We start from the raw sequence: 114080 nt of genomic DNA on the forward strand, positions 1-114080 counted from the left end.
AGCGCGCGCACCGTCGCGACGATGACGACCGCCGACGGCGCGAGGCCGGCCTTGCGGCACTTGATGTCGAAGAACTTCTCGGCTCCGAGGTCAGCACCGAAGCCGGCTTCGGTCACGACGTAGTCGGCGAGCTTCAGCGCCGTCGTCGTCGCGAGCACCGAGTTGCAGCCGTGGGCGATGTTGGCGAACGGACCGCCGTGAATGAACACGGGGTTGTTCTCGAGCGTCTGCACCAGGTTCGGCTGCAGAGCGTCTTTCAAGAGCACCGTCATGGCGCCATCGGCCTTGAGATCGCGGGCGCGGACTGGCTTCTTGTCGCGCGTGTAGCCGACGATGATGTTGCCGAGGCGGGTTTCGAGGTCCTTCAGATCCTTCGACAAGCAGAGGATCGCCATGACCTCGGAAGCAACCGTGATGTCGAAGCCGTCCTCACGCGGGAAGCCGTTCGAGACGCCGCCCAGCGAGTTGACGATCGAGCGCAGCGCGCGATCGTTCATGTCGAGGACGCGCTTCCAGCCGACGCGGCGCTGGTCGATGCCGAGGGCGTTGCCCCAGTAGATGTGGTTGTCGATCAGCGCGGAAAGCAGGTTGTGGGCGCTGGTGATGGCGTGGAAGTCGCCGGTGAAATGCAGGTTGATGTCTTCCATCGGCACGACCTGGGCGTAACCGCCGCCGGCGGCGCCGCCCTTGACGCCGAAGCACGGTCCGAGCGACGGCTCGCGCAGGGCCATGATCGCCTTCTTGCCGATGCGGTTCAGGCCGTCGCCGAGGCCGACCGTCGTCGTCGTCTTGCCTTCGCCCGCAGGCGTCGGGCTGATCGCCGTCACGAGGATCAGGTGGCCGTTCTTGTTGCCTTGAACTTTATTGATGAAATCGGAGGAGACTTTTGCCTTCGTCCAGCCATACGGGATCAGCGCGTCTCCGGGGATGCCGACTTTGGCAGCAACATCCACAATCGGCTTTGTTTTGGCTTCGCGCGCAACTTCGATATCGGACTTCACGGCCACAGGCTCTTCCTCCAAGGAACTAATAATTCGCGAAACTAATTTTCGCGATCCCGGCATTGGTTTTCGGGCGGCGGATATTGGACTGCGGCGCGCATTGCGCCAAGGACCTGCGTCTAAAAATCCGATATAGCTGAAAGGCTATTATATGGCCGATATCACGCGATGAGCCTGATTTTCCGCGAATCCGGCGCATAAGCCGCGCTTATAAACACAGTCACGTTTTTGCATGCTGTTTTTCGCGCGCGAAATCCCGCCGATTTTCGCAGCGTATCGAGGCTGGATGCTGCGCTGTGGCAACGACATTGTTTGCAGGATCGCCTTCGACTTCGTGAGCCGCAGCGAGATCGTGCAGAGCCATCTCGCTGCGACTTTCGTTACTCGATCTTTTCAAATGCCGCCCGCCTTACGATGGCGAGCCGCAGTCCATGTTCGCTGGAATCGCGTTCCTGATCTCGTCCGCTGTCATGTCCCGGACATGCGTTGCGATCGACCAGCGGTGGCCGAAAGGATCTTCAACTTGTCCATAGCGATCGCCCCAGAACGCATCCGAGACCGGCATTATCAGTTTCGCTCCGGCGTCGACTGCTTTCTGAGCAAAGCTATCCGCGTCTTCGACATAGAGATGCAGCGTGACCGGCGTTCCGTTCAACGACTTCGGGCCGAATGAACGCCATTGCGGATTTTCTTCCGCAAGCATTACGCATGAATCGCCGATGCGAATAGCGGCGTGCAGCAGCGCTCCGTTTGGCATAAGAAGGCGCGCAAGCTCGACCGCGCCAAATGCGTTCTTATAGAATTCAATCGCTTCCAGCGCACCCGCACACACAATATGCGGCGTTACCGTACTCATGCCTTCCGGAATCGGTTTCACATTCGAATTGGCCATGGCTTGGGTCCTTCCTCCTGCAGCTTCATGTACGGGACACGCGCGTGTAGCCGTTTGCTTCCAGAACGTGTGACGATGCGGAATCCCGACACGATGCTGAAAATTTATTGTTCACGCGGAAGGCGTCATCGGCGTGTCAGCCAACCTCACTTGACTGAAAACCCAGAGACTGGTTGCCTTTCCCTGGGGTTAGCGCACATCGACGTTGGGGATTATACTCATGGCACAGCTTAGCTTTCGGCGCAGGCGCGAAGACGATCCCGCCGCGGTTGCAATCGAAGCGGGCAGCCACGCGGCATCTTCCGGCGGAAGCGGCGGACAATTCGCTGCGGCCATCTCAGCTCTGGCGCTGATCTTTTCGGGCTATAGCTTGTGGGACAGCTCGCTCAAAGCTCCCGATATCAAAGTATTCGTCCCGCCGGTCACGCAATACAGCTCGCCATATCAGAACAGCAATTTCGAAGTCATCGAAGTTCCGGTGACGCTACTGAACGACGGCGGACGAACGGGAACCGTCCTTTCGATGGAGCTCGCGGCAACAAATCCGAAAACCAAGGAAACGAAACACTTCTATGCCGCCGACTTAGGCCGCTGGACGATGGATAAAGCGCGCGCAGGGTTCGATCATTTCGCGCCTATACCGCTCGCGGGAAAGGCAAGCCGGACGGAATCGATTTTGTTCTATCCGAAGTCGCCGGAAGAAAAGCCGGAGCAGCTCATTCATGAGCCCGGTATCTATGAGTTCAAGCTCAAGATCGACGAAGCGCGCGCGGACGATTTCGGTTTTCTCGATCGCCTGTGGCCGTCGCAAGCGACTGAAGTTTCCTACAAAGCCGAACTCAGATTTTGGGATGCGCGATCATTCCAGAACGGCACGATCGCCATGTATTCGACGACCGGCCGCTCAGCGAAAAGCGGCGACGCCGACGCGCAATAGCGCGTACGCGTCCTTTCAACCCAGCGCGCGAACGACGAGAACTGTGGCGTTATCCTGGTAAGGCTCGCGCATCTGCTCGACGGCGCGGATCAGAGCTTTCGCAACAGCCGCGGCGCCATCGCCGGCATAGCCACGAATGACACGCGCGATTTCATTCTGATCGAGCGTCGCAATGCCGTCGCTCGCGAGCACGACATAGTCACCCGCTTCGAGTTCCAGGGGACGTTGCGAAACATCGAGCAGGTCGATTTCGTCGCCGGTTACGGCTGAGCGCAGCATGTGGCGGCGCGGATCGCGACGTGCTTCGACTTCGGTCAGCTTGCCTTCGGCGACCATGCGATCAAGCTCGGGCGCGAGCGAATGATCTTCGTTGAGCAGCGCGATCTCACCGCGCCGGAACAGGAACAGCGGACTGTCGCCGACGCTCACCCACTCGATGCCCTTCGGGCCGAATGCGGTTCCGACAAGCGTCGATCCCATACCTGCGAGCAGAGGGTTCGCGGAAATCTTCGTGGCAAGCGCGCCGTTGGCGGCCTCCAAGGCCGCCATCATGCGATCGATCACTGCGCCGGAGTTGCCGCCGACGGCCGCCAGGAATTCTTCGCACACGGTGCGGCTCGCAAGCGCGCCTCCGGTGTGACCGCCCATGCCATCTGCAAGAACCGCGAATCCTGCGGTATCGAATTTCGGACCATCGCTCGCCAGCGCCACGGGCTCGCCGCCCTCGGGACGGAAGGCGGCGGAGTCTTCCTGATAGTCACGGGCTCCGCGCGTCGCGGCGACTGCATGCTCGAACGGCGGCATTCGATCCTTAGGCTTCGGAAATCTCGGACCAGTCAAACTCGCTTCCGCAGAACGGCAGGAACGCGACCTGCGTACGCCCGAACGTGATGACGTCCATTGGCTGCAATGGCACGGGGCCTGCGGGTCGCTTGTCGTTTACGGACACGACGTTGGTTTTAGCAAGGTTTGGAACAAAGAGGAAAGACCGATCGCTCGAATCGTAGCGCAAATAGGCCTGCGCTTCGTTGGAAATGGCATCGTCGCCGAAATCCAGGGGAATTCGGTTGTCTTTCGAGCGTCCAACGGTGTTGTTGCCCTCGAAGATCGGGCGATACGAGCCGAGTCCCGGACCGCCGACGACGATCAGGAAGCCGACGACCGGATCGCGCTCGAAAGTGCCGCGTTCGATCTGGCGGCGGCCGCGAACCAGAACGGTGCGGGCAGGTGCGTCCTCGGCTTCGGGTTCAGGCTCGACCTTTTTTACCCGGCCTTCGGGGCGGACGACGCGTGTGGTCGGAGGGACGTCGGACTCCTTCGCGGCTTCGGCCGGCTGGGCCGCTTCCGGTTTCGGCTCGGGCGCCGTACGCGCCAGGCGTGCCGCTTCTTCCGCGCTCAGGCTTTGGGGCTTGGGCGGCAGCGGCGGAGGGGCTTTTTCATCTGAAGCGGGTTTGGCAGCGGCGGCGGGTGCGTTCGGCGTCATTTCGATCGGAGCGTCATCGCGGCCGGCCGCCATCAGGGCGTCGCGCAGGGAGCCCAGGAACTTGTGGGCCTTTGCGGCTTTCGCTTCGTGTCCGGCTGTCGTTTCGCCCTCAATCGCCATGCTTCTCTCCTCATGGTTGGTCGCGCACGGTGATGTCCGTGCTGCGGAATTCGTGCTTCAACGCAAGAACTGAAACTCAGAACGGGACCGAAACCAGCGGCTCAAGCGGAGCCGGAGCGAAAACGCAGCTTGCCGGGCCCGAGTTCAATCAGATCGCCGTCCTGCAAGCGCGCTTCGCAGCAGCGCCGTCCGTTGACGATCAGGCCATTGCTTTCGACGCCCGACAAATCGGTGATGTGCCAGTCGTTATAGTCTTCGCGATAAATTGCGGCGTGATAACGGTGAACGGCCTTGCTCGCGATGCGAATGTCGTTGTCATCCTCACGCCCGATCCGGATCATGTCGCCCGAAATCGCATAGCGCACGCCCTTGCCGCGTGACGCGATCTCGACAAATGGCTGGTGTGCGTGCGGAATGGCTTCGTCATCCAGTTCGGATTCGGGCTCGACGTCGTCGTGACCGGGGCGATAGAGGCGGGTTGCATCGACCGGCATGCGAACTTCGCGGATAACGCGAAAAGCGATGGTCAGAAGCGGAAAGCCGATGGCGAGGCCGAGCCCCAGCATCAACGCCGGAGCGACGCGATAGCCTTCGACGATCGCGGCTTTCGTCGCACGCAGTCCCCGCGCGCTCGCATCAAACACAAATGCTGGCGCAAACCGCTGAGCCGAAGGGGCCGAGAGGAGTAAAAGGACGACAGCCGAACCGGCTCCAATCGCCCACAAGCCCGATCGCACCTGCGTCGATCTCATGATTTAAGCCCGAATCGCGTTCATGCACTCTGGTGCAGGGATGGCGGCGGCAACATGGCCGGAAAGCGACACCGTAGAGATTTATTCATCCCGCGTTCATCGCCCGTCGAGACGCCATATTCTTGCGTCATGGGAGCGAAGCAGAGACAAGGGAGCCGGGCTGGTCTCTCGACGTCCACGACGCCAGCACGCAGGAAATAACAACCGCAAGCGCGATATCGCGCGTGGGGATCATGACGCAGCTTGTCGCTTTACCTGACGGAACTGAACTCGCGGGCGATTATAAAATCGTGCGCGTGCTCGGCGCGGGCGGGTTCGGCGTCACGTATCTCGCGGAAGAACCGAACCTCTCGCGGCAAGTCAGCATCAAGGAATATTTTCCGAGCGATTTCGCGAGCCGGACCGATAACCTCGAGGCGACGCCGCGCTCGGCAGGCTCGACGAGCGACTACAATTGGGGCCTCGACCGCTTCGTCGACGAGGCGCAGACGCTCGCGAAGTTCAATCACAGCAATATCGTCAAGGTGCATCGCGTCTTCCGCGCGAACAACACCGCCTACATGGTACTGCACTTCGAGGAAGGAAAAAATCTCAAGACGTGGCTGAAGGATCTCGGCCGCGCGCCACGCCAGAAAGAACTCGATGCGATCGTCGGACCGCTGCTCGATGCGCTCGAGATCATTCACAACGCCGACTTCCTGCATCGGGACATCGCGCCCGACAACATCATCATTCGCACCGGCGGCGATCCGGTGCTCATCGATTTTGGCGCGGCCCGTAGCGATATCGCCGCGCATTCGAAGACGAAAACAGTCTCAGCTCTCGTCAAGCCCGGTTACAGCCCCTACGAGCAATACGCGGAGACGAGCCGCCAGCAAGGTCCGTGGACAGATATCTACGCGTTCGCGGCGACGCTCTATCATGCGGTGACCGGCAAGCGGCCTCCCGACACGCCGTCACGAATGCTGAAGGATGAGATGGTGCCGGTGCGCGAAGCGGCGCTCGGCGGATATCGCGGCACATTTCTCGATGCCATCCAGCAGGCGCTGACGCTCGCGGTCGACGGACGTCCGAAGTCGGTCGCAGCCTGGCGCGGCGCGCTGCTCGCTCCGGAGCCGCCGAAGCCCGGCATCTTCCAGCGCTTCAAAGAGAAGACAGAAGTTCATCGCCGCAAGGACGAGGAAAAGCAAGCCGCCGAGGCTGTCGTGAACACGGTGGTTCCGCCGCCGCCGGATGCTCCGGGTCCGAAGGGCGGTCTTCTCGATTTCTTCGACGCGTTGAAGCAGCCTGCGGAGGCCAACACGCCGGTCGCACCCGCGTCTCCGGCAGCAAAGCCGGTGGCCGCGAAAAAGCCTGCCGCCGAGAAAGCAAAGCCGGAGAAGGCGAAGCCCGAGAAAAAGAAGGCGCCAGAGAAAAAAGCGGCTGCGCTGCCGCCTCCACCGCGCCCCGCGCCGGAGAAAGTGCGGTCGAAATCCAAGCTCAGGCCGAAGCCGGACGTCGGCCGCCGTCCGCTGACGCGCGGTCTCAAATCGAAGATCATCATTGCTGCGGCGCTCGCGGGCATCGGCTTCGCATTCAGCGATCGCATCCCGGAAGTGCTGCGGGTGCAAGAGTCGCGAATAACGACTGGCGCGATCGGCACATCCGCCACGGCCGAACCGGCGCTCAAGCAAATCGCGGAGATCAAGGCGCACGACGCGCCCATCGAAGAACTGGCGCTGAGTGGCGACGGCCGGTTGGTGGTCACGAGTTCGCATCAGCCCGAGCTCAAGATCTGGTCGTTCGATTCCCGTCAGCTGAAAGGCGTCGTCGCGCTCGAAGATGGGCCGGCAACATCGTTCGCGGTGCGCAACAATCGCGTCGTCACCGGGCACGCCAACGGCGCCGTCGCGATCTACGATCTCGACAGCCAGCGCCGCCTTTATCGCTTCAAACGCAATGACGCGCGGATCTGGTCCGTGACGTTCGTCGGCTCCGAGGATCGCGTTGCCGCCGCGAGCCATGACTGGATGCTGGCGATCTGGGAAACGGCATCGGAAAGCGCGCCCAGCGCCATTCTCGAAGGTCATGAGAACGCGGTGCAGGCGGTCGCGGCCGATCCTTCGGGCCGATGGATCGCGTCTGGCGGCGCCGATCGCAGCGTCAAGATCTGGAACGTCGAAACGCATGACGCTCGGCGGACCTACCGCAATAATTCCGATTTTATTTCAAACCTCGCGTTTTCGCCCGATGGCGCGACCCTGGCGGTCGGCAGCCTCGACGGCACCATCAAAGTGCTGTCCGTCAATTCCAACAGAGTTCAGCGCGCGTTTGCAGGCCAGAACAAACGCATCACGTCGCTGGCGCTCGCAAACGGCGACGACATGCTGGCGTCCGCCGACGAGGGCGGCAACGTGCGCATCAGAAGTCTGAAGCGCTCGCGTCAATTGCTCGCCTTGCCAGGACTTGCTTCTGGGGCCAGAACGGTGGCGTTTACCAATGACGGCCGCACTTTATTGACGGGCGGCCAAGACGGCGCCGTGCGGCTCTGGTCGCTCCCGGATTCCCAAATCGCCCAGGGCAACTAAAGCCCAATCCTAAACATGGGCAGGAGCCTCGACGGCGCGAACGGTTGGCGGCATGATGCCGTCGCAATCGAGTCGCCGGAGGACCCCCGCTGATGGACGTCGATGCCATTCTGCTCGCACGTATCCAATTCGCCTTTACGGTTACGTTTCACATCATCTTTCCGAGCTTCTCGATCGGTCTAGCGGCCTTCATCGCGACGCTGCTGGTGCGCTGGCGGATGACCGGCGAAGATCACTTCCACCGGCTGGCGCGCTTCTGGACCAAAATTTTCGCCGTTTCATTCGCGATGGGCGTCGTCTCCGGCATCGTCCTTTCCTACCAATTCGGCACTAACTGGGCGAAATTTTCGGTCGTCGCAGGAAACATCATGGGACCGCTGCTCGGCTATGAAGTGCTGACGGCGTTCTTCCTCGAAGCGACATTCCTCGGAATCATGCTGTTCGGCTGGCAGCGCGTGCCGCCGAACCTGCACGTGCTGTCGGCGGTTCTCGTCGCGGTCGGCACATCGTTTTCCGCATTCTGGATTCTGTCCGCCAACAGCTGGATGCAGACGCCGGCGGGCATCGAAATAAAGGACGGTATCGTCTATCCCGTCAGCTGGTTCGAAATCGTTTTCAATCCGAGTTTCCCCTATCGCTTCGCGCACATGTTTACCGCTGCCTACCTGACGACATCGGTCGTCGTGCTGTCGGTCGGCGCGCGTTACCTCGTCCAGGGCCGCTTTCTCGAAGAAGCGAAGACGATGGTGCGCATGGGGCTCGGCATGGTCGCGATCCTGGCGCCGCTGCAGCTTGTGATCGGCGACGCACACGGCCTCAACACGGCGGAACATCAGCCAGCGAAAATCGCGGCGATGGAAGGACATTGGGACGGCAGCAAGCCGGGGGAGCTTCTGCTGTTCGCGTGGCCCGATGAAAAGGCCGAGAAGAACCATTTCGAGATCGGAATTCCGCATCTCGCGAGCCTCATCATCACGCACAGCTACGATGGGCTCTTCAAGGGGCTCAAGGATTTCAAAGTCGAGGAACGGCCGCCGATTCTGCCGGTCTTCTTTGCGTTCCGCGTGATGGTCGGCGTCGGGATGCTGCTGATCGCGATCGGCTTCGTCGGCGCTTTCCTGTGGTGGCGTCGGAAAGTGTTTTCAGCGCAATGGTATCTCAGGCCGCTCATCTACGCGTGGCCACTCGGTTTCATCGCGATCGTCTGCGGATGGTGGGTGACCGAGACCGGCCGCCAGCCGTACCTCGTCTACGGAATTTTGAAGACGATGGATGCGGTGTCGCCCGTCGCCTTCGGCGCGGTGCTGACGTCTCTCATCCTGTTCGTGCTCATCTATACGAGCGTGTTCTCGATGGGCATTCTCTACATCAATCGGCTGATCGATAAGGGGCCGGAAGGCAAGGCGATTGCGCCGGAAGGCAACGCTTCCGTCGGCGCGCGTCCGATCGCAGCCGCGCAGGATGCGGCCAGAAGCGCGCTCGGATCGGAGGATTAGGATCATGGATACGCTCGCTTACGCGCTGCCGCTGATCTGGGCCGCAATCCTCGCGACCGCCGTGACGCTTTACGTCATCCTGGACGGGTTCGGGCTCGGGCTCGGCATCCTCTTCCACTTCGAACGCCGCGAAAGCCAACGCGACGTCATCATGAACACCATCGCGCCGTTCTGGGACGGCAACCAGACGTGGCTGGTGCTCGGCGGCGGCGGTTTGCTGGCGGCGTTTCCGAAGGCCTACGCCCTCGTGATGTCGGGGCTCTACATTCCGATCATCGTGATGCTGCTGGCGCTCGTCTTCCGCGGCGTCGCGTTCGAGTTCCGCTGGGTTGCGAAGCCGCGGCAGGAATTCTGGGACCTCGCGTTCTCGTGGGGTGCAGTGGTCGCGACGTTCGCGCAGGGCGTCGTGCTCGGCGGATTGCTGGAAGGGCTGTCCACCCAAGGCGGACATTTCGCTGGCGGCACGTTCGACTGGCTGACGCCGTTCTCGCTGTTTTGCGGGCTTAGCCTGCTCGTCGGTTACGCGCTGCTCGGGACGACGTGGCTCATCTATAAGACCGACGGCGATCTGCAGGAGTGGGCGCGCGACAGCGCCAAGATCGCACTGCTGGCCATGCTCGCCGCGATGGCGATCATCAGCCTGTGGACGCCGTATTCGGTGCCGCGCATCGCCGAGCGCTGGTTCACGTGGCCGAATTTCCTGATCTTCGCGCCTGTTCCTTTGCTGTCGCTCTATGCTGCGTGGCGCTGCTGGCAGGGCATCGAGAATATCGGCAAGGACGCCGAAGCGTTTCTCTCGGCTGTCGCGCTGTTCCTGCTGGGCTTTGTCGGGCTGTTGATTTCGAACGTGCCCTATCTCGTACCGGGCGCACTGACCGTGTGGGAGGCCGCGGCCGCACCGAGCTCGCAGCTGTTCATGCTCGTCGGAACGCTCATCATGTTGCCGATCATTCTCAGCTACACGATTTTCGTGTACTGGACATTCCGCGGCAAAGTACGGGCCGGCGAAGGCTACCACTGATCCCGGGTTAGCCCGGCAAAACCGTTCGCAATCCGTCGCGGGATGTGGGCATCCACGCTCGCGACAAAGGACTGCCATACTTCGTTCCAAAATATTGGCACGCGAATCGCGTGGGGAGGATTGCCGGGATGTTCGGCTGGCGCAGGCGCAGCGAAGGCTTCGAATGGCGGGAATACGTGCGCACGACCGTTCTGGTGCGGCGCGCCGATCGCCAGCGGCGTATCGAAGATGCCCGGCTTGCGGCTGTCGAGAAAGTCAAGAATGCCGCCGATGCCGGAGCCGAAGCGGGCCGCGCCAGCGCATCGTTCGTCGGTTCGCAGTTCTCAAAGCTTCTTTCGATCATCGTCGAAGCGCTTCTCGATTTTGCGGCGGCCGCATTTCATCTCGTGACGCGCTGGTCGAAGTTTTTGTTCGCGGTCATCGCCGATGCGTTTCGCGCTCTTGCCGGGCGTTTCGGCATCGCGTTCGGCGACGCCTTGAAACGGCCGGCGGATGCGGTGCGCTCGAAGGCAAGTCTTCTGCCGGACATCGCGCGGCGATCGCCGGTCAAGCCTCGCCATATCGCAGGCGCGGCGGCGGCTCTCGGGCTGATTTATTTCGGCGGTCCAATGCTCCGGAGTGCCGATGGCATTGCCGTCGCGGAATATTCTCCAGATCGTCCGTCACAGGTTTCGGTGAGTACCGAGTTGTCGGGCCGCGCGATCGCGATTGCGGGCAACCTGATGCGCCTCGACGGCGCGCTGGTGCGCATCGCCAACGTCGAGGCGCCGGAATCGCGCCAGCCTTGCTATCGCGCCGATGGCCGGCGTTGGAATTGTGCGGCGGCGGCGAAATCCGGGCTTGCGCACGTCGTTCGCGGGCGACGCATCACCTGCACGCCATCCGGCTCGGGGCAGGACGCGAGCGGCTATGTCTCCGCGCAATGCACCGTTGGCGAGGCTGACCTGGCGGCAGAATTGGTCCGCAATGGCTACGTTTTTGCCGTCAGCTCGTTCTTAAGTTCGCTCGGCAGCGAGGAAGAGGCGGCACGGTCCGCGAAGAAGGGTATCTGGCAAGGCGAAATCCAGCGGCCGCAGGAATGGCGGGATCAGCAATGGCAGGACGCCAAGCGCGGAGCGCCCGACGGCTGCCCGATCAAAGGTTTCGTGCGGGCGTCATCCAAACTGTATACGCTGCCGTGGTCTGCCGATTATGAGCGCGCGAAAGTTCGTACCAACAGGGGCGAACGCTGGTTCTGCAGCGAGGACGAAGCGAAGGCCGCCGGCTTTCAGCTCTCCAGCCGTTCGTGAGCGACGGTGGCTGCCCAAAACAAAAAGCCCACGGTCGGGGGAAGACCGTGGGCGTCAAACGTAGAACCGGCGCCAAAAGGGAATGGGACGGCGAAAGCTCTATCTCGCCCACTAAATCCTGATATGGCGGCAGAATTCAAGCTGTCGCCGGAACTGATTCGTACTTTTAAGTCAAGACTTCTCTGTTTTGCCCGCGCCTCTGGCAAAACTGCAACGTCGTCTTTTGATCCCTTGGAATCGCTTTCCTTCCCGCGCTGGACTCCTCACGCGAAGGCCATCCAGGCCCCGCGAAGAGCCGCGCGCGGCTCTCAAGGGAAATGAGTGGCGCGCCCTAAGTCCCCGGCGCGCGGGTATAAAGTCTGTGTTGCAGATTCACACCATCGAGCGGCGGAACGCGTAGTGGCAACAGGGAAATGGCTTCGGCCCGCTGCCATTTTGACTCTTCGACGCTAAAGTGCCCGCGCGATCGGGGCACGGGCGTTTAGGAACCAGAGGGGTCAAGTTATGTTTCGTAGACTGGTACTGGGGCTATCCGCAGTCCTGGCGATGGGGATGTTGTCGAGCGCCGATGCGCGACGCTGGCATCGTTACCACCAGCATCACAACAATCAGCTCATCGTCATTGCCGAGTCGGACGTCGATCTTTCGCTCGACCGCTATACGATCGACGTGCGTCAGGCGAAGGGCGCCTACAAAGGCATTCGCATCAAGAACTCGATGGGCAAGCTCTTCGACATCCGCCGCGTCGAAATCGTCTACAGCGACGGAACGGTCTGGAGCGAGGACCGTCAGATCGACATGTACTGGGGCGAGCGGAGCCGTCCGATCAATCCGACGTACGAGAGCCGCTTCATCGATCAGATCAAGATCACGCAGGAGCCGGGATACGGACGCGGCCGCCTGCAGATCATCGGCATTCAAGACCGCGAAGGCCGCCGCATGGACCGCGCTGGCGGCGATGACGGGCGATATTCGGACAATCGCGATCGCTCCGAGCATCTGGTGTCCAGCCGCCGGGATCGCGGCGATGATCTCGGCGCCCGTCCGACGGTGCCGGTTGCCACTCCGGCGACTCCTGGCCAAGCGACAGCCGGCGGCGACGTGCTGTTCGGCGCGCAATACGTCGGCTTCCTGACCGACCGCGACGTCATCCGCGTCGGCAACGAGGTGGGCAAGTTCGCGAAAATTCGCCTGCGCGTTCTCGATAACGACATCCACATCAGCGAGATGAAGGTCGTCTACAACAACGGCGAGAGCGATGCGCTGGCCGTCAATGCCGACATTCCCAAAAACTCGCGCACGAACTGGATCGATCTGCGTGGCGACCGCTTCATCAAGGAAATCCAGCTCGTTTATCGCTCGCGCCCGAATTTCAACGGACAGGCGCGCATCGAAATCTTCGGCCGCTATGCTGCGGGCTGGCTTGGAGCCAACGGTGAAGGACGCAAGTACAATCAAGGCTGGCTGCTGCTTGGCGCCCAGACGGCCGGCTTCGTCGGCTTCGACAAGGACATCATTCCGGTCGCCAGCAACGAAGGCGGGTTCCGGCGGCTTCGTGTGACGGCGCGCGACCGTGCGATTACCCTTAACGAGATCAAAGTCGTCTACACCGACGGTTCCGATGAGACGGTTCCGATCCGGACGCGCGTCGACGCGGGCGGCACCTATGGACCGATCGACCTCGGCGCTCAGCGCCGCCAGCCGATCGACCACATCGAAGCCAAATACCGCTCTCGCTTCTTCGACTCCTCCGCCAAAGGCAAGGGTTCGGCGATCGTCGAGATCTGGGGCCAGCACTAAGGCCATGCTCACATAAAAGACATAAAATCGCTATTGAGGGAGCCGGTCACGATCGGCTCCCTTTTTTTTGCAGCTGCAAACTGGAGCCCACGGTCAGGTTCGTGGATGGAAACGCACGCAATTTTTCTGATCGCAACGTCAACGCTGTTTTGCGACATTGGATGAATATGCTACCCGACATCTACGAGTGGACGACTTTCCGATCCACTTTGGGGGGACCTACGTCTTGAACCTGAGCCTCAAGCAGCCGCTGCGCGCGGAAAGCCGTGCCGAACTCGATCCACACGGAGCGCGACTGGGCGCGGTGGTTCCGGACGTCATGCCGGAAAGCCAGAAGCAGCGCGTGCGCCGGCTGGCGGCTCATTGTCAAACCTATCGTGGCTCGGTGCCGCGACTCGCAATCCAGCAGCTCGTCACAACGCTGGTGCCGCTCGTCCTCGTGATCGGGGCCATGTTCGCGACCGTCGAGCATGCCTATTGGGCGACGCTGCTTCTTGCGCTGCCTGCCGCAGGGCTTCTCGTGCGCGCTTTCATCATCCAGCACGATTGCGGACACGGCTCGTTCTTCGCGTCGCGTCCCGTCAATGATTTCGTCGGACGCTGCATGAGCGTGCTGACGTTCGCCCCATACGGGCTATGGCGGCGCGAACATGCCCAGCATCACGCGACGTCGGGCAACCTCGACCGGCGCGGCGCGGGCGATATCGACACGTTCACCGTCAGCGAATATCTGGCACTGCCGCTGCTGCAGAGATTGCGCTACCGCCTCTACCGCAATCCGCTTTTCCTGTTCGGCATCGGCGTGCCCGCTTACTTCGTCATTCTGCAGCGCTTACCGTGGATGCATGCGCTGCCGCCGAGCCAGACCTGGCGCAGCGTGCTCGGGCTGAATATCGGTCTCGTGCTGTTCTACGCGCCGCTGTTCTACTTTTTCGGATGGAGCAACGTGCTGTGGGTCGGCCTGCCGGTGCTGCACGTCGCGTCGGCCGCCGGCGGATGGCTGTTCTTCATCCAGCATCAATTCGAGGAGACGACCTGGGATAAAGCCGAGGGCTGGGACTTCCAGGTCGCGGCGCTGCTTGGGTCGTCCTACTACAAGCTGCCGCGCGTGCTGAACTGGTTCACCGGCAATATCGGCCTGCACCACATTCATCACCTGAACAGCATGATTCCGAACTACCGCCTGATGGCGTGCCTGAACGCTAGCCCGGAATTGCAGTCGATCAATCAGCTGTCCTTGCGCGATAGCCTCAGATGCGCGCGTCTCAAACTCTGGGACGAAACCGAGCGCCGGCTGATCCGGTTCGATGAGCTGCCGGCAACGCGGTAACGGGTTATCCGGCACGGGATGTCATGACCGACCGCGCCCCACAGCCGACAGACGATCTCATTTCGATCCGGGATTGGCTGCGGTACGCCGTGACCGCGATGACGCGCGCCGGTCTCGTGTTCGGACATGGGACGGAGACCGCTGTCGACGAGGCGGCATTTCTCATTCTTTCGACGCTTGCGCTGCCGATCGACGACATCAATCCGTGGCTCGACTGCCGCCTGACGCGGGATGAACGATCCGCGCTCAGCGACATCATCGGACGCCGCATCGAGACGCGCAAACCCTCAGCCTACCTGACGAACTCCGCCTACATTCAGGGGCGCAAGTTCTACGTCGACGAACGCGTGATCATACCGCGGTCATTCATTGCCGAACTCATTGCGCGCGATGGCCTTGGATCGATCGTGCCGGACGCGGCCGAAGTCGGACGGGTGCTCGATCTTTGCACCGGCTCTGGTTGCATTGCGATCCTCGCGGCGGAAGCATTTCCGAACGCCGAAATCCACGCGAGCGATATTTCCGATGACGCGCTCGCGGTTGCCGCGCGCAACATTCGCGACTACGGCCTGGATCAACGTGTACGCACGTTCAAGGCGGACCTGTTCGACGGGCTTCCCGCCGGTTCCTATGATCTCATCATCTCGAACCCGCCTTACGTTGCGGCTGCCGAGGTTGAAGCTTTTGCGCCCGAATATCAGGCCGAGCCGCAGCTTGCGCATCTCGGCGGCATTGACGGACTCGATCTCGTCAAGCGCATCCTCGACGGCGCCGGCGAACGCCTCGAACCGCACGGCAATCTGATCGTCGAAATCGGCACCGGGCAGGACGCGCTCGAAGCCGCACGTCCGGACCTGCCGTTTCTCTGGCTCGACACCGAAACGAGCGAAGGCGAAGTGTTTGCGCTGAACGCCAGCGACTTCAAACAAAAGCGCGGCGACCAGGGCCGCCGCGCCAGAAAAAGCAGCTAACGCGCAATCGCGTCTCGGGTCAGCCGAAGGCGCCGAAGTGATGCGAGATGCCGGTGCCGATCTCACGCACGAACTCGTACGAATTTTCCATCGGCGTCAGGATTTCGGTTTCGAGGCGTCCATAGTCATTCACACCGCGCGGACGATAGCTTGCCGGCTCGTTGAACTCGTTCTTCTCGTCGATCGTGCGGTTCGAGTGCGGGAACGCCTTGCGCAACACCGCGAGCACGTCGGGAATATCGAGGCCGAGCGCCATTTCGAGAACTTGCGTATGCGACAGGCCATCCTGCGGGGTGAAGCGCGGGAGCTGCGCCGCGAGGATGAAGATGCGCATCATCACCGCGAGACGGATGGCTTGCAGCAGATCGAGTTCCAGACGGTTCTCGTCCGGCGTCATGCCGTCCTCGATGTTGAGGTCGGTGAGGATGGCGTGAAGATCGATCGCATCGAGACGCAGAAGGTGCACGAGCTCCGCGATGTCGCTTTCGCGATCGTCGGGCAAGAGATGCGTCGCCAGCGTGCGGAATGCAGAGTTCAAAGCCTGCTCGCGGCCCCATGAGGCGCGCGCCGCCCAGAACCCAGCGTCGAAGATCTTGGCGTTGGCGCCCATCGCGTTGAGGCTCGAGATGGTCTTGGCGTGCGCGACCATCGCCAGTATCGACTGCAGGCGCTTTGATGAACGGGCAAGCTTGTTGAAGTGATCGACCTCGCTGCCGACGGCGATACCGAGACCCGCGACGACGTTCGCGAGATACCCGAACTGCTGCAGGATCGCATTGTTCGGGATCGCACGCATGCGCGCCGGGTTGCCACGATCGGACGTATGCTCGCCCTGGCGCTTCACCGGCCGCGAGCCCGTCTTGAACAGCAGGTTCGCGCCGAACGCGCCAAGCACGGCGCGATAGCCGTCGTGCGCGAACAGCTTCTGCTGGAAGGCTCGCAGGCGGAGGAAGAAGTCGAGGTTGAAGTTCTGCTCAGTGTAGAACGGATCGATCGTCTCTTCCGGGATCTCGCCGTCCATGACGACCGTCGCCAAGGCGCGCGTGGTCAAAGCGCGATTGCCGAAGGTCATGTAACCGTCGCCGCCCTGGAAGCTCGTTTCGTGCTTCACCGGAATTTTGGCGTCGGCGAAGCGGCGGCGCGACTCGTCCGTCATCAGATAATGCAGGCGCTGATGCAGGTCGCCCGGATGTGCACCGCGCCCCATCGACTCGCCGTGCGTCGAGAAGATCAGCGTCTCGACGTTCTGCAGCTTCGCCTTCGCGACCAGCGCCGACAGACTGTCGTAGTAGCGCTCGATCGCCAGCGTCGCAGGAATTTGACCGATGAAGCGGCCGGCATCCGAGAAGCCGGTCTGGATGCTCAGACGCTTCCGGCCCTGAACGTAATCGCGATAGGTGTCCTCTTCGACGAGGCGCTCCATGATGCGCGCGCCGTTCTCGAGGCCCGACGGCGTTTCGAACAACGGCGAAATATCGGTGATGTGATCGACGCCGAAGAGCTTCGCAAAGAAGACTGCGATCAGGATCGTTGCGGGCGATTCCGCCTCGGCGATCAGGAAGCGGATCGGCGTTTCGCGGTCGACATGCTTCTGAATTTGCGCGGTCAATGCGAACTGACGGATGGCCGTCGCGGTCTCGAGATCGAGCGTCGAGAAGTTGACCGTTTCCTGCGGGCAATTCTTGATCATATCGACAATGCGCGCCAGCGATTGACGCTCAGTCAGATCGCGCGTCCAGGGTTCGTGGACGTAAGCGCGGAAGGCGTTGTTCAATTGCAGCGCGTTGATGCGAAGGTGAATGTGCGACGTGCCGAGTCCGGTCGCGGCGACGAGGCCCGAGAGCGCCGCGATAGCGCGCTTCACCTGCGGAGCTTCGACGGAATCGATCAGCTGTTCGAACAGCGTCTGCAGCGGCTCGACCGTCAGCAGGTTGTAGCCGTCCGACTTGGTGATGACGTTGGCTGCTTTCGAGAGATAGTCGTGGTCGTTCTCGAACTGCTCGATCGCCTTGATCTGCTCGTCGACCGCGGCAATGCCGAGATCGAGCTTGCCGACGATCTGGCGTGCGATGCGCTGCGGGCCGTCGGCGTCGTCGAGCTTGTGCTTCAGGACGACGAAACGCTCGCGAATGTCGGCGAGAGCGGCGCGCTTTTCGAGCAGGCGCACGTGGAACGAGAACGTCCAGGAAATATCGTTGCGGCCGTCGAGGTCGTAGCCGACCCACGACGCCATCGTCGCGAGCTTCGGACGCAGCTTGAATGCGGCCTCGCCGAACTTCTGCGACGAGACGCTGAAGAACGCATGCAGCAGCTCTTCATAAGCGTTGCGCAGATTGCGGATCGCCTCCTGCACGCACTTGTGCTCGTGCTGCAGCGTCAGCGTTTCCTCGGGGCGATGCGGAATACCGATCTGAACTTCTTTGGCCGACGGGTCGGCGACGGCGATCTCGACCATCCGGCGATAGAGCGCATCGGAGAGTCCGAAGGTCGGGTGCGCGGTCATGACGATGCCGGTACGCGCGCGCGACCAGCGCTGCGCGAAGGCTTCAATCGAGCCCGCCGCTTCGTTCGCCGTCTTTTCGACGTAGGCTGTAAAATCCTTCAGCGTCGACGACTGGTCGACGTAGCCGACCTTGTCACGCAACCGTCGAGCGCGGCGCACACAGGCGCGGTCCATCAGGCGGGCGGCGAGATTCTTGACGGCGTCGAAGGTGATCGCCTGCGATTCAAGACGCCGCGACAGATCAAAGGCGACGTTGAGAATTGGATTGAGCGAGGGATTGTCGGGGATTTGCGTCCTTAGACGCTTCAACTCTTCGATCAGCGCGAGTTCGTCGAGTTCAGCTGAATGTTCCACGCGCGTCGTATCCTGCATCCACAAGCCTCCGCGTTCCCGGAGCGGGACCGCGTTCAAAACGTAAGATCATTTGGCTCAGTGTGCAAAGACCGGAGCGGAGCGGCCGCCCCGGTCTTCGCGGAGTTCAGGCAACTTTTTTCTGCTTGCCGAGAACCTGCGCGACGGTCGAGCCCATTTCCGACGGCGTCGGCGCGATGGCGACGCCGCAGCCCTTCAGGATCTCGACCTTCTCAGCAGCCGACTCGCCGAATGCCGAAACGATGGCGCCAGCGTGGCCCATGCGGCGGCCCTTCGGCGCCGACAGACCGGCGATGTAGGCGATGACAGGCTTCTTCATGTGCTCTTTGGCGAAGAGGCCGGCTTCGGCTTCCTGCGGACCACCGATTTCGCCGATCATCAGGATGGCGTCGGTCTCGGGATCGTTCTCGAAGTGCTCGAGGACGTCACGATGCGACGAGCCGTTGATCGGGTCGCCGCCGATGCCAACCGACGTCGAGACGCCGATGCCAAGGGCCTTGAGCTGCGCAGCAGCTTCGTAGCCGAGCGTGCCGGAACGTCCGACGATGCCGACGCGGCCCGGAAGGTAGATGTGTCCCGGCATGATGCCGAGCATCGCCTTGCCTGGCGAGATCGTGCCGGCGCAGTTCGGGCCGGTCAGGATCATGCGCGCTTCTTTCTTGTAGCGGCGCATGTAGCGCTTCACGCGGATCATATCCTGGGCAGGAATGCCGTCCGTGATGCAGACGCAGTATTTGATCCCAGCGTCGGCCGCTTCCATGATCGCATCAGCCGCGAACGGCGGCGGCACGAACACGATGGAGGCTTCAGCGCCCGTCTCGTCGACGGCGCCCTTGACGGTGTTGAACACCGGACGGCCGAGATGCGAGGTGCCGCCTTTACCGGGCGTCACGCCGCCAACGACGTTGGAGCCGTAGTCGATCATTTCCTGGGCGTGGAACGTGCCGATGCGACCGGTGAAGCCCTGGATCAGGATCGGCGTCTTTTCATTGATAAAGATTGCCATTGGTACGTTTCTCCGGGCTTAGGCTTTTTTGGCCGCTTCGACCGCCTGCTTGGCAGCATCGGCGAGAGTTTCCGCGCTGATGACCGTCAGGCCGCTGTTGTCGATGATCTTGCGGCCTTCTTCGACGTTGGTGCCTGCGAGGCGGACGACGATCGGCAGCTTGATATCGAGTTCCTTGACGGCGTCGACGACACCCTTGGCAACCCAGTCGCAACGGTTGATGCCGGCGAAGACGTTGACCAGGATGGCCTTGACGTTCTTGTCGCGCAGAACCGCCTTGAACGACTTGGTGACGCGCTCGGGAGAGGCGCCGCCGCCGATGTCGAGGAAGTTCGCAGGCTCGCCGCCCGCAAGCTTGATCATGTCGAGCGTCGCCATCGCGAGGCCGGCACCGTTGACGATGCAGCCGATGTCGCCGTCGAGGCCGACGTACGAGAGACCACGATCCGACGCGTAGGTTTCGCGCGGATCTTCCTGGCTCTTGTCGCGCAGCTCGGCGATGTGCGGACGACGGAACAGCGCGTTGTCGTCGAACGACATCTTGGCGTCGAGCGCAACGACCTGCTTTTCCTTGGTGATGACGAGCGGGTTGATTTCAACCATCATCGCATCGAGATCGCGGAAGGCGCGATAGCAGCCCATGATCGCGGGCACGAGCTTGTTGACGATCTCAGGATCGACGCCAAGTCCGAATGCCAGTTCACGTGCCTGGAACTGCTGCATGCCGACCGCCGGGTCGACCGCGACGCGGATGATCGTGTCGGGCTGCGACGCCGAGATTTCCTCGATGTCCATGCCGCCCGCGGCCGAGGCCACGACGACGATGCGCTCGGAAGCGCGGTCCATCACGAAACCGAGATAGATTTCGCGATCGATATTCGTCGCTTCTTCGATGTAGAGGCGCGAGACCAGCTTGCCGGCCGATCCCGTCTGATGCGTGACGAGCTTGCGGCCGAGCATGAACTCGGCTGCATCCTCGATTTCCTTTTCCGTCTTGCAGACTTTGACGCCGCCGGCTTTGCCGCGTGCGCCGGAGTGAATCTGCGCCTTGACGACGACCGTGCCGCCAAGCTCGCTGGCGCGATAGGTGGCCTGTTCAGGGCTGTAGGCAAGTCCGCCGCGGGCGATCGGCACGCCGAACTTCGCAAGAAGCTCTTTGGCCTGGTATTCATGAATGTCCATGTTTTTGGACTCCTCGGGATTGGGCTTGTCGTTTCCGGCTTCTGATTATTTGCTCTTCGCGCGAGCTTCTTCGCCTGCCTTGATCGCCGCTGCCGTCACCAGCAGGTTCTTCGCCATCTTTTCAGATGCCGCGTCGATCATCTTGCCGTCGAGCGATGCTGCGCCCTTGCCCTGCGCTTCGGCTTCCTTGAGTGCGACCAGGATGCGCTCGGCGCGTTCGATTTCCTTCGCCGTCGGAGAGTAGATCTCGTTGGCGAGTTCGATCTGCGAGGGGTGGATCGCCCACTTGCCTTCCATGCCGAGAGCGGCGCCACGGCGCGCAGCGGCCTTGTAGCCTTCCGGATCGTCGATGCCGCCGAACGGGCCGTCGATCGGACGCAGGCCGAATGCGCGGCAGGCGACCGTCATGCGCGACAGGGGGAAGTGCCACTGGTCGCCCGGATAGTCGGGGTTCAAGCCGCCGATGACGACGGTGCGGGCCTTGTTGAATGCGGAGTAGTCGGCAACGCCGAAGTGCATCGACTCGAGGCGGCTGTTGGCGGACGCGATGGCTTCGACGTTGGCCATGCCGAGCGGCGTTTCGATGAGGGCTTCCATGCCGATCTGGTGCGGGAGACCCTTCGCGACTTCGATCTGGCTGACGAAGCTTTCGATGGCGTAGACGTCGGCCGGGACGCCGACCTTCGGAATGAGGATCGTGTCGAGCTTGGCGCCTGCCTGCTCGACGATGTCGACGACGTCGCGATAGCAATAGTGCGTGTCGAGGCCGTTGATGCGGACCGAAACGCTCTTGCCCGCGCCCTTCCAGTCGAGATCGTTCAGAGCCTGGATGATGTTCTTGCGAGCCTGCTCTTTCTCGGGCGGCGCGACGGCGTCTTCGCAATCAAGGAAAACATAGTCGGCGGCGCTCTTGAGGGCGCGGTCGATCATCGTCGGGTTGGAGCCCGGCACAGCGAGATACGAACGCTGCAGACGCTGCTTACGGTTCGGATAGAGGGTATAGCTCATTTGGGGGTCGCCTTCCTAGCGGAGTGAACGATCGTTGTTGTCTTTGCGAAAAAATCAGAATGCGGAGCGTCGTTCAACCAGCGAGTGCGATACGACGCCAGAATGCCCAGCCGCCTTAAGCAGCTGGGCATTGTTTCGTATTAGGCCTTCAGCGGCTCTTTGCTCGTCGCCGACTTGACCGGATTGCTGGTGAAGTATTCGGCGGCGGCAGCGGTGCCCGAGCCGAGCTTGACCGGGATGCCGTTGTCCTTGAGCGCCATCTCGACGGCGAACAGAACGCCACCGACCATGTACTCGTCGAGCGAACCGAGGTGACCGATGCGGAACACCTTGCCGGCAACCTTGTTGAGGCCGAGGCCGAGCGACGTGTTGTAGCGATAGTAGGCCGTCTTCGTGACGGCGTTGCTGTCAACGCCTTCGGGAACGAGAATTGCCGAGACGGTGTCGGAGTACCACTTCGGCTCTTTCGCGCAGAGCTTCAGACCCCAGGCTGCGACGCCAGCGCGAACGCCGGAGGCGAGGCGATGGTGACGAGCAACGACGTTGTCGATGCCTTCAGCGAGCAGAAGATCGATCGAGGCGCGCAGGCCGCGGATCAGCGTCGTTGCAGGCGTATAGGGGAAGTATCCGAGATCGTTCGTCTTGATCATGTCTTCGAACGAGAAGAAGCAGCGGTTCATACGGCCGTTCTTGCTCTTGTTGACGTCGAGCGCCTTCTGGCTGACAGCGAGAATGCCGAGGCCGGTCGGGAGCATGAAGCCCTTCTGCGAGCCGGAGACGCAGCAGTCGACGCCCCATTCGCCCATGCGCATGTCGAGCGAGCCGACGGACGAAACGCCATCGACCATCAGGAGTGCGGGATGCTTCGCGGCGTCGAGCGCCTTACGGACGCCCGCAACGTCGCTGGCGACGCCGGTCGCCGTTTCGTTCTGCGTGACGAACACGGCTTTGATTTCGTGATTCTTGTCCTTGGCGAGAATGTCAGCGTACTTCTCGACCGGAACGCCGGTGCCCCACTCTTCGTCGCAAACCTCAGGCTTCAGGCCAAGGCGCTCGGCCATATCGACCCAGAGCAGCGAGAACTGGCCGAAGCGGCTCATCAGAACCTTGTCGCCGACGGCGAGCGTGTTCTGGATCGCAGATTCCCATGCGCCCGTTCCCGACGACGGGAAAAGGAACACGCGGCCATCCTTCATTTTGAAAACCTTCTTGAGGTCTTCGAAGATCGGCAGCGTCAGCTTGGGAAATTCCGGCGAGCGCATGTCTTCCATCGGAAGGTTCATCGCGATGCGCACAGCGTCGGGGACGTTGGTCGGGCCAGGAATAAAGAGGTGGGGCGTGACGGTCATGAGCGTTTCTCCGCGCTGCGTTGAGCCAAGCCGAACGGTCCCCTACGACTATGGGGACCCGATATCCGGCGCGCTTTTGCTGATCCTTCCGCCCGATCGCAGATGCGGGCGTAAGTTCCTAAGTAGCAGGGGGACAGTGACGGTGCGAACGAAAAACTAACAACACCCCGTTGGGCAGCATAGGCTACCCACCACTGCGGCTTTGTGTGCGCCGATTGCCGCCGCCGTCACTGACAGCTCAGCGCGCGCGCTCAGTGGTGATCGTTACGGTTAACCGACACGTGCAGTGCAACAGCCATCGCGCGGTTGGACACGCCGAGCTTATCGTACAAATTTTTCAGATGGTATTTCACGGTGTTGCGAGAGATGCCCGTGCGCGCCGCGATCTGCAGATTCGTCCAGCCGTTGGCGAGCGCTGCCAACAGTTCACGTTCGCGCGCCGTCAGACCTTCGAGCGGATCGTGATTGAGCAAATCGATGTCGACGTAGGGTAGCGACAAGCGGCCGCGCGCAACGGAGACGACGGCTTCAAGCAATACCTGCGGCTCCTCCGTTTTCGAGACGAAGCCCCAGGCACCGCCCTTGATCGCCTGCCGCAAGACTTCGCTGCTGCGTTCACCCGTATAGATGACCACACGTGTGCGCCACTTTTCCTGCTTCAGGCGCGTCAGCACGTTGCCGCCCGTCATGTCGGGCAACGTCCAGCCGACGATGGCGATTTCGACCGGCTTGACCTTCAGTGCTTCGATCAGGGCTTCGCCCGTCGCATAGACGCCGCAGACGCTGAAGCGTCCGTCGCGTTGCACAAGCGTTTCCAACCCGGCCCGCACGACCGGATTTTGATCGGCAATCGCGACCTCGATCTTGCCGGCCATCAGCGCCAAGCCTCTCGAGACGCAGTTGCGCTCGAACGCCGACCGAGCGCTTGGCCGAAACGCTCGAAAGCCGAAGCGCTCGTCGAGGAGCGTGAAACTGTGATGCTCTTAGCCAGCTTCTGAATCCGCTTTGTAATCAGTGAGTTACATTTTCGGATAGGGCCTTAGCCTACCACAAAATCAGATAACGGTTGTTTTCCAGCAAAAGCAAGGTCGCCAATTGCAGCGCACAATGGCGGTTGCAAACAACAATTGCCGGTTGATCGTCCTTCGCTTTAGTGCCGATGAAATTCTTAACCTCGCGTCTTCATTTCGGTGACAACCCTCACTCACTGCCCGCCGAAAGGCGTAGTGTCGGACAAGCTTGTTGTGTCAGCGACGGAGAAAGCTCGTCATGTCGATGTCCGCGAAACAAGAACGCGCCCTCTTGAATTCCGATGAGATTGTGGTGCTTCGCTCAACACATCATCCGGAAATCTATGAGCTTGGCCGGAAGGAATTGACGGACCTGCAGACCCGCTTGCGGGATCTGCGCGATAAGGCGCGGACCTTGACCCGTCAGAAACAACGTGAAACCCGCGGCAAATCCGAGCCTCGCGGCAAAAGCTTTCCCGGGCTCGTCGAACAACCGCAACGGCGCAAGCAACTTTTCGCAGCCGCATTAAAGCGGGTGAAGAAGGAACTCTCCCGGCTGAACAAACTCGAAGCCAGGGTCGAGCACGTCGAAGCGGCGCATAAAGCGCTGGCGCAACGCCGGGCATCGAACTTCAGACCGGCCGTCCCGGCAAGCCGAACCTCCGGGACAGGCATGCAACCGCAAGAAAGTATCCGGCGGCGGCGCGTTCTGCCTCGAGGAAAAGTCGGGAGCGTTCTGAAGCAAAATAAGATCGCCCAAGCGGCGCGGGACGCCCGGCCGCAATGATGCGCGAACGGCATAATTGCTGAACAATGCAAAGTGGCGACCCCGGCAGGATTTGAACCTGCGACCTACGGTTTAGGAAACCGTTGCTCTATCCAGCTGAGCTACGGGGCCAGGCCGGTTCGTGGCGCCTGACGCTGCGATTTCGGCGAGCGCGCAAGCTATGCTGCGGGCGTTGCGGCCGGTCAAGGGACTGTGAGCCGAGGTCCCAGGCCTTTCGCGGGCGAAGCTGCCGCCGACCGAGATAAAACTTGTTCAACTTATGATTGAATAATTGCTCAACCTAAAGTATGTCAGCTTGTGACCGCGAGTGCGCGGGAGGCTGCGAGCTCAGCGGGGTTCCGCGAGGGCCGCTCGCGGTCGCGCCCTTTTCCCCCGAGGCGCACGCCCGGCATGCAACCGCTGCGGACAGCTCGTGGCCGGAGGCTTGGCGGGCGTCGGCGTCTGTGATTTTCTTCCGGCATGGGGCGGGGTTCAAACACGAGTAACATTGCAGGGCTTGCGGGCCTCGTCGCTCTCGCGAGCGCGGCCCTGCCTGCAATCGCGGACGACACGCTCCCAGCGCCCTGCGTTCTTGAACCTGGTCCGGTTCGCACCGTCGCGCGCGTGCTCGATGGCGAGACGCTCGTTCTCGATGACGGGAGCGGCGTGCGGTTGATCGGAGCGCTGGCTCCGCGGGCGCGCGATGCCGGGGCTCAGGCTGGCGAGTGGCCGCCTGAAACGCAGGCGATGCAGACGCTTTCAAACTTGGTGCTCGGCAAACGGATCAAGCTCGCTTTCGGAGGCCGGCAAAAGGATCGCTACGGCCGTTTCCTGGCGCAGGTTTTTCTCGAAGCGAACGGCCGCAGCGAATGGGTGCAAGGCACGATGCTCGCCGCCGGGCAGGCGCGCGCCTATGGCGTGCCGGAAAGCTTCGCGTGCGTGCGTGAGCTTCTGGCGCACGAAGCGGAGGCGCGCCGCAAACGGCTTGGTTTGTGGAGCAACGGCGTGTATCGGCCGATGCCGGCGGAGCAGCCAGGATCGCTTCTCAAGCAGCGCGGAAAATTCGAGCGGGTGATCGGCACTGTCGCGTCGGTCGGCAAGACCAAGTCGACGACGTATCTCAACTTCGGAACGGACTGGAAATCCGATTTCACGGTGCGCATCAGCAAAGTGGTGCTTGCAGCCAATCCGGAATTCGCGCGGACGCTCGATACGCTCAAATCGAAAACCGTCGTCGTGCGCGGATGGATCGAGCGGCGCAACGGCCCGTTGATCGATGTCGCCGACGTTTCACAAATCGAGATCGTCGACGGCAAGGACGATGCTCTGGGTGCCGCTGGCGTGAGCGCCGTGACGGCGCCGAACGACGCGCAACCGGCGAGCGCTCCTGTCGATCCCGATGGCGCACAAAAGTTGCGCCCGGATCCGACGGAAGGTGCGGACCCGGGCGCTGTAAATTTATAGCCGAAATTGACGGCGTAAGCCGAGCGTCAGGCGGCTTCGCCGACCGACTCGCTATCGGCCAAGCGACGGCCTTTCGCGCTCTTCGACAAGATCTCCGTGATGCGCTGGACCGCGCCGCGCTCGTCGAGCTTTTCGACGGCGGCCAGCTCACGTGCCATGCGATCGAGGGCGTCCTCGTACAGCTGGCGTTCGGAGTAAGACTGCTCCGGCTGGGCTTCCGAGCGATAGAGGTCGCGCACCACTTCGGCGATCGAGATCAGATCACCGGAGTTGATCTTCGCAACGTACTCTTGCGCGCGGCGGCTCCACATCGTGCGCTTGATGCGCGCGCGGCCCTTGAGCGTTTCCATCGCCTTCTTGACGAGCCCTTCATCGGCGAGCTTGCGCATGCCGACGCTTGCGAGCTTGCCGGTCGGGACGCGCAGCGTCAGCTTTTCCTTGTCGAACGTGATGACAAAGAGCTCGAGCGACATGCCGGCGATTTCCTGCTCCTCGATGCCGACGATGCGGCCGACGCCGTGAGCGGGATACACAACGAATTCGTTGGCCTTGAAGCCGTGACGCTGGTTGACCGGCTTCTTCTGGACCGCAAGGAGCTGGCGGGCAGCAGCCGTCTTTTCTGCGATCGCCTTGGGGGTCGCGGAATGCGCGGCAGGCGCAGTCGCAGGAGCGACCGACGTCGTCAACTTCTGGCCAGCCGGTTTGTGCGTGCCTGCGGGGACCGTCATGGCGCGCTGCGGGGCAGCTGCCGCGGCCTTGGCTGCGAACTGAGAGGGTGAAACGGGTTTACGCGTCAAAACCGGATCCACTTTCGCGGTCGGCTGCGGTTTCTTGACGGACTTCGCCGATGCGACGGGTTGCGCGCTTTTCTGCTTGCTGAGTGAAGGCTTAGTCTCGGCTTCCGTCTTGGCCTTAACGGGCTTCGCGGATTTCTGCGCGCTCGCAGCCGCTTTCAACGGGACAGCCTTGTGGACCGCGGATTTCGCTGCGGACTTGGGGCTGACCGGAGCTTTCTTCTTCTGCGCCATATTTTTTCTCACTCTCGCGTACTGAGCATGGCCGGGGGACCGGCTCGTCGGGCCGCCTTGGGAGGCGGGCATCAGTGCCGTTGGCGGTAGCCGACGACACGCGCGCATCGAGCCAAACCTTGTCCCCGAAGGAAAAGGTCGTCCCCTGCGCGCTCATTGTGGCCTAGCTTTGCAAACTCCATCCGACTCTGAACTGGCCGTGTGACGCCCCATTACGTTTCATTGAAAACCGGCCCTCAGAGCGGGGCGGCCTTCTTTTGTTCACAGCCGTTTCGGATTTGTGCTGTCTTAATGCCATCGAGAAAGACTCTAGCATAATCTTGCTCGTAAATGAAGGCCGACCTCATGAGACAATCTGGTCGAGCTTAAAAATCGCGCCAAAAAGGCACGAAAAACGTTTTTTTAACGGACGTATTTATCTCAACTTAAATACAAAAAACCCGGAAATTAGAGAATCAATCTCCTGAACCGGCATCTGGAGAGAAATATTTTTCGAACTTTCCTGGTTCATCCCGGATGTCATCGGCGCCCGGAAGGGCGGCCTTTTTGGCCGTGATGTTCGGCCAATTGTCCGCGTACTGCCGGTTTAATTCGAGCCAGCGCTCCATTCCGGGCTCGGTGTCGGGCTTGATCGCGTCCGCCGGGCACTCAGGCTCGCAGACGCCGCAATCGATGCACTCGTCGGGATGGATGACGAGCATGTTCTCGCCTTCGTAAAAACAATCGACCGGACAGACCTCGACGCAATCCGTGTATTTGCACTTAATGCATTTCTCGTTGACGACGTAGGTCATACGTTTTCCTGGCGGATCTTTGCTGCGCGCGATTCTGAGCGATATGGCCGGGCCGCGAATCGACGGTTCGCGCGATCATCGGCGGCGCCTTCTTTAGCATAGGCAAACCCGTTGCCTAGGTGGAGAGGAGTCACAGTTACAAACGACCCTTGAGCTTGTCGATCTGACGGCGATCGCGCTTCGTCGGCCGGCCTGAGCCTTCCGAGCGAACGGCGGGTTGCTCCGGCTGCGCGACCAGATCGGCCGCCTCCGGCCGAACCTTCGGCGGCGTGTGATCGAGAAACAGCGACTGGGCTTCGGTGGCAGGCCCGCGCCGATGGCCGATCCCCACGATCTCGAGGCTTCGCACGGCTGGGCCGACGACGAGCGTCAGCACGTCGCCCGGCTTCACCAGCGTGCTCGGCTTGTCGATCTTTTCGCGGTTCAACCTGACCTTGCCGCGGGAGATCAGGTCTTGGGCGAGGGTGCGGGACTTCGTGAGGCGCGCGAACCAGAGCCACTGATCCACGCGCTGGCTTGAGCTGACGCCCGCCGGGCCCATCAGGTCGAACCGGAGCCTTCGCTGCGCTTCTCCATTTGCGCCTTGAGCGCGGCGAGGGCCGCGAAGGGCGACGACGAGTCGGCAGAGCCGGACTTCGGCGGCGCTGCGGTGATGACCTGAGGCGCGCGGCGCGGCTCGTCGCGGCGGCGTCCTTCGCCATGGCGATGATCGCTTTGCCTATGATCGCCTTTGCGCTGGTCGCCGTGGCGGTGATCGCCCTGCCGGTTGGGGCGCTTCTCGTGATCGCGCCGAGGCTTGCCGCCGTCGTGACGCTCGAAGCGCGGGCGCGCAGACTGCTGGTCCGACGGCGCGCTTGCATCGCTGGCGGGCGCTGCGGATGGCGCGGCGCTTGCGTCGGATGCCAGAGCGGAGGCAGGAGCACGATCGTGACGCGGCTTGCCACGCCGGTGATGCGCTTCGCGATGATCGCGATGCCCGCCTTCGCGACGATGATGACGTCGTGGCCGCCAGATCTCTTCGAATTTTTCGGTTTCGGGTTCGGCTTGCGTTGCGGCAGGCGTTTCGGCGTTTTCGGCCGCCACGGGCGCTGAAGCTTCAGCCTCGGAGGTTTCGGCGGGCAGAGCTGTCGCGACTGCGGCTGTTCCGGCTTCCTCCGCGGGCTGCTGCGTCTCGGCTTCAGATGATCCTTCCGCATTTGCGTCAGGAGCAGGTGCAGTCGAGGTTGATGCATCGGCAGCAACGTCGGCCGGTGCCGCTGCCGGTGCGGGCGCGATCGGACGCCGTTCAAGCCGGAAGCCGAGCGACTTCAGGACTTCGCCCAGCTCTCCGGACGAGCAGCCGAGGATCGACATCATGTCGTCGGTCGCCTTGAAGCCGCCGTCGCCGGTCGAGCCCTTGGGCGGCGCGTCGGCCCGTTCCGGAGACGAGCGCCAGGCGAGCAACGGACGGATCAAATCCGCGAGACGCTCGAGAATGTCGAGACGGACGGCGCGCGGTCCGCACACATGGAATCCGTGCGCGCGATAGAGTGCTTCCGGTACGCTCGGGTCGGTGACGACCGACGTCAAACCCGGACGCGGCAACTGCGGCGTGCCGTTCACGGTCGCGCTGTTCTTCAAAAGCCAGAGCGTCGCCGCGAGGTCGGCGGCGGCCGGCTTCAGAAGGAGCGGGAAGAAAATATTGAACGCGCCAAAGCGCAGTCCGTACTTGCGCAATTCGGCACGCGCTGCCTGATCGAGCGAGTTGACATCGTCAGCAACGGTCTCGCGCTTCAAAGCGCCGAGATTTTCCTTCAACTGAAACGCGATGCCGCGCGCGAGGCCCTGCAGCTCGCCGCTCTTCGACATGTCGACGAGCGGCTTCAGCTTGTCGGCGATCGTATCATCGAGCCAGGTTTTGAGACGCGCCTGGACCTTTTCGCGATCCGACTCGCTCATGTGTTCGTCGGCGATCAGCGACAAGCCGGGCTGCAGCGGGTCCTCGGACCGTTCAAGCTTCGCAATTTCGTCGTCGCGCCAGACAACAACGCCGGTGCGCGTCAACTTGAACGCATCGCTCTGTGCCGCCGATACGCGCCGTGCGCGCATGCCAAGCTCGCGGGTCACGACCTGCATCGCGGCCTGCCGCGTCGCGCGCTCGTGGATGCCGTCACCGGCCGAATCCAGCGTGAAGCAAAAACCCTTCAATCGGCCGACGAAGTGGCTTTCCACCGTGATCGCGCCGTCCTCGGCGATATCCGCCGTCAATTCTTCCTTGTCTCGCATGCCCTTCATCAGTGCGCTGGTCCGGCGGTCAACGAAACGCTGAGTCAAGCATTCGTGAAGTGCGTCGGAAAGACTATCCTCAACCGCCCGTGTACGTTCCTGCCATTGCACGGGGTCGCTCAGCCAAGCCGGCCGGTTGGCGACGAACGTCCACGTACGAATGTGGGCAATGCGCGTCGCGAGCGTATCGATGTCGCCGTCAGTGCGATCGGCCAATGCCACCTGCTTGGCGAACCAGTCCTCCGGAATTTTGTGCGTGCCGGAGGTCAAGTGCCGGTAGAGGTTGGAAATCAGCTCGGCATGGCTTTGGCCGGAAATCTTGCGGTAGTCCGGAACTTGGCAGACATCCCAGAGCAGAGCGACGTTGTCGCGCGTCGAGGCGATATCGGCGATTTCGCGATCGGCGCTCAACGCTTCGAGCGCGGCGACGTCGTCGGCCGTGCGGGCGCGCGCCAGGCGCTGCTCACGCGGGAGCTGACGCAAGGACTCATGCAAGGCTGAAAGCGAACTGAAATCGAGGTTGCGATTGCGCCACTGCAACGTGCGCACGCTATCGAAGCTGTGCGTTTCGAGGCGTTCGACAGCGTCGGCATCGAGCGGCTCGGCGCCGCCGGTTACGCCGAACGTTCCGTCGTTCATATGGCGACCGGCGCGGCCGGCAATCTGGCCGATCTCGCCAGGTGTCAGATTGCGATGGTTCTGGCCGTCGAATTTTCTCAACGCCGAGAATGCGACGTGATCGATATCGAGGTTCAAACCCATACCGATGGCGTCGGTCGCGACGATGAATTCCACGTCGCCCGACTGATAGAGCGCGACCTGGGCATTGCGCGTGCGCGGCGACAGCGCTCCGAGCACCACGGCGGCGCCGCCCCGCTGACGGCGGATCAATTCGGCGAGGGCGTAAACTTCCTGCGCGGAGAACGCGATGATCGCCGAACGGGCGGGCAGGCGCGTGATTTTCTTCTCGCCCGTGTACGTCAGCTTCGACAAGCGCGGACGGGAGATGAAATTCGCACCAGGGATCAAATCGGAAATCGCCTCGCGCATCGTCTGCGCGCCGAGCAGCAGCGTTTCCGAGCGGCCGCGTGCGTGCAACAGGCGATCCGTGAAGACGTGGCCGCGCTCGGGGTCGCCCGCAAGCTGGATTTCGTCGATGGCCAGGAAGTCGACGTCGATATCGCGCGGCATCGCTTCGACGGTCGAGACCCAGTAGCGGGCGCGCTCGGGTTTGATTTTTTCCTCGCCCGTGATGAGGGCGACGTTCTCGACGCCGGCGCGCGCTTTGATCTTGTCATAGACCTCACGTGCGAGCAGACGCAGCGGCAGGCCGATCATGCCGCTGTTGTGGCCAAGCATGCGCTCGATCGCGAGATGCGTCTTGCCGGTATTGGTCGGTCCGAGCACCGCAGTGACGTTGCGAATGCGGGCCTCGAGATCACTTATCATGTCGTGCCTGACTCCGATCAGACCCTGGCATTACAGAGCAGGGCCGTGAGATCAAGGGGATATTGCGTGCTCCTTCAGGAGCCCCGATCTTCCACACTCGTTAATCGAACCGGCCCTGCCGGGGAGTTCACTGCCTGAGTGCAATCTGTGCGTTATCGGCCGCTATGATGTTGATCTGGTCCGCCGTCATGACCGCAGGTCCGACGGATGACGGAACCGAGATCCGGTAGGGTACGTAGATCCCCGCGCTCGGGATGGCGCGCAATGCGATCTCGATGTGATCGTAGTCGATCCAGGGTTTCTCGAAATCTTTCGGCTTATGCCCGGCGATCGGCACGTATTTGACGCGGCAGATCAGAAGTTCCTTGGGCTGGCCGCTCGGCCGCTGTTCTTTGATGGCCTCGCGGCCCTTGAGCGACAGGCGCAGGTCGAACCGGGCCTTGCCGTCGAAGACTGGAATGGTTCGATTGCAGGCGTCCGAGCCGGTCGCGTTCGAAATCGCAAGCGTTGCAGAAATCGGGTCGAACACGTGCTTCAGGTTGTCGGGCGTGACCTTGATCGTTTCCGGATTGGGCGGCTTGTTCGGCACCAGCGCGATCGTCTTGACGCCTGCCGGATCGAACCCGAGCGTGACGGACGTCAGCTTCTTCTTTGTCTTGTAGCTCATCTGATAGGCGACGGGGCGCGGGCCGCTTTTGTCGACCGAGCCGCTTCCGGTGAACGTGCCGGTCCACTTGAAGGCACCGAACAGGGCCGAGATTTCCGTCGTGCCGGTCGCAGAATAAGTGTCGCCGCTATATTTCGATGTGAAGTTGTAGGCGCCTACCTCGAAGCCGTTGAAGGTCAGCTTGTAGCGGGCGCTCACCTGGTTCGGCCAAGCCTGATCCCGGGCCTGATCGCCGGCCGCGGGTCCGGCGACGAGAGCCGCGATGGTGGCGGCAAGCGCGCCCGAGCGGGCCAAACGCCGACGCCCAACGACATTAGAGTAGTTCATAGGCTCTTCCCTGCGCGCCCCGAAAGCAAGGTCCCGCGTTAGGCCGCCTTTGCGTCGATTCTTGGACTTTCGGCCGCAGGCCGTATATCCAGCGGGACCGGACCTTCCTGATCCCGCGGTCGTGGCGGACGATGCATCGGGCGATCAATTCCGCCAGCATGCTTGACGGCTATCCCGCCCCTCAATTATACAGCGCCCCATAGACCCCGTGAGCCCTGCTGACGGGGCGCATTTTTTCTGCAACAGCAGACATTCGATAGACCGCCCCATCCGGGTGCGGCGTAGGAGACCGTCATGACCAGGCGCTGCGAGCTGACCGGCACTTTGCCGCTGTCAGGCCAACTCAGGAGCCACGCCGAGAACAAGACCAAGCGCAAGTTCCGGCCGAACCTGCACAACGTCACGCTGCTGAGCGACGCTCTGGGCCGCAAGGTCCGTCTGCGCATCTCGGCGCGGGCGCTGAAGTCGGTCGAGCACCGCGGCGGTCTCGATGCCTTCCTGCTCAAGGCGAAGAACGACGAGCTTTCGGCGGCCTGCCTGAAGCTGAAGCGTGAGCTTCAGAAGGCGCAGGCGGAGAAGGCGGCCTAAGGCCAAGCCTCTGACGAATGAGAATTTTGCCCGGCCCGGGTTCAGTCCTGCGGCCGGGCTTTTGCTTGTCCGCGATCATTGACGATGAACTGCAGCAGGAGCGTTCGCTGCAGAATGTGATTGAAGTTGTCGTCGGACAGCATCGTGACCAGCACTTCGCCAGTCTCGAGCCGCGTCACCGACAAACCCTCCATGTTGTCGATTTCCGAGGTGAGATCGGCTTCGATGAGCGTTTCGCCTTCGATGGCGCGGCCGGGCTTCAGTTCATCGGGCGAAATGCGCCGCAGCCGCATCTTTACACCCTCCGTCCAGCGAAAGCGGCGTTCGAGAACGAACAGCGTGCCGTCGTCCAGGCTCGAAATATCGGTGATGTCGAAGTCGCCGATGTTCTTCAGATGCAGCGTCGCCGGGCCTTGCGGCGCCCACAGCCAACCTGTGTGATTGCGGTCGCGATCGTAAAGCCGTTCCGAAAACGCGATCACCGAACCTTTGTACGGGCCGCCACGCATCACCGTCATGGCTTCGAGACCCGCGTTCGGCCGCATGCGCCGAGCCTCAGCAGGAAGAGGCACCGTGCTCCGGCCTGCCACCAGGCCTTGCGACGACCAATCGTAGCGATCGATGCGATGCTTGCGCTCGAAGGCGATGAGAACGGAGCCTTGCTCAAGGGTTCCGGTTTCGAGAGCAATCGCTTCCGAGTCGCGCTCGCGGCCGATGGGCCTGCCGTCGCGATTGAGCAAAGGCCCTAGGCGCGCGTCCGAAATGCCCGCCGGATGCGTTCCATCGTAGACGATCTTGCCCGTCATCCAGACGCCGGAATCGGAAATCGCGAGCAGGGTTTTCGCATCGTTGCCGACGACGAGTCCGGACCAGCCGCCGAAGTTCGGCGACGGCGACGTCAGGACCAATCCGCCGCGAAACGTCAGCTTGCCAACCGCCGGGTTCGGCGCTGAGGTCGACGTCGCGCCGGCCATCTCTGCGCGCGCGAAATCGCGAATGAGGACTGCATCAATCGTAATCGGGCCAGCTTTCAGAGCGGCGATGTCGGGCTTGGCATCGGCCAATACGATCTGCGGGTAAAGACCGAAGGCCGCGGCGAAAACAGCGGCGCGCATGCTGTTGGCGAGCGTGCCCATGGTTCAGTGCAGCGACGCGCGCCGTCGCACGGGCCGGGAAGCTTTTTCGATTTTGGAATCTTCCTCGAACAGCTCGACGAGTTTTTCGGTCATCGCGCCCGCAAGCTCCGACGCATCGGTGATGGTCACCGCACGGCGATAGTAGCGCGTGACGTCGTGACCGATGCCGATCGCGATCAACTCAACGGACGATCGGTTCTCGATCTCGTTGATGACCTGGCGCAAGTGCTGTTCGAGATAGCTGCCGTTGTTGACCGACAGCGTCGAGTCATCGACCGGCGCGCCGTCTGAAATCATCATCAGGATGCGGCGCTGCTCGGGACGCCCGACGAGACGCGAATGCGCCCACGCCAGCGCTTCGCCGTCGATGTTTTCCTTGAGCAGACCTTCGCGCATCATCAGCGCCAAAGAATTCTTCGAGCGACGCCACGGCGCGTCCGCCGTCTTGTAGATGATGTGGCGCAGATCGTTCAGCCGTCCCGGGGCCGGTGGCTTTCCGGCCGCGAGCCATTCCTCGCGCGCCTGCCCGCCTTTCCACGCCTTCGTCGTAAATCCGAGGATCTCGACTTTGACGCCGCAGCGTTCAAGGGTACGCGCGAGAATATCGGCACAGCACGCCGCGACCATGATCGGACGGCCGCGCATCGAGCCCGAATTGTCGAGCAGCAGCGTCACCACGGTGTCGCGGAATTCGGTGTCGCGCTCGCGCTTGTAAGACAGCGCGCCGGTTGGATCGGTGATGACGCGTGTCAGGCGCGCGGCGTCGAGCATGCCTTCTTCGAGATCGAAATCCCAGCCGCGGTTTTGTTGCGCGAGAAGCTTGCGCTGCAGTTTGTTGGCGAGTTTCGCGACTGCGGCCGAAAGCGTTTTTAGCTCTTTGTCGAGGAATGCGCGCAGGCGCTCCAATTCTTCGGGCGTCGAAAGCTCGGCCGCGCCAACCTCTTCGTCGTGAGCACGAGTGTAAACCTTGTAGCCGAATGCTTCCGGGTTCTCGAGGACGGTCATGTTCGGACGCCAAGGCGCGGGCGCCTCGTTGTCGTCGACCGTTTCCTCGTCCATCTCCTGCTGTTCGGTATCGCCCGAGTCGACCATCTCCTCGGTTTCCGAGAGATCGCCTTCCGACGATTGGTCTTCGCTCTCCTTGTCTTCGCCGTCGGAGCCTTCCTCGTTGGCGTCTTCCGACTCGTCCGTCGCGCCGTCCTTGGCGCCGTCGTCGCCTTCGTTTTCCTCTTCGCCCTGCTGCGGCTCCTCGGTCAGATCGACGAGATCGAGAACCTTGAGCAGGTCGCGAATCTGGCGGCCGAACTGCTCCTGATTTTCCGACAGACCTTCGAGGCGATCGAGCAGCGTGCTGCCGCGCGCTTCGATCAGCGGCCGCCAGATGTCGACGAGGCCCTTCGTCGACGCGGGCGGCGGAAGGCCGGTCAGGCGTTCGCGAATGAGCAAGGCGAGCGCATCTTCGAGTGGCGCTTCGGCACGATCGAACACCGCCCGGAAGCGACCGTGACTGTACTGATCTTCGAGACGAGCGGTCAGGTTCGCAGCCATGCCGGGCATGCGCATTGCGCCGAGCCCTTCGACACGAGCGCGTTCTGAGGCTTCGAACACGGCGCGGGCCGGTCCGGGCGGAGGCGCGATGCGCCGGTGAATCTTGGCGTCGTGGCAACCGATCTGCAGCGCAAGGCTATCCGCCCAACCGCGTGCCAGTGCGATGTCCTTAGCGGTCGGCGCGCGCGGCGGCTCGGGGATGTAGACGGACTTTCCGGACACGTCGCCTTTACCCGGTCCGAAATCGACCTCGACCGCGCCGTCTCCAGCGATCGCACGCACGGCCGGGCCAAGCACGCGTTTCAGCGGCTCGGAGGGAGCTTCGCGGCGCTTGATTGGAGGTAGGCTCACGGCGGCTATCCGATTTTGGTGTTCTGCCACCCCCCGCCCCCTCCCCGCCGGGGAGAGGAACGTAAGGGCGCGCCGGCGCTAAGCCGGCCTTTCGATCAGCCTTCTCAGCTCAACGCGACGTTGGCGGTGCTCTCTGAAAGCTCCTCGCCGAAGCAGCGCTGATAGAATTCCGCGACCAGCGGCTTTTCGAGATCATCGCACTTGTTCAGGAACGTCACGCGGAATGCAAAGCCGATGTCGCCGAAGATCTCGGCGTTTTCCGCCCACGTCATCACGGTGCGCGGGCTCATCACGGTCGAGAGATCGCCGTTGATGAAGGCCGAGCGCGTCAGATCGGCGACGCGGACCATGTGCGAGACCTGCTTGCGCTTGGCGTCCGTCTTGTCGAAGGCCTTGACCTTGGACAGCACGATTTTCGCTTCATCGTCGTGCGGCAGATAGTTGAGCGTCGCGACGATCGACCAGCGGTCCATCTGGCCCTGGTTGATCTGCTGCGTGCCGTGATAGAGGCCGGACGTGTCGCCGAGACCGATCGTGTTCGTCGTCGCGAACAGGCGAAATGCCGGGTGCGGACGAATGACCTTCGACTGATCGAGCAGCGTCAGCTTGCCCGAGATTTCGAGCACGCGTTGAATGACGAACATGACGTCGGGACGACCGGCGTCGTATTCATCGAACACGAGCGCGGTATTGGTCTGCAGCGCCCAGGGAAGAATGCCTTCCTTGAATTCCGTCACCTGCTTGCCGTCGCGCAGCACGATCGCATCCTTGCCGACGAGATCGATACGCGAGACGTGGCTGTCGAGGTTGACGCGCACGCACGGCCAATTGAGGCGCGCCGCAACCTGTTCGATGTGCGTCGACTTGCCGGTGCCGTGATAGCCCTGGATCATCACGCGGCGATTGTGCTTGAAGCCCGCGAGGATCGCGAGCGTCACGTCGCGATTGAAAAGATAATCCGGATCGAGATCGGGAACGTGCTCGTCCGCCTTCGAGTAGGCCGGAACTTCAAGATCGCTGTCTATGCCGAACACTTGGCGCACGGACAGTTTCATGTCCGGCAAGTTCGCAGGTTGCGCGCCCGGAGCGCTCGTCGTCGTGCGCATCAAAATCCAATTCCCGATGAGTGCCGCCCAGCCGCCTCAGGGGCTTCGGGCCGATGCGACCTGGGAGGCACAATCGCACACGGCTCAACGGCCCGGTATCAGACCAGGCCCGCTTGCTTCAGATAGTTATAGGCTTGCAGGATTTCACGCAACTTTTCCTCGGACCGGCTATCGCCACCGTTGGCGTCGGGATGGTGAACTTTCACCAACTCCTTGAAGCGGGTCTTGATGTCTTCGCGGGTTGCATCGTCGCCCAAATCGAGCGTCTTGAGCGCTTTACGCTCCAACGGCTTCAGCTGACGGCGGAAGGCCGACGGCGCAGTGCGCGACGATCTGACTTTCCGCGCCATTCTCACCGTGCTCTCGGCGACGCGGGCAGCGGCTTCTTCGGTTCGCGCGCCGTCGCGGGTCCCATGAGCCCAGGCGTTGGCGCCGGTCTTCCACGTCGGGCGATGTCCGGTCAGAGCATCCTTGCGGAAGCTGTTGACCTCGGCATCGCTCATGCCGTCGAAATAATTGTAATCCTGATTGTACTGACGAACGTGATCCACGCAGAAGTGGAAATATTCGCCGTCGCGCCCACGACCTTTCGGCGCCTTGTGCGGGCCCGGCTTCTCGCAGCCCTTCCATTGGCAGAGCGGCGCACGCGTTTCCTTCTTGGCGCCTTGAGAGCGCTTGGACGACACGCGAATGCTGTCGAAGTATTTTGAATCGAGTTTCATGGGCCGGTGATTATGATGGTTCGTTTCGTTGGAAACAAGGCGTCAAGAATTCCGGTTGATTTCTTCAACGACTGTGCTGCCAAGCGTTTAACATGTCGTTTCACGGCGCATTTATATTTATTCGAAGAATCGGGAAGTCAAAGAGAGCAACATGGGACGGTCCGTCACCGAAATCCTACGCGAAAAATTGATGGTCGAGCTGCGTCCCACGCGACTCGACGTCATTAATGAGTCGGAGCTTCACGCCGGACATCGCAACTCGCCGGGCACGGGTGAAAGTCATTTTCGCATTCTCGTCGTCTCCAGCGCGTTTGCGGGTAAATCGCGGGTCGAACGGCATCGCATCGTCAATGAACTGCTCAAAAGCGAGATCAGCGGCGGCATTCACGCGCTGGCGCTCGCGACGCTTGCTCCGGACGAGCCTGTTCCGCCCGGCTTCTCGGGACGCCCTTAGCCATAGGCGCGAACTTATCCGCGCGCGGTTTTTGACTGCGTCGCGCCCGCCGGCGATGAGCCAGTCGCGCTTGCCGTCGCAGCGGCGAGCGACTTGATGCGGATCGCCGTGATTTTATTGCGGCTCTTGCGCAAAATTTCGAAACGGTAACCGTGGAAGGTGAACACCTGTCCCGGCTCCGGAATCGTCTGCGCTTCGTGAATGACGAGACCGGCGATGGTCGTCGCTTCATCGTCCGGCAGGTCCCAATCGAGATGGCGATTGAGATCGCGGATTGCAACCGTTCCGTCGACGTTGACTGTGCCGTCCGATTGCATGCGGATGTGGCTGTCGGGATTGTCGTGCTCGTCGGTGATCTGGCCGACGATTTCCTCGAGGATGTCCTCAAGCGTGATGAGGCCCTGCACCTCGCCATATTCGTCGACGACGAGCGCCATCTGCGTTTTCTTTTTCAGGAACTGATTGAGCTGATCCTTGAGGCTCGTCGTATCCGGCACGAACCAGGGCGTGCTCGCCGACTTCATGATGTCGAGCGTTTCCGGCGCCCATCCGGTGCGCGAGAGCGCGAGCAGCAGATCCTTGGTGTGGAGCACGCCGACGATGTTCTCTGGCTCTTCCTTCCAAATCGGAACGCGGGTGAACTGCGATTTCATCAGCTGGTCGAGAATCTTGGCGGGCGGATCATCCGCATTCACCGTTTCCATCTTGGTCCGGTGAACCATGATGTCGGCGACCTGCAGATCACCGAGATCGAGAACGCCGCCAAGCATTTCCGCGTCGCCCTTCGCGACGGTGCCTTCCTTCGCCTGGAGGTCGATGGTGCCGCGAATCTCTTCATGCGCCGCAAGAATGTTGGCTTCGTCGTCGGCCTTACCCGGCGTCAGCTTCAAGAGATTGCGGACGACGTATTCGATCGCCTTCGTGAACGGCGTCAGAATGTAGATCAGGCCGCGCATCGGTGGCGCGACGATGAGCGCCACGCGGTCGGCGTACGCTAACGCATAAGTCTTCGGCAGCACGGCCGCGAAAATCACGATCAGAATAGTGATCAGACCCGTCGCGTAGGCGACGCCGACCTCGCCATAGAGGTGCACGGCAACATTGGAGGCGAGCGCTGCGGCGAGGACGTCGACGAGCGTGTTGCCGAGCAGCACGGTGCCGATCATCTTCTCCGGCCGCGACAACACGCGATTGACGAGCGCAGCGCTGGCGTTGCCGTCTTCCTCGAGAGCGTGCATGCGGGCGCGGGACGCGGCAGTGAGCGACGTCTCGCTGCCGTTGAAGAAGGCAGAAAGCACGATGAGAAGGAAAATAGCGACGATACTGAAAACTATGGACATGGAGATTGCCGGTGTCCCTGATCCCGAAATCAATGGCCGGTCAATCTAGCACACTCATAGAGACGAATGTGTATCGGCTTGTTAACGGGCGATTTCCCGCTTCAAGAAGGCCTTTACCGTCTCTGGGGGCACGTCGCGCGAGACGAAGGCGTCGCCGATACTACGCACCAGAATGAATGCGAGCTTGCCGCCCCGAACTTTCTTGTCCTGGCCCATCAGTCGCCACAACTCATCCGCATCGGCGCCGGTCTGCGGGATGTCTGCGATCCTCGTCGGCAAGCCGATGGCCTTGAAATGCGCGGTGACGCGATCGGCATTGCCAGCGGGACAGAGGCCCAACTCTTCCGACAAGCGGAATGCGAGGCACATGCCGATTGCGATGCCTTCGCCGTGTAGCAACTTGTCGGAATAGCCGGTCCAGGCTTCGAATGCGTGGCCGAACGTATGGCCGAGATTAAGCAGGGCGCGATCGCCCGTCTCGGTCTCGTCACGCGCGACGATCGCGGCCTTGGCGGCGACGCTCGTTTCGATGGCCTTCGTCAAGGCGGGGCCGTTGTTGCCGAAAACGCCCTGCCAGTTGTTTTCGAGCCATGCGAAGAATTTCGCGTCGCCGAGCAGGCCGTACTTCGCAACCTCGGCATAACCGGCGCGCATCTGGCGCGGCGGCAGGGTCGTCAGCACCGATGTATCAGCAATGACGAGGCTCGGCTGATGGAAGACGCCGATCAGGTTCTTGCCCTGCGGCGTATTGATGCCGGTCTTACCGCCGACGGAGCTATCGACCTGCGCCAGGAGCGATGTCGGAATCTGCACGAAGCGGATCCCGCGACGCAGGATGCCCGCCGCGAAGCCCGCGAGGTCGCCGATGACGCCGCCGCCGAGCGGCACGACGAGATCGCCGCGCTCAAGTCCGAGTTCCAGGAGGCGTTCCGAAAGCGTCGCCAGATCGCGGAAGCTTTTCGTTCCTTCGCCCGGCGTCATGACGATCGAGCCGGCGAACAAACCTTCCGATTTGAGGCTTTCTTCGAGGGTCGCAAGGTGATGCCGCGCGACGTTCTCGTCGGTCACGATCCCGCATTTCACCGCGCCCAAACGCGATTTGATGAGAGCCCCGGTATCAGACAACAGGCCGTTTGCGATCAGAACGTCGTAGGCGCGATCGCCGAGTTCGATGCGCACACTGCGCGATGGGCTTGGCGGCTGAACCGGGCCGGTCGGCACGGCGGAACTGGTCGCGAGGCGATTAACAATTTCGTTGACGGCCAGATCGTGCGGCTCGTCGCGGCTATCAACGGTCATATCTGCCTCGGCATAGATCGGGTAACGGGCTTCAATCAGTTTGCGCATCGTGGCTTCGGGATTGCCCTCGCGCAATAGCGGCCGAGTATCGCGCTTCATCACACGGCGCATCAGGACGGGAAGATCGGCTCGCAGCCAGATCGAGACGCCGTTCTCGCGAATGCGCTGGCGGGTTTCAGGATGCATATAAGCCCCGCCGCCGGTCGCCAGCACTTGGGGCCCATTGCTCAGGAGACGCGAGATGACTTTGCGTTCGCCGTCGCGGAAGTGCGCCTCGCCGTGATCGGCGAAGATTTCGTTGATGGTCTTGGCGGCGGCGCGTTCGATTTCCTCGTCCGCATCGATGAACGGCAGGCCAAGCCTTGCCGCGAGACGCTTGCCGATCGAAGACTTGCCGCATCCCATCAAACCGACGAGCACGATCGAGCGCTTGCCAAGTCGCTTTTTGGCAGTGTCTATCGCTTCAGATTCCGTCATGTCGGTTCCGGTGGCCGGTCGCGGGAGCGAATCGGCTAATTTGGCTCAGGGTGCCATGGTGGGGCTGTGCGCCGTCATGCCACGAACCGAAAAGCCCCGCAAACCTGAAACGCGCGGATAACACCTGCGCGGGAGCGTGACTGACGGGCACGGGACGCAAATCTATCGTGATGTACCGGTGAGAGTCATAATCGCGCCAATAAGGATGCCCACCTAGCAGGGGAGACGGGGACGCAAAAATGCCGAGCCTTTTCCGGCTATTGTTCGTACTTTGCATGCTGGCGGCGCTGGTTCTCGGCGGGCTTTACATTCTGGCGACCCGTTTCGAGCCTGAACAGCAGACGATCAGCAAGCCCGTCTCGGGCGTAAAAATCCGGCCTTGAACAGTCATGGGCAACCCTCACCCCTTCGCGCGACGCTTAACGATGGCCGCGACCGTTGCGCTGCTCGCTGCATTGGCGTTGCCGGCGCAGACCGGAGGCGTTCTGGCGCAGGAAGAATCCTCCGCGCCGCCGCCCGCGAAATCGTCGAAGAAGCGTCCCGACCGCAACGACGCCTATTCGCCGCCGCCCGATAAGCAAACGTACTTCCCGCAGATGGGCGCGCCGGGGGGCAGCACCGGACGCGGCGACAGCGGCAATGCCTGGTCGCCGCCGGATCGCGGATTCGACACGCCCTACAATGGTGGTGGCGGACGGGGCGATACGCGCGGCAATTCCGGCGGCGGTTTCTCAAACCGTCCCGCTCCGCAAAATGCCGTCGTGCGCGGCGCGCTTCCGATGGCCGTCGAAAAGGACGACCTCGCCCCCGTCATGTCGTCGGACGGCTCCGGCCTGCCCTACGAGCTTTGGCGCGGGCTCGATGTCGCCAAGCTCGACAAGCTCATCGGAACGATCGAGATTCCGCCGCGATCGGCGGCGTTGCATGAGCTTTGGAAACGGCTGATCACCTCGCAATCCGGCGACTCCTCGAATGCGGATTTCAGCGCGCTCAGGCTCGAAGCGCTGTATCGTTCGGGTCTGGCACGCGATGCCGCGAACGAAGCTGCTCCGCAGGGCGCCGACGAAAGCCCCCTTCTGCTGACACTCGAAGCGCGCAACGAACTCGCCTCCGGCAAACCCGATCAGGCGTGCGAACTCGTCGGGCGTTCGGTGCGCGCCAAAGGCAGCATTCCGGCGCGGCTCAAGGGCGAAGCAATCATGATGGCGGGCTATTGCTCGGCCATTCGCGACGACGCGTCCGGCGCTGGTCTCGCAGCCGACATGGCGCGCGAGGAAGGCGTGCAAGCGTCGCTCGGGCTTGAAGCCCTCGATGCGCTGTCGATCAAGGCCAAGCCCAAATACACGGCGGTCAAACAGATTTCGCTGCTCGACTATCGGATCGCGGAGCGGGTCGGCGGACTATCTCATAAAGACGTCCTCGACAAGGGTGAGCCGGCGCTGCTGATTGCGCTGGCCACCGATCCATCGACGCCCGTCGACCTCGGCCTTCCGTCGACCGAAGCGGCGGCCCGTCTCAACGCGCTGGCTCCGGAAGCGCTGGCAAGCATCTATCGCGTCAACGCGGAGGCGGCTTCTCCCGATGATCTTCTCGCCGGGCGCGGACCGCAAGGCGTTGCGCGGCGCGCAGCTCTGTTCAGAGCCGCCGTCGAAGAACGCACGCCGATGCGCAAGACGCGCCTGATCCGAGCCTTTCTCGACGACGCGAACCGGCAGCACATGGGAATGATCGCGGCGAAGATGGTCGCTCCGGCCACTGCGGAAATCCGGCCTCAGCCCGAACTCAGCTGGTTTTCGGAAACCGGCGTTGAAATCGGTCTCGCAGCGGGCCGCTATGACATGGCGCGCGATTGGATCAGGCTTGGCGACGAGCCGGGCAGCGCCGGAAGTCTCGGGCATTGGCGGGCTCTTCTCGATATCGCCGATCCGCGAGATCCCCAGCGCGGCCGCAGTTTTTCAGCACTCGAAGACCTGGCCGCAAACGGACGGTTTCCGGCGACGGCGCTCTATCGGCTGACCACCGTTCTCGAAGCGCTCGACTACGTCGTACCGCTGCCGCTGTGGGAAGCCGCCAACAGAGCGCCGCAACCGACCTCCGGATATCTTCCGGAAACCGGGGTTCTAACCGAGTTGCAGGACGCGTCGAAGAAGCAGGAGTTCGGTCATACCGTTCTGCTGGTCATGAAGGCGCTTGGACCGAACGGAGCGGAAGACGCAAACCTGATCGCGCTCGGCGACAGCATTCGCGCGCTGAAGCGCGCCGGGCTCGAACCGGATGCACGGCGGCTCGGGCTCGAGGCGTTGCTGTCGTCGTGGCCGCGCCTCGCAACGAACTGAGGGCGGATATGGCGTCCGCTTCAGCGCAAAACAGCCACCTCGCCGCGTTTCTCGACATGCTGACGGCCGAGCGCGGCGCGTCGCCCAATACGATCGACGCCTACAGAGGCGATCTCGAAGGTTTCCTGGATTATCTTTCGGACGGGAGCGTTGCCCCGCTCGCGGCCGGAACACAGAACATCCAGGGCTACATCGCGGCGATGGCAAACGCCGGTCAGGCGCCGACATCACGCTCGCGGCGGCTGTCGGCGATCAAGCAGTACTATCGTTTCCTGTTCGCGGAAGGCCTGATCGAAGCGGACCCGACGTCGGGGCTGCAAGGACCGAAAAAGCAACGCTCGCTGCCGAAAGTTCTCAGCATCGCCGAAGTCGACCGCCTGCTCGACGCGTCGCAGAAGCGCTGCGAAGGCGTCGAAGGGCGCGCCATGTTCCGGGCGTTGCGGTTTCATTGCCTACTCGAACTGCTCTACGCCACGGGCATGCGCGTTTCCGAACTCGTCGGCTTGCCTAGAACTGTTCTACGTGGCGACAAGCGCGTCTTCTCGATCAAGGGCAAGGGTGGACGCGAACGGCTCGTGCCGCTCAACGCCGAAGCACGTGCGGCGCTCGACCGTTTTCTCGAAGTTTCCGGACGTTTCGACAATTCGCAGTGGCTCTTTCCGTCGAAGTCGGCGTCCGGTCACATGACGCGGCAAAGGTTTGCACAGGATCTGAAAGACGTCGCCGCCGAAGCCGGGATCGGAGGCGACCGGATTTCGCCGCATGTGCTGCGCCACGCCTTCGCCAGCCATCTGCTCGACCGCGGCGCCGATCTCAGAACCGTTCAACAACTGCTCGGCCATGCTGACATTTCGACGACGGAGATTTATACGCACGTCTTGCAGGAGCGTCTGAAGGCGCTCGTCAACACGCATCATCCGCTAGCCAAAACAAAATAAGGCGGCTTGGAACTTCCCGATGCCGCTTGCGAAATAACAAGGCGCACAACGCAAGGGAGGATAGCATGAGCCGCTTGTTCGGGGACATTCACCGCGCTCTTCAGATGGCATTCGATACGCGGGCACTTGCCGACCGCGTCGAGGCCGTCGCGTTGAAGCCCGAGATCGATGACATGGCGAAAGCGTTCATCGAAAGCCGGGAGATGTTTTTTCTCTCGACCATCGACCATATGGGGCGGCCGACCGTTTCGTATAAGGGCGGCGCCAAGGGCTTTGTTCGCGTCGTCGATCAGACAACACTGATGTTTCCGAGCTACGACGGCAACGGCATGTATCTGTCGATGGGCAACATCTCGGGGAACGCCGAAATTGGAATGCTTTTCATCGATTTCGAAAAGCCCTTCCGCTTGCGCGCACAGGGCCGCGCCGAGCTGATCGTCGGCGGCGAGGACGTCAAGGCGTTCAAGGAAGCCGAGATGGTCGTGAAGGTTTCGATCCACGAAGTCTGGATGAACTGCCCGCGCTACGTCCATCGCTTCAAGAAAATCGAGACCTCGCGCTACGCACCCGGCGTCGAAGACGAAACGCCGTTTTGTGAATGGAAGCGGATCGACGCCATGCAGGATGTCGTCAGACCCGATGAGCGCGAGAAAGTCGAACAACTCGGCACGACGACGATCGACGACTGGATGGGCAAGGTCATGTCTGGCGACAGAAGCGCGTGATGTCTTGCGCTTAGGCCGTCATCATGCGTCATAGGTTCATGTCCTCCGCCATTCCCGAAAAGCAAAGCCGGGGCCTGGGGTTTGCCGCGCATCCTCCGGGTCTGACGACGCTCTATTTCACAGAGCTGTGGGAGCGGTTTTCGTACTACGGAATGCGGGCGCTTCTGGTCCTGTTCATGATCGCGCCGGTCGAGGCGGGCGGGCTCGGGTTCGCGACGCCGAACGCTGGAAGCATCTACGGCTCCTATGCGATGGCCGTTTATCTTCTGGCCGTGCCCGGAGGCTTCATCGCCGACCGCATGCTCGGCGCGAAGCGGAGCGTTCTCTTCGGCGGGCTCGCGATCGCAGCGGGTCATTACGCCTTGGCGATCCCGACGCTCTCGACGTTTTATCTCGGTCTCATTCTGATCGCGCTCGGGACTGGCCTGTTCAAGCCGAACATTTCGGCGTTGGTCGGCGCACTCTATTCACACGACGATCTCAGACGCGACTCCGGCTTTTCGCTGTTCTACATGGGTATCAACATCGGCGCGTTCTTCGCTCCGATCGTGACAGGATTTCTGGCGCAGAGCGCGACGTTCAAAAGCTGGCTGTCGGCGGCGGGGTTCGATCCGGTCAACAGCTGGCATTGGGGCTTCGGCGCTGCCGGCGTCGGCATGACGATCTCGATGCTGCTGTTTGCGCGCAAAATGCGGGAGTTGAATAATCCCGATCCGGTGCCCGAGGCACAGGGCCCGATTTTCAAGCGCCAAACGCTCTACATCATTCTGGCGACAGGCGGACTGCTGGCGCTGGCGCTCTTGTCGGACGTTTCAGGATTCCGCTGGCTGCGCTGGCTGTTCATCATCGTGCCGCTCGCCGCCGTTCTGTACGGTGCGTCGCGGCCTGACCCCGACGCACGCCGTCTCGCTGCTGTCGGAATCTTTTTCATTGCGGCGATGATCTTCTGGGCGATCTTCGAGCAGGCCGCAACGACCCTCGCGCTGTTCGCCGATCAACTGACGCGCAACGACGTGGCGGGCTTTTCGTTTCCGTCGGCGTGGTTTCAATCCGCCAATCCGATCTTCGTCATTCTGCTGACACCGCTCTTCGCGGCGCTGTGGCTGAAGCTCGGCGCGCAACAGCCGTCGGCGCCGGCAAAGTTCGGACTGGCGCTCGTGTTCCTCGCGGGCGGGTTCCTGCTGATGATCCCGGCAGCGAACTATGCTGCTGAAGGGCGCGTGTCGCCGTTCTGGCTGATCGGCCTCTACTTCCTGTTTACCGTCGGCGAACTGTTGCTGAGCCCGGTCGGGCTCTCGACGATGACGCGCATCGCGCCCGCGCGGATGACAGGCCTCGTCCTCGGCGTCTGGTTTCTGGCAGCGGCGCTCGGGAACAAGCTCGCGGGCGACATCGGCGGCGCCTTCACGGCCAGCGATCCCGACACGCTCGTTCTGTCGTTTTTGGCGCAGGCCGGGATTGTGGCGGCGGCCGCCGCCCTTATGTTTGCCTTGGTGCCTGTCGTAAAACGGCTGTCCGAGGGCGATAATTAACCCGGAATGGCGGTTGCTGCGGCGACGCGTTAGCGCAAGATGCCGCTTCGCCTTGACAGGTCGCGGGAGCCAAGGTGAATGTCGCCCGCGCCGGATGCGCGAGCCGGTCGCCGCACGCTTCAGTTGCAACTTCGAGAGATCTCAGCCCAGTGAACGCCTCGACCGCCCTTCGCACCTATCTCGATTTCGAAAAGCCGATCCTGGAGCTCGAAAACAAGGTGGCGGAGCTCAAGGCGCTGCATGTCGAAGGCAAAGGTCCGCAGATCGCGGACGAAATCGCCAAGCTCGAGCAGAAAGCCAAGGCGGCGCTCGTCGATACGTATGCGCGGCTGACGCCCTGGCAAAAGACGCTCGTCGCGCGCCATCCCGAACGTCCGCACGCGCTCGATTTCGTCAACGGGCTGATCGAAGATTTCACACCGCTCGCGGGCGACCGCTATTTCGCCGAGGACGAGGCGATCGTCGGCGGCATCGGCAAATTCCGCAACCGTTCGGTCGTGGTTCTCGGGCACGAAAAGGGCTCCGATACCGAGCAGCGGATCAAGCACAACTTCGGCATGGCGCGGCCGGAAGGCTATCGCAAAGCCGTGCGGCTGATGGAGTTGGCCGACCGCTTCAACCTGCCGATCATCACGTTCGTCGATACGCCCGGCGCCTATCCCGGCATCGGCGCGGAAGAGCGCGGCCAGGCGGAAGCCATCGCGCGGTCGACCGAATGCTGCCTGCGCCTCGGCGTGCCGATCGTCACAGTCATCGTCGGCGAAGGCGGGTCGGGCGGCGCCATTGCGATCGCGACGGCCAATCGCATTCTTATGCTCGAACACGCTATTTATTCTGTGATCTCGCCCGAAGGCGCGGCGTCGATCATCTGGCGCGACAGCAACAAGAAAGAAGAAGCCGCGACCAATATGAAGATCACGGCGCAGGACCTCGATCAGCTCGGGGTCATCGACGCAATTGTGAAGGAGCCGACAGGCGGGGCGCATCGGGACCGCGAATCGGTGATTATCTCGACCGGCAACGCGATCGCGCGGATGCTGTCCGAGTTCGACGGCAAATCGGCCGATGACATTCGCGCTCAGCGTCACGAGCGCTTTCTGTCGATCGGGCGATAAGCGTCTGGTAGACTCTGGGCCGCAATTGGGGCAACCGTCCCGTCGGCGCCGCATTCGGACACCATACTTGAGTTGACAGCGTGCTCGCTGAATTTCAGTAGTCGTTGAGTCTGTTGCGTTATTCGTCCGCCAACCCGCGGCACGGGGAAATCTAGTTCGGGAAAGGCGCTTTGGTGCTGACGCGCGTCTCGCTGACGTGGAAGTCTGCCGTTCAGACGGGGGTGATGGCTGGCGCGGTTTTGCTCGCGGCCTGCTCCAACACGCCCACGATTCCGCCGCCGTCGGAAGTTCCCCTGTCCAAGGACACTATTTCGCTACTCGCTAAGAAGGGGATGCAGTCCGGCTCGCCGATCTTTGTCCGCATCTTCAAGGAAGAGTCCGAGCTTGAAATCTGGAAGCAGCGCGACGATGGGCGCTTCTATCATTTCAAGACGTACCCGATCTGCAATTGGTCCGGCGAGATCGGACCGAAGCTGACGTATGGCGACCGGCAGGCTCCGGAAGGCTTCTATTCCGTGACGCCGGGCCTGATGAACCCGAATTCGAAATATTATCTGTCGTTCAATCTCGGCTATCCGAATGCCTATGACCGATCGTGGAATCGGACGGGCGATTCAGTGATGGTGCATGGCAATTGCCGGTCGGCGGGCTGCTACGCCATGACCGATGCCCTGATGGAAGAAATCTACGGGCTGTCGCGCGAAGCGCTGAAGGCCGGCCAATCGAGCTTCCAGGTGCAAGCGCTGCCGTTCCGCATGACGGACGCACGCATGGCGCGCGAGAAAAACAGCAAATGGCTGAGCTATTGGAAGACGCTGAAACAGGGCTACGATTATTTCGAGAAGTATCGCGTGCCGCCGAACGTCGTTGTGTGCGAGCGCCGCTATGTCGTCGGCGTGCAGGCGCAAAGCCGGCCTGATGCGGATGGACCGTGTCCGCCGTTCTCGCGTCCGGCGATGACGGCATTCACGCCGCTCCCCGAGCCGGCAGAGGTCGACGTTGCGAAGGGCAACAAGCTCAAGGGCATCGCCAATCCGGATCTCGAGCCGACGCTCGCCGACATCAACGCCGCCAAGCAACGGCAAAGCGCGCAGGCGATTCAAAGCATGCCCGGCATGCCCGTTGCCAACGCCAACTGAATTTTGGCGGACCATTGATGCCTGACATCACTCAGCAGCAGCCCGCCGCGAGACGCCGCCGGAAACGATGGGGCGGCGTGCTGGTGCTCGCCTTTCTGCTCACGCTCGTTGCAGCGGGTGTCGCTGCCATTCAATTTGCTCAGCAATGGATGCCGGTCGTTTTCGGCGACGACGGCCTGATCCGCTACGAACGCTCGCAGCGCCGCATGCGCGCGGAGTATGACTTGCCGATGCCCGGACAGCCCGATCTCGCCAGGTTTTCCGAGCGGCTGAAGGACCAGGGTTTGAAAGAGGGCGCCCCGGTGCTCGTCCGCATCTTCAAGCGGGAGTTCGAACTGGAGCTTTGGATGCAGCGGGATGGCGCGTTCCGCCGTTTCGCAACGTATCCGATCTGCCGCTGGTCCGGTTGGCTCGGGCCGAAGCTCGCTGAGGGCGACCGGCAAGCGCCGGAAGGCTTCTATACGGTCGAGGCGTCCGCGCTCAATCCGAATAGCCGCTGGTTCCGCTCGTTCAATCTTGGTTATCCGAACGCTTTCGATCGCGCGCAGGGGCGCACGGGGTCGCTGATCATGGTGCACGGCGGCTGCGGCTCGATCGGCTGTTTCGCGATGACCAACGGGCAGATGGCGGAGATCTGGCGGCTCGTCACGGCAGCGCTCGGAGGCGGGCAAAAGCGCTTCCAGGTCCAGGTCTATCCGTTCCGGATGTCCGAGGCTGAGCTTAGTGCGCACGCGAACGATCCGGACATCGCCTTCTGGCGGGATCTCAAAGCAGGCCACGATCTCTTTGAGGTGAACGCCGTGCCGCCAAGGGTTTCAGTCTGCAAAGGACGCTATCAATTCCAAGCTGGGACGGGAGCGAGCCCGGACAGCGAGCCGATCGAGGCCGGCTGTCCGAATGGATAATCCCGCCATCGGATGGGTTCATTTTTTATCCGGCATTGAATCAATATGTTCCCAATTCCGTATTTGTTAATTGCAATCCATATTTGCTTTACGCTGACCACCAATTGAATGGCCGAAAATACCAAAATGAGCTATATCTCCGCGATCGTATGACGATGGAGATGGTAATGCGTAAGGCGTGGCTTGCGTCGGCCGTGATGACGGCCGCTTTGGCCGGACTGGGAGGCACAACGACCTCTGCGTCCGCAGGCGTTGCGGGACTTCTGTCCGCGGCACAGAATGCGGCTCCACAAGACAGCGGGATCGAGAAGGTCACCCATCGCCGCCGGTATTATTATGACCCCGGCTATTACGCTTATTACGCGTCTCCTTACGACTACGCTTACTATCCGCCTCCGGTCGTCTATTACGCTGTTCCTGCCCCACGGTACGTGCCCGGCCCAGCCTATTATCCCTATTCGGGATATTACGTCCGCCCCTGGCGCCGCCGCTACTACGGCTGGTAATCGCACGGGTTGCGGCGCCCCGCTTAAGGCGCCGCCGACCCGGATTTCCGCTGCCGGTGTTCAAAAAGACACTTCGATTTGAAGGTGGTGAGCGATACTATCCGCAGCGCGCAGGCGGGTATTCGGTCGCGAACCATCCATGTCATTTCCAAACTTACTTCGCAGGACGACTTTCGCGGCATTGGCTTTTGCCATCGCCGGCGTTGGCGTTGCGCAGGCGCTGACCATCGAACTCAAGGACGTCGCGGCCGACCGCGTCGAGCGCCAGCGGGCCGCCGCCGCTGGAGCCCTGCCGCTGCCGGGCACGCCGAACGTCGCTTTCCTGCAGGCGCGACTGCGCGACAAGGGCGTCACCCTCGCCGATCCAATTCTGATCCGCATCTTCAAAGCCGAGTCGGAGCTTGAGATCTGGAAGCAGAAGGGCGGCGGCTACATTCTCTTCGCGACCTATCCGATCTGCCATTGGTCCGGAACGCTCGGGCCGAAGCTGCGCGACGGTGACCGGCAGGCTCCGGAAGGCTATTACACGCTGTCGCGTTCGCAGACGCGCCATGTCGGGCGCTGGCCAAGGTCGCTCGATCTCGGGTTTCCGAACATCCTCGATCAGTCGCAGGCGCGCACTGGGTCGAGCATCCTGGTGCACGGCGGCTGCTCCTCCATCGGCTGTTTCGCGATGACGAACCCGGTCTCGGACGAGATCCATCAAATGACCCTCGCGGCGATGGACGGCGGCGAGCAGATCGTGCCTGTGCACGTGTTTCCGTTTCGCATGACCGACAAAAACCTGGCGGCGCAGGACGCGTCACCGTGGAAGGCGTTCTGGACGAATCTCAAGGAGGGCTACGACCTCTTCGAACAGACGAGACGTCCGCCCATCATCGGCGTGTGCAGCGGGCGCTACATTTTCCGCGAGACGCAGGCGCGGGAGTCGGCCGGACCGCTCGAAGCCTGCGGGCCGACGCTGACCGCGATCCGCGAACAGGATCAGTGGCTGCGCGACGTGCCGTATCCGACGCCGTTCACGCCAAGGCTCGCGTCGCAATCGACCGAGACGGCGCGACCGATCCCGCAGGTGCAATCGAGCCTCGACAGCGAAGCGCCAGCAGTGCCGATGTTTTCCTGGCCTCTGATCCGTTGATCTGGCGCTGATCTGGCGCCGATTTCGCACCCGCACGACGGAACTTGCCTCAGCTGGACGAGCTTGCGATAGAAGCGTGATATCGCAACTGCGAAAGGCTCGAAACACATGGCAGAGAAGACCGTCATCAAGCGGGTAGAGATTTTTCTTGAGAGCATGCTGTTCAGCTCACGCTGGCTGCTGGCGCCGTTTTACTTCGGGCTGGCGCTGGCGCTCTTCGTGCTGCTCATCAAGTTCTTGATGGAACTTCTGCATCTCGCGCAGACTGCGTTCGTCTCGACCGAATCCGACGTCATCCTCGGGCTGCTGACGCTTGTCGATCTGACGCTGACCGGATCGCTGCTGATTATCGTGATCTTCTCGGGCTACGAAAATTTCGTGTCGCGGATGGATCATTCGACCCACGGCGACCGCCCGGAATGGATGGGCACGATCGATTTCGCGGCCTTGAAGCTCAAGATGCTGTCGTCGATCGTCGCGATCTCGGCCGTGCAGCTGCTGCGTCAGTTCATGTCACTCGGAACCGTCACGCCGGAGCGCGAGAAAGAGCTGTTCTGGCTGGTGATCATTCACATCGTGTTCGTCGTCTCGAGCGTGCTGCTTGCACTCTCTGACCGCATCGCGGGCGGCGGGCACGGAAGCACCGAGGCGAGCGCATCGGAAGCCGGAACGAAGACGAGCGGCCACTGACGGTCGCCGGAAAACGAACGTCGATGGACTGATCCAAGATCAGTCCATCGACATCACGTTCAATCAATCCATCTTGCCGTGGCAATGCTTGTATTTCTTGCCTGAGCCGCACGGGCACAGGGCGTTGCGAGACACGCGACCCCACGTCGCCGGATCATTCGGATCGGCGGCGCCTTCGCCGCGGCGGCTCTGAAGCGGCGCACGCTTCTCAGGCTCGGGCGGCGCATTGCGGCGGGCACGAGCGCCAGCGATCGCGGCATCGGCCATCGCAAGCTCGGGATTCTGTTCGAATTCATCCAGTCCGGTCGTCGCGTCGACGTGGTGCGCCACCATCGGCGGGAGATCGACCGGCTGCAGCGCAGGTTGATCCTCCGGCGGCGCAAGCTCGACGTGCATCAGCTGGCCCGTCACGTTTTCGCGCAGGCGGCCGAGCATGTTTTCGAACAGGATGAAGCCTTCGCTCTTGTACTCGTTGAGCGGGTCTTTCTGACCGTAAGCGCGGAAGCCGATAACCTGACGCAAATGCTCGAGCGTCACGAGATGCTCACGCCAGAGATGATCGAGCGTCTGGAGCAGCACCATCTTTTCGATCTGGCGATAAAGCTCCGGTCCGAGCTCCTTCGTCTTTTCCTCGACCTTGGCTTCGACCGCGGAGCGAATGCGCTCCCTGATTTCCTCGTCGGCGATGCCTTCCTCGCCTGCCCAGGCGTCGATCGGAAGATCGAGGGCGAAGATTTCCTGCACCTGCTGCTTGAGGCCCGCCGTATCCCACTGCTCGGCGTAGGCCGTCGGCGGGATGAAGCGCGTCACGAGCTGATCGATGAGTTCGTTGCGAAGCTCGACGACCGTCTCCGAGACGTCATCCTCGCCCATGATCTCGAGACGCTGATCGAAGATGACCTTGCGCTGGTCATTCATCACGTCGTCGTACTTCAGGATCTGCTTGCGGATGTCGAAGTTGCGCTGCTCGACCTTCTTCTGTGCGGTCTCGAGCGACTTGTTCATCCACGGATGCGTGATCGCCTCGCCTTCCTTGAGGCCCAAGGTCTGCAGCACCTTGTCCATGCGCTCCGAGCCGAAGATGCGCATCAGATCATCATCGAGCGCGAGATAGAATTTGGAGCGGCCCGGATCACCCTGACGGCCGGAGCGGCCGCGCAGCTGATTGTCGATGCGGCGGCTTTCGTGGCGTTCGGTCGCGAGCACGTAGAGGCCGCCGGCCTGGAGCGCCTTCTGCTTTTTCTGAGCGACGTCGGCGATAAGCTCGGCGCGCTTGCTCTTGATCGCGTCCTCGGCCGGGGCTGCGCCTTTCGCGGTTTCTTCCGCGATCCAATCGCGCAGCCGGAACTCGGCGTTGCCGCCAAGCTGAATGTCGGTGCCGCGGCCGGCCATGTTCGTCGCGATCGTGACGGCGCCCGGGACGCCGGCCTGCGCGACGATGTTGGCTTCCTGCTCGTGATAGCGGGCGTTCAGAACGCTATGCTCGATCGCCTGCTTCTTGCCCTTCGATTCGGTTGCGAACTTCGTCAGCAGCGCCGCCATGTCGGTGAAGTGCTTGCGCAGCTCGTCTTCCTTGCCGGGCTTCAGCTCGCTCGCATTCTTCTCGAGCGAGTGCGCGAGTTCGCGCAGGTATTTGTGATCCTTGAGAAGCTCGGAAAGCTGCTCCGACTTCTCGATCGACGTCGTGCCGACGAGGATCGGCTGGCCGCGCTCCTTGGCTTCCGCGATCGACTGGACGATCGCCGCAAGCTTTTCCTTTTGCGTGCGGTAGATTTCGTCGTCTTCGTCGATACGGCTCACCGGAAGGTTCGTCGGAATATCGACGACCTGCAGGCCATAAATATCCATGAACTCGTCGGCTTCGGTCATTGCCGTGCCGGTCATGCCGCCGAGCTTTTTGTAAAGACGGAAGTAGTTCTGGAACGTGATCGAGGCGAGCGTCTGGTTCTCAGGCTGGATCTCGACGTGCTCTTTGGCTTCGAGCGCCTGGTGGAGACCTTCCGAGTAGCGCCGCCCCGGCATCATGCGGCCGGTGAATTCGTCGATGATGACGACTTCGCCGCCTTTGACGATGTAATCCTTATCGCGCTGGAACAGCTTGTGCGCCTTCAGCGCCTGCGTGAGGTGGTGAACGATCGTGACGTTGTCGATGTCGTACAGCGTGCCCTTGAGCATTCCGGCCTGCTCGAGAGCATTCTCCATCTTCTCGTTGCCGACTTCGGTGAACGACACCTGGCGCTGCTTTTCGTCCAGCTCGAAGTCACCCGGCTCGACGATTTTCATCATTTCGTCGATCGTCTGATACAGCTCGGCGCGATCTTCGAGCGGGCCCGAAATGATCAGCGGGGTACGTGCTTCGTCGATCAGGATCGAGTCGACTTCGTCGACGATCGCGTAGATGTGCGGACGCTGCACCATCTCGTCACGACCCATCTTCATGTTGTCACGGAGATAATCGAAGCCGAGTTCGTTGTTCGTCGCGTAAGTCACGTCGCAGGCATAGGCGAGCTTGCGTTGCTCATCCGACATATCATGAACGATGATGCCAACGGTCAGCCCGAGGAAGCTGTAGACCTGGCCCATCCATTCGGCGTCGCGCTTGGCGAGGTAGTCGTTGACGGTGACGACGTGCACGCCCTTGCCGTTCAAGGCGTTCAGATAAACCGGAAGCGTGGCGACCAAAGTCTTGCCTTCGCCGGTTCGCATCTCGGCGATGTCGCCCTGATGCAGAACCATGCCGCCGATCAGCTGCACATCGAAGTGGCGTTGGCCGAGCGTGCGCTTGGCGGCTTCGCGAACCGTGGCGAAGGCGGGGACGAGCAGATCGTCGAGCGTCTTGCCTGCCTCGAGTTCCTTGCGAAACTCTTCCGTGCGCGCCCGCAGTTGCTCATCGGTCAGCGCCTGCACTTCGCTTTCGAGTGCGTTGATCGCCGCGACGCGGGCCCTGAAACCCTTGACCTTGCGTTCATTCGACGAACCGAAGATTTTCGAAGCGAAGCCACCGAACGAGAGCATCTTGAAATCCGTCCTAACGTCAGCATCAGCCCGCACGCATCAGTGCGCCCGGGCAAGGGTTGCGTTCAGCTGAGGTTCCATTCAGCAGAAAATGCGCGGCAAGGGCCTCCCCGCCACGCCTGCATCACGTTCCCTCGGCAATCTCACGTGGTCCGAACGGGCCGAAACCCGCGCCGATCTGGGGCAGACATAAGAACTCGTCCCCCCGACTGTCAATGTTCAGAAGCGTGTCTCCCAGCGTTCAAATTTTGCCGGTCTGTTCAAATATTAACTTGGTTTTCCAACCCTAGGCCGTTATCGAGGCCCGTCTGCTTGCAGCCTGTATGGACTGACGCAGCTATGCGCCGAAAATCGGTCAGGCGGGCATTTCTCATCCCAACTTCGGAGCTTACACCTATGAAGCGCATCTTCCCTACCGCCTTTACGGTCGCATTTGCGGTCGCGCTTCTGGGGGCGCCGGGCATGCAGGCCTTCGCGCAGGATAAGGTCGTCGCCACCATCGACGGGAAGCCGATCACGGAGGGCGATCTCGCCGTCGCGGAAAGCGAAATCGGCAGCGACATGGGCACGATGCCCGGGCCGCAGAAGCGCACCTCGCTGCTTGAATTCCTCATCGACAACCAGCTTTTTGCCGAAGCGGGCGAAAAGGCCAAGCTTGATCAGGGCCCCGACTTCGAAACGCGCCTCGCCTATCTCAAGCGCCGGGCGCTGAGAGAGCTGTATTTCGAGAAGGTCATCAAGGGTTCGGTCAGCGACGCGGATGCGCGCAAGATCTATGACGATCAGGTGAAGCTTCTGAAGCCGGAAGAGGAAGTTTCGGCACGCCATATCCTGGTCGAAACCGAAGAGCAGGCCAAAGAGCTCAAGGCGAAGCTCGACAAAGGTGCGGATTTCGCCCAGCTCGCGAAGGAAAACTCGAAGGATCCGGGCTCAAAGGACGACGGCGGCAATCTCGGCTATTTCGGCCACGGCCAGATGGTTCCGCAGTTCGAAGAGGTCGTCTTCAAGCTGAAGAAGGGCGAGGTTTCCGACCCGGTGAAGACCCAGTTCGGATGGCATCTCGTCAAGCTGGAAGACAGCCGCACGAAGCAGCCGCCCGCCTTTGAAATCGTCAAGGACCGCATCGCGCAGTCGCTGCTCCTGCAGAAGGCTCAGAAAACGGCGATGGAACTTCGCGCCAACGCCAAGATCGAGATCGTCGATCCAGAGATCAAGAAGTCCATCGACGAGCGCAACGCGATGATCGCCAAGCAGGCGGCTCCGAGCGCGGCGCCGTCGACCGCACCGGCGGCGGCTCCTGCAGACGCTCCGAAGGATGCGCCGAAGCCATAACGGCCGCATCGAGACGCAACCTTTTGATTTTCTGGATCGGGCCGCTTGATTATGGCGGCCCGATCTGTTTCACGGAGCCGCATGCCATAGCGGAGGGTTTCATGGGCAAAGTCTCTGACGTTTCACCGTTCGCACCATCGGTTCTTGCCAAGCTTCCGCCCATCGACGGCGTGACTTTCGCGACGGCCGAAGCTGGCATCCGCTACAAGAAGCGAACCGATCTGCTGCTCGCCGTGCTCGATGAAGGCACGTCGGTCGCGGGCGTGTTGACCCAATCGAAGACGGCGTCGGCGCCGGTGCTTCTCTGCCGCAAGCATCTCAAGAAGGGTTCGGCACGGGCGCTTGTCGTCAACTCGGGCAACGCCAACGCCTTCACCGGGAAAAAGGGCAGCGATGCCGTCGACATCACGGTCGAGCACGCGGTCGAAGCGGTCGGCTGCCGCCCGCATAACGTTTTCGTCGCCTCGACGGGCGTCATCGGCGAACCACTCGACGCGACGAAATTCGCGCATTTGCTGACGAAACTCGCGAAAAACGCAGAAGCCGATGCTTTTGAAGCCGCCGCGCGCGCCATCATGACGACCGACACTTATCCGAAGCTCGCCACGCGCACGGCGCTGATCGGCGACACGGAAGTGACGATCAACGGCTTCTGCAAAGGCGCGGGCATGATCGCGCCCGACATGGCGACGATGCTGTGCTTCATCTTTACCGATGCGGCGATCCCCGCCGACGCGCTGCAAGACCTCGTCAGCGAACACGTCAAGACGACTTTCAACTGCATGACGGTCGACGGCGATACGTCCACGAGCGACACGTGCCTCGTGTTTGCGACCGGACATGCCGCCGAGCGCGGTCAGAAGCTGGTGACGAAGGCGAAGTCGAAGAAGCTCGCGGCGTTTTCGGACGCGCTGCACGATCTGATGCAGGACCTCGCCATTCAGGTCGCCAAGGACGGCGAAGGGCTGTCGAAGTTCGTGACGTTCGAGGTGGAGGGTGCGAAGTCCTGGGAGGCGGCACGCACTATCGCGCTCGCGTGTGCCAATTCACCGATCCTCAAGACCGCCATCGCGGGAGAAGATCCCAACTGGGGCCGGGTCGTCATGGCTGTCGGCAAATCCGGCGAAGCGGCCGACCGCGACAAACTCTCTATCTGGTTCGGACCGCATTGCGTGGCGCGCGACGGCGAGCGGGCTCCCGACTACGATGAAAAGACGGCGGCGGCCTACATGAAGAATCGCGAAATCGTGATCCGCATCGCGGTCGGCGTCGGCAAGGCTTCGGCGACGGTCTGGACTTGTGACCTGACACACGACTATGTGTCGATCAACGCAGACTATCGGAGCTGAACGTAGAGACGGATGGAAAAGGCTTTCTGGACGGAGCGCTGGAAACGGCGAGACATTGGTTTTCATCAGCCCCACGTTCACGAGCAACTGAAACGCTTCTGGTCAACGCTCAATCTGCCGGTCGCAAGCGCGGTCTTCGTGCCGCTGGCCGGCAAGAGTTACGACATGGTCTGGCTGGCGACGCAGGGGCATCGCGTCATCGGCGTCGAGCTTTCGGACGTCGCGGTTCGGGAATTCTTCAAGGACGGCGGTCAGACACCCGAAATTCGCTCGGAGGGGCCGTTCGATCTCTATTCCGCCGGGCCGTTCAATCTTTACCGCGGTGACTTTTTCGAAACGTCGGCCGACATGGTGCGCGATGCCGTTGCGGTCTACGACCGGGCGGCGCTGATTGCGCTCCCCGCGGATCTTCGGGAGCGCTACGCGAAAAAGCTCGCCAGCATCATTCCGAGTTCGGCGATCGTCTTCCTCGTTGCGCTCGAATACCCGGAGCATGAAATGTCCGGACCGCCATTCTCGGTGCCGCGCGCGGAAGTCGAGCGACTTTACGGCGATACGTTCGACATTCAGGTGCTCGAAGCGCGCGACGGACTGGAAGCCAGCGGCAATCTGCGCCGGCGCGGCGTCTCTGCACTCCAGGAAACGGCCTACGTTCTGAGGCGGCGATGACGAAGCGGCTCGTTCTCGTCGCCGCCGTCGCATTGATCGACGACGACAAACGCGTGCTGATCGCCCAGCGCCCCGCCAACAAGCCGATGGCAGGGTTCTGGGAGTTTCCGGGCGGCAAGATCGAGCCCGGCGAGACGCCCGAGGACGCGCTCTGCCGCGAGATCAAGGAAGAGCTCAGCGTCGATCTCTGCCGGACGTGCCTCGCGCCGTTCAACTTCGCGAGCCACGCCTACGACGACTTCCACCTTCTGATGCCGCTGTATGTTTGCCGGACGTGGGACGGTGAGATCGCGCCACGCGAAGGGCAGACGATCGAGTGGGTCCGGGCGCTGCATCTTTCGCGCTACCGCATGCCGCCTGCGGACGAGCCCCTTATTCCTTGGCTCCGGGATTATCTGGCTTAGGCTTAGGTTTCAGCACGTCGGACAACCGCACTTTCGCCGATCCTGGCGCGAGCGGTTTTTGCTGGCTTTCGTGCGGCACCCAGCCGGTCAGCGTGATGATCTCGAAGGTTGCGGGAATGCGGCCGTCGGGAAGGCCGAAGCTTTCCTGATAGACTTCGGCGGCTCGCAGCAGCAGGCGTCGCGAGACGGGTTTGCGGCTACGCTCGATCAGCATGTTGCTTGCCGCCATCGCCTTCAGATCGCGCATCAGCGCCAAGGGCGATCCATACGTCACGCGCACCGGATCGCTGTCGGCGACGGGAAGCGCGAAACCGGCGCGCTGCAGCAGGCTCCCCAATTCGCGCACATCGGCGAACGGCGCGACGCGGGGCGAGGCCCCGCCGTAGAGTTCCTCTTCGGCGAGCAACCATGACTCGCGCAATTCTCTCAGCGTTTCGCCGCCGAGGAGCGCTCCGAGGAAAAGCCCGTCGGGTTTCAGGGCGCGGTTGATCTGCGCGAGCACGCCCGGGATATCGTTGATCAGATGCAGCGAGAGGCCCGACACGACGAGATCGAGGCTTTGCGGTGCGAACGGCAGGGCATCGTCTTTGGCCGCTACCTTTTGTGCCGTCGAAAGCTCGACGCAGCGCTCGGACGGCTCGACATCGATGATCTCGCCAATGTTCGGAAGCTGGCGAAGGCGCGCGGCGAGCAGGCCGTGGTATGCGCCAACGCTCGCAGCCACCGCGAAGTCGCGGCGCACGATGCTCAAGCGATCCGCAAAGTCGTCGGCAACGCGAGACAAGAGAAAATCCGGCAACTCGGCATCGCCCTGGGCCGCGATGCGGTTTCTCCGCTCCCGGATCAGTTTCTGGTCGAAAATCTGCGGCGCGCCAGCCATCGCAATCCGTCCATGAAGGTCTCGCTGCCGATGCGGCCTTGCGCTAAGTTGCAGCAATGACGGCACGATCGACGACCGATGAGCAAAATTTTGCGCTGCAAGATGACACAGCGCCAGAGACTCGTGCTGCGCGACTCTTTCGCGCTTTCGGTCGCGCCGGACGAGCCACGCTCGATGTCTTGCTTCCGCCGCTCTGCCTCGCCTGCCGGACCCACATTACGGCGCATGATGCGCTTTGTCCGGCCTGCTGGCGACGGGTGAATTTCGTCAGGCCGCCGCTCTGCGACCGGCTCGGCCTGCCATTACCCTACGACACCGGCGGGCGAATGGTTTCGGCTGCCGCCGTGGCAGACCCTCCGGGCTTCGACCGCGCCCGCGCTGTCGCGAATTTCGACGGGGTGATGCGGGAGCTCATCCATGCGTTCAAATTCCACGATACGCATCATGCGCGCCATCTTTTTGGACGCTGGCTGGCGGAGGCCGGCCGCGAGCTGCTCGATGACGCCGACCTGCTGGTCCCTGCGCCGCTCGCGCGCTGGCGTCTACTCTCGCGGCGGTTCAATCAAGCCCAAATTCTTGCAGCCGAAACGGGACGGCTCGCGAATAAGCCGGTGAGACCGTTCGCGCTTGTCCGTTCACGCTCGACGCCGCATCAGGTTGGGCTTACGCGCGCCCAGCGCCAGCGGAACGTATCCGGCGTCTTTCGTGTGCCGTCGAACGAAATCGCGTCGATCGCGGGGAAAAACGTCGTTCTGATCGACGATGTCATCACCACAGGCGCTACGGCTTCCGCTGCTGCTCTGACGCTGAAGCGCGCCGGTGCGCGGCGCGTCGACGTGCTGGCGCTCGCGATCGTTGCCAACAGTTCATCTTGAGGCCGAAAAACCGTGGCAAAGGCGCGCAAATGTCGCAATGCAGGTTGCATGACCTCGCGAACGCGGTAGTTTTGGGTTGGACGATTTGGGAGGCGTACGGAGAGGCGCCGACGTTATGCATAAGGTGACGGTCTACACGGCTGGGAATTGCTGTTACTGCCATATGGCAAAGGATCTTCTGAGACGCAAAGGAGCGGCGTTCGAGGAGATCGATCTGACGGGCCGAAGCGATTTGCGCGCGGACTTGAGAGCGCGCGCGGGCGGGCGGAACACGGTGCCGCAAATCTGGATCGGCAGCGTTCACGTCGGCGGTTGCGATGATCTTTTCGATCTCGAACGCTCGGGCAAGCTCGACGCGCTTCTGGCACAGACGACGTCGGCATCGTGACGATGACATCATCACCGCAGGCGGCGTCCAAATCGGTATTCCGGGCGGCGCTGGTCCAGATGTGCGCCGGTCGCGACGTTGCCCGCAACGTCTCTGACGCGGTGGCGCTCATCGGCGAGGCCGCGGCGCAGCAGGCCGCATACGTGCAAACACCGGAATGCACGACGCTGATGGAAGTCGATACCGAGCGGCTGATGGCCGAAACCAAGCCGGAAGCAGGCAACGCCTCTCTCGCGGCGTTTTCTCAAGCTGCAGCGGACAAGAAAATCTGGCTGCACATCGGCTCTATGGCGGTGAAGATCGGAGAGCGGCGGCTTGCGAACCGCTCCTACCTCTTCGCGCCCAATGGCGATGTCAGCGCCCGCTACGATAAAATCCATATGTTCGACGTCGATCTCGGCAAGGGCGAGGTCTACAGCGAAAGCGTCAACTATCAGGCAGGCTCCAACGCGGTGATTTCCGAATTGCCCTGGGGACGCCTCGGCCTGACGATTTGCTACGACCTTCGCTTTCCGGCGCTGCACCGGGCACTCGCCAAGGCCGGAGCGTCGTTCATTGCGGGACCTGCCGCCTTCACGCGCATCACCGGCGAAGCGCATTGGCATACGCTGCTCAGAGCACGCGCGATCGAAACCGAAACGTTCATCGTGGCGGCAGCGCAAGGCGGCCGTCATGAAAATGGCCGCGAGACGTTCGGGCACAGCCTGATCATCTCGCCGTGGGGCGAAATTCTAGGCGAAGGCGGAACAGAGCCTGGCGTCGTGATCGGCGACATCGATACGCAGCGTATTGACGAAGTCCGGCGCAAAATCCCATCTCTGACGCATGACCGAACGTTCTCCGTCGTCGAGGAGCGGGCGTCGCGGCTCGAGACCATAAGAAAATAGATGATCAAGTATCGCCTGGGCTGCGCTGACGGCCACGAGTTCGAAAGCTGGTTCCGGAGTATTGCCGACTACGATAAGCAGTCGCGCTCAGGCGCTGTGACTTGCCCGCTGTGCGCATCCACGGAGATCAGCAAACTGCCGATGGCGCCCGCTGTCGTGTCCGCGCGGGGCAACAAAGGTGCTCCAGCGCCGGAGCAACTGCCTGCTGTCGCCGCGCCGAGTGCGCCGCCCGCGGCCATGGCGACCGCGCTGCGCGCTTTCAAAAAAGCCGTCATGGAGAATTCCGAGGACGTCGGCGGGCGGTTCGCGGAGGAAGCGCGGAAGATTCATTTCGGCGAGGCGGAAGAGCGCAACATTCGCGGCAGCACGACCGCGGAGGAAGCGCAGTCGTTGCATCAGGACGGCGTTCCTTTCAGCATTCTGCCGGAGTTGCCTGAAGACCTCAACTAGGCGGGGCCTTGGGTCTGCGGTGGGGTTCCGTCCCTCAATGCCGGGCAATTTCGATCAGCGTGTATTTCAGTGCTTCCGGCAGCAACGCCGTCCTGAAGCTCGGCTGGGTGTAGCCCGCGGCCGTCCAGACGTAGGCTTCCTTGTCCGCCGTCCAAATGCCCCGCAGGTGCCCGTCGCGTTCGATCAGAAGCCTGTCGGCGGATTTTTTCGCCAGGAAACCGAGTTGGACAAAGCTTTCGTCGCCTTGGAGTGCTTCAGCCAGAAGTCCTAAACGGACTGCTTTCTTCATGGATCGACCTGCAACCGGGGAGGGGATTTTAAAGAACGGCGGTCGATAAACGCCGTTGGACGCGCGCTGGCTCCCTGCTGTGATCTAAAATTTTTCCAAACTCAGCCGCTGCCCCGGAGATCATCCGGCTATAAACCTTTGCGCGAATTTCGGGTTTATTCCATTGATCATATTGATAAATTTTCGATCACTTCGCCGACCCGGCGTCATATGGTCGATCCCGCGACGGCGCGCGACGGCCCTCAAGGACCGGCTGCGAAAGGCAGAGGCATTTTGGTGGTTGCGAGCGGGGCGTGACGCGCTAGAAACATTCAGCAATCAGGACCTGTCGATCCTGCGGAGACCACCCAGCACATGACGTCAAACGTGACCCGACTCGATGCGTCCGCGCGCCCGTCACCCCGTGCGACGTCCGCGCCCCGTCACGATTGGACACGCGCAGAAGCGATGGCGCTCTACGATCTGCCGTTCATGGATTTGCTGTTCCGGGCGCAGATGGTGCACCGGGCCTCCTTCGATCCCAACAAGGTCCAGATGAGCCGGCTGCTGTCGATCAAGACGGGTGGCTGCGCGGAAGACTGCGGCTATTGCAGCCAGTCCGCCCATCACAAGACCGGGCTCAAGGCATCGAAGTTGATGGAAGTCGAGCGGGTCATCAACGAGGCCAAGAAAGCCAAGGCGGCGGGCGCGACGCGCTATTGCATGGGCGCGGCCTGGCGCAGCCCGAAGGCGCGCGACATGGATACCGTCGTCGCGATGGTCGAAGGCGTGAAGGGGCTCGGCATGGAAACGTGCATGACGCTCGGCATGCTGACCGACAACGATATCGTGCGGCTGCGCGATGCGGGCCTCGACTATTACAATCACAACGTCGACACTTCCGAAGCCTATTACAACAAGGTCATTACGACCCGCACCTACGCCGACCGCCTCGACACCCTGGCGCGCGTGCGCGATGCCGGGATGAAGGTCTGCTCGGGCGGTATCGTCGGTATGGGCGAAGAGCGCGAGGACCGCGTCGATATGCTGGTCACGCTCGCCAATCTCGACGAGCATCCCGAAAGCGTGCCGATCAACATGCTGATCGCGATTCCCGGCACGCCGCTCGAAAATGCCGAGCGCATCGATCCGATCGATTTCGTTCGCACCATCGCCGTCGCGCGCATTCTGATGCCAAAGTCGTTCGTTCGTCTCTCGGCGGGCCGCACCGACATGAGCGACGAAATGCAGGCGCTGTGCTTCTTCGCCGGCGCCAACTCGATCTTCGTCGGCGAGACGCTGCTGACGGCCGACAACCCGGGCGAAGACAAAGACAGCCTCTTGTTTGCCAAGCTCGGCCTCGCGCCGCTCGAACTCGAACCTGATCAAACCCAAGACCATGAGCCCGCGACGTGCGCGGGTCGCCAGGATGCCCTCCAATCATGAGCGTGCGCTCGACGCCCTGCTGCGGCGTGGGCGGCTGAGGTCGCTCGACACGCCAGCCGGGATCGACTTCACGTCGAACGACTATCTGGGTCTCGCGCAATCGCAGGCGCTTGCGGACGCGGTCGTTGCTGCGATCGAACGCGGCTTGCCGATCGGCGCCGGTGGGTCGCGCCTGCTGCGTGGCAATCATCCCGAGCACGAAGCGCTCGAAGCGGAGGCGGCGGCGTTCTTCGGCGCGGAGACAGCGCTGTTCTTCGGCGGCGGCTTCATCGCGAACACGGCGCTGATGGCGACGCTGCCGTCACGTGGCGACCTGATCGTCTATGATGAACTCATTCACGCCAGCGTGCACGACGGCATGCGGCTTTCGAAAGCCGAAGCGACGGCGGCGCGGCACAACGATCCGCAAAGCATCGAGGACGCGATCAGAACCTGGCGCGCGGCGGGTGGCGTCGGACAGCCTTGGATCGTCGTCGAAAGCCTGTACAGCATGGACGGCGACCGGGCTCCGATCGACAAGCTTGCGCAATTGGCGGCGCGCCACGATGCGATGCTGATCGTCGACGAAGCGCACGCGACCGGAGTATTCGGTCCCGAGGGCCGAGGTTTCGCGGCACACCTCGAAGGTGCCGCCAACGTCATCACGCTGCATACCTGCGGCAAGGCGCTCGGCGTCATGGGTGCGCTGGTGCTGGCGCCGAAGACGATGCGGGATTTTCTGGTCAATCGCGCGCGCGCTTTCATTTACGCGACCGCGCCATCGCCGCTCGTCGCGGCGGCCGTTCGCGCGGCGCTGCAGATTTGCCAGAATGAACCGGAGCGGCGCGAACGGTTGCATGGACTCATCGCGTTCGCCGAACGAGAATTGAAATCGAAGACGCGCTTCGCGCCATCGGGATCGCAAATCCAGCCGATCATCATCGGCGCCGACAATTCCGCGCTGGCGCTCGCGGCCGCGATGAAGGCACGTGGCTACGATATCCGCGCCATCCGGCCGCCGACCGTGCCGGAAGGCACCGCGCGGCTGCGTCTCACCATCACGCTCAACACCGATGAAGCCGTTCTTTCGCGCCTGATCGGCGATCTCGTGACTGCCGAAGCGGAGGTCGCCGCATGAGTACGCGCATCGTCGTCGCCGGAACCGACACGGATATCGGCAAAACGATCTTTTCCGCTGCGCTGGTGCAGGCGCTCGATGGATATTACTGGAAGCCGATCCAGGCGGGTCTTGCGGGCGAAACGGATTCCAAGACCGTTGCGCGGCTGAGCGGGCTTTCGGCGTTGCGCATTCTGCCCGAGGCCTACAGGCTCAACGCGCCGGCATCGCCGCACTTCGCAGCGGAACGCGACGGCGTTGAAATCGACGTTCTGCGTTTGCGCCCACGCGACGTCCCGGGTCCGCTGGTGATCGAGCTTGCCGGCGGTCTCGACGTGCCGCTGACGCGACGTCTGTTACAGATCGACGTGATCGCCGACTGGAAGCTGCCCGTCGTGCTGTGCAGTTCAACGCGCCTGGGCACGATCAATCATTCGCTGTTGTCGATCGAAGCGCTGAAGCGGCGCGGCGTAGCGATCCTCGGCATTGCGTTCATCGGTGACGAAATTCCAGACACGGAAAGCATCATTCCGGCATTCGGCGGCGTTCGACGGCTCGGCCGTCTGCCGCAGATTCCCGAGTTGAATAGCAATACGTTGCGCAAGGCTTTTGCGGCGAACTTTTCGGTGCCGGATATTCTGGGCGTCGGAGCCTCAGGTCCATGAGCCGCTCTCCTGTCTGGCATCCGTTTACGCAGCATGGCCTCGAACCGGACATGCTCGCGATCGCGCGGGCGGACGGTGCGTGGCTCGAAACCGCCGATGGCCGGCGCATCTTCGACGGCGTGTCGTCCTGGTGGGTGATTACGCACGGGCACCGCCATCCGAAGATCGTGCGCGCCATTCAAGAGCAGGCCGGAAAGCTCGACCAGGTGATCTTCGCGGGCTTCACGCATGAGCCTGCGGAAGCGGTCGCGCGCGGGCTCGTCGAGCTTGCGCCGCCCGGCCTCGACCACGTCTTCTTTTCCGACAGCGGCTCGACATCGGTCGAAGTCGCGCTGAAGATGGCGCTCGGATACTGGAAGAACATCGGCAAGCCGCGCACGCGCATCCTGGCGCTCGAGCACGCGTATCACGGCGACACGATCGGCACGATGTCGGCGGGTGCGCGCGGCGTGTTCAACGCGGCCTATGAGCCACTGCTGTTCGATGTCGGACGAATTCCGTTTCCCACTGCGGGCGCAGAGCAGACGACGTTCGATGCGCTCGAACGTGCTTGCCGCGCGAGCGACATCGCCGCGTTCATTTGCGAGCCGCTGATCCTCGGCGCGGGCGGCATGCTGATTTACGACGCCGCAACGCTCGCCGAAATGCACCGCATCTGCAAGCGGCACGACGTGGTATTTATCGCCGACGAAGTAATGACGGCGTTCGGGCGCACGGGAACGCTGTTTGCCTCAGAGCAGGCGACGATTGCACCGGACATCATCTGCGTTGCAAAGGGCATTACGGGCGGTTCGATCCCGCTCGCGGCAACGCTATGCACAGAAGCGATTTTCGACGCACATTATTCGCAAGACCGTTCGCGCATGTTTTTTCATTCGAGTTCGTACACGGCCAATCCGATCGCGTGCGCGGCAGCGGCTGCGAACCTCGACATCTGGAGGGGCGAACCGGTTTTGTCACGTATCCATGCGGTGAGTAAAGCGCAGACTGCGTGCTTGGCTCAGATCGCAAACGATCCGCGATTTGAAAATGCGCGCCAGATCGGAACGATCGCGGCGTTCGAATTGCGCGGTGCGAGCACGGGATATCTCGCTGACGTGGCGCTATCGCTGCGGCGAAAACTTCTCGATCGTAATGTTCTACTGCGGCCGCTCGGCGCGACGATCTACATCATGCCACCCTATTGCGCTACGGCCGACGATTTGAATGGCGTCTATGCGGCCATCTCCGAAGTTGTCGATGAGGTTCGGCGATGAGCGGCGTCGAGATCATCGGGCTTGGGCACTATGCGCCGGAGCGCATCGTTCCGAACTCGGAAATCGAAGCGCGCCTAGGGCTCGAGGCCGGGTGGATCAAGCGACGCACCGGAATCGACGAGCGGCGCTACGCCGCCAACGATCAGGCACTATCCGATCTCGCGATCCGCGCGGGCGACATGGCGATCACGCGCGCCGGGCTTGCACGTGAAGATATCGGTCTGCTGCTGCTCGCGACCTCGACGCCCGATCATCTGTTGCCGCCGACTGCGCCGCTCGTCGCGCATCGCCTCGGGCTCAGCAATGCCGGGGGCATCGACATGGCGGGCGCGTGCGCCGGGTTCATGTATGCACTGACGCTGGCAGACAGCTTCGTACGCAGCCAGGGCGTCACGGTTCTCGTCATTGCGGCGAACATCCTGTCGCGCCGGATCAATGAAGCCGAACGGGCAAGCAGCGTTCTGTTCGCGGATGGCGCTGGAGCGGTGCTGCTGGCGCCGAGCGCTCGCCAGAATAGCGGGGTCGTCGGCGCGCATCTGGCGGCACAAGGCGCGCACTACGATTTGATTTCGATACCGGCCGGCGGCAGCCGCAGGCCATTCGCGCGCGATCTCGATGCCAGCGAAACGCTGATGATCCTGTCGGACGGGCAGGCAGTTTACAGCAAAGCCGTTGCGATGATGTCAAATGCTGCGGAGATCGCACTTCGCAAGGCCGGTGTCACGGCGGCAGACGTTACGCACTTCATTCCGCATCAGGCGAACGCTCGCATGATGGGCACCGTGGCGCATCAGATTGGTGTGGACCCTGATCGCGCGCGCTCAACCGTTGCGATGTTTGGGAATAGTTCAGCGGCGACCATCCCGCTGACGCTGTCGATGTCGGCGCAAGAGCATCGGTATGCGCCGGGCGATATCGTTCTGATGACGGCGGCGGGAGCCGGACTGACCGGCGGCGCCGCCGTCTTCAGGTGGTGACTACTGCTTGATGCCTTCGAGATCGAGCGTCAGCTCGACTTCTTTCGAGAACGGTCCGAGGTCGCGCGAGATGCCGAAGTCGGCGAGCTTCAGCGTCGTCGTTCCGGTGAAGCCGTCGCGATAGCCGCCCCACGGATCTTTGCCGCCACCGACGCGCTGTGCTTCGATCACGATGTCCTTGGTCACGCCGTGCAGCGTGAGCTTGCCGGAAACCGTCGCCTTTTCCTGGCCCGACGATTTCACGCTCGTGCTTTCGAAAGTCGCCGTCGGGAACCTATCGGTATCGAGCAGATCAGCGGCGCGGAGATGCTTGTCGCGCTCGGCGTGATTGGTATCGACGCTCGCCGTATCGATCTCGATTTTGACTTTCGAGGCATCGGGGTTCTTGTCGTCATAGGAGAACGTCCCGGTAAACTTGTCGAAGCGGCCCGCAAGCCAGCTGAATCCCAAATGCTTGATGCGGAAATTGATCGACGCGTGCGCATTCTTCGTGTCGACAACATAGTCCGCGGCCGTCGCCACCGTCGACAGCGCGGATGCAAGAGCTGCAACGGCAAAGGCGGTCTTTACGATCTTCATCAGTGACTTTCCTCTTCTGGATTAATGGCAGGGCGCGCCGGCCCAGACCACATGCGATTCAAAATCCGGTCTCTGTTGACAAAATGGTGCTTCAGCGCGGCAAGCGTGTGAAGGACTGCAAGCGCCATGACGACATAAGCGATGATGCGATGGACATATCCGGCGCTGCTTTCAAGACCACGTGCCTGGACGATCGAGGGCACTTCAAACCATCCGAAAACGTCGATTGGTTGCCCGTCCGGAGTTGATATCAGGTAACCGCTGATCAGCAAGGCAAGCAGGAGTACGTAGAATCCCGCGTGCGTCACGTGCGCCGCCTTGCGTTCAAAAGGCGAGAGTTCCTCCGACGACGGCCTGACGTTGGCGGCGCGCCAGAGCCACCGAACGAGCAACGCGATCAGCAGAAGAATTCCGAGGCTGCGATGGAAGTTGGGAGCGGCGTTATAGTAGGGGCTATAATAATCGAGCGTCACCATCCATACGCCAAGCGCGAACATGCCGATGATCGCGATCGCCATGCTCCAATGGAACAGGCGCGAGACAATTCCGTAACCCTGCAATGTGTCACGAATGTACATGACGGCCGCCACCCTTCCCCTCGATTAAATGGCAACGGGGAAATGCGAATTAAACTCAGCGTTTTCAAGTGATCGGGGCAATGTCAGAATTCCAGAAAACGATCGGCGCAATCGCAACACGCAAATTTAAACTTGACTCCATAAGTATAGATTAGTTTAGAATGCTGCATCTGCCATTTACGGGGCCTTGAACCCCGCTACATTGGGGAACTGGGATGAAGCGTTCGCACCTTGACGGTGAACGATTCGATGCGCGTGACGTATCGAATGCAGCCTATACGGCGTCGATGTTTGCCGCATCCGTCGGCATGATCTGGGACCTGGCGACGGGCCACGTCGCAGTTTTCGATCGCATGCTCACAAACATTTCGGACGACATTCGCACGCCACAAACCGCGGAGCGGTCCGCTGCTCGCTATTCGTCACAGCGTTTCTATTCGAACATGGAGAGCCGGGCGGATGCTTAAGATCAAAAATCTCGAAGCGACGTCATCGGCCGGGCCGGACGAAGAACCAATGTGCGCCGGACAAGCTCTCGGCTTTCCGCTACAGAGCGAACTTGGATTCACGCCCACCGAGAACGTCACGCTCGATGTCTTCCGATGCATTTGCGACGTATACGCGACGGCCTCGGCGCAATGCTGGGAAGTCGCGATCCGGTTTGCGGAAGAGCATCTGGGCGCCGTCGACGGGCCGCTGCTCGTCGCACGCGTCACCGCGCTCATGCGCGCGCTGCGTTTCGAACGAGGCACTGGATTTTCTTATCTCAGCGTCGGCTGCCGTCACGTGTCTCCGGACGAGCTGACCGTCACGGGGCTGCTCAAGGCGGCGCGGACGGGCGACCGCCTCGCGTTCGAAAAAGGTATCGCGCTTCTGCTCAACAACGGTCAGGCGACGGAGCGCACGCGGCTCGCCGTGCGCTGTCTCGTCGATACGCAGATGCAGCACTCGGTGCCGCAGCCGGAGCAAACGGCTGAATTCGAATCGCAAACCGTTCAGGCGCTTTATCTTCACTAGAGCAAGTTTCGTAGGGCGCGGCGGCCTCACGGCCGATGCGAAAAGAATGTGTCGGACAAGATGGAAATGCCTGCACCGGTCGCGACGGGGGGAACTGACGCTGCCGAGAAGCGCAGCTCGCTCACGAGATATCTCGTGAGCGAGCTGATGCAGGGCGGGCGCGAGATCATTCTTGAGCACCGCGGACAAGATTACCGACTGCGCATCACGGAGGCCGGAAAGCTCATCCTGAGCAAGTAATGCTTTTCGGCGCGTGCAGACGCGCCGCTGACGAACAAGCCGAGCGGAGATCATGCTCGGTCTTACCGAAACGTGTTAGAGCTCATGACATCCCGTCTCGCCGCTCTACGCACGTCGACAGCGGGTCGGGTCCGCATGAAACCCCAGCCGTCCGGCCCGCTGTCTACTCTTCCTTCAGACCCTCGCGGGAAAACTGACTTCAACCCTGAGACCGGGCGCATTGTCGGCGAGCGCGATCTTGGCGCCGTGCAGATCGACGATTGCCGCGACGAGGCTCAGCCCCAATCCGCTGCCATCCGTCGAGCGGGCGCGCTCCAGGCGATAAAGCCGGCGAAACACGTTCTCGCGCTCCGATTCCGGAATGCCTGGGCCGCTGTCCGTCACGTCGACCCGATAGACGCCGGGAGCCGCATAAAGGCGCAATCCAATGGCAGTTCCCGATGGCGAATGGCGGATGGCGTTTTCGACCAGGTTGGCGAACACCTGCATCAGAAGCTCGGGATCACCCTGCACCATTGCGGGATGTGTGACTTCACTGATCAGACTGAGCTTGTCGCCTGCGTCCTCGGCAACGATGTCATAGACGTCGTGCACATCGGCGAGCAGAACGCGCAAATCAATGGCGACGAACTTGTCCTTGCGCGCGCCGGCTTCGATCTGTGTGATCCGAAGAAGAGCATCAAACGTCTCCGTGATGGAGTCGATATCGAGCAACGCGGCATCGACCGCGGATTGAAAATCAGCCGGACTTTGCGCTTTGCGTCTCGCATCATCCAGGCGTTGCCGCAGCCGCCCGAGCGGCTTCTTCAAGTCGTGCGCAATGTCCGATGACGACTGGTTTACGTTTTCGATGAGCTTCTGCAGATTTCCGAGCATGCCGTTGACCTGCCCCGCGATCTGATCGATGTCATCGCGCAGGCCCGAGATCGGCACGCGGGCGGAGATCTGGCCTCGCGAAACGCGCGCCAAAGGATTTGCAAAGGCATCAATGCGGTGCTGGGTTTGGCGCGCAAAGTAGACCGCACACAGCGCAATTGCGATCGATGTCGCGACAAGGCCGTAAGCCAGAAGCTTCAGCAAAAACGACTTCATTTGCTTGACTTCGCTGTTGTCGCTACCGACCAGCAAACTTCCCTTCGACAGAGGTTTCCAGATTGCCAGGAACTCGTCGGTCGGTTCGCCGCGATCCATCGAGAAATTGAGACTCGAGCGCTTCAGCGTCATCCACTGGGTCGACTGGGGGACGTCGCGGACATTGCCCGCGAGAAACTTTCCGTTCTTGTCGACGAGTTCGATGATGAAATCCGGATCGCGGACGGATTCGCTTTCCTCCGCTACGACCGCCACCAGGTCGTCGAAGGTTCTATCGCCATCCAAAATCGCGAGCGATTCGATGTTCGTTCGTACGCGATCGCGAATGTCGCTCACGAGGCGCGCGCTGGATACGAGATAGATGACGGTGAAGAGCGCCAGGACTGTCGTAATAAAGAAGAGCGAAAAGGCAGCTGCCAGACGGAATGGCGTGCGTCTCAGAAGATCCCGCAACGTCAGGCACCATCGTTCACGGTGTAACCACAGCCGCGGATCGTATGGATAAGCTCCGTCTCGTAGGGCTTGTCGATTTTTGCGCGCAGGCGCGAAATATGGGTTTCGACGACGCTCGTCTTCGGATCGAAATGGAAGCTCCACACGCGCTCGAGGAGCATCGTGCGCGTCACGACGCGGCCGCGGTTGCGCATGAGAACTTCAAGCAGCCGGAACTCGCGAGGCTGGAGGTCGATCGTGTCGCCGCCGCGCGTGACCTTGCGGCTGACGAGATCGATCTCCAGATCGCCAACCTTGAGCCGAGTCTCTTCGCCAATGGTATGGGGCCGGCGTGCGAGCGCATTCACGCGCGCGAGTAATTCCGAGAATGCGAATGGCTTGACGAGATAATCGTCGCCACCCGCATCGAGACCTTCGACGCGATCGTCGACGCCGCCGAGCGCCGTCAGGAACAGCACGGGCACGCGGCGTCCGGCGCTGCGGATCTCTTTAATGATCGCCAGGCCATCGAGACCGGGCAGCATGCGATCGAGGATGACGACGTCGTAGGTCTCGCCGACGGCTTGAGCAACCGCATCGCGGCCGTCGGCCAAATGATCGACGGTATGCCCTTCTTCCTCGAGGCCCTTCGAGACGTAGGCGGCCGTATTGGCATCGTCTTCAAGCAGCAAGATTCGCATTTTCGCCGACCCGATGCGTAGGGCTTATAAGATACTCGACCGCGATGACATCTGCGTTGCCGCTCAGCATATGACGCCTTCCCAGGCGCGCACAACTGAACACCGGCGCGCGCCGGTCACGAGCCGTGCCATCATGCCAGCCGATTGCGGCCGAAAAAGCTTCGTTTACCTTCAACGGCGAAGACGATGAGGGTGGCGATGAGGCTGCACGCGACGAAACCGGCGGCGATCGGAAATACCGTGCCGTTGAAGGCGTGCGCAACTAGGCCGCCCGCCATAGCGCCGATCGCGGTTGAGAGCGACCCGGTCACGGAGGATGCCATGCCGGCGTTGTGGCCTTGCGGTTCCATCGCGATGGCATTGAAATTCGGCGCGATGAGCCCGAACAGGAAAAAGGCTCCGGCGAGGAGGATCGCGTAAACCACGATGCCCACAATGCCGGCCGCTGCGGCGCCGGCAAGGCAGAGCGACAGCCCAACGAACCCTAGGAGCGACGCGTGCGAGAGCCTTCGCATCCCTAAGCGGCCGACGAGCCGGGCATTAACGAACGACGCAAGCGCCATCACGGACGCGATCGCCCCAAAGACGACCGGGAATGCCTCCCCAATGCCGAAGACCTCGACGAAGACCTGCTGGGAACTCGCGACATAGGCGAGAAGGCATCCGAACATGAAGCCGCCGGCTGCGCCATACGCCATCGTCTGAGGATCGAAAATCGCGGCCTTGAGCGAGGCGCGCAAAGTCATCGGGCGTTCGAGACCTAATGCCGGAGCGGCCGTTTCGGGCAACCGAAAGCCCGCCCAGACGGCGATCAAGATTGCCATCGCGAGCAGCGCATAAAACGTCCAATGCCAATTGCCGAGATGAATGAGGGCCTGTCCGATCGACGGCGCGAGAACCGGAATAACGATGAACACCATCATCGCGAACGACATCACGCGCGCCATCTGTCGCCCGCCATAGAGATCGCGCACCACCGCGATCGCAATCACGCGTGGCGATGCGGCGCCGATCCCCTGAACGAACCGCGCCGCAAGCAGTGTCGGGAACTCGTTCGATACGAGCGCGGCAACCGTGCCGACGATGAAGATCGCAAGCCCCGCCATGAGCGCCGGCTTGCGGCCGATGTGGTCGGATAACGGGCCGAAGAAGAGCTGTCCCGCCGCGAAGCCGACCATGTAGAGAATGACGACCAACTGGCGATCGTTGGCGCTCGCGACACCCAATGCTTCGCCGATCTCGGGCAGCGCCGGCAGCATGATGTCGATCGAGATCGCCGTCAGCGCCATCATCGCCGCGGTCAACACGACGAATTCGACGAACGACAAGTTGTGAAGCGCTTGCGGCGAGTCCGCCGAGGAGGGCACGGTGTCGCCGCGCTCTAGTTGAGCCATTTTTGTCTCTGAAATGTCCTGCTGAACTGGACGCCGCTTCTACTACGCCAACATGAGCCGAAAAGCGGCATGTAAGACGTCGCAGGGCTTATCGAAGCCGCCGCTCCGTTCTTTTTCGCCAGACCCCGCCTATGACGCGGTTTCAGACATCCGGGATCACGCGTGCGCCGGAGTCCTCCAGCGAGCGATAGCCTTGCGATCCAAAGGAGATTCAGCCTCCTCCATCGGCGCCGATCCGTGGTCAGATGCTATGGCGGCTCCGACCCCGCGGGGCATCAGGTTGGCGGGATTGTATGTCGTGATAATTCTGCCATTGTTGAGGCAAAGGCTTTCGCGCGCAGAACCGTAGCGAACGGCATCGGGGGGATTGTACGTGTTTTATCGACGCCATTTGGCTGCCGCGCCGCTGCGTTCGCTGTTGATCGCCGGGCTTTTCCTGTTTCTGGCACCGGCCATTCAAGCCTCCGCCAAAGAAGCTTCCGACGGATGCGATGCGTCGGCACAACCTGCTTTGCTCGTGTCACCGTTGTCCCCCTGGAAGGGCACTTCGCTGCGCGTCGTCTTTACGGTCGAGCAACCGCTCGCAGGTGAGCTGTCGCTGATCGCGCCGGATGGCAGCGTCGCCGCCAAATCGCGCGAACGTCACGGTGGTCCGCCGTATTTCTGGTTCGCCGAGATTGCGAAGCCGACGGCGGGAACGTGGCGCGCGACACTCACGTCAGACGAGTCCGCTTCAGCGTGCAGCAAGATTACGCGCGATATCGTTGTCGGCAACACCGCGAAGGCTGCTTCGCAAAGCTCGGACAAAAGTGTTTGGCCTGTGCGTCAGGCGTGGAACCGCAAAACTGAAAATCTGTACTCGGCGTGGATCGAAAAGCTCTTCGATGCGCCGATCGACGAAGCGCTGTCATGGCCCGCGCTTCACGATGTGCTGCGCGATCAGTCCCGGAACGTCCTGTTCGATCATCTGGGGCTTGGCGAGGACCGCAAAGGTCTGATTATCCGCCCCGACTGCGCCGACCTTCCGTATTTTCTGCGCGCCTATTTCGCGTTCAAGATGGGCTTGCCGTTCGGATATTCCAAATGCTCGCGCGGTGGCGGCGGCAATCCCCCGCGATGCACACAGTGGTGGAACATCCAAAAAGAAGATCCGCGCTTCGGCAATGAGGAGCAGAAAGTTGCTGAGGCCAAGCCCGGTCTAATCTCCGGACTTTTCGAAACCGTTTCCGCGAAGATTTCGACGGCGCGTGGCAAATCCCGGCCGCCGGGGTTGGTGCCGGGCTTCGGTTATTATTTGCGATCGACGCTTGCAAACGCCGTGCACTCGGGCGGCGGACGGACAGCGGCTGAGGACGACAAGACCGATTACTATCCGGTCGCGCTGAAGGAAGAGACTCTGCGCCCCGGTACGATCTATGCCGACCCTTACGGGCATGTTCTGGTGCTCGTGAAGCGCGTGGCGCAGACCAGCGAGGCTGCGGGCGTATTCCTTGCCGTCGATGGCCAGCCGGACGGCACGGTCGCGCGCAAGCGCTTCTGGCGCGGCAATTTCCTGTTCGCGCAAAATCCATCGCTCGGCAGCCCGGGCTTCAAACGCTTCCGTCCGATTGTCGCCGATAAATCCGGTGGCCTCCGGCGTCTCACCAACGCCGAGATCGTCAACGATGCGGACTACGGCGACTTTTCCCTTGAACAGTCGAAGCTCGGCGTCGAGGACTTCTACGATCGCATGGATGACGTGATGTCACCCGCGCCTCTCGATCCGCTGCGCGCGATGCAGGAAGTGACCACCGCGCTCGAAGAGCAGGTGAAGACGCGCGTCACATCCGTCGAAAATGGCCGCAAGTATCTGAACGGCGGCGGCGCCGAGGTTGCGATCCCGAACGGCGCGTCGATTTTCGAGACAACCGGAGCCTGGGAAGATTTTTCGACGCCCTCACGTGACCTTCGTCTGCTGATCGCGATCGACGTCGTCCGGGGATTTCCGGAACGGGTGGCACGACGGCCGGAGCGCTACGCGATGCCGGCGGGAAAGAGCGGCGCGGACGTCAAGGCGGAGCTCGATCAAACGCTTACGTCCGAATTGGCGACACGGAAGTTTTCGTACACGCGCAGCGATGGCTCGCAGTGGCCTTTGGCGCTCAAGGATGTGGTCGAGCGCACCGCCGATCTCGAAATGGCCTATAATGTCAACGATTGCGCTGAACGCCGCTGGGGCGCGCCGACCAAGAGCGACGAGGCGACAACGTGCAAGAAGCAGGCGTCGGCTGCGCAAAGACAGAAGATGGCGGAGTATCGGCCGTGGTTCCACGAGCGGCGGCGGCCTGCTCGCGACTAGATTTTGAAGTTATTCGAATTGCCCATGCAGGAGGGCGAAGGCGCCCGTCGTGACCAAGTTTGTTCTTTCCGAACTTCGACGCCGCCATGTGCTTGAGCGGCGACCATTGGATTCCGCAACCGAGGCGGCACTCCTCGCCGATCCGCGGCCGGGCGCAAAAGCTATTCTGGACGCAATTGCGCGACGGCATTTCGACAGCCGATCGGAAGGGCAGCGCATTCGCAAGCTGCTGCGTTTCGAGACGTCGCTTTGGAAGACGGGCGTGCAGTTCGTCGCCGGCGTCGACGAAGCGGGCATGAGCCCGCTTGCCGGGCCCGTGTCAGCTGCCGCCGTCATCTTCGCACCGGGCGCGCGAATTGCCGATGTCGACGACTCGAAAAAACTCGATGCGGCGACGCGCGACCGGCTTGCCATCGAAATCAAAGCCACCGCGATCGCCTGGTCGGTCGGCTTCGCCGAGGTCGAGGAAATCGACCGCATTAATATTTATTGGGCAGGACTGCTTGCGATGCGTCGCGCCGTCGAAGGGCTCGCGACGCAACCAGAGCACGTTCTGATCGATGCACGGCGCATCAAAGATCTCGCGATTCCGCAGCAGCCCATCGTGAAGGGTGATGCGAAAAGCCTGACCATCGCCGCCGCATCCATCCTCGCCAAAACCGCGCGCGACGCCTTAATGCGCAAATTAGATGGCGATCATCCGGGATACGGATTTTCGAAGCACAAAGGGTATCCGGTCCGCGAGCATCTTGCGGCGCTGAACAAGCTTGGCGCGTCGCCGGTTCACCGCCGCTCGTTCGCGCCGGTGCGGGCAGTGCTTGGCTTGCCGCCGCTGCCGCCTTGGTCCGAGTCTGCGCACGAGCGGAACCTTTAACGATACCGATTTGCTAACACCGCGCGCCACGGGTAAGCAGATCGTTCGTAAGAGCCTGTTCGAGACGGTGAACGAACGATGGGCGGTGTCGCCTCCGTATTCCAGCGAGAGTTTGATTCTGTGGCGGGTGAAAGTTGGCATCCGACGCGGGCTCGCGTGCGTCATGAGCAGCGAGCCAAGCTGTTACGGGCTGCCGCATTCCTGCTCGGGTTTCTGTTCGCATGCGCGACCTCCGCTGAAGCCCATACGAAAAGGACGGCCGCGAGCACCGCGGGATTGTCTATTCCAAATCTTTCGCACGGCCAGTTGCGCGTCATGGCGACGTACAAAAACGCCATTCTCGATCTTGCGAACCGCGAGCCGCGACCCGACGCTGAAGCACGAACGCTTCAGAATTTCATCAATCTGCAGTTCACGTATTGTCTGTGGGGGCTCGTTCCAGGAAGCCTTGGCAACGAAGACAGTCCCTTCAACGGCTGCACGCATGCCTATCTGGCAGGCAGCAAAGCGCTATTGCATCGTCTCGAACGCACTTCGTCCAATCCGTCGCCGGTCCGCGATCTCGCGATGCGCATCAGGGTCGATATGATCCGCGAAGAATCGGCGCTCGAAATTTGCGCGAACGGCGTCGAGCCATTCAATACGGCCGACATCATCATGCCGGAGTGGTCCGGCGTGCCCTTCAATCCGATTGTCGTGTTGTATTCGTCGATCGCGTTTCTGGTGACGGCAGGGCTGTTCGCGATCTATTTCGCGCGCCGACCACGATCACTCGCCGGGTAGAGCATAAATCAGCGACCACGACCTGGCATCGCAGACCCCAGCCGACGCGTGGACTAAGGGTAACTCAGACCGGCGGTGTTGTTGATTATATAAGCGGTTGAATTCATTGGTGGAGCCGAGGGGAATCGAACCCCTGACCTCTGCAGTGCGATTGCAGCGCTCTCCCATCTGAGCTACGGCCCCGAACGGGCGCATTTAGGTGGCGAGGCTCGGCGTTGTCAAGGAAGCCGCACGACCTCTGGCGCGACGCAAAGGCAGCGAAGGCGACGCGGGCGAACCTTGTTTGCTGACGGGCAGCCAACGATTTTGCCGTGCCGGCGTCGGTCGGCGTGCCGTTTACAGCCTTAAGAGTGCCGACCAGGCCGCCAGCCACTTGCGACCGCAGCCCCGACGGGGCTACATGACGCCCGCGGCAGCCTCACATCTGGATCAACGATGCTCGAACTTCTCAGTTTTATCAGCTACCTCATCACGCTCTATACCTACATCGTGATCGCGGTCGTGATCGTTTCCTGGCTGATGGCGTTCGGCGTCATCAATGCCTACAACCCGATGGTCCGATCCATCTGGCAGGCGCTGAATGCGGTCACTGAACCGCTACTCGCGCCGATCCGCAACATCATGCCGAACCTGGGCGGCATCGACATCTCGCCGGTGATCCTGCTGCTGGCGTGCTATTTCATCCAAAGCGTCTTGCTTCCGAATATTGCCAAGGCCGTGGCTTGAGCGCCGGGTCTGAGGCCTCTATTCCGGATCGTAAACCTTGGCGGCACGGCGACGCGTGCATTCTTGTCCACTTTCGGCTGACGCCGAAATCCTCCAAGGACGCCATCGAAGGCGTGACTTCCACAAGCGACGGTCCGGCATTTCAGGCCAGGGTGCGCGCTGTTCCCGAACATGGTGCGGCTAACGCGGCGCTCGAACAGCTCGTCGCGCGCTGGCTCGATTTGCCGAAGCGTTCCGTTTCGCTGGCAAAGGGCGGGAAATCGCGCCTCAAGGCATTGCAGATCGATGGTGAGCCTGCAGAGCTCGACAGATTATTGGAGATTAAAGCCAGAGAATTACAGCGCTAGTGGACCAGGGAGAATAGGGATGTCCGAAGCGAAAATCATAGACGGTAAGCAAATTGCCGCGAGTGTTCGTGCCGACGTGGCGGCCGAAGTCGCGCGGTTGCAGAAGGAGCATGGCCTGAAGCCGGGGCTTGCCGTCGTGCTTGTCGGTGAAGATCCGGCAAGCAAAGTGTACGTGGCGAACAAAGCCAAGCAGACCGTCGAAGTCGGCATGAACTCGTGGGAGCATCGGCTTCCCGCGGAAACCAGCGAAGCCGACGTTCTTGCGCTCGTCGACAAGTTGAACAACGACCCGGAATGCCACGGCATTCTGGTGCAGTTGCCTCTGCCGAAGCATATCAATGCCGAGAAGGTTCTGAATTCGATCAATCCCGACAAGGACGTCGACGGCTTCCATCCGGTCAACGTCGGGCGGCTCTGGGTCGGCGAGCGCGCGCTCGTTCCGTGCACGCCGACGGGTTCGGTCATTCTTGCGAAGAGCGTTCTGCCGAGTCTTTCGGGGCTCGATGCCGTCGTGATCGGCCGCTCGAATATCGTCGGCAAGCCGGTGGCGGCGTTGCTGCTGCGTGAAAACTGCAGCGTGACGATTGCGCACTCGCGCACCAAAAACATCGAAGACGTCGTCAAGCGCGCCGACCTCGTCGTTGCGGCGGTCGGTATTCCTGAGATGGTCAAGGCGAGCTGGATCAAGCCCGGCGCCACGATCATCGACGTCGGCATCAACCGCGTGCCGTCGGAGAACGGAAAGACCAAGCTCGTCGGCGACGTCGCCTACGAGGAATGCGCGAAAGTAGCAGGCGCCATCACGCCGGTTCCTGGCGGCGTCGGGCCGATGACGATCGCGTGCCTGTTGCGCAATGCCGCGCAAGCTGCGGCGATGATCGCGGGCGTGAAGTCAGCGTTCGCGTAACCAAGGCGATAATTCGCAAATTTTTCAACGCCGGAGCTAATAGCTCCGGCGTTTTTATTTGCCTCGTGGTGGCGTGGATGGCCATCTGCGCGGCCATGCCGGCGGAAATAATGATTGCCCAGCGTTCTCCGCCATAGCTTGCTCACGCAGCGCGGGATTGGCGCATGGTTTCGCCGCGATAGCTAAGCGCTTCTGCGACGTGTGCACGGCCCACGGTTTCGGAGCCTTCGAGATCGGCGATGGTCCGCGCAACCTTCAGCGTGCGATGGAATCCGCGCGCCGAAAGGCCCAGCGTCTCGGCAGCATGACGGAGCAACGCAACGCCAGCTTCATCGGGGGTTGCGGTTTTTTCGAGAAGCGTCGTCGAGCAGTCGGCGTTAGTTCGAATGCCTTTGGCGCCGAGCGCTGAGAATCTCGAGCGCTGGCGTTCGCGGGCCGCAGTGACGCGGGCGCGAACATCCTCGCTGCCTTCGCTCGGAGGCGGCAGCACGAGGTCTGCTGCCGATATCGCCGGGACCTCAATCTGCAGATCAATCCGATCGAGCAGAGGACCGGACACGCGCGCCTGGTAATCGGCGGCGCAGCGCGGCCCACGGCGGCAGCTTTCGCCTGGAGACGCCCCGCCGCATTTGCACGGGTTCATCGCGGCAATGAGCTGAATGCGCGAGGGGTACGAAATCCGGTGATTGGCGCGCGCGATGACCGTCTCGCCGGCTTCGAGCGGCTGACGCAGGGCGTCGAGCACGTTGGGCTGAAATTCCGGGAGCTCGTCGAGAAACAAGACGCCGTGATGCGCGAGCGAGACTTCTCCCGGACGCGGGCGCGATCCGCCCCCGACGAGCGAGGCCATGCTGGCGGAATGATGTGGAGATCGGAACGGCCGCTCGATCGTCAGCTTGCCGCCGACAAGCTCGCCCGCCAGCGAATGCACCATCGAGACTTCCAGAATTTCTTCCGGCGAGAGCGGCGGCAGGATCGAAGGCATCCGCGAGGCCAGCATCGACTTGCCAGAGCCGGGCGGGCCGATCATCAGAAGATTGTGGCTTCCGGCAGCTGCGATTTCGAGCGCGCGCTTGGCGGTTTCCTGCCCCTTGATGTCTCGCAGATCCGCGAGCGAGGTTTGAGCCGGCAGAATGTTCGGCTTCGGCCGCGACAGCGTCTGGGTGCCCTTGAAGTGGTTGACCAGCGACAGTAGATGCGGGGCGGCCAGGATATCGAGGTCTTCGCTTGCCCAGGCGGCCTCGGGTCCCGACGCGGCGGGGCAGATCAGACCTTTTCCCATCTGGTTGGCGCCGATGGCGGCGGGAAGGGTTCCGGGGACGGCGCGGATCGATCCGTCCAATGCCAATTCGCCGATCGCGGCGTAATTCGCGATTGCGTCAGGCGCGATGGCTTCCATCGCCGACATCATCGCCAGCACGATCGGCAGGTCGAAATGGCTGCCTTCCTTGGGCAGATCAGCAGGGGCGAGGTTCACGGTGATGTGCTTGAACGGGAGCCCGAGGCCGACAGCGTGGAGCGCATTGCGGACGCGCTCGCGGCTTTCGGCAACGGCCTTGTCCGGCAAGCCGACGATGGCGAAGGCGGCTGCTCCGGGCGTCACCCGTACCTGGACTTCGACGGGCCGAGCTTCGATTCCAATAAACGCCAGAGTTGAAATCTGCCCGTACATGCGATGCCCCCATTCCGAGGCAACCCTATCGCACCCCGATGAGGCTGTAAAGAACAAACAAGGAACGCATCTGTCAGATAAGAAAGACAGCGACGAGCAGAGCAGAGAGGGTGAGCGCGAACAGGTAGTCGAGCCATCGCTTGTCGATCCACGCCGGCGGCTGGCGGTAGCGCGGCACCTTTCGGGTCAGCCAGACCATGCCGTAGGCGATCCAGATAAGCATGAAGAGCGTGGCCAGCGCCGCTTTCGCGGGCGGCTGGGGACCCTCGGCCGGTAGCATCAGGATGGCGATACCAACGGCAATGTAGAGCGCGTAGACGCCCATCCATCTGAGCGTTTGCCAGAAGCCTTTTCGATCCCGGCGATACTGTTCGACGGCAGGCGGGATCGACATCGCAAACGAGAGGGCGGCGGTCAGGATTGCAAAGAGTGGCCCCATCGCTTCCGAACCGATGTTGCGGTCAGCCCTTTTTCATCGCCATCGACAGGCCGACGAGGGACGAATTGACGAACTGAATTTCGACGGCCTGCATCGTTCCGCGAACGATGATGTCCATGTTCGCCGTGATGTCGGCGCCCTTGACGATGATGCGAAATCCCTTCGGCGTGACTTCGCCCGTCAAATCGCCTTCGAAATTATGGATCGTTTCTTTCCAGTGTCCGGTGAGCTTGCCGGCGTCTTCTTTCAGATTGCTGATGACCTCGACGGCGCCCGACGAGGTCGCGCAGCGAATGGTCTGTTTCAGCTCGTTCTGCGCGGCGGGATCGAGCAGATAGGTCGCGCGGCATTTGACGCGTTCGGGCTTGCTCTCCTTGAAGCCCAGGATGCCGTCGCCGCTCCAACGCCCGATGAGCGCATCGAACGGCGAGGTTGCGATCGCGTCGGCGCTTCGCGACGCGAGACTTCCCGCCGTGAAGAAAAGCGCCGCGAGAGCGACGCGCGATGCCGTCCGATTTCCGAAAGTTCGTGGCGTCATGGATTGTCCAACCTTCCGATTGCGATTGGGCGCGCGTCTTCCGGTTGGAACGTCACGCAGCATGGGCTCTTTTCTTTTCGATAACGTCCCAGATCATCGCGGCGATATCGTTGCCGCCGAACGCCTTGATCTGGCGAATTCCTGTCGGCGACGTGACATTAATCTCGGTCAGATACGGACCGATGACATCGATGCCGGTGAAGATCAGTCCGCGCTTCTTGAGTTCGGGTTTCAGCCGGGCGCAGATTTCCTCGTCGCGCTTCGTCAGCTTGGAGGCGACGGCCGTTCCGCCGACATGAAGGTTCGAGCGCGTTTCGCCGGCTTGCGGCACACGATTGAGCGCGCCTGCGACTTCGCCGTCGACAAGGATGATGCGCTTGTCACCGTCCTTCACCTCGGGGCGGAATTCCTGAACCATGAACGGTTCGCGGAAAACGGTCTGAAAGAGTTCGACCAGAGACGCGAGGTTGCCGTCGTCCGGCTTGATGCGGAACACGGCTGCGCCGCCGTTGCCGTACAGCGGCTTGATGATGATGTCCTTGTATTCTTTTCGGAACGCCTGAACGTCGGCGAGCGAGCGCGTGACGAGCGTCGGCGGCATCAGATCGAGGAAGTCCAGCACGAACAGCTTTTCCGGCGCGTTGCGCACGTGCGCGGGGTCGTTGACGACGAGCGTTTTCGGATGGATGCGCTCGAGGAGATGCGTCGTCGTGATGTAGGCCATATCGAACGGCGGGTCCTGCCGCAGCAAGACAACATCGAGGTTCCCAAGATTTTCAACGCGCGCGTTCGAAAGCGCGAAGTGTGCGCCGTGCTTGTCTTCGACGTTCAGGCTCTGGCCGCGCGCCAGAAGCTTGTCGCCGTGCAGCGAGAGATCGGCGGGCGTGTAATAGAAAATGTCGTGCCCGCGCTTTTGCGCTTCGAGCAGGATCGCGAACGTCGAATCGCCCTTGATGTCGATGCGATCGATCGGGTCCATTTGCACGGCAATGCGTAGGGGCATGGGAGTCTTTCGAATGCTTAAGGGTCGCTGATTTCGTGCCGCCCTGATGCCGCGACACCCGCTCGTCGTTTAGCCGATTTGATGTGCCTGCGAAACGCCGCTTGCTGCGGTCTCGGGGGCTGGCCGCTGCCTATGGCAAACATGCCGCATTTGACCGCTGCTAAGCGACCGCCGTCAGAGGAAATTGTAGGGGTCGATATCGACGGTTATGCGGACGTCGCTTTTCAGTTTTGGAATGGTTCCAGCCCAGGCGCGGAGATATGCCTGCAGATCGACGTCGCGCGGGGCCTTGACCAGCAGTCGCCAACGGTGACGTCCGCGCACGACGGCGATCGGTGCTTCGACGGGTCCCAAGACCGAGATCACCTCGGATTGCGGCGCACGGCGTGCGATGTCGCGTGCGGTGACTTCGGTCAGCGCTTTGTCGCGCGCCGAGATGACGATCGCAGCCAAACGTCCGTAGGGCGGGAGCAAGCCGGACTGGCGCGTCTTCACCTCGTAATTCAGAAACGCGTCTCGGTCGCCGGCGACGATCGCCTGCATCACGGGATGATCGGTCGAATACGTTTGCACGAAACCGCGGCCGACGAAGCTCGTGCGGCCGGCGCGGCCCGTCACCTGGTGAAGCAATTGGAACGTGCGTTCGGCCGAGCGTGGATCGGCGCCGTGCGCGAGGCCTAGATCGCCGTCGACGACGCCGACCAGCGCGAGGCCCGGAAAGTTATGACCCTTGGCGACGATCTGTGTGCCGATGATGATGTCGAATTCGCGCGCTTCGATGCCGCGAATGATTTCGCGCATTTCCGCCAAGCCAGGAATGAGATCCGATGACAGCAGCGCGACGCGTGCGTCGGGAAAGCGTTCTTTCACTTCCTCCTGCACGCGCTCGACGCCGGGGCCGCACGCGACGAGTGTTCCGGGCTCGCCGCACTTCGGGCACTTCTCCGGGAGCGATAGCGAAAAACCGCAGTGGTGGCAGGTCAGCTTTTTCTTGAAGCGGTGCTCAACGAGCCACGCCGTGCATTGCGGACATTCGAGGCGATGGCCGCAGGCGCGGCAGAGCGTCAACGGCGCATAGCCGCGACGATTGAGAAAGAGCAGCGTTTGCTGGTCTTTTTCGAGCGTTTCGGTGATCGCACCGACGAGGCGCTGCGCCAGCCATTTGCCCGGTTCGAGCTTCTCGGCCTTGAGGTCGATGAGAGACACGTCCGGCATCGCGACGCCCGAGAAGCGTCCGGGCAGCACGGCATGCCGATAGCGTCCGACAAGCGCGTTGACGTGGCTTTCGATCGACGGCGTCGCGGACGCAAGCACGACCGGAAACTTGCCGAGATTGCCGCGCACCACCGCCATGTCGCGCGCCTGATAGTGGACGCGGTCTTCCTGTTTGAAGCCCTGGTCGTGCTCTTCGTCGATGACGATCAGACCGAGTTGCACAAAGGGGAGGAACAGCGCCGAACGTGCGCCGACGACACAACGCACGTCGCCGCGCGCGACGCCTTTCCAGATGCGTCCGCGCTCGGCCGGGCTCAACGCCGAATGCCATTCGACCGGCGGCGCGCCGAAGCGTTGCGCGAAACGGTCGAGGAACTGGCTCGTCAGCGCGATTTCCGGAAGCATGATCAGCGCCTGATCGCCCACTTCGAGCGCGCGCGCGACGGCTTCGAAATAGACTTCGGTCTTGCCCGATCCCGTCACGCCGTCGAGCAACGTGACGGAGAAATTCTTGGCATCGACCGCGGCGACGAGCGTGGCGACGGCTTGCGCCTGCTTGTCGGTGAAGTCGGTCGTCGCGTGCGCTGGTTGCGGGCGCGGAAAGACGCGCTCCGGAATCGCGACTTCGACGAGGTTGCCGGAGGCCGCCAATCCATCGATCACGCCGGTCGAGCACGCCGCGAGATTTGCGAGGTCCGATTTCACGCGAATGAGACCGTCGGCGGCGATCTCGAGAACGCGCGTGCGGGCTTGCGTCATCTTCGGCGGCAACGGCGCGCCTTCCACCAGCCTGACGCCGAAGCGATGTTTCGGCGGCTCGAAGGCGGCGTCGGCGCTCATCATCATGCGCGCGACCATACCAAGCGGCGCCAGCGTGTAGCGCGCCACCCATTCCGCAAAGCGCATCGAGATTTCGGGAAGCCGCGGTGCGTCGATCAGGCTTGTCAGGGATTTCAGCTTCTTCGGGTCGACGGCCTTGCCGTCGCCACGTTGGCCGTCCCATACAATGCCGATGCGCGTTTGCGGCCCGAATGGGACGAGCACGAACGAACCTGGGGGCACCTCGACGCCGTCCGGCACCAGATAGTCGTACGTCTGATCGAGCGCGACCGGCATCAGCACGGGCACGCTGCGGGCGCCTGAAAGGGCGCCGTTATCCAGGATTTCGAGCAGACTATCCAAAGGGACGTTCAACGGACTAGAAGCTTCTCCCGAGAATCGAGCGTGCTAGGTTTGCCTTAAGTTGCGGCGCACCGAAGGCAAGCCGAAAAGTTAAGAGACGAACCAGGAGCAGGATATGAAATTTTTCGTCGATACCGCCGACGTGGCCGAGATCAAGGAGTTAGCCGCCACCGGCCTGCTCGACGGCGTGACGACGAACCCGACGTTGGTCGCCAAGGCCGGGCGCGATTTCAAGGATATCATCAAGGAAATCTGCGCCGTCGTTCCGGGCCCGGTTTCGGCGGAAGTCGCGGCAACCGACTACGCGGGCATGATGCGCGAAGCGGAAGTGCTGCGGAAGATCGCCAAGAACGTAGCGATCAAGGTGCCGCTGACGATGGACGGCCTCAAAGCGTGCAAGGCGCTGACCAGCGACGGCACGATGGTCAACGTGACGCTGTGCTTCTCGGCCAATCAGGCGCTGCTTGCGGCGAAGGCCGGCGCGACGTTCGTTTCGCCGTTCATCGGGCGGCTCGACGACATCGGATTGAACGGCATGGATCTCATTCGCGAGATCCGGACGATCTACGACAACTATCCCGATCTTTCGACGGACATTCTCGCAGCCTCGATCCGCACTGTGAACCACGTCCGGGAAGCGGCGATGATCGGCGCAGACGTCGCAACCATTCCGCCCGCGATCCTGAAAGCGCTGGTCAAGCATCCGCTGACCGATGCTGGGCTGACTGCATTCGTCAACGACTGGAAGAAGACGGGTCAGACAATCGTGTAATCGCGGCGTCGGCCTCTGTTTCGGATCAACGCGCGTGGCAACGAAAATCTTTTCTCCCGAATTGATTTCACGCTTCGCCGACATCGTCGGCGCGGCGAACGCGTTGACCGGCACCGACGACAAGGCGCCGTATCTCCGCGAATGGCGCGACCGCTATACGGGCAAGACGCCGGTCGTGCTTCGTCCTCAGACGTCGGACGAAGTCTCGCGCATTCTGGCGCTCGCGCACGATGAAGGAATCGGCATCGTCGCGCAGGGCGGCAATACGGGGCTCGTCGGCGGCCAGATTCCGTCGGCTGCCGGCGATCAGATCGTGCTGTCGCTGACGCGCATGAAAAAGGTCCGCGACGTCGACGCGGCGGGCGGCACGATGATCGTCGAAGCGGGCGTGACGCTGGCCGAGGCGCAGCATGCGGCCGAGGGCGCGGGACGGCTGTTTCCGCTCAGTCTTGCGTCCGAAGGCAGCGCAACGATCGGCGGCGTGCTGGCGACGAATGCGGGTGGCACCGCCGTTCTCGCCTACGGCAACGCACGCAATCTCGCGCTCGGGCTTGAAGCCGTGCTCGCGGACGGACGCGTCTGGAACGGGCTCCGGCGCTTAAAAAAAGACAACACCGGTTACGATCTGCGCGACCTGCTGATCGGATCGGAAGGAACGCTCGGCGTCATCACGGCGGCGTGTCTGAAGCTCTTTCCCATTCCGGCGGAACGCGAGACGGCAATCGTCGCGCTCGAGTCCCCGGCAGCCGCATTGAAGCTATTCCGGATTGCGGAAGCCGAAGCTGGATCAGCACTGACGGCGTTCGAGCTTTGGGCGCATCAGGCTCAGGACTTCGCGCTGCGCTACATGCCGAATACGCGCGACGCGTTCGCCGATGCGCATCCGTGGTACGTGCTGATCGAGCTTTCGCATGGCGGCGATGGCGCGCGTTCCAGCAGCGCACTCGAACAGCTTTTGACTATCGCTCATGCGCAGGAGCTTATCCGCGACGCCGCGTTGGCTCGATCGCTCAGCCAGGCGCAAGATTTCTGGCATTTGCGAGAGGCTTTCTCCGAAGCGCAGAAAGGTGCGGGCGGGAGCATCAAGCACGACATCTCGGTGCCGATCGCGCGCATTCCGGAATTTCTTTTGCACGCGGCGGAGATCGTCGAGCAGGTTGCGCCGGGCGCGCGACCCGTGCCGTTCGGGCACTTCGGCGACGGCAATCTGCATTACAACATCAGCCAACCCGAGGGCGGCGACAAAGCGCAATTCCTGTCGCTGTGGGAGACGATGTCGGATGCGATCTTCGAGCTTGTCTCGGAGCTTGGCGGGTCGATCTCAGCAGAGCACGGCATCGGGCAGATGAAGCGCGAGGCGCTGCGGCAGCACAAATCTGCGATCGAACTCGACATGATGCGCGCGATCAAGCAGGCCCTCGATCCCAAGGGCATTCTGAATCCGGGCAAAGTGCTGTAGGGATTGCGTCCGTTAACGGTTCGTTAACCGCGTCGGAGAAGGCTCAATCCGACAAGAGGGCGCTGCCGGTGACTTCACTCGACGAAATCCTGACGACGGATGCGGAGTTACCGCTCGGCGGCGACCTCAAGCGCGCGGTCGAGGATTGGCTGGCGCATCTCCTCAATGAGCGCGGACAGAGCGCCGCGACGCGCGAAGCCTATGCGCGCGACGTCACGCAGTTTCTGGCGTTTCTGAAGACGCACCTCGGACGTGCGCCATGTCTCGGCGATTTGGGTCGGGTAGACACCAAGGTGTTTCGCGCGTTTCTCGCGCATCGGCGCAAATCGGATGTCGTGTCGCGATCGCTGGCGCGCTCTCTTTCATCGCTCAGGACTTTTTTTCGATGGCTGGAACGCGAAGGCAGGTTGCAGAATCGCGCCGTGCTGCAGGTCGCCTTGCCGAAGATCCCGCATTCGGTGCCAAAGCCGCTGACCGTCGACGGTGCAGCGGAACTCGTTGCGACCGAAAATGACGATCGGGCCGAGTGGATCAACGCTCGCGACACGGCGGTGCTGCTGCTGCTCTATGGCGCCGGTCTGCGCATCAGCGAAGCGCTGAGCCTGACGCCGAATTCGGCGCCGCTCAACGGTCGCGACGTGATGCACATCACCGGCAAGGGCGGCAAGGATCGCCTCGTCCCGGCACTTCCGATCATTTCGGACGCGATCGAAAAGTACATGCGGCTGTGTCCGTTTCCGCTTTCCGGCGACGGACCCCTATTTCTTGGTGCGCGCGGTGGGCCGCTATCGCCGCGCCTCATTCAATTGGCGATGGAGCGCATGCGCCGCGAGCTTGGCCTTCCGGAGACGGCGACACCGCACGCGCTCCGGCATTCGTTTGCGACGCATCTGCTCTCGGCGGGGGCCGATTTACGGCAAATTCAGGAGCTTTTGGGCCACGCCTCGCTTTCGACCACTCAAGTCTATACGGAAGTCGATCGAGACCGCCTGCTGTCCGTCTATGATCAAGCGCATCCGCGGGCGGCTCGCAGCTAGCCTGAGCGTTTCCATTTCGAGTGCCACATGACAACGCATGTCCGGACGTTCCTATTCTTTTGTTTCGCGCTGCTGATCACGGCCAGCGCAACGGCTCGGGCGGACGATGTGCCCGTCCCCTGCCGCGGCACGGACATGCTGGCGGAGTTGCAGACGCGATCGCCGGACGCCTACAAAACAGTCATCGAAGAAAGCCGGCAGACGTCGAACACAGAAGCGGTGCTGTGGAAGATCGAGAAGTCCGGCGTCGCTCAGTCGTATCTGCTCGGAACGATGCACCTTTCCGACCCGCGCATTTCGCGATTGTCGGCGCGGGAGCAGGACCTCATCGCGCATTCGAAATCCGTGGCACTGGAAGTTGCCGACCTTTCGGAAAAGGCCGTTGGCGAAGCGATGGCGAAGGCCGGCCACCTTCTGCTTTACACGGATGGGCGCACGCTCAACGCGCAGCTCTCGGACGACGAATTCAAAGTCGTGCAACGCCTCGTCAAAGAGGCGGGGATGCCGGAAGACGCATCGGGGCTCGTCAAGCCGTGGCTCGTCAGCATGCTGCTTGCGACGTCGGACTGCGAACGCAAGCAGGTCGTGGCGGGCGCCAAGGTGCTCGATTTGCAAGTTGCGGAGGAAGCGAAAAAGCACGGGCTGACCGTCAAGGGTCTCGAGACGATCGAACAGCAACTCGAGTCTTTGGCTTCGATCGCCGACGATCAGCAGGTCGCCATGCTGAAGGTCGGCATCAAGTATGCCGATCGCACCGACGATCTGATGGAGTCGCTCGTTCAGATGTATTTGCGGCGCGAGATTGGCGCGGCGATGCCGTTCCAATTGGCTCTTGCAGCCGAATCCGGCGTTCCGGCTTCGGCGTTTGACGACTTCAAGAAGGGGCTTCTTTCGGATCGCAACGTCCGAATGCGCGATGCCGCCGAGCCGCTGCTTCAGGACGGCAGCGCCTTCATCGCGGTCGGAGCGCTGCACCTCGTCGGGCCGACGGGACTCGTCGCACTGCTGCGCGAGCGCGGCTACACAGTCACGGCGGTGGAATAACCGCTGCACGTGGCCGGGCTCAACCCGGCCACGAAGGTCTCAGAAGTGGATCGCGCGTTTGCCGACGGCGAGGGCCGCTTCCTTGACGGACTCGCTCAACGTCGGATGCGCGTGGCATGTGCGCGCGAGATCTTCCGCCGAGCCGCCGAATTCCATCAGCACGCACGCTTCCGCAATGAGTTCGCCCGCGTTGGCACCGATGATGTGGACGCCCAGCACGCGATCCGTCGCAGCATCGGCAAGGATTTTGACGAAGCCGTCCGTCATGCGGATCGACTTCGCACGGCCGTTGGCGGTGAACGGAAACTTGCCGACGTTGTAGGCAACGCCCGCCGCTTTCAGTTCCTCTTCGGATTTACCGACGCTCGCGACTTCGGGCGAGGTGTAAATGACGTTCGGAATGACGTCGTAGTTCACGTGCCCAGCCTGGCCCGCGATGATTTCGGCGACGGCAACGCCTTCGTCCTCGGCTTTGTGGGCCAGCATCGGACCGGCGATGACGTCGCCAATTGCGAAGATGCCGGAGGCGCTGGTCTGGAAATGGCCATCGGTCAGAATGCGCTTTTTCGCATCGAGCGCGACGCCCGCTTCGGCAAGGCCCAATCCGTCGGTGTAAGGAACGCGCCCGACCGCAACGAGAACGACGTCGGCTTCGACTGTCTCGGCGGCTCCGCCGGCTGCCGGTTCGATCTGTACGCTGAGCGGCTTGCCTGGGGTTTCGGGGCCGGTGACGCCCGTGACCTTGCTCGCCAACCGGAATGCAATGCCCTGCTTGTCGAGCAGACGCTGGAAGGCACGCGCGACTTCATTGTCGATGCCCGGAAGAATGCGATCGAGATATTCGACGACCAACACGTCCGCGCCAAGGCGACGCCACACCGAGCCGAGTTCGAGGCCGATGACGCCAGCGCCGATCACCAGCAGCTTGCGCGGCACGGAGGCTAGCTCCAGCGCGCCGGTCGACGATACGACGCGCTTTTCGTCGATCTCGATTCCCGGCAGGCGCGCCACGTCCGAACCGGTGGCGATGACGATCGACTTGGCTTCGAGCGTTTCAGTCTCGCCGCCGGGCGAGGTGACCGCGACCTGACCGCTTTTCACGATGCGGCCGGTGCCGAAGTACGTCTGGATCTTATTTTTCTTTAGCAGGTAGGCGACGCCTTCGACGTTGCCTTTGACGCCTTCGCGCTTGAATGCCTGCATCTTCGGCAGATCGAGGACGGGCGACGCATCGATGCCCATCGCGCCGAACGCGTGCTTGGCTTCGTCGTAGGCGTGCGAGGCATGCAGCAGGGCTTTCGAGGGGATGCAGCCGACGTTCAGGCACGTGCCGCCATGCGTGCCGCGCTTTTCGACGACGGCGACTTTCAGCCCGAGCTGCGCGGCGCGAATGGCGCAGACATAGCCGCCGGGGCCCGTGCCGATCACGATCAAATCATATGATGCTGTCATTCCTCAGAGCTCCAGGATGAAGCGCTGCGGATCTTCGAGACATTCCTTGATGCGGACAAGGAACGTCACCGCCTCTTTGCCATCGACGATGCGATGATCGTAGGACAGCGCGAGATACATCATCGGGCGCGCAACGATCTGGCCGTTGCGGACGACCGGGCGTTCCTCGATGCGGTGCATGCCGAGAATGCCGGATTGCGGCGCGTTCAGGATCGGCGTCGACATCAGCGAGCCGTAGACGCCGCCGTTCGAGATCGTGAACGTGCCGCCCTGCATGTCCTCGATCGACAGCTTGCCGTCGCGGGCGCGCTTACCGAATTCGGTGATCTTCTGCTCGATCTCGGCGAGGCTGAGGCGATCGGCTTCGCGCACGACCGGCACGACGAGGCCTTTCTCCGTCCCGACCGCGACGCCGATGTGATAGTAATTCTTGTAAACGATCTCGTCGTGGTCGATCTCGGCGTTGACGGAGGGTACGTCGCGAAGCGCCTGAATGGCGGCCTTCACGAACAGGCCCATGAAGCCGAGCTTCACGCCGTGCCGTTTCTCGAACACATCCTTGTACTGCGCGCGCAGCGCCATGATGGCGCTCATGTCGACGTCGTTGAACGTCGTCAGCATTGCGGCGGCGTTCTGCGCTTCCTTCAGGCGGCGCGCGATGGTCTGGCGAAGCTTGGACATCCGGACGCGTTCTTCGCGCGTCGCATCGTTGGCGGGTGACGGCAGGCGCACGTCGCGCATCACGATCGTCGCCGGTGCTTCCTGAATGGTGACCGCGTTGGGCGAGACCGGCGCGGCTGTTGGTTCCCGTAGAGGCGGCGGTGAGGCCGCCGGTTTCGCGGCCGCGGCGGCAACGGCATTGATGACGTCTTCCTTCAGGATTTGCCCGCGGCGGCCGGTGCCACGCACGTCGGAGGGTTCCAAGCCAGCTTCCGTCAGCGCCTTGAGGGCGGCGGGCGGCGGGCGAGGGGCGTCTGCCGCTGGAGCGCTTTCCGGAGCTTTCGCTGCGACCTGCTCGGGCTTCGTCTGCGAAGGGGGCGCGGACGGCTTTGCCGCCTGGGGCGCCGTCGTTTGAGAATTGCCTGCCGATGACTTCGCCGCGCCATCTTTCAAGGCTGCGAGCAGCGATCCGACCGCCACCGTCGTACCCGACTTGACGAGAATGTCGCCGAGCACGCCAGCAGCGGGCGCGGGAACTTCGACGGTCACTTTGTCAGTTTCGAGCTCGACCAGCGGCTCGTCGACATTCACGGCGTCGCCGGTCTGTTTGAACCACTTGCCAACGGTCGCCTCCGTGACGCTTTCCCCAAGCGCGGGAACGCGAATCTCAATCGACATCTCAGTCCTCACACCTTTGATTGCGATCGGCGACTCCGCTTCGCGGAGCCGGCCGCCGATCGCGGTTGCTCGTCTTGCTCCAGACCAATCGGCGGCAAGCCCGGAGTTTCGTTGATTGCGACCGGCGTGTCCTCTCAGCAGAGCCTGCGCCGATCGCGGCTATTGCTATGTTCCGAGCGCGTCGGCGACGAGCGCGGTCTGTTCCTTGATATGCTGAGACAGGAGGCCGGTCGCGGTCGACGCGGACGCCGCCCGCCCGGCATAGCGTGGGCGACGGTGAATATAACCCAAATGGGTCAAGACCCATTCGATATTCGCGTCCATGAAGTACCACGCGCCCATATTTTTGGGCTCTTCCTGGCACCAGACGATTTCCGCGAATTTGAACCGGCCGAGTTCCTGGATCAGCGCGCGCGCCGGGAACGGATAGAGCTGCTCGACGCGGAGCAGGTAAACGTCGTCACGTCCCTGAGCATCGCGTGCGTCCAGCAGGTCGTAATAGACCTTGCCGGAACAGACGACGACGCGCTTGATCTCATCGTCGGGGCGAAGCTTGAGAGAGGAGACGCCGCGCTCGGCGTCGTCCCAAAGCAAGCGGTGGAAGCTCGTTCCGGGACCGAACTCTTCGATCTTCGATGTGACGCGCTTGTGCCGGAGCAGCGACTTCGGCGTCATCAAGATCAGCGGCTTGCGGAAGTTGCGGTGCAGCTGACGGCGAAGAATGTGGAAGTAATTCGCGGGCGTCGTGCAGTTAGCGACTTGCCAGTTGTCTTCCGCGCAGAGCTGCAGATAGCGTTCAAGACGCGCGGACGAATGTTCCGGGCCCTGACCTTCGTAGCCATGCGGCAGAAGGCAGACGAGTCCGGACATGCGCAGCCACTTGCGCTCGGCGGACGAGACGAACTGATCGAACACGACCTGCGCGCCGTTCGCGAAGTCGCCGAACTGTGCTTCCCAAAGCGTCAGCGCGTTGGGCTCGGCGAGTGAGTAGCCATATTCGAAGCCGAGCACGGCTTCCTCCGAGAGCATCGAATTGACGATCTCGAAGTTGGCCTGATTTGGCGCCAAGTGCTTGAGCGGCGCGAAGCGGCGATCCGTTTCCTGGTCGATGAACACAGCGTGGCGCTGCGAGAACGTTCCGCGTTCGCAATCCTGGCCGGATAGGCGGACGCGGAAGCGCTCCATCAACAGCGACGCGAACGCGAGATGCTCACCCATCGCCCAATCGATGCCGACACCCGACTCCGTCATTTCGCGGCGGCGTTCGAGAAGCTTCGTAATCGTCTTGTGAATGTGGAAGTCGTTCGGAATGGACGTCAGGCGGCGGCCGAGATCTTTCAGCGTCTCGATCGGGATGCCGGTGTTGCCACGCCAATCATCGCTGTCGGCGCGCGTGATGCCCGACCAGCGGCCATCGAGCCAGTCCGCCTTGTTCGGCTTATAGCCATCGGAAACCGCAAATTCGTTATCGAGATTGGAGCGCACCGAGGCTTTGATTTCGTCGAATTCGGCGACCGTGATGACCTCTTCGTCGATCAGCGATTGCGAGTAGATTTCGACGGCGGTCGGATGTGCCTTGATCCGCTTGTACATCGCCGGCTGCGTGAACATCGGCTCGTCGGTCTCGTTGTGACCGTGACGGCGATAGCAGAACATGTCGATGACGACAGGTTTCTGGAAGCGTTGGCGGAACTCGGTCGCGATCTTTGCGACGTGAACGACAGCTTCCGGATTGTCGCCGTTGACGTGGAAAATTGGCGCTTCGATCATCAACGCGACGTCGGAGCAGTAGGGCGACGAACGCGAGTGATAGGGCGCCGTCGTGAAGCCGATCTGGTTGTTGATGATGAAATGGATTGAGCCTGCCGTGCGGTGGCCGCGCAGTCCCGACAGGCCAAAGCATTCCGCGACGACGCCCTGGCCCGCGAACGCCGCGTCGCCGTGAATGAGCAGCGGCAGCACCGGTGTGCGGTCGCCACCGGAACAGCCCTGCTGATCCTGCTTCGCGCGCACCTTGCCGAGCACGACAGGATCGACGATTTCGAGATGCGAAGGGTTCGCCGTCAGCGAGAGATGCACGCCGTTGCCGTCGAACATGCGGTCCGACGATGCGCCGAGGTGATATTTGACGTCGCCTGAACCTTCGACGTCGTCGGGCTTGAATGAGCCGCCCTTGAACTCCTTGAAGATCGCGCGCAGCGGCTTCGCCATGACGTTGGCGAGAACGTTGAGACGGCCGCGATGTGCCATGCCCAGCGCGATTTCACGCACGCCCAGATGACCGCCGCGCTTGATGATCTGTTCGAGCGCCGGGATCATCGCTTCCGCGCCTTCGAGGCCGAAGCGTTTCGTGCCGGTATATTTCAGGTCGCAGAATTTCTCGAAGGTCTCGGCTTCGACGAGCTTGCGCAAAATCGCCTTGCGGCCCTCGGGCGTAAAGCTGATGTCCTTTTCCGGTCCTTCGATGCGCTCCTGAATCCAGCTTTTCTGCGCCGGATCCGTGATGTGCATGAACTGGAAGCCGATCTGGCGGCAATACGTGCGGCGCAGGATCGTCAGGATCTGTCGCATGGTCGCCGTTTCGAGGCCCATGACGTGATCGATGAAAATCGGCCGGTCGAGATCGGCTTCGGTAAAGCCGTAGGTCTCGGCCAACAGTTCGCGATGGACGCGGCGATCGGCAATGCCCAGCGGATCGAGGTCGGCCGCAAGGTGACCGATGACGCGATAGGCGCGGATCAGCATCAAGGCGCGGATCGAATCCTGCGTCGCGCGAAGCGAAGCGGCTGGCGTGATCTCGAAGCCCGCCAGCTGCGCGCGCCGCTCGATCTTATCGCGAATAGCGCGCTCGGTTGCGCCGTAGTCGCCCGTCAACGCGCCGACCAGATCGCGATCGGTACCGGTATCGTTCAACAACGCTTCGAGTGGCGGCGCCCAGGCGGGGCCATTGGAAACGGATTTCCCCGCGGCCGGCTCCTTGATGCTGTCGAAAAACAATCGCCATTCGTCGCTGACGGCGCCCGGATTGCGCTCGTACTCGGCCTGCATGTCTTCGATGTAGGGTGCATTCGCTGCGCTCAGGAACGAGGTGCGAAGAAACGCTTCGTTCTGGCCATTTCGTGACATCTGCTTCGTCCTTTTGAGGCTCGGTTGCCTATCGAGGTCTCGGGATGACGCGCACGGTCGAGATCAAAAAAATGCCGCCAATCGGTTCGGCCATGTGCTGGCTGAGATCTTACGCGCGCAAGATATCAATTAGTGTACGGCCGAGGGCAGCGGGACTTGGCGAAATGGCGATGCCTGCGGCCTGCATCGCCGCGAGCTTGTCTTCCGCCTTGCCCTTGCCGCCGGAGATGATCGCGCCCGCGTGACCCATGCGCCGTCCGGGCGGCGCGGTTACGCCGGCGATGAATCCGGCCATCGGTTTCTTTCTGCCTTTGCGAGCTTCCCGCGTCAGAAATTCCGAAGCGTCTTCCTCGGCGGAACCGCCGATTTCGCCGATCATGATGATCGATTGCGTTTCCTCGTCCGACAGGAAGAGGTCGAGGACGTCGATGAACTCGGTGCCTTTTACGGGATCGCCGCCGATGCCGACGGCGGTCGTCTGGCCAAGGCCGACGTCCGTCGTCTGTTTCACTGCCTCATATGTGAGGGTTCCCGAACGGGATACAATGCCGACGCTGCCGTGCTTGAAGATGTTTCCGGGCATGATGCCGATCTTGCATTGATCGGGCGTGAGGATGCCGGGACAGTTCGGTCCGACGAGACGCGATTTCGAGCCGTCGAGGGCGCGCTTGACGCGCACCATATCCATCACCGGGATGCCCTCGGTGATGCAAACGATCAGCGGCACTTCCGCGTCGATGGCTTCGAGGATGGCATCGGCCGCAAACGGGGGCGGCACGTAGATCGACGACGCCGTGGCGCCAGTCCTCGCGACCGCTTCCGCCACGCTGTCGAAAAGAGGCACGTCGGCAAGCTCGGCGTCGGGGTGCTTGCTGCCCCCCTTACCCGGGGTTACGCCGCCGACGATCTTCGTCCCGTAGGCCCGCGCCTGCTTCGTGTGAAACGTGCCCTGGCTGCCTGTTATGCCCTGGCAGATGACCTTCGTCGTCTTGTCGACCAGAATTGACATTCCGTCCCCGCATTGACTGTATTTTTGAGGCTCGGAATGTCGCGCATCTTTTGCGGTGCAGCAAGACCAACTATCGTGCCAATGCGAGATATTTCGGCATTCCGGCGAAGATCAGGCGACCTGTTTCAGCTCGTCGGTGATCTTTTTGGCGGCATCCGCAAGGTCGTCGGCCGGAATGATCTTGAGACCCGACTCCTTGAGGATTTTCTTGCCGAGATCGACGTTGGTGCCTTCGAGGCGCACGACGAGGGGCACTTTGATGTCCATTTCGCGGGCCGCCGCGATCACGCCTTCAGCGATGATGTCACAACGCATGATGCCGCCGAAGATATTGACCAGGATGCCCTTCACGGACGGGTCGGCGAGGATGATCTTGAAGGCTTCGCGCACCTTTTCCTTCGATGCGCCGCCGCCGACGTCGAGGAAGTTGGCAGGCTCCGCGCCATAGAGCTTGATGATGTCCATCGTCGCCATTGCGAGGCCGGCGCCGTTGACGAGGCAGCCGATATTGCCGTCGAGCTTGACGAACGCGAGATCGTGCTTCGAGGCTTCGATCTCCGTCTGATCTTCTTCGCCGAGGTCGCGCAGCTCGACGATTTCGGGGTGCCGATAAAGCGCGTTGGAGTCGAAGTTCATCTTACCGTCGAGGCAGATGAGCTTGCCATCCTTTGTGACGACCAGCGGATTGATCTCGAGCAGGCTCATGTCCTTCTCGACGACCATGCGGTAAAGGTTCTCGACGAGCTTGCCCGCCGCTTTCACCTGATCGCCCTTGAGGCCCAGCGCGAAGGCGACCTTGCGGCCGTGAAACGGCTGATAGCCGGTGGCGGGATCGATCGTCAGGGTGTGAATTTTTTCCGGCGTATCGTGCGCGACATCTTCGATGTTCATGCCGCCTGCCTGGCTGACGATGAAGGCGACACGCGACGTTGAACGATCGACGAGCGCGGAAAGATAAAGCTCGCGATCAATCGCGGAGCCGTCCTCGATATAGAGGCGATTGACGATGCGCCCGGCGTTTCCGGTCTGGACCGTGACGAGCGTTTTACCCAGCATCTGCTCGGCAAATTCCTTCACCTCGTCGATCGACTTAGCGAGGCGAACGCCGCCTTTGTCGCCTGCAGACGCTTCGAGGAATTTGCCTTTGCCGCGGCCTCCGGCATGAATTTGCGCTTTGACCACCCACACCGGCCCGGGAAGTTTCTTCGCCGCTTCAACCGCTTCGGCGACCGAGAACGCCGCGAAACCGTTCGGCGTCGGGACACCATAGGCGCGATACAGCTCTTTGGCCTGATATTCGTGGATGTTCATGCTTGGACTCCATTCCGCAGCATAGTTTGAAAATTTGGTACACGCATTTTACCGCGCATGCCGTGATTAGGCCGCTTTTTCGGCCCGTAAAACCGATGTTGGTGCCTGGTCCCTGCATTTTCGGACCGACGTCCTATGAGGCGCATTCGGCACCGCCGCGAATCCAGTTGGGAGAATGGGATGGTCTGCAACGGGAGATGTTCATGTCTCAGGAATTTGCATGCATCGACATTGAAAGCTTGAAATCCGCGCGCACAGGGCACGATCCTTATAACTTCCTCATCGGCGAGAACTTCATTCGACCGCAGGCGATAAAGCCTTTGAAGGCCGACTATCCGGATCTTAGAGAACCCGGCTTCTTCACCGAGGCCGATGTCGGAAGCGGCGCGCACGGAGAGTTCGCGAAGCTGCTGCAAGACCTTAAAAGCCCCGAGGTGTCGGAGATCGTTTCCGAGAAGCTCGATATCGATCTCGTCGACAAGCCGAAGATGATTACGATCCGCCGCGTCTCGCAGGCGAAAGACGGCCGCATCCACACAGATGGAGAAGCCAAGATCGCGACCATGCTGACGTATCTGAACGACAAATGGGACGGCACGGCCGCCGGCTGCCTTCGCGTCCTGCGCAATGGCAAGGACTTTGAAGACTATGTAGAGCAGATCAGCCCTTTGACCGGAACGGTGTTCGCGTTCCGCCGGTCCGACTGTTCCTGGCACGGCCACACGCCTTTCGTCGGCGAGCGCCGCGTCGTCCAAATGACGTGGCTTCGCAGTGAAGAAGATGTCGCCCGGAAGGAAAGACGCGGATCCCTGTCCCACAGTCTGAAGAAGATCTTTCATTTCGGCTGAAGCGAATGCTTGCGCGTTCGCGTGGCCGTGCCTGAGGCGGATCGCGTGCACAGCGCGCTCCGCCCTTTAGCTTGCGAGCGCCGGACTGATTTTCTTGCAGGCGTCGATCAGGCTCTGGACCGACGCGACGGACTTGTCGAACATCGCCTTTTCGTTTTCGTCCAAGGCGAGTTCCACGACCTTCTCGATACCGCCCGCTCCGATGATCGCGGAGACGCCGACATAGGTGTCCTTGATCCCGTATTCGCCGTTAAGATGGGCGGCGCAGGGCAGCATCCGCTTTTTGTCTCTGAGGTAGCTCTCGGCCATCGCGATTGCGGACGCGGCCGGCGCATAGAATGCCGAGCCGGTGCCGAGCAGAGCGACGATCTCGCCGCCGCCGCCGCGCGTGCGCTTGATCATCGCGTCGAGCTGCTCCTGGCTGAAGAACCCGAGCTTCACGCAGTCAGGCAGCGGGACGCCGCCGATCGTCGAATAGCGGACGAGCGGCACCATGTCGTCGCCGTGACCGCCGAGCGTCAAAGCGCGAACGTCTTCGATCGAAACGCCAGCCGCTTCGGCGAGGAAGCAGCTGAAGCGCGCGCTATCGAGCACGCCGGCCATGCCGACGACTTTGTTGGCCGGAAGGCCGGTGAATTTTCTCAGCGCCCAAACCATCGCATCGAGGGGGTTCGTGATGCAGATGACGAAAGCGTTCGGGGCGTGCTGCTTGATGGCGGCGCCGACCTGCTCCATCACCTTCAGATTGATGCCGAGAAGATCGTCGCGGCTCATTCCGGGCTTGCGCGGAACGCCGGCCGTCACGATGCAGACATCGGCTCCGGCGATTGCGGCATAGTTTTCGGGGCCGGCGCCGGACAGCTTGGCATTGTAACCCTCGACGGCGGCGGTCTGGGCGAGGTCGAGCGCCTTGCCCTTGGCAACGCCCTCGATGATGTCGGTCATGACGATGTCGCCGAGTTCCTTGAGACCAGCCAGCAGCGCCAGCGTGCCACCAATCTGTCCCGAGCCGATCAATGCGATTTTGGCGCGCGCCATTCGAGCTTTCCCCCGAGGAAATTTAACCAGTTGCAGATGAGAACGACTATTCCGTTCTTTCGCCTAATCAAGTTCGTTGGCGGCTCAAAGGCAAGCCGCAACTTTGGTATCAAACCGATTGCAGCGGACATACGACGCCCACACTGCATCAATGAATAAATTCAGTGTCTAGCTCAGTGTCTGGTTCAGTGTCTGGCCCGGCCGCCTGAATGACCCGCAAGATAAGCCTCGGACCGCATTTCCGTAAGGCGCGACGCCGTGCGCTGGAACGCTTCCGCTCCGCTCCCCTCCGGATAGAGGGCGGACGGCTCGGCAGCGGCGGATGCGATCAAACAGATACGGCTGTCGTAAAGGGCGTCGACCAGGTTGATGAAACGCCGCGCCACGTCGCGACGTTCCGGCGTCAAAACCGGGATGTCATCGATGATGACCGTGTGAAAAGCGTGGGCGATATGCAGATAGTCGTTGGCGCCGAGCGGGCGATTGCAAAGTTCATCGAAGCTGAAGCGCGCGACACCGACGGACGCCAGCGGAACGACGAGCTTCCGTCCCTTGACCTCAAGCGTTTGCGGTTTTCCCGGATGCTTGCCGGTGAGGCGGTCCCAGTGGGCATCGAGCGACGCGCGTGCGGCGGCATCGGCGGGATAAAAATAGAGCTGTGCGCCTGACAATTTGTCGAGCCGGAAATCTTTCTCGGACTGCAACTCGACGACATCCATGTGTGCACTGATAAGATCAATGAACGGAAGAAAGAGCTGGCGGTTGAGGCCGTTTTTATAAAGGTCGGATGGACGCGCATTCGATGTCGCGACGACGGTCACGCCAGCCGCGAAAAGATTTTGAAACAGACGGCCGAGGATCATCGCGTCGGCGATATCGGAAACGTGCATCTCATCGAAGCATAAGAGACGCGCCTCGCGCGCGATGGCGCTCGCGACATGCGGGATCGGATCGCCGGGCGTCTCATCTCGCGCCGCGCCGATGCGATCGTGTACGTCGGCCATGAACTCGTGAAAGTGCGCGCGCCGCTTCGGTTCGAATTCGATGGTCTCGAAAAAAAGATCCATCAGCATGGTCTTGCCGCGGCCGACAGCGCCCCAGACGTAGAGCCCTTTCGGAATCGCGGAGGATCTTCCGAGCAGACGCGAGAAGACGCTTCGGTTGCGATGGCTGGCGACGAGACTCGCCTGCAATTCGTCCAGCCGGGCTGCGAGGAACGCCTGCGCCGGGTCGGGCTCGATCTCGTGCTCCGCCAGACGTTGTCGGTAACCGTCGATAATCGTGCCCATGCGCCCAGCCCAAATTGTCATGCCTCGGTAGTCGGGATGATGCTCGGCGCGCAACACCGGGCGGGCTCCGCCGGTGTGAGGGGTGCGCGACCGAATGTCACCTCTGCGACAAACGGTGGAACGAAAGGCTCCGAAAAGCGCCGTCGGCTGAGGTTTTCAGACATCCGTCGCCCAAAAATGCACTACTGCGTTGCAGCAAGACCTTGTTGCTTCGCACAAATTAAGCATCATTTCCCGTTAGATTACGAGGGCTTGGCGACCCGGCGGCGCTGAGCTCCCGACTTTACGAGGCTAGTCATGCTTGATGATGCTCACGTCGAAAGCGACGCGCACTTTGGATTTATTCGGCGGCTGCTCGCCAGCGAAAGCTATCTGTTCAGGGATCACCTGCAGCGGCTCGACGGCGACGCGCGCCATCGCCGGTTCGGTCATGACGTTTCCGACGCCTTCATCGCAACCTATGCGGCGCACGCCAGCGACTTCGGAAACGTGACATTCGGATATTTCGTCGACGGCGTCGTTCGCGGCGTTGCCGAATTGCGTCCCGGCACTTTGATGCGCGAGGCAAATGCCGAAGTTGCATTTTCGGTCGAAAGAGCTTTCGCCAATCGCGGTATCGCAACGCAATTGATGGGGCGCGTTATTCGCACTGCACGCAATCGCGGATACAGCCACCTCACACTCGTCTGCATGCCGAGCAATGCGAAGATGCAGGCGATCGCGCGTCACTACGGTGCCGACCTCAAGATCGAGGACGGATCCATCTTCGCCGACATCGTTCCCAATCGCGCCGACTACAGATCGCTTGTCGCCGACATGATCGATGAACCGATGACGTACTTGCACTCGGCGCTCGACATGCAGGCGCGCATCAATGGAGTGAAGCCGTTTTGATCCGTTCACGGCGCAACGGAACGGCGAAAACGCGAATCGTGATTCGAAATTGGGAATCAAAAATCGGGGAAATTCGCATCTCCCAATCTCCCGAAAGGGGAATAGGGCCGCGAAAATAAGAAAAATTGCGACATTTGCGCAACAATTCGCGTTAATAAACTCCTTTTTATGCGATATATCAAACTTCTTTGTCTACAAACTTCGCGAATTTGCTCATGTTTGTTGAGTTCGAGCTGATTCGAACTCTAGAGGGAGACTAAACCTATGGCTAAAGCAGCTAAGAAGGCACCTGCGAAGAGAAAGAAGCCGGTCGCGAAGAAGGCCGCCAAGAAGACGGTTCGCAAGGCAGTGAAGAAGACGGCGAAGCGCAAAGCCGCCTAATTCGGATTGGTACTCCCGGGTTCCGGATTGGGCATTCGAGCTTGGGAGTAAACCGATTACCGGCACTTCGGTGTCCAATACTTTCAAATGGTCGGCGACAGCGATTAGCGTCACCGGCCATTTCTTTTTTTAGGGCGTTTCAAACAGGTTTTGAGGCGCTGCCGGGCCGCCCTATTCGGGCAAATGGGTCACCGCTTCGATGTTGTGACCGTCCGGGTCCAGAACGAAAGCGCCGTAATAATTTTCATGATAATGGGGTCTTAGGCCCGGCGGGCCGTTGTCACGGCCGCCTGCGGCGAGCGCTGCTTCGTAAAAGGCCTGAACCTGTTCGCGGCTGGTCGCGGCGAACGCCACGTGCAGCCGGCCTTTTAGCGGCGATCCTGTCCCGATCCAGAATTGGGGACGTTGACGCCCGAACCCGGCGTAGCCGTCCGCGCCGTCCTCCGACAGGCTCACTTCCTTCAGCATCACGATGCCAAGTGGCGCCAGCGACTGCTTATAGAACGCGAGAGAGCGCCCATAATCGGTGATGGGGAAGCCGATGTGATCGAGGATGTCCTGCATGGCATGACCTTTCTCTGATCCGGCGCGCTCAGCCCATCTTCAACGTTTCAGACGCGGCGTTCGACCATCAGTTTTTTTAGCTCCGCAATCGCCTTGGCGGGCGACAGGCCCTTCGGGCAGGCCTTGGCGCAGTTCATGATCGTGTGGCAGCGATAGAGGCGGAACGGGTCTTCGAGGTTATCAAGACGCTCGCCCGTCGCTTCGTCACGGCTGTCGATGACCCAGCGATAGGCCTGCAGAAGGATCGCGGGGCCGAGGTAGCGATCGGAATTCCACCAGTAGCTCGGGCACGACGTCGAGCAGCACGCGCACAGAATGCATTCGTAGAGACCATCGAGCTTGCTGCGATCGTCGCGCGACTGCTTCCATTCCTTCGGCGGCGTCGCGGTGTCGGTCTTGAGCCACGGTTCGATCGAGCGGTGCTGCGCGTAGAAGTTGGTCAGGTCCGGAACAAGATCCTTCACGACCTCGAGATGCGGCAGCGGATAGATCTTCACCGGGCCTTTGATGTCGTCCATGCCCTTGAGGCAGGCGAGCGTGTTCGTGCCGTCGATGTTCATCGCGCACGAACCGCAGATGCCTTCGCGGCAGGAACGGCGGAACGTCAGTGTCGGGTCGATCTCGTTCTTAATCTTGATCAGCGCGTCGAGCACCATCGGCCCGCACTGCTTGCGATCAATCTGATAGGTGTCGATGCGAGGATTTTCGCTGTCGTCCGGATTCCAGCGATAAATGCGAAACTCTTTCCAGTCGCCTTCGCGATCGGGCTGGTTCCAGGTTTTGCCGCGCGTGAGCTTGGAATTTTTCGGAAGTGTGAGCTGAACCATGTGATTGCCGGATGACCACGTGACGAGAAAAGACCGCCACGACAGAAGCGCCTATCGGGCCACCCTGTCAACGGCAGCGCTCGTCGCGGGAGGCCGTTCTTTGGTGCCTAAAGCCGATCGGCTTTTCAGCGAAGCGCGTTAAGCAGGCTTCTGATACGTCTTAAGTTCGGCCACCAAGGCGACCAGACGCTCGGCGATGTCTGCGCCTGTGTCGACGGCGGTGCGCAGCGTCACGCGCGTCTGAAGCACCGTGTTGAGACGGTCCTGCTGCTCGCCGAAGGCAAAGAAGATCTCTTCCGGCGCATCGATGTCGCCATCTTCGATCGAGGTCATCACGTCGAACGCGTTCTGAGCGGCGAGAACCAGCATCGATGCGATATCGTTCATGAGTTGCAGATAGAGGCGTTGCGCATCGGCGCGGATGCGCTGCCCGTGCACGCCGAACTTCAACGGAGCGGAGGCCTGGCCGCCTTCACCAGCGAAGACGCGCGGATGACGCTGGAAGCGGCGGAAAATCTCAACGAGCCCCATGCAGCACGTTTCCAGGTCGCGAAGCGCAGCGGACGTCTTGCGTTTCGTTCGCGTACGCGTCGCGAGCTTACCCTCGCCCGACCAGTTGATCGCCGCGATCGAGGTTATTGCGCCCAGCGCCGCGAGCGCGGGCAGCACGGCCGCGAACGGATCGGGCGGCATACGGGTATCGGATTCATCGGCCGGTTCGGATGTGGACTTGCTCAATGGGTGCGGCTCCTCAAGGCGCCGCACCATACCGCGTCTTCATGGCGACGCGCTATTTCTACCCGCCGCACGCATAACGAAACGATCAATAAACGCGTGCTTTCGGTTCGATGTACTTGACTTCGTTGGTCATCGTCCGGGTGTGCACGGGCCGCTCGTCGAGCTTCACCGTCTTCGTGGCGTAGTCGACCCAGGCGAGCGTGTGCTTCATCCAGTTGACGTCATCACGCTTGGGATAGTCTTCGCGCGCGTGCGCGCCACGGCTTTCCTTGCGATTTTCGGCGCCGGTGACCGTCACGGCGGCTTGCGCGATGAGGTTATCGAACTCAAGCGTTTCGACGAGATCGGAATTCCAGATCAGCGAGCGGTCGGTAACGGAAATGTCGGCTGAGTCGCGCCAGACGGCGGCGATCTTTTCGACGCCTTCCTTTAGAACCGGACCGTCGCGGAAGACGGCGCAGTTCGCCTGCATTGTTTTCTGCATGCGCAGGCGCAGCGCCGAGGTCGGCGTCGACCCTTTCGCGAAGCGGAACCTGTCGAGCCGGTCGAGGATCTTGTCGTCGGTGTCCTTCGGCAGTTCGGATTGCATCGCGCCCGTTTCGATCGTCTCGGCGCAACGAAGACCTGCCGCACGGCCGAAGACCACGAGGTCGATGAGCGAGTTCGAGCCGAGACGGTTGGCGCCATGCACCGAGACGCACGCGGCCTCACCGATCGCCATCAATCCCGGCACGACGTGATCGGGATTGCCGTCTTTCTTGGTCAGAACCTCGCCGTGATAGTTCGTCGGGATGCCGCCCATGTTGTAATGGACCGTCGGCAGCACGGGGATCGGCTGACGGCGCAGATCGACGCCTGCGAAGACCTTGGCGCTCTCTGTGATGCCCGGCAGACGTTCGGCCAGGATCTTCGGATCGAGATGGTCGAGGTGCAGGAAAATGTGATCGCCTTCGGCGCCGACGCCGCGGCCTTCGCGAATTTCTACCGTCATCGAACGCGAGACGACATCGCGGGACGCCAGATCCTTGGCGTGCGGCGCGTAGCGCTCCATGAAGCGCTCGCCTTTGGAATTCGTGAGATAGCCGCCTTCGCCACGCGCGCCTTCGGTGATCAGAACGCCCGCGCCGTAGATGCCGGTCGGATGGAACTGCACGAACTCCATGTCCTGCAGCGGCAGTCCGGCGCGGAGCACCATGGCGTTGCCGTCACCCGTGCAGGTGTGCGCCGACGTGCACGAGAAATACGTGCGGCCGTAGCCGCCGGTCGCGAGGATCGTTTTCTTGGCGCGGAAGCGATGCAGCGTTCCGTCTTCGAGGTTCAGCGCGATGATACCGCGGCAGGCGCCGTCGCGATCCATGATCAGATCGAGCGCGAAGTATTCGACGAAGAATTCCGCCGCGTAACGCAGCGACTGCCCATAAAGCGTGTGCAGCATCGCATGGCCGGTACGGTCGGCGGCGGCGCAGGTGCGCTGCGCGGGCGGACCTTCGCCGAAGTCGGTCGTCATGCCGCCGAAGGGGCGCTGATAGATCTTGCCGTCTTCGGTACGCGAGAACGGCACGCCGTAGTGCTCGAGCTCGTACACGGCGGCGGGGGCGTGGCGGCAGAGATATTCGATCGCGTCCTGGTCTCCGAGCCAGTCGGAGCCCTTGACCGTATCGTACATGTGCCAGCGCCAGTCGTCCGGGCCCATGTTGCCGAGGGCCGCCGCGACGCCGCCTTGCGCGGCAACGGTGTGCGAACGCGTCGGGAAAACCTTCGTCACGCACGCCGTTTTCAGTCCGGCCTCGGCGCAGCCGAGCGTGGCGCGCAGACCGGCGCCGCCCGCGCCGACGACAACCACATCATATTGATGATCGACGATTGGGTACGCCTTGCCGCCGACAGCCGGTGCGGCCGAGGCTCCGTTCGTTTTGCCGTTCGTATTCGCCATGTCCCTAAGCCCCGAAGCTCAGCTTCAGCACGGAGAAGATGCTGACGAGCGCAACGACAATTGTGAAAAAGGTATTGAGCATCAGCGCGACGATCTTCGCCCCTTCGCCATGCACGTAGTCTTCGATGATCGTCTGCATGCCAAGGCGCATGTGGATCGCGCCGGATAGCACGAGCGAGAGCAGGCCCAGTGCAACAAGCGGATTGCCAAGCTGACGCTTGACGGTCGCGTAATCGGCGCCGGTCAGCGAGACCACCAGCCAGACGAGAAAGACAGCCAGGACGACATTCGCCACAGCGGTGACGCGCTGCTTCCAGAAGTGGTCGGCGCCTTCTTTCGCGGAGCCGAGGTATCTCGCCGTTTTCAGAGGCGTTCGCATCGTCATGATCAAAGCCCTCCCGACATGGCGACGCCGATCCAGATCAGCGCCGTCAGGACGAGCGATCCGGCCAGCGTTCCCCAAGAGAGCAGATCGACGGTCTTGAGATCGTAGCCGCGCCCCGTGTCCCAGATGAAATGCCGGAGACCGCCGAGCAGGTGATGCATGAGCGCCCAGGTGTATCCGAGCAGGACGATCTTTCCTGGCCACGATCCGAGCAGGCCGGCGACGTAATCGTAATAGTCCGGCCCCGAGGCCGCCGCGAGGAGCCACACCGCCAACAGAAGCGAGCCGACATACAGCGCAGCGCCGGTTATGCGATGCACGATCGACATCATCATGTTGATCAGCGGCGAATAGATCTGGAGGTGGGGAGAAAGCGGCCGCTCCGGTCGCGAACTACGCCCTGGGATGGCTTGCATTGGATACCTTCTAATCTCGGAGCAGCGTTTTAGCGTCTCGCAGGCCACGCGGCAATTCTCCAAATGCCACATAACCCGAACGTCGAAACGGACAAACAAAATCGGCGAGGCCCGGCGCGCACGAATGCGAACGCACGCCGACGCCAAAATAGAATGTATCGTCAGCCGATCGCAACGATCAGCCGGTCAGCGCGGAAGGACGAGCCACGTGTCGAGATCGAGCACGACGCCTTCGGCATATTCGCCTTTTTCGTTCTTCAGCGGCAGCGTCGAGCAGTCCTGATTCTTGACGCCGACCATACGGACGCGCAGCGCGCCAATGTCCTTGCGATCCGGGATCTCGGCCTTTTCGAGTATTTCAGACCATGCGTAGATCGTGTCGCCGGCGAACGTCGGGGCGACGTGACGGCCGCCGTTGATCGCCGCCAGATGGAATGCGTTGCCGAGGCCGTTGTACGAAAGCGCGCGAACGAGCGAGATGACGACGCCGCCGTAAACGATGCGCTTGCCAAACCGGCCCTTGGCCTCGGTGTGCTGATTGAAGTGAACCTTCGCGGTGTTCTGATAGAGGCGCGTTGCGGTCTGATGCTCGGCTTCCTCGAGCGTCATGCCGTCGACGTGGTCGATTTTCTCGCCCGCGTTGTAATCGCCCCAGCGATGCGGCGAGCCTGCGAGCGCGAGATCGTATTTCGAGATGTCGAGCGGGGGAACGGCCGACGCGAGATCCTTGGGATCAACGCGATCGGGCAGCTTCGGCACCACGGCTTCCGGCGCGGGTGATCCCTTCGTGCGCTTTCTCACCATCACCCAGCGGCAATATTCGAGGACGACCTGGCCATCCTGATTGCGCCCGGTGGAGCGGACGTAAACCGTGCCGGTTTCTCCGTTGGAATTTTCTTTTAGTCCGATGACTTCCGACGTGGAGGTGAGCGTATCGCCGGGATAGACCGCCTTCAGGAAGCGGCAATCGGCATAGCCGAGGTTGGCGATGGCGTTGAGCGAGATATCCGGCGTCGTCTTCCCGAAGACGACATGAAAGGTCAGAAGGTCATCGAGCGGTGCTTTCGGATAGCCGATCGCCTTGGCGAAGGTATCTGCCGATTGCACAGCGAACCGTGAACCATAAAGCGCCGTATAGAGCGCGACGTCGCCATCGGTGACGGTGCGCGGCGTTGCGTGCTGAATGACCTGACCGAAGCGAAAATCCTCGAAGAAATTGCCTGCGTTGGTTTTCGTGTCCGCCATCGGTCTCGCCTTCGTTGCCGCCGGTTGTTGCGGTTCTTTTTCAGGATGTGGGACGTGAACCGCAACCCTTTTCGGGACTGAGAGACGCGATCAAGGGCCGCAGACGCCTTGGTTTCTATGCGGGCTCAGAACCACGGCTCCTCGATGCGCGCTCGCGCATCGATGGCGTCGGCAATGGCGGCAACCCTTTTCGCCATGACGAGATGCAGCCGCTCAACCATGCGTCCCTCGACGGTAATGACGCCTTTGCGGGCGTTTTCCGGTTGTTCGAAGGCTTTGATGATCTTGGTCGCCCAGGTGACCTCGTCGTCGCTTGGCGAGAAAATTTCGTTGCAGGGCGCAACCTGCGAGGGATGGATCAGGGTCTTGCCGTCCATGCCGAGCGTGCGACCGTGCTCGCATTCGGCACGGAATCCCGAATCATCCTTAAAATCGTTGTACACGCCGTCAATGACGTCCAACCCGTACGCGCGCGCCGCAACGAGCGTCATCGCCAGCCAGGGCACGACGGCGAAGCGGTTGCTGCCGGCCCGTGCGCGGCTTTCCTTCAGGAGATCGTTGGTCCCGACGACGAAGCACACGAGACGGTTGTCGGGGTCAGGACCGCACGCCGCGATTTCGCGGGCGTTGATGATGCCCATCGGCGTTTCGATCATCGCCCAGAGCCGAATGCGCGCGTCGGCATCGGCGGCCTTCAACACCTTCGCGGTGCCGACGATGTCGCCGGACTGGGATACCTTCGGAACCAGGATCGCATCGGGCACGGCCGCGATCGCCGCCTGAAGATCGGCCATGCCCCACGGCGTCTCGATGGGATTGACGCGCAGAATGACTTCGTGCGAGCCGAATTCGCCTGCGTGAATGGCGGCGACCGTCTGCTTGCGGGCCAGTTCCTTGTTCGCGGGCGCGACGGAGTCCTCGAGATCGAGAATGATCGAGTCCGCGGCAAGCGTCTTGGCTTTGTCGATGGCGCGTTCGTTGTCTCCTGGAACGTAGAGAACGCTGCGTCTTGGTCTCATCGCCATCGGCGTCGGCTCCGGAGCTGCGGGGATGGTGCGGCGCACCATAACGCATCCGGGCGCGAGGCATACCTCAACTTTCGAGCCAAGCGATAAACGTCACGGCGCGCATTAACGCGGATGCGCTGCCGAGGAGCCGTGTTAGAACGCTTTGCTCGCCCGGTTTGAAACGGTGCGCCTCCGCACGATCTTCAAGCGTAATCAGGACCATGCGCCGAATTCTCGTTATTTCATCGCACGTCGCGCAAGATACGGTCGGGCTAAGTCCCACCATCGCACCGCTGCAACGGGCGGGGATCGAGGTCGTGGCGCTGCCGACGGTCGTGCTGTCGAATCATCCGGCGCGCGAGAAATGCGCCGGCGTCATTCTCGAGCCGGCTGCGCTGGAAAAGATGAGCGCCGCGCTCGAGGCGAACGGCTGGCTCGGTACGTTCGATGCGGTGCTTTCCGGATATCTGCCGTCGGTCGGGCATGCGACCTGGGTCGCGAGGCTCGTCAAGCGGATGCGCGAGATCAGTCCGCAGATCATTTACGTATGCGATCCAATTCTTGGCGACGATCCGGAGGGCCTTTACATCGATGCGGCCGCGGCGGCGGTGGTACGCGACGCGCTGGTGCCGCTCGCCGACGTCGCCACGCCCAACCGGTTCGAGCTGAGCTGGCTCGCACGTCAGGACGTGCAATCGCCCGAGGATGCGGCGCAGGCGGCGTTGACGCTCGCCTGTCCGATCGTGGCTGCGACGTCCATTCCGTCGGGGCCGGATGAGTTAGCAAACGTACTCGTCCAGAGCAGGAACGTTCAAATCAGCACCGTGAAAAAGCTTGCCGACGTTCCGCATGGGACAGGCGACCTGTTTGCCGGCTTTCTGACCGCGCGCCTGCTCAACGGCGCGTCCGTGTCGGATGCATGGAACCATGCAACGCAGGGCGTTGCCTTCGGCGTGGAAGCCAGCCGCGGCAGCGATCGTCTCATGTTGCCGTTGATCGACTGGTCCTGGCTTTCAACATGAGGGAAGCCGGAAAGGACGCCTAATGACGATTACGATTTATCACAACCCGGCTTGCGGCACGTCGCGCACGACGCTGGCAACGATCCGCGAGCACGGCGAAGAGCCGCGCGTGATCGAATATCTGAAGACGCCGCCGACACGCAAAGAACTCGTGCAGCTCGTCACGGCAATGGGCATCACCCCACGGACTCTACTTCGGCAAAAAGGGACGCCTTATGAGGAACTTGGGCTCGCCGATCCGAGCCTTGGCGACGACGCGATCATCGACGCGATGATAGCGCATCCGATCCTGATCAACCGCCCGATCGTCGTGACGCCACTCGGCACGCGCCTCTGCCGTCCGGCGGACACCGTTCTTGAAATCCTACCGAAGCGGCGCGCTTCTCAAGCATAAGGTTTTATCCGTTTACGGCAGTTGCCGCAGTCCGCGATGCGGCGATGCGGTCCAACGTTTCGCTTGCCCCGGCAGGCCTTGCTACCTACGATTTCCCTATTTGGGAAATCAAAGGTCATAAATGAAGCCGGAAACGACTGCGACGGGCGTCAGCCGTGAAGCTGCCGCAGGAATGGCGCTGCTCGGCGCCGCCGTTCTCGCGCTCATCATCGCCAATTCATCGTATAGCGATGCTTATGACCGGGCGCTGGCGCTGCCGTTTGCCGTCGGCATCGCGCCGTTCTCGTTGTCCAAGTCGCTGTTGCACTGGATCAACGACGCTTTGATGGTGATTTTCTTTTTCGTCGTTGGGCTCGAGATCAAGCGCGAAATGCTGCGCGGCGCGTTGTCGAACCGCAAGGCCGCACTGCTTCCCGTGATTGCGGCGTTGGGCGGTATGATCGTGCCGGCGCTCATCTATGCGGCGATCAATTGGAACAACAATATCGCACTTCGTGGGTGGGCGATCCCGGCCGCGACCGACATCGCGTTCGCCGTCGGGGTTCTGGCGGTACTCGGCTCGCGCGTGCCTCAAAGCCTCAAGGTGTTCCTTCTGGCGCTCGCGATCATAGATGATCTCGGCGCCATTCTGATCATCGCCTTTTTCTATACCGGCGACCTGTCGTTTTCGGCGCTGGCGCTCGCCTTTGCCGGTGTTGCAGGCCTGGTGCTTCTTAACCGCTACGGTGTGATGCGGATGTGGGCCTATGCCCTCGTCGGCACATTCGTCTGGTTGTGCGTGTTGAAATCCGGCGTCCACGCGACGCTTGCCGGTGTCGTGACCGCGCTCGCGGTACCACTGACCGACGGCCGAGGCCGAGAAGGTCCGCTCGAAGCGACCGAGCATCGGCTCGGACCGTGGGTCAGCTTCCTCATTCTGCCGATTTTCGCGCTCGCCAATGCGGGTGTTTCGTTTGCGGCGATTTCGCTTCGGGACTTTACCTCGCCGATTTCGCTCGGCATCGCGCTTGGCCTGCTCATCGGCAAGCCGCTCGGGATTTACTCTTTTGCCAAGGCGGCGATGACGAGCGGGCTCGGTGCGCGACCGGATGGCGCAACGGAGATGCAGCTATTCGGCACAGCCATCCTCGGCGGTATTGGCTTCACGATGAGCCTGTTCATCGGCATGCTGGCATTCCCTGATGCTCAGGCGAACGGCCACGTGAAACTCGGTGTGCTGAGCGGTTCGCTGATGTCGGCGATTCTCGGATATTTCGTGCTTTTGAGAACCAACACCCGCTTGCGCAAAGGCGTGACGCTGCGCGGCGGCTCGTAAAAAGGAGAACCCAAGGACAATGAAGAGCTTTCCCGACTCCCTTTCCGATCGCTATCGCCGGTTCAAGTTTCGCCATTTCACGCCGAACGCCGCACATTACGAGAGGCTCGCGACGCAGGGCCAGGACCCTCAGACGATGGTCATCTCGTGCTCCGACAGCCGCGTCGATCCGGAAACGATCTTCAGCGCCATGCCGGGCGAGCTGTTCGTGCTGCGCAATATCGCCAATCTCGTTCCGCCCTACGAAACCGGCGGCAACTTCCACGGCGTCAGTTCGGCGATCGAGTTCGCGATCCTCAACCTCAATCTCCGTCATCTGATCGTTATC

105 protein-coding genes and 2 tRNA genes (1 of these 107 running past the window's edge) are annotated in these 114080 nt (G+C 61.8%); 55 read left to right on the forward strand and 52 right to left on the reverse strand.

The genetic code is table 11. From position 1 onward, the window contains the following. Together HYPGJ_RS00005 and HYPGJ_RS00010 are read right to left on the reverse strand one after the other, a co-directional pair. On the reverse strand, positions 1 to 1007 hold a 1007-nt coding region (locus tag HYPGJ_RS00005; RefSeq protein WP_046845754.1), incomplete at its 3' end, for a formate--tetrahydrofolate ligase. A 403-nt stretch (positions 1008 to 1410) separates the two neighbouring features. Beyond that, positions 1411 to 1893, reverse strand: coding sequence for a VOC family protein (locus HYPGJ_RS00010; RefSeq protein WP_046845329.1), 483 nt, complete (start codon positions 1891 to 1893; stop codon positions 1411 to 1413). A 220-nt stretch (positions 1894 to 2113) separates the two neighbouring features. Between HYPGJ_RS00010 and HYPGJ_RS00015 the strand changes: the two genes are divergently transcribed. Further along, the gene (locus HYPGJ_RS00015) at positions 2114 to 2830 is read left to right on the forward strand and encodes a hypothetical protein (protein ID WP_046845330.1); all 717 of its coding nucleotides are present in this window, start codon (positions 2114 to 2116) and stop codon (positions 2828 to 2830) included. A gap of 15 nt (positions 2831 to 2845) precedes the next feature. Here the strand turns inward: HYPGJ_RS00015 and HYPGJ_RS00020 are convergent, their stop codons facing one another. The 3 genes from HYPGJ_RS00020 to HYPGJ_RS00030 all read right to left on the reverse strand — a co-directional run bounded on the left by HYPGJ_RS00020 (position 2846) and on the right by HYPGJ_RS00030 (position 5185). Next, positions 2846 to 3670, reverse strand: a complete 825-nt coding sequence (locus HYPGJ_RS00020; RefSeq protein ID WP_244465954.1) for a protein phosphatase 2C domain-containing protein — start codon at positions 3668 to 3670, stop codon at positions 2846 to 2848. Then, positions 3642 to 4433: an FHA domain-containing protein gene (locus HYPGJ_RS00025; protein WP_046845332.1), complete on the reverse strand. Its 792-nt coding sequence runs from the start codon at positions 4431 to 4433 to the stop codon at positions 3642 to 3644. Before HYPGJ_RS00025 ends, HYPGJ_RS00020 begins: the two co-directional genes overlap by 29 nt. A 101-nt stretch (positions 4434 to 4534) precedes the next feature. Next, on the reverse strand, positions 4535 to 5185 hold the full coding sequence (locus HYPGJ_RS00030) for an FHA domain-containing protein (RefSeq protein WP_046845333.1): 651 nt from the start codon (positions 5183 to 5185) through the stop codon (positions 4535 to 4537). 233 nt (positions 5186 to 5418) lie between these two features. Between HYPGJ_RS00030 and HYPGJ_RS00035 the strand changes: the two genes are divergently transcribed. The 7 genes from HYPGJ_RS00035 to prmB all read left to right on the forward strand — a co-directional run bounded on the left by HYPGJ_RS00035 (position 5419) and on the right by prmB (position 15659). Beyond that, on the forward strand, positions 5419 to 7752 hold the full coding sequence (locus HYPGJ_RS00035; RefSeq protein ID WP_046845334.1) for a serine/threonine-protein kinase: 2334 nt from the start codon (positions 5419 to 5421) through the stop codon (positions 7750 to 7752). A 92-nt stretch (positions 7753 to 7844) separates the two neighbouring features. Continuing rightward, a complete protein-coding gene (locus HYPGJ_RS00040) occupies positions 7845 to 9248 on the forward strand; it encodes a cytochrome ubiquinol oxidase subunit I (protein WP_046845335.1) in 1404 nt (467 codons plus the stop codon). A 4-nt stretch (positions 9249 to 9252) separates the two neighbouring features. Then, entirely contained in the window at positions 9253 to 10269 is a 1017-nt protein-coding gene (gene cydB / locus HYPGJ_RS00045; RefSeq protein WP_046845336.1) for a cytochrome d ubiquinol oxidase subunit II, read from the forward strand. Between the two features lie 128 nt (positions 10270 to 10397). Further along, positions 10398 to 11558 (forward strand): thermonuclease family protein, encoded by a 1161-nt coding sequence (locus HYPGJ_RS00050; protein WP_046845337.1) that lies wholly within the window; start codon positions 10398 to 10400, stop codon positions 11556 to 11558. 504 nt (positions 11559 to 12062) lie between these two features. Beyond that, on the forward strand, positions 12063 to 13358 hold the full coding sequence (locus HYPGJ_RS00055; RefSeq protein ID WP_046845338.1) for a DUF2541 family protein: 1296 nt from the start codon (positions 12063 to 12065) through the stop codon (positions 13356 to 13358). Between the two features lie 187 nt (positions 13359 to 13545). Beyond that, the gene (locus HYPGJ_RS00060; protein ID WP_052750740.1) at positions 13546 to 14688 is read left to right on the forward strand and encodes a fatty acid desaturase; all 1143 of its coding nucleotides are present in this window, start codon (positions 13546 to 13548) and stop codon (positions 14686 to 14688) included. Between the two features lie 23 nt (positions 14689 to 14711). Further along, entirely contained in the window at positions 14712 to 15659 is a 948-nt protein-coding gene (gene prmB, locus HYPGJ_RS00065) for a 50S ribosomal protein L3 N(5)-glutamine methyltransferase (RefSeq protein ID WP_046845339.1), read from the forward strand. Positions 15660 to 15678: 19 nt separating this feature from the next. Here prmB and HYPGJ_RS00070 read toward each other — a convergent pair whose 3' ends face one another. From HYPGJ_RS00070 to HYPGJ_RS00095, 6 genes are all read right to left on the reverse strand, one after another. Next, on the reverse strand, positions 15679 to 18534 hold the full coding sequence (locus HYPGJ_RS00070) for a phosphoenolpyruvate carboxylase (RefSeq protein ID WP_046845340.1): 2856 nt from the start codon (positions 18532 to 18534) through the stop codon (positions 15679 to 15681). 106 nt (positions 18535 to 18640) lie between these two features. Beyond that, positions 18641 to 19540, reverse strand: coding sequence for a succinate--CoA ligase subunit alpha (sucD, locus tag HYPGJ_RS00075; RefSeq protein WP_013217105.1), 900 nt, complete (start codon positions 19538 to 19540; stop codon positions 18641 to 18643). Positions 19541 to 19558: 18 nt separating this feature from the next. Beyond that, entirely contained in the window at positions 19559 to 20722 is a 1164-nt protein-coding gene (locus HYPGJ_RS00080; protein WP_013217106.1) for a malate--CoA ligase subunit beta, read from the reverse strand. A gap of 45 nt (positions 20723 to 20767) precedes the next feature. Then, on the reverse strand, positions 20768 to 21730 hold the full coding sequence (locus HYPGJ_RS00085) for a CoA ester lyase (protein WP_013217107.1): 963 nt from the start codon (positions 21728 to 21730) through the stop codon (positions 20768 to 20770). A gap of 140 nt (positions 21731 to 21870) precedes the next feature. Beyond that, positions 21871 to 23079 (reverse strand): aminotransferase class V-fold PLP-dependent enzyme, encoded by a 1209-nt coding sequence (locus HYPGJ_RS00090; RefSeq protein ID WP_046845341.1) that lies wholly within the window; start codon positions 23077 to 23079, stop codon positions 21871 to 21873. A 251-nt stretch (positions 23080 to 23330) separates the two neighbouring features. Then, entirely contained in the window at positions 23331 to 23954 is a 624-nt protein-coding gene (locus HYPGJ_RS00095; RefSeq protein WP_046845342.1) for a response regulator transcription factor, read from the reverse strand. Positions 23955 to 24348: 394 nt separating this feature from the next. On the opposite strand from HYPGJ_RS00095, the gene HYPGJ_RS00100 reads away from it, so the two are divergent. Then, positions 24349 to 24876 carry a hypothetical protein gene (locus HYPGJ_RS00100; protein ID WP_046845343.1) on the forward strand — a complete coding sequence of 176 codons (528 nt, stop codon included), beginning with the start codon at positions 24349 to 24351 and terminating at the stop codon, positions 24874 to 24876. A 34-nt stretch (positions 24877 to 24910) separates the two neighbouring features. On the opposite strand, the gene HYPGJ_RS00105 is transcribed toward HYPGJ_RS00100, so the two are convergent. Next, positions 24911 to 24987 (reverse strand) — tRNA-Arg (locus tag HYPGJ_RS00105). 348 nt (positions 24988 to 25335) lie between these two features. Here HYPGJ_RS00105 and HYPGJ_RS00110 point away from each other — a divergent pair. Further along, positions 25336 to 26319 (forward strand): thermonuclease family protein, encoded by a 984-nt coding sequence (locus tag HYPGJ_RS00110; protein ID WP_046845344.1) that lies wholly within the window; start codon positions 25336 to 25338, stop codon positions 26317 to 26319. Positions 26320 to 26345: 26 nt separating this feature from the next. Here HYPGJ_RS00110 and HYPGJ_RS00115 read toward each other — a convergent pair whose 3' ends face one another. The 5 genes from HYPGJ_RS00115 to HYPGJ_RS00135 form a co-directional block, all read right to left on the reverse strand. Next, positions 26346 to 27347 carry a CarD family transcriptional regulator gene (locus HYPGJ_RS00115; protein ID WP_046845345.1) on the reverse strand — a complete coding sequence of 334 codons (1002 nt, stop codon included), beginning with the start codon at positions 27345 to 27347 and terminating at the stop codon, positions 26346 to 26348. 455 nt (positions 27348 to 27802) lie between these two features. Further along, positions 27803 to 28141: a ferredoxin FdxA gene (gene fdxA, locus HYPGJ_RS00120; RefSeq protein ID WP_046845346.1), complete on the reverse strand. Its 339-nt coding sequence runs from the start codon at positions 28139 to 28141 to the stop codon at positions 27803 to 27805. 136 nt (positions 28142 to 28277) lie between these two features. After that, a complete protein-coding gene (locus tag HYPGJ_RS00125) occupies positions 28278 to 28682 on the reverse strand; it encodes an RNA-binding S4 domain-containing protein (protein WP_046845347.1) in 405 nt (134 codons plus the stop codon). Further along, positions 28682 to 31855 (reverse strand): helicase-related protein, encoded by a 3174-nt coding sequence (locus HYPGJ_RS00130; RefSeq protein WP_046845348.1) that lies wholly within the window; start codon positions 31853 to 31855, stop codon positions 28682 to 28684. Before HYPGJ_RS00130 ends, HYPGJ_RS00125 begins: the two co-directional genes overlap by 1 nt. Before the next feature lie 127 nt (positions 31856 to 31982). After that, positions 31983 to 32849 carry a DUF3108 domain-containing protein gene (locus tag HYPGJ_RS00135; RefSeq protein ID WP_046845349.1) on the reverse strand — a complete coding sequence of 289 codons (867 nt, stop codon included), beginning with the start codon at positions 32847 to 32849 and terminating at the stop codon, positions 31983 to 31985. Between the two features lie 294 nt (positions 32850 to 33143). On the opposite strand from HYPGJ_RS00135, the gene rpmB reads away from it, so the two are divergent. Then, positions 33144 to 33437: a 50S ribosomal protein L28 gene (gene rpmB, locus HYPGJ_RS00140; RefSeq protein WP_013217117.1), complete on the forward strand. Its 294-nt coding sequence runs from the start codon at positions 33144 to 33146 to the stop codon at positions 33435 to 33437. Between the two features lie 41 nt (positions 33438 to 33478). On the opposite strand, the gene HYPGJ_RS00145 is transcribed toward rpmB, so the two are convergent. From HYPGJ_RS00145 to HYPGJ_RS00160, 4 genes are all read right to left on the reverse strand, one after another. Beyond that, a complete protein-coding gene (locus tag HYPGJ_RS00145) occupies positions 33479 to 34573 on the reverse strand; it encodes an esterase-like activity of phytase family protein (RefSeq protein ID WP_046845350.1) in 1095 nt (364 codons plus the stop codon). Between the two features lie 3 nt (positions 34574 to 34576). Next, positions 34577 to 36472 carry a cobaltochelatase subunit CobT gene (gene cobT, locus HYPGJ_RS00150; protein ID WP_101536096.1) on the reverse strand — a complete coding sequence of 632 codons (1896 nt, stop codon included), beginning with the start codon at positions 36470 to 36472 and terminating at the stop codon, positions 34577 to 34579. A 104-nt stretch (positions 36473 to 36576) separates the two neighbouring features. After that, on the reverse strand, positions 36577 to 37578 hold the full coding sequence (cobS, locus tag HYPGJ_RS00155; protein WP_013217120.1) for a cobaltochelatase subunit CobS: 1002 nt from the start codon (positions 37576 to 37578) through the stop codon (positions 36577 to 36579). Between the two features lie 98 nt (positions 37579 to 37676). Then, the gene (locus HYPGJ_RS00160; RefSeq protein ID WP_046845351.1) at positions 37677 to 38300 is read right to left on the reverse strand and encodes a DnaJ domain-containing protein; all 624 of its coding nucleotides are present in this window, start codon (positions 38298 to 38300) and stop codon (positions 37677 to 37679) included. A 151-nt stretch (positions 38301 to 38451) separates the two neighbouring features. Here HYPGJ_RS00160 and HYPGJ_RS00165 point away from each other — a divergent pair, with 151 nt between their 5' ends. Beyond that, complete coding sequence (locus tag HYPGJ_RS00165) at positions 38452 to 38754, forward strand: BolA family protein (RefSeq protein WP_046845352.1); 303 nt, start codon at positions 38452 to 38454, stop codon at positions 38752 to 38754. A 14-nt stretch (positions 38755 to 38768) separates the two neighbouring features. Here the strand turns inward: HYPGJ_RS00165 and HYPGJ_RS00170 are convergent, their stop codons facing one another. Together HYPGJ_RS00170 and aroB are read right to left on the reverse strand one after the other, a co-directional pair. Further along, positions 38769 to 40094, reverse strand: a complete 1326-nt coding sequence (locus HYPGJ_RS00170; RefSeq protein ID WP_046845353.1) for an HlyC/CorC family transporter — start codon at positions 40092 to 40094, stop codon at positions 38769 to 38771. Positions 40095 to 40175: 81 nt separating this feature from the next. Then, positions 40176 to 41870 (reverse strand): 3-dehydroquinate synthase, encoded by a 1695-nt coding sequence (aroB, locus tag HYPGJ_RS00175; RefSeq protein WP_083983980.1) that lies wholly within the window; start codon positions 41868 to 41870, stop codon positions 40176 to 40178. A gap of 239 nt (positions 41871 to 42109) precedes the next feature. Here aroB and HYPGJ_RS19275 point away from each other — a divergent pair, with 239 nt between their 5' ends. The 11 genes from HYPGJ_RS19275 (at position 42110) to HYPGJ_RS00225 (ending at position 52894) form a co-directional block, all read left to right on the forward strand. After that, positions 42110 to 42253 carry a hypothetical protein gene (locus HYPGJ_RS19275; RefSeq protein WP_013217125.1) on the forward strand — a complete coding sequence of 48 codons (144 nt, stop codon included), beginning with the start codon at positions 42110 to 42112 and terminating at the stop codon, positions 42251 to 42253. A 42-nt stretch (positions 42254 to 42295) separates the two neighbouring features. Then, a complete protein-coding gene (locus HYPGJ_RS00180; protein WP_244465955.1) occupies positions 42296 to 44206 on the forward strand; it encodes a hypothetical protein in 1911 nt (636 codons plus the stop codon). Positions 44207 to 44214: 8 nt separating this feature from the next. Beyond that, on the forward strand, positions 44215 to 45144 hold the full coding sequence (locus tag HYPGJ_RS00185; protein ID WP_046845758.1) for a site-specific tyrosine recombinase XerD: 930 nt from the start codon (positions 44215 to 44217) through the stop codon (positions 45142 to 45144). Between the two features lie 65 nt (positions 45145 to 45209). Next, on the forward strand, positions 45210 to 45869 hold the full coding sequence (locus HYPGJ_RS00190) for a pyridoxamine 5'-phosphate oxidase family protein (RefSeq protein WP_046845355.1): 660 nt from the start codon (positions 45210 to 45212) through the stop codon (positions 45867 to 45869). 23 nt (positions 45870 to 45892) lie between these two features. After that, positions 45893 to 47401, forward strand: coding sequence for a peptide MFS transporter (locus tag HYPGJ_RS00195; RefSeq protein WP_052750741.1), 1509 nt, complete (start codon positions 45893 to 45895; stop codon positions 47399 to 47401). Positions 47402 to 47550: 149 nt separating this feature from the next. After that, positions 47551 to 48516: an acetyl-CoA carboxylase carboxyltransferase subunit alpha gene (locus HYPGJ_RS00200; protein WP_046845357.1), complete on the forward strand. Its 966-nt coding sequence runs from the start codon at positions 47551 to 47553 to the stop codon at positions 48514 to 48516. Between the two features lie 173 nt (positions 48517 to 48689). Continuing rightward, entirely contained in the window at positions 48690 to 49655 is a 966-nt protein-coding gene (locus HYPGJ_RS00205; RefSeq protein WP_046845759.1) for a murein L,D-transpeptidase family protein, read from the forward strand. A 17-nt stretch (positions 49656 to 49672) separates the two neighbouring features. Continuing rightward, positions 49673 to 50560, forward strand: coding sequence for a murein L,D-transpeptidase family protein (locus HYPGJ_RS00210; RefSeq protein ID WP_046845358.1), 888 nt, complete (start codon positions 49673 to 49675; stop codon positions 50558 to 50560). Positions 50561 to 50727: 167 nt separating this feature from the next. Then, positions 50728 to 51066 carry a hypothetical protein gene (locus tag HYPGJ_RS00215; protein ID WP_046845760.1) on the forward strand — a complete coding sequence of 113 codons (339 nt, stop codon included), beginning with the start codon at positions 50728 to 50730 and terminating at the stop codon, positions 51064 to 51066. Positions 51067 to 51205: 139 nt separating this feature from the next. Next, positions 51206 to 52204 carry a murein L,D-transpeptidase family protein gene (locus tag HYPGJ_RS00220; protein ID WP_046845359.1) on the forward strand — a complete coding sequence of 333 codons (999 nt, stop codon included), beginning with the start codon at positions 51206 to 51208 and terminating at the stop codon, positions 52202 to 52204. A 108-nt stretch (positions 52205 to 52312) separates the two neighbouring features. Next, positions 52313 to 52894, forward strand: coding sequence for a TIGR00645 family protein (locus HYPGJ_RS00225; protein ID WP_046845360.1), 582 nt, complete (start codon positions 52313 to 52315; stop codon positions 52892 to 52894). Between the two features lie 63 nt (positions 52895 to 52957). Here the strand turns inward: HYPGJ_RS00225 and secA are convergent, their stop codons facing one another. Beyond that, positions 52958 to 55909 carry a preprotein translocase subunit SecA gene (secA, locus tag HYPGJ_RS00230; RefSeq protein WP_046845361.1) on the reverse strand — a complete coding sequence of 984 codons (2952 nt, stop codon included), beginning with the start codon at positions 55907 to 55909 and terminating at the stop codon, positions 52958 to 52960. A 396-nt stretch (positions 55910 to 56305) separates the two neighbouring features. On the opposite strand from secA, the gene HYPGJ_RS00235 reads away from it, so the two are divergent. The 4 genes from HYPGJ_RS00235 to mutT all read left to right on the forward strand — a co-directional run bounded on the left by HYPGJ_RS00235 (position 56306) and on the right by mutT (position 59663). After that, entirely contained in the window at positions 56306 to 57241 is a 936-nt protein-coding gene (locus HYPGJ_RS00235) for a peptidylprolyl isomerase (protein ID WP_046845362.1), read from the forward strand. A gap of 101 nt (positions 57242 to 57342) precedes the next feature. Next, positions 57343 to 58590, forward strand: a complete 1248-nt coding sequence (gene argJ / locus HYPGJ_RS00240) for a bifunctional glutamate N-acetyltransferase/amino-acid acetyltransferase ArgJ (protein ID WP_046845761.1) — start codon at positions 57343 to 57345, stop codon at positions 58588 to 58590. Between the two features lie 12 nt (positions 58591 to 58602). Further along, entirely contained in the window at positions 58603 to 59259 is a 657-nt protein-coding gene (locus HYPGJ_RS00245; protein ID WP_046845363.1) for a thiopurine S-methyltransferase, read from the forward strand. After that, complete coding sequence (gene mutT, locus HYPGJ_RS00250) at positions 59256 to 59663, forward strand: 8-oxo-dGTP diphosphatase MutT (protein WP_013217140.1); 408 nt, start codon at positions 59256 to 59258, stop codon at positions 59661 to 59663. The genes HYPGJ_RS00245 and mutT overlap by 4 nt, the downstream gene beginning before the upstream one ends. On the opposite strand, the gene HYPGJ_RS00255 is transcribed toward mutT, so the two are convergent. Beyond that, on the reverse strand, positions 59632 to 60543 hold the full coding sequence (locus HYPGJ_RS00255; protein ID WP_046845364.1) for a methyltransferase domain-containing protein: 912 nt from the start codon (positions 60541 to 60543) through the stop codon (positions 59632 to 59634). The genes mutT and HYPGJ_RS00255 overlap by 32 nt on opposite strands. Positions 60544 to 60722: 179 nt before the next feature. On the opposite strand from HYPGJ_RS00255, the gene HYPGJ_RS00260 reads away from it, so the two are divergent. The 4 genes from HYPGJ_RS00260 (at position 60723) to HYPGJ_RS00275 (ending at position 63143) form a co-directional block, all read left to right on the forward strand. Continuing rightward, on the forward strand, positions 60723 to 61418 hold the full coding sequence (locus tag HYPGJ_RS00260; protein WP_348270888.1) for a ComF family protein: 696 nt from the start codon (positions 60723 to 60725) through the stop codon (positions 61416 to 61418). Positions 61419 to 61533: 115 nt separating this feature from the next. Further along, positions 61534 to 61806, forward strand: coding sequence for a glutaredoxin 3 (gene grxC / locus HYPGJ_RS00265; protein ID WP_046845366.1), 273 nt, complete (start codon positions 61534 to 61536; stop codon positions 61804 to 61806). 2 nt (positions 61807 to 61808) lie between these two features. Continuing rightward, positions 61809 to 62693, forward strand: a complete 885-nt coding sequence (locus HYPGJ_RS00270; RefSeq protein WP_046845367.1) for a carbon-nitrogen hydrolase family protein — start codon at positions 61809 to 61811, stop codon at positions 62691 to 62693. After that, on the forward strand, positions 62694 to 63143 hold the full coding sequence (locus HYPGJ_RS00275) for a DUF1178 family protein (protein ID WP_046845368.1): 450 nt from the start codon (positions 62694 to 62696) through the stop codon (positions 63141 to 63143). 34 nt (positions 63144 to 63177) lie between these two features. Here HYPGJ_RS00275 and HYPGJ_RS00280 read toward each other — a convergent pair whose 3' ends face one another. Next, the gene (locus HYPGJ_RS00280; protein ID WP_046845369.1) at positions 63178 to 63432 is read right to left on the reverse strand and encodes a hypothetical protein; all 255 of its coding nucleotides are present in this window, start codon (positions 63430 to 63432) and stop codon (positions 63178 to 63180) included. Between the two features lie 354 nt (positions 63433 to 63786). On the opposite strand from HYPGJ_RS00280, the gene bioB reads away from it, so the two are divergent. Genes bioB through HYPGJ_RS00305 form a run of 5 tightly spaced genes read left to right on the forward strand, consistent with a single transcriptional unit; the run spans position 63787 to position 68851 of the window. Then, positions 63787 to 64857, forward strand: coding sequence for a biotin synthase BioB (gene bioB / locus HYPGJ_RS00285; RefSeq protein ID WP_046845370.1), 1071 nt, complete (start codon positions 63787 to 63789; stop codon positions 64855 to 64857). Beyond that, positions 64841 to 65974, forward strand: a complete 1134-nt coding sequence (locus HYPGJ_RS00290) for an 8-amino-7-oxononanoate synthase (RefSeq protein WP_046845371.1) — start codon at positions 64841 to 64843, stop codon at positions 65972 to 65974. Before bioB ends, HYPGJ_RS00290 begins: the two co-directional genes overlap by 17 nt. Then, positions 65971 to 66618, forward strand: a complete 648-nt coding sequence (gene bioD, locus HYPGJ_RS00295) for a dethiobiotin synthase (RefSeq protein ID WP_046845372.1) — start codon at positions 65971 to 65973, stop codon at positions 66616 to 66618. The genes HYPGJ_RS00290 and bioD overlap by 4 nt, the downstream gene beginning before the upstream one ends. Continuing rightward, entirely contained in the window at positions 66615 to 67874 is a 1260-nt protein-coding gene (locus HYPGJ_RS00300) for an adenosylmethionine--8-amino-7-oxononanoate transaminase (protein WP_046845373.1), read from the forward strand. The genes bioD and HYPGJ_RS00300 overlap by 4 nt, the downstream gene beginning before the upstream one ends. Continuing rightward, the gene (locus HYPGJ_RS00305; protein WP_046845374.1) at positions 67871 to 68851 is read left to right on the forward strand and encodes a beta-ketoacyl-ACP synthase III; all 981 of its coding nucleotides are present in this window, start codon (positions 67871 to 67873) and stop codon (positions 68849 to 68851) included. The genes HYPGJ_RS00300 and HYPGJ_RS00305 overlap by 4 nt, the downstream gene beginning before the upstream one ends. On the opposite strand, the gene HYPGJ_RS00310 is transcribed toward HYPGJ_RS00305, so the two are convergent. Together HYPGJ_RS00310 and HYPGJ_RS00315 are read right to left on the reverse strand one after the other, a co-directional pair. Beyond that, complete coding sequence (locus HYPGJ_RS00310) at positions 68852 to 69430, reverse strand: YceI family protein (protein WP_083983982.1); 579 nt, start codon at positions 69428 to 69430, stop codon at positions 68852 to 68854. Beyond that, positions 69430 to 70008, reverse strand: coding sequence for a cytochrome b (locus tag HYPGJ_RS00315; protein WP_046845763.1), 579 nt, complete (start codon positions 70006 to 70008; stop codon positions 69430 to 69432). Before HYPGJ_RS00315 ends, HYPGJ_RS00310 begins: the two co-directional genes overlap by 1 nt. Positions 70009 to 70223: 215 nt before the next feature. On the opposite strand from HYPGJ_RS00315, the gene HYPGJ_RS00320 reads away from it, so the two are divergent. The 3 genes from HYPGJ_RS00320 to HYPGJ_RS00330 are packed head-to-tail and all read left to right on the forward strand — an operon-like array spanning position 70224 to position 71265. Continuing rightward, positions 70224 to 70475 (forward strand): hypothetical protein, encoded by a 252-nt coding sequence (locus tag HYPGJ_RS00320; RefSeq protein ID WP_046845375.1) that lies wholly within the window; start codon positions 70224 to 70226, stop codon positions 70473 to 70475. Further along, positions 70468 to 71025, forward strand: coding sequence for a hypothetical protein (locus HYPGJ_RS00325; RefSeq protein ID WP_046845376.1), 558 nt, complete (start codon positions 70468 to 70470; stop codon positions 71023 to 71025). Before HYPGJ_RS00320 ends, HYPGJ_RS00325 begins: the two co-directional genes overlap by 8 nt. A 48-nt stretch (positions 71026 to 71073) precedes the next feature. Continuing rightward, positions 71074 to 71265 carry a hemin uptake protein HemP gene (locus HYPGJ_RS00330; RefSeq protein WP_244465956.1) on the forward strand — a complete coding sequence of 64 codons (192 nt, stop codon included), beginning with the start codon at positions 71074 to 71076 and terminating at the stop codon, positions 71263 to 71265. A 174-nt stretch (positions 71266 to 71439) separates the two neighbouring features. Here HYPGJ_RS00330 and HYPGJ_RS00335 read toward each other — a convergent pair whose 3' ends face one another. The 3 genes from HYPGJ_RS00335 to HYPGJ_RS00345 all read right to left on the reverse strand — a co-directional run bounded on the left by HYPGJ_RS00335 (position 71440) and on the right by HYPGJ_RS00345 (position 74884). Beyond that, positions 71440 to 72810 (reverse strand): ATP-binding protein, encoded by a 1371-nt coding sequence (locus HYPGJ_RS00335; protein ID WP_052750742.1) that lies wholly within the window; start codon positions 72808 to 72810, stop codon positions 71440 to 71442. 2 nt (positions 72811 to 72812) lie between these two features. Then, positions 72813 to 73490, reverse strand: a complete 678-nt coding sequence (locus HYPGJ_RS00340; protein WP_046845378.1) for a response regulator transcription factor — start codon at positions 73488 to 73490, stop codon at positions 72813 to 72815. 131 nt (positions 73491 to 73621) lie between these two features. Next, positions 73622 to 74884 carry a multidrug effflux MFS transporter gene (locus HYPGJ_RS00345; protein WP_052750743.1) on the reverse strand — a complete coding sequence of 421 codons (1263 nt, stop codon included), beginning with the start codon at positions 74882 to 74884 and terminating at the stop codon, positions 73622 to 73624. 373 nt (positions 74885 to 75257) lie between these two features. Here HYPGJ_RS00345 and HYPGJ_RS00350 point away from each other — a divergent pair, with 373 nt between their 5' ends. From HYPGJ_RS00350 to HYPGJ_RS00360, 3 genes are all read left to right on the forward strand, one after another. Then, positions 75258 to 77222: a hypothetical protein gene (locus HYPGJ_RS00350; RefSeq protein WP_046845766.1), complete on the forward strand. Its 1965-nt coding sequence runs from the start codon at positions 75258 to 75260 to the stop codon at positions 77220 to 77222. Positions 77223 to 77271: 49 nt separating this feature from the next. Next, positions 77272 to 78096, forward strand: coding sequence for a ribonuclease HII (locus HYPGJ_RS00355; protein ID WP_046845379.1), 825 nt, complete (start codon positions 77272 to 77274; stop codon positions 78094 to 78096). 276 nt (positions 78097 to 78372) lie between these two features. Further along, positions 78373 to 78879 (forward strand): hypothetical protein, encoded by a 507-nt coding sequence (locus HYPGJ_RS00360; protein WP_244465957.1) that lies wholly within the window; start codon positions 78373 to 78375, stop codon positions 78877 to 78879. A gap of 107 nt (positions 78880 to 78986) precedes the next feature. On the opposite strand, the gene HYPGJ_RS00365 is transcribed toward HYPGJ_RS00360, so the two are convergent. Then, positions 78987 to 79062: transfer RNA gene (locus tag HYPGJ_RS00365), tRNA-Ala, on the reverse strand. Between the two features lie 252 nt (positions 79063 to 79314). Between HYPGJ_RS00365 and HYPGJ_RS00370 the strand changes: the two genes are divergently transcribed. From HYPGJ_RS00370 to folD, 3 genes are read left to right on the forward strand one after another with little or no spacing between them, the layout of a single operon-like run. Then, entirely contained in the window at positions 79315 to 79605 is a 291-nt protein-coding gene (locus HYPGJ_RS00370; protein ID WP_013217163.1) for a YggT family protein, read from the forward strand. Next, positions 79602 to 79952, forward strand: a complete 351-nt coding sequence (locus HYPGJ_RS00375; RefSeq protein ID WP_052750744.1) for a DUF167 family protein — start codon at positions 79602 to 79604, stop codon at positions 79950 to 79952. The genes HYPGJ_RS00370 and HYPGJ_RS00375 overlap by 4 nt, the downstream gene beginning before the upstream one ends. 19 nt (positions 79953 to 79971) lie before the next feature. Then, positions 79972 to 80859, forward strand: a complete 888-nt coding sequence (folD, locus tag HYPGJ_RS00380; protein WP_046845380.1) for a bifunctional methylenetetrahydrofolate dehydrogenase/methenyltetrahydrofolate cyclohydrolase FolD — start codon at positions 79972 to 79974, stop codon at positions 80857 to 80859. A gap of 142 nt (positions 80860 to 81001) precedes the next feature. Here folD and HYPGJ_RS00385 read toward each other — a convergent pair whose 3' ends face one another. From HYPGJ_RS00385 to HYPGJ_RS00405, 5 genes are all read right to left on the reverse strand, one after another. Continuing rightward, positions 81002 to 82531, reverse strand: a complete 1530-nt coding sequence (locus HYPGJ_RS00385) for a YifB family Mg chelatase-like AAA ATPase (protein ID WP_046845381.1) — start codon at positions 82529 to 82531, stop codon at positions 81002 to 81004. Positions 82532 to 82604: 73 nt separating this feature from the next. Further along, complete coding sequence (locus HYPGJ_RS00390; RefSeq protein WP_143440470.1) at positions 82605 to 82970, reverse strand: hypothetical protein; 366 nt, start codon at positions 82968 to 82970, stop codon at positions 82605 to 82607. Positions 82971 to 82992: 22 nt separating this feature from the next. After that, on the reverse strand, positions 82993 to 83508 hold the full coding sequence (locus HYPGJ_RS00395; protein WP_046845769.1) for a hypothetical protein: 516 nt from the start codon (positions 83506 to 83508) through the stop codon (positions 82993 to 82995). Between the two features lie 52 nt (positions 83509 to 83560). Next, positions 83561 to 84511, reverse strand: coding sequence for a glutathione synthase (gene gshB / locus HYPGJ_RS00400; protein WP_046845383.1), 951 nt, complete (start codon positions 84509 to 84511; stop codon positions 83561 to 83563). Positions 84512 to 84685: 174 nt separating this feature from the next. After that, on the reverse strand, positions 84686 to 86920 hold the full coding sequence (locus HYPGJ_RS00405; RefSeq protein WP_013217173.1) for a primosomal protein N': 2235 nt from the start codon (positions 86918 to 86920) through the stop codon (positions 84686 to 84688). A 103-nt stretch (positions 86921 to 87023) separates the two neighbouring features. On the opposite strand from HYPGJ_RS00405, the gene fsa reads away from it, so the two are divergent. The 4 genes from fsa to HYPGJ_RS00425 all read left to right on the forward strand — a co-directional run bounded on the left by fsa (position 87024) and on the right by HYPGJ_RS00425 (position 91220). Further along, on the forward strand, positions 87024 to 87680 hold the full coding sequence (gene fsa / locus HYPGJ_RS00410; RefSeq protein WP_046845384.1) for a fructose-6-phosphate aldolase: 657 nt from the start codon (positions 87024 to 87026) through the stop codon (positions 87678 to 87680). 34 nt (positions 87681 to 87714) lie between these two features. Beyond that, positions 87715 to 89139, forward strand: a complete 1425-nt coding sequence (locus HYPGJ_RS00415) for an FAD-binding oxidoreductase (protein ID WP_046845385.1) — start codon at positions 87715 to 87717, stop codon at positions 89137 to 89139. Positions 89140 to 89207: 68 nt separating this feature from the next. Continuing rightward, entirely contained in the window at positions 89208 to 90176 is a 969-nt protein-coding gene (locus HYPGJ_RS00420) for a tyrosine recombinase XerC (protein ID WP_046845386.1), read from the forward strand. A gap of 27 nt (positions 90177 to 90203) precedes the next feature. Further along, positions 90204 to 91220 carry a TraB/GumN family protein gene (locus tag HYPGJ_RS00425; RefSeq protein WP_046845387.1) on the forward strand — a complete coding sequence of 339 codons (1017 nt, stop codon included), beginning with the start codon at positions 90204 to 90206 and terminating at the stop codon, positions 91218 to 91220. A 39-nt stretch (positions 91221 to 91259) separates the two neighbouring features. Here HYPGJ_RS00425 and lpdA read toward each other — a convergent pair whose 3' ends face one another. From lpdA to sucC, 5 genes are all read right to left on the reverse strand, one after another. Further along, complete coding sequence (gene lpdA, locus HYPGJ_RS00430) at positions 91260 to 92672, reverse strand: dihydrolipoyl dehydrogenase (protein ID WP_046845388.1); 1413 nt, start codon at positions 92670 to 92672, stop codon at positions 91260 to 91262. 3 nt (positions 92673 to 92675) lie between these two features. After that, entirely contained in the window at positions 92676 to 94010 is a 1335-nt protein-coding gene (gene odhB / locus HYPGJ_RS00435) for a 2-oxoglutarate dehydrogenase complex dihydrolipoyllysine-residue succinyltransferase (RefSeq protein ID WP_046845389.1), read from the reverse strand. A 165-nt stretch (positions 94011 to 94175) separates the two neighbouring features. Then, the gene (locus HYPGJ_RS00440; protein ID WP_046845390.1) at positions 94176 to 97136 is read right to left on the reverse strand and encodes a 2-oxoglutarate dehydrogenase E1 component; all 2961 of its coding nucleotides are present in this window, start codon (positions 97134 to 97136) and stop codon (positions 94176 to 94178) included. A 109-nt stretch (positions 97137 to 97245) separates the two neighbouring features. Next, a complete protein-coding gene (sucD, locus tag HYPGJ_RS00445; protein ID WP_046845391.1) occupies positions 97246 to 98145 on the reverse strand; it encodes a succinate--CoA ligase subunit alpha in 900 nt (299 codons plus the stop codon). A 111-nt stretch (positions 98146 to 98256) separates the two neighbouring features. Next, complete coding sequence (gene sucC / locus HYPGJ_RS00450; protein WP_046845392.1) at positions 98257 to 99456, reverse strand: ADP-forming succinate--CoA ligase subunit beta; 1200 nt, start codon at positions 99454 to 99456, stop codon at positions 98257 to 98259. A gap of 203 nt (positions 99457 to 99659) precedes the next feature. Here sucC and HYPGJ_RS00455 point away from each other — a divergent pair, with 203 nt between their 5' ends. Further along, positions 99660 to 100304, forward strand: coding sequence for a 2OG-Fe(II) oxygenase (locus HYPGJ_RS00455; protein ID WP_013217183.1), 645 nt, complete (start codon positions 99660 to 99662; stop codon positions 100302 to 100304). Between the two features lie 66 nt (positions 100305 to 100370). On the opposite strand, the gene mdh is transcribed toward HYPGJ_RS00455, so the two are convergent. Together mdh and zapE are read right to left on the reverse strand one after the other, a co-directional pair. After that, complete coding sequence (gene mdh, locus HYPGJ_RS00460; RefSeq protein ID WP_046845393.1) at positions 100371 to 101342, reverse strand: malate dehydrogenase; 972 nt, start codon at positions 101340 to 101342, stop codon at positions 100371 to 100373. Between the two features lie 185 nt (positions 101343 to 101527). After that, positions 101528 to 102652, reverse strand: coding sequence for a cell division protein ZapE (gene zapE / locus HYPGJ_RS00465; RefSeq protein WP_244465958.1), 1125 nt, complete (start codon positions 102650 to 102652; stop codon positions 101528 to 101530). 276 nt (positions 102653 to 102928) lie between these two features. Between zapE and HYPGJ_RS00470 the strand changes: the two genes are divergently transcribed. After that, a complete protein-coding gene (locus HYPGJ_RS00470; RefSeq protein WP_013217186.1) occupies positions 102929 to 103525 on the forward strand; it encodes a GNAT family N-acetyltransferase in 597 nt (198 codons plus the stop codon). 552 nt (positions 103526 to 104077) lie between these two features. Here HYPGJ_RS00470 and HYPGJ_RS00475 read toward each other — a convergent pair. The 8 genes from HYPGJ_RS00475 to HYPGJ_RS00510 form a co-directional block, all read right to left on the reverse strand. Beyond that, on the reverse strand, positions 104078 to 104470 hold the full coding sequence (locus HYPGJ_RS00475) for a VOC family protein (protein WP_046845395.1): 393 nt from the start codon (positions 104468 to 104470) through the stop codon (positions 104078 to 104080). A gap of 47 nt (positions 104471 to 104517) precedes the next feature. Next, positions 104518 to 105297, reverse strand: a complete 780-nt coding sequence (locus HYPGJ_RS00480) for a succinate dehydrogenase iron-sulfur subunit (protein ID WP_046845396.1) — start codon at positions 105295 to 105297, stop codon at positions 104518 to 104520. A 138-nt stretch (positions 105298 to 105435) separates the two neighbouring features. Continuing rightward, a complete protein-coding gene (locus HYPGJ_RS00485; protein ID WP_046845770.1) occupies positions 105436 to 106035 on the reverse strand; it encodes a hypothetical protein in 600 nt (199 codons plus the stop codon). A gap of 85 nt (positions 106036 to 106120) precedes the next feature. Further along, positions 106121 to 107968, reverse strand: a complete 1848-nt coding sequence (sdhA, locus tag HYPGJ_RS00490; protein WP_046845397.1) for a succinate dehydrogenase flavoprotein subunit — start codon at positions 107966 to 107968, stop codon at positions 106121 to 106123. Positions 107969 to 107972: 4 nt separating this feature from the next. Continuing rightward, the gene (gene sdhD / locus HYPGJ_RS00495) at positions 107973 to 108353 is read right to left on the reverse strand and encodes a succinate dehydrogenase, hydrophobic membrane anchor protein (RefSeq protein WP_013217191.1); all 381 of its coding nucleotides are present in this window, start codon (positions 108351 to 108353) and stop codon (positions 107973 to 107975) included. 2 nt (positions 108354 to 108355) lie between these two features. Continuing rightward, complete coding sequence (gene sdhC / locus HYPGJ_RS00500) at positions 108356 to 108769, reverse strand: succinate dehydrogenase, cytochrome b556 subunit (RefSeq protein ID WP_046845398.1); 414 nt, start codon at positions 108767 to 108769, stop codon at positions 108356 to 108358. Between the two features lie 186 nt (positions 108770 to 108955). Then, positions 108956 to 110014, reverse strand: coding sequence for a MaoC family dehydratase (locus HYPGJ_RS00505; RefSeq protein WP_046845399.1), 1059 nt, complete (start codon positions 110012 to 110014; stop codon positions 108956 to 108958). Between the two features lie 125 nt (positions 110015 to 110139). Further along, a complete protein-coding gene (locus HYPGJ_RS00510; protein WP_046845400.1) occupies positions 110140 to 111081 on the reverse strand; it encodes a CoA ester lyase in 942 nt (313 codons plus the stop codon). Between the two features lie 161 nt (positions 111082 to 111242). Between HYPGJ_RS00510 and pdxY the strand changes: the two genes are divergently transcribed. The 4 genes from pdxY to HYPGJ_RS00530 all read left to right on the forward strand — a co-directional run. Next, positions 111243 to 112043, forward strand: coding sequence for a pyridoxal kinase (gene pdxY, locus HYPGJ_RS00515; protein ID WP_046845401.1), 801 nt, complete (start codon positions 111243 to 111245; stop codon positions 112041 to 112043). A 22-nt stretch (positions 112044 to 112065) separates the two neighbouring features. Then, positions 112066 to 112437: an arsenate reductase (glutaredoxin) gene (gene arsC, locus HYPGJ_RS00520; protein ID WP_046845402.1), complete on the forward strand. Its 372-nt coding sequence runs from the start codon at positions 112066 to 112068 to the stop codon at positions 112435 to 112437. 121 nt (positions 112438 to 112558) lie between these two features. After that, a complete protein-coding gene (nhaA, locus tag HYPGJ_RS00525; protein ID WP_046845403.1) occupies positions 112559 to 113752 on the forward strand; it encodes a Na+/H+ antiporter NhaA in 1194 nt (397 codons plus the stop codon). A 19-nt stretch (positions 113753 to 113771) separates the two neighbouring features. Beyond that, on the forward strand, positions 113772 to 114080 hold the beginning of the coding sequence (locus HYPGJ_RS00530) for a carbonic anhydrase (RefSeq protein ID WP_046845404.1). Its footprint extends 330 nt past the window's final position; only the first 309 of its 639 coding nucleotides appear in the window; its start codon is at positions 113772 to 113774; its stop codon lies beyond the right edge, outside the window.

Origin of the sequence: Hyphomicrobium sp. GJ21 (assembly GCF_001006785.1) — a bacterium.
Lineage (GTDB): Bacteria > Pseudomonadota > Alphaproteobacteria > Rhizobiales > Hyphomicrobiaceae > Hyphomicrobium_B.

Bases quoted from the DNA above. Each gene is read 5' to 3' on its own strand.
- aroB (WP_083983980.1), bottom strand. From the start codon at position 41,870: ATGACGGAATCTGAAGCGATAGACACTGCCAAAAAGCGACTTGGCAAG.
- folD (WP_046845380.1), top strand. From the start codon at position 79,972: ATGTCCGAAGCGAAAATCATAGACGGTAAGCAAATTGCCGCGAGTGTT.
- HYPGJ_RS00475 (WP_046845395.1), bottom strand. From the start codon at position 104,470: ATGCAGGACATCCTCGATCACATCGGCTTCCCCATCACCGATTATGGG.
- cydB (WP_046845336.1), top strand. From the start codon at position 9,253: ATGGATACGCTCGCTTACGCGCTGCCGCTGATCTGGGCCGCAATCCTC.
- HYPGJ_RS00425 (WP_046845387.1), top strand. From the start codon at position 90,204: ATGACAACGCATGTCCGGACGTTCCTATTCTTTTGTTTCGCGCTGCTG.
- HYPGJ_RS00030 (WP_046845333.1), bottom strand. From the start codon at position 5,185: ATGAGATCGACGCAGGTGCGATCGGGCTTGTGGGCGATTGGAGCCGGT.
- HYPGJ_RS00110 (WP_046845344.1), top strand. From the start codon at position 25,336: ATGGGGCGGGGTTCAAACACGAGTAACATTGCAGGGCTTGCGGGCCTC.
- HYPGJ_RS00310 (WP_083983982.1), bottom strand. From the start codon at position 69,430: ATGAAGATCGTAAAGACCGCCTTTGCCGTTGCAGCTCTTGCATCCGCG.
- HYPGJ_RS00235 (WP_046845362.1), top strand. From the start codon at position 56,306: ATGAAGCGCATCTTCCCTACCGCCTTTACGGTCGCATTTGCGGTCGCG.
- bioD (WP_046845372.1), top strand. From the start codon at position 65,971: ATGAGTACGCGCATCGTCGTCGCCGGAACCGACACGGATATCGGCAAA.
- mutT (WP_013217140.1), top strand. From the start codon at position 59,256: ATGACGAAGCGGCTCGTTCTCGTCGCCGCCGTCGCATTGATCGACGAC.
- HYPGJ_RS00245 (WP_046845363.1), top strand. From the start codon at position 58,603: ATGGAAAAGGCTTTCTGGACGGAGCGCTGGAAACGGCGAGACATTGGT.
- HYPGJ_RS00305 (WP_046845374.1), top strand. From the start codon at position 67,871: ATGAGCGGCGTCGAGATCATCGGGCTTGGGCACTATGCGCCGGAGCGC.
- sdhD (WP_013217191.1), bottom strand. From the start codon at position 108,353: ATGACGATGCGAACGCCTCTGAAAACGGCGAGATACCTCGGCTCCGCG.
- HYPGJ_RS00455 (WP_013217183.1), top strand. From the start codon at position 99,660: ATGTCTCAGGAATTTGCATGCATCGACATTGAAAGCTTGAAATCCGCG.
- HYPGJ_RS00345 (WP_052750743.1), bottom strand. From the start codon at position 74,884: ATGGCTCAACTAGAGCGCGGCGACACCGTGCCCTCCTCGGCGGACTCG.
- gshB (WP_046845383.1), bottom strand. From the start codon at position 84,511: ATGCCCCTACGCATTGCCGTGCAAATGGACCCGATCGATCGCATCGAC.
- HYPGJ_RS00035 (WP_046845334.1), top strand. From the start codon at position 5,419: ATGACGCAGCTTGTCGCTTTACCTGACGGAACTGAACTCGCGGGCGAT.
- HYPGJ_RS00315 (WP_046845763.1), bottom strand. From the start codon at position 70,008: ATGTACATTCGTGACACATTGCAGGGTTACGGAATTGTCTCGCGCCTG.
- HYPGJ_RS00130 (WP_046845348.1), bottom strand. From the start codon at position 31,855: ATGATAAGTGATCTCGAGGCCCGCATTCGCAACGTCACTGCGGTGCTC.
- HYPGJ_RS00180 (WP_244465955.1), top strand. From the start codon at position 42,296: ATGGCCGCGACCGTTGCGCTGCTCGCTGCATTGGCGTTGCCGGCGCAG.
- sdhA (WP_046845397.1), bottom strand. From the start codon at position 107,968: ATGGCGAATACGAACGGCAAAACGAACGGAGCCTCGGCCGCACCGGCT.
- HYPGJ_RS00115 (WP_046845345.1), bottom strand. From the start codon at position 27,347: ATGGCGCAGAAGAAGAAAGCTCCGGTCAGCCCCAAGTCCGCAGCGAAA.
- HYPGJ_RS00195 (WP_052750741.1), top strand. From the start codon at position 45,893: ATGCGTCATAGGTTCATGTCCTCCGCCATTCCCGAAAAGCAAAGCCGG.
- HYPGJ_RS00040 (WP_046845335.1), top strand. From the start codon at position 7,845: ATGGACGTCGATGCCATTCTGCTCGCACGTATCCAATTCGCCTTTACG.
- lpdA (WP_046845388.1), bottom strand. From the start codon at position 92,672: ATGACAGCATCATATGATTTGATCGTGATCGGCACGGGCCCCGGCGGC.
- HYPGJ_RS00125 (WP_046845347.1), bottom strand. From the start codon at position 28,682: ATGGGCCCGGCGGGCGTCAGCTCAAGCCAGCGCGTGGATCAGTGGCTC.
- HYPGJ_RS00320 (WP_046845375.1), top strand. From the start codon at position 70,224: ATGAAGCGTTCGCACCTTGACGGTGAACGATTCGATGCGCGTGACGTA.
- HYPGJ_RS00185 (WP_046845758.1), top strand. From the start codon at position 44,215: ATGGCGTCCGCTTCAGCGCAAAACAGCCACCTCGCCGCGTTTCTCGAC.
- HYPGJ_RS00390 (WP_143440470.1), bottom strand. From the start codon at position 82,970: ATGGGGCCACTCTTTGCAATCCTGACCGCCGCCCTCTCGTTTGCGATG.
- HYPGJ_RS00270 (WP_046845367.1), top strand. From the start codon at position 61,809: ATGACATCATCACCGCAGGCGGCGTCCAAATCGGTATTCCGGGCGGCG.
- HYPGJ_RS00440 (WP_046845390.1), bottom strand. From the start codon at position 97,136: ATGTCACGAAATGGCCAGAACGAAGCGTTTCTTCGCACCTCGTTCCTG.
- HYPGJ_RS00385 (WP_046845381.1), bottom strand. From the start codon at position 82,531: ATGTACGGGCAGATTTCAACTCTGGCGTTTATTGGAATCGAAGCTCGG.
- fdxA (WP_046845346.1), bottom strand. From the start codon at position 28,141: ATGACCTACGTCGTCAACGAGAAATGCATTAAGTGCAAATACACGGAT.
- zapE (WP_244465958.1), bottom strand. From the start codon at position 102,652: ATGACAATTTGGGCTGGGCGCATGGGCACGATTATCGACGGTTACCGA.
- HYPGJ_RS00050 (WP_046845337.1), top strand. From the start codon at position 10,398: ATGTTCGGCTGGCGCAGGCGCAGCGAAGGCTTCGAATGGCGGGAATAC.
- HYPGJ_RS00135 (WP_046845349.1), bottom strand. From the start codon at position 32,849: ATGAACTACTCTAATGTCGTTGGGCGTCGGCGTTTGGCCCGCTCGGGC.
- rpmB (WP_013217117.1), top strand. From the start codon at position 33,144: ATGACCAGGCGCTGCGAGCTGACCGGCACTTTGCCGCTGTCAGGCCAA.
- fsa (WP_046845384.1), top strand. From the start codon at position 87,024: ATGAAATTTTTCGTCGATACCGCCGACGTGGCCGAGATCAAGGAGTTA.
- argJ (WP_046845761.1), top strand. From the start codon at position 57,343: ATGGGCAAAGTCTCTGACGTTTCACCGTTCGCACCATCGGTTCTTGCC.
- HYPGJ_RS00340 (WP_046845378.1), bottom strand. From the start codon at position 73,490: ATGCGAATCTTGCTGCTTGAAGACGATGCCAATACGGCCGCCTACGTC.
- arsC (WP_046845402.1), top strand. From the start codon at position 112,066: ATGACGATTACGATTTATCACAACCCGGCTTGCGGCACGTCGCGCACG.
- HYPGJ_RS00215 (WP_046845760.1), top strand. From the start codon at position 50,728: ATGCGTAAGGCGTGGCTTGCGTCGGCCGTGATGACGGCCGCTTTGGCC.
- HYPGJ_RS00505 (WP_046845399.1), bottom strand. From the start codon at position 110,014: ATGGCGGACACGAAAACCAACGCAGGCAATTTCTTCGAGGATTTTCGC.
- HYPGJ_RS00325 (WP_046845376.1), top strand. From the start codon at position 70,468: ATGCTTAAGATCAAAAATCTCGAAGCGACGTCATCGGCCGGGCCGGAC.
- HYPGJ_RS00280 (WP_046845369.1), bottom strand. From the start codon at position 63,432: ATGAAGAAAGCAGTCCGTTTAGGACTTCTGGCTGAAGCACTCCAAGGC.
- HYPGJ_RS00080 (WP_013217106.1), bottom strand. From the start codon at position 20,722: ATGGACATTCATGAATACCAGGCCAAAGAGCTTCTTGCGAAGTTCGGC.
- HYPGJ_RS00370 (WP_013217163.1), top strand. From the start codon at position 79,315: ATGCTCGAACTTCTCAGTTTTATCAGCTACCTCATCACGCTCTATACC.
- HYPGJ_RS00395 (WP_046845769.1), bottom strand. From the start codon at position 83,508: ATGACGCCACGAACTTTCGGAAATCGGACGGCATCGCGCGTCGCTCTC.
- bioB (WP_046845370.1), top strand. From the start codon at position 63,787: ATGACGTCAAACGTGACCCGACTCGATGCGTCCGCGCGCCCGTCACCC.
- cobS (WP_013217120.1), bottom strand. From the start codon at position 37,578: ATGCGCACGACGACGAGCGCTCCGGGCGCGCAACCTGCGAACTTGCCG.
- HYPGJ_RS00220 (WP_046845359.1), top strand. From the start codon at position 51,206: ATGTCATTTCCAAACTTACTTCGCAGGACGACTTTCGCGGCATTGGCT.
- odhB (WP_046845389.1), bottom strand. From the start codon at position 94,010: ATGTCGATTGAGATTCGCGTTCCCGCGCTTGGGGAAAGCGTCACGGAG.
- HYPGJ_RS00095 (WP_046845342.1), bottom strand. From the start codon at position 23,954: ATGGCCGGCAAGATCGAGGTCGCGATTGCCGATCAAAATCCGGTCGTG.
- HYPGJ_RS00070 (WP_046845340.1), bottom strand. From the start codon at position 18,534: ATGCAGGATACGACGCGCGTGGAACATTCAGCTGAACTCGACGAACTC.
- HYPGJ_RS00165 (WP_046845352.1), top strand. From the start codon at position 38,452: ATGGGACGGTCCGTCACCGAAATCCTACGCGAAAAATTGATGGTCGAG.
- HYPGJ_RS00480 (WP_046845396.1), bottom strand. From the start codon at position 105,297: ATGGTTCAGCTCACACTTCCGAAAAATTCCAAGCTCACGCGCGGCAAA.
- nhaA (WP_046845403.1), top strand. From the start codon at position 112,559: ATGAAGCCGGAAACGACTGCGACGGGCGTCAGCCGTGAAGCTGCCGCA.
- HYPGJ_RS00300 (WP_046845373.1), top strand. From the start codon at position 66,615: ATGAGCCGCTCTCCTGTCTGGCATCCGTTTACGCAGCATGGCCTCGAA.
- sucD (WP_013217105.1), bottom strand. From the start codon at position 19,540: ATGGCAATCTTTATCAATGAAAAGACGCCGATCCTGATCCAGGGCTTC.
- HYPGJ_RS00145 (WP_046845350.1), bottom strand. From the start codon at position 34,573: ATGGGCACGCTCGCCAACAGCATGCGCGCCGCTGTTTTCGCCGCGGCC.
- HYPGJ_RS00010 (WP_046845329.1), bottom strand. From the start codon at position 1,893: ATGGCCAATTCGAATGTGAAACCGATTCCGGAAGGCATGAGTACGGTA.
- grxC (WP_046845366.1), top strand. From the start codon at position 61,534: ATGCATAAGGTGACGGTCTACACGGCTGGGAATTGCTGTTACTGCCAT.
- HYPGJ_RS00100 (WP_046845343.1), top strand. From the start codon at position 24,349: ATGTCGATGTCCGCGAAACAAGAACGCGCCCTCTTGAATTCCGATGAG.
- HYPGJ_RS00025 (WP_046845332.1), bottom strand. From the start codon at position 4,433: ATGGCGATTGAGGGCGAAACGACAGCCGGACACGAAGCGAAAGCCGCA.
- HYPGJ_RS00160 (WP_046845351.1), bottom strand. From the start codon at position 38,300: ATGAAACTCGATTCAAAATACTTCGACAGCATTCGCGTGTCGTCCAAG.
- HYPGJ_RS00255 (WP_046845364.1), bottom strand. From the start codon at position 60,543: ATGGCTGGCGCGCCGCAGATTTTCGACCAGAAACTGATCCGGGAGCGG.
- sdhC (WP_046845398.1), bottom strand. From the start codon at position 108,769: ATGCAAGCCATCCCAGGGCGTAGTTCGCGACCGGAGCGGCCGCTTTCT.
- HYPGJ_RS00275 (WP_046845368.1), top strand. From the start codon at position 62,694: ATGATCAAGTATCGCCTGGGCTGCGCTGACGGCCACGAGTTCGAAAGC.
- mdh (WP_046845393.1), bottom strand. From the start codon at position 101,342: ATGGCGCGCGCCAAAATCGCATTGATCGGCTCGGGACAGATTGGTGGC.
- HYPGJ_RS00090 (WP_046845341.1), bottom strand. From the start codon at position 23,079: ATGACCGTCACGCCCCACCTCTTTATTCCTGGCCCGACCAACGTCCCC.
- HYPGJ_RS00210 (WP_046845358.1), top strand. From the start codon at position 49,673: ATGCCTGACATCACTCAGCAGCAGCCCGCCGCGAGACGCCGCCGGAAA.
- HYPGJ_RS00190 (WP_046845355.1), top strand. From the start codon at position 45,210: ATGAGCCGCTTGTTCGGGGACATTCACCGCGCTCTTCAGATGGCATTC.
- secA (WP_046845361.1), bottom strand. From the start codon at position 55,909: ATGCTCTCGTTCGGTGGCTTCGCTTCGAAAATCTTCGGTTCGTCGAAT.
- HYPGJ_RS00015 (WP_046845330.1), top strand. From the start codon at position 2,114: ATGGCACAGCTTAGCTTTCGGCGCAGGCGCGAAGACGATCCCGCCGCG.
- sucC (WP_046845392.1), bottom strand. From the start codon at position 99,456: ATGAACATCCACGAATATCAGGCCAAAGAGCTGTATCGCGCCTATGGT.
- HYPGJ_RS00290 (WP_046845371.1), top strand. From the start codon at position 64,841: ATGCCCTCCAATCATGAGCGTGCGCTCGACGCCCTGCTGCGGCGTGGG.
- sucD (WP_046845391.1), bottom strand. From the start codon at position 98,145: ATGTCAATTCTGGTCGACAAGACGACGAAGGTCATCTGCCAGGGCATA.
- HYPGJ_RS00225 (WP_046845360.1), top strand. From the start codon at position 52,313: ATGGCAGAGAAGACCGTCATCAAGCGGGTAGAGATTTTTCTTGAGAGC.
- prmB (WP_046845339.1), top strand. From the start codon at position 14,712: ATGACCGACCGCGCCCCACAGCCGACAGACGATCTCATTTCGATCCGG.
- HYPGJ_RS00170 (WP_046845353.1), bottom strand. From the start codon at position 40,094: ATGTCCATAGTTTTCAGTATCGTCGCTATTTTCCTTCTCATCGTGCTT.
- HYPGJ_RS00510 (WP_046845400.1), bottom strand. From the start codon at position 111,081: ATGGTGCGCCGCACCATCCCCGCAGCTCCGGAGCCGACGCCGATGGCG.
- pdxY (WP_046845401.1), top strand. From the start codon at position 111,243: ATGCGCCGAATTCTCGTTATTTCATCGCACGTCGCGCAAGATACGGTC.
- HYPGJ_RS00085 (WP_013217107.1), bottom strand. From the start codon at position 21,730: ATGAGCTATACCCTCTATCCGAACCGTAAGCAGCGTCTGCAGCGTTCG.
- HYPGJ_RS19275 (WP_013217125.1), top strand. From the start codon at position 42,110: ATGCCGAGCCTTTTCCGGCTATTGTTCGTACTTTGCATGCTGGCGGCG.
- HYPGJ_RS00470 (WP_013217186.1), top strand. From the start codon at position 102,929: ATGCTTGATGATGCTCACGTCGAAAGCGACGCGCACTTTGGATTTATT.
- HYPGJ_RS00055 (WP_046845338.1), top strand. From the start codon at position 12,063: ATGTTTCGTAGACTGGTACTGGGGCTATCCGCAGTCCTGGCGATGGGG.